This is a genomic window from Nocardia sp. NPDC055165, assembly GCF_053606985.1.
Genome location: NZ_JBSGSS010000015.1, coordinates 111,694 through 222,976, shown reverse-complemented (window position 1 = coordinate 222,976; position 111,283 = coordinate 111,694). Strand labels below are relative to the sequence as shown.

Annotated in this window: 50 protein-coding genes (1 of these 50 cut by a window edge); 25 read left to right on the top strand and 25 right to left on the bottom strand. The window is 69.0% G+C overall.

Features of this window, described 5'->3' with window-relative positions:
* Positions 1-134: 134 nt before the first annotated feature.
* Genes ACWFRF_RS27465 through ACWFRF_RS27455 form a run of 3 tightly spaced genes read left to right on the top strand, consistent with a single transcriptional unit; the run spans position 135 to position 3,693 of the window.
* Positions 135-884, top strand: a complete 750-nt coding sequence (locus ACWFRF_RS27465) for a DUF1989 domain-containing protein (RefSeq protein WP_452452957.1) — start codon at positions 135-137, stop codon at positions 882-884.
* On the top strand, positions 881-1,495 hold the full coding sequence (locus ACWFRF_RS27460) for an urea amidolyase associated protein UAAP2 (RefSeq protein ID WP_379318434.1): 615 nt from the start codon (positions 881-883) through the stop codon (positions 1,493-1,495). Before ACWFRF_RS27465 ends, ACWFRF_RS27460 begins: the two co-directional genes overlap by 4 nt.
* Positions 1,492-3,693, top strand: coding sequence for a 5-oxoprolinase/urea amidolyase family protein (locus tag ACWFRF_RS27455; protein ID WP_452452955.1), 2,202 nt, complete (start codon positions 1,492-1,494; stop codon positions 3,691-3,693). Before ACWFRF_RS27460 ends, ACWFRF_RS27455 begins: the two co-directional genes overlap by 4 nt.
* Positions 3,694-3,699: 6 nt before the next feature.
* Here ACWFRF_RS27455 and ACWFRF_RS27450 read toward each other — a convergent pair whose 3' ends face one another.
* Complete coding sequence (locus tag ACWFRF_RS27450; RefSeq protein ID WP_452452953.1) at positions 3,700-4,695, bottom strand: NAD(P)-dependent alcohol dehydrogenase; 996 nt, start codon at positions 4,693-4,695, stop codon at positions 3,700-3,702.
* Positions 4,696-4,785: 90 nt separating this feature from the next.
* Between ACWFRF_RS27450 and ACWFRF_RS27445 the strand changes: the two genes are divergently transcribed.
* Complete coding sequence (locus tag ACWFRF_RS27445; RefSeq protein ID WP_452452951.1) at positions 4,786-5,427, top strand: TetR/AcrR family transcriptional regulator C-terminal domain-containing protein; 642 nt, start codon at positions 4,786-4,788, stop codon at positions 5,425-5,427.
* A 14-nt stretch (positions 5,428-5,441) separates the two neighbouring features.
* Here the strand turns inward: ACWFRF_RS27445 and ACWFRF_RS27440 are convergent, their stop codons facing one another.
* The gene (locus ACWFRF_RS27440) at positions 5,442-5,609 is read right to left on the bottom strand and encodes a hypothetical protein (RefSeq protein WP_378990835.1); all 168 of its coding nucleotides are present in this window, start codon (positions 5,607-5,609) and stop codon (positions 5,442-5,444) included.
* A gap of 355 nt (positions 5,610-5,964) precedes the next feature.
* Here ACWFRF_RS27440 and ACWFRF_RS27435 point away from each other — a divergent pair, with 355 nt between their 5' ends.
* From ACWFRF_RS27435 to ACWFRF_RS27425, 3 genes are read left to right on the top strand one after another with little or no spacing between them, the layout of a single operon-like run.
* Positions 5,965-8,097, top strand: a complete 2,133-nt coding sequence (locus tag ACWFRF_RS27435) for an MMPL family transporter (protein ID WP_452452948.1) — start codon at positions 5,965-5,967, stop codon at positions 8,095-8,097.
* 5 nt (positions 8,098-8,102) lie between these two features.
* Entirely contained in the window at positions 8,103-9,251 is a 1,149-nt protein-coding gene (locus ACWFRF_RS27430; protein ID WP_452452946.1) for a sensor histidine kinase, read from the top strand.
* Positions 9,248-9,883: a response regulator gene (locus tag ACWFRF_RS27425; RefSeq protein ID WP_378990839.1), complete on the top strand. Its 636-nt coding sequence runs from the start codon at positions 9,248-9,250 to the stop codon at positions 9,881-9,883. The genes ACWFRF_RS27430 and ACWFRF_RS27425 overlap by 4 nt, the downstream gene beginning before the upstream one ends.
* A 17-nt stretch (positions 9,884-9,900) precedes the next feature.
* Here ACWFRF_RS27425 and ACWFRF_RS27420 read toward each other — a convergent pair whose 3' ends face one another.
* The 4 genes from ACWFRF_RS27420 to cobM form a co-directional block, all read right to left on the bottom strand.
* A complete protein-coding gene (locus ACWFRF_RS27420) occupies positions 9,901-11,052 on the bottom strand; it encodes an ATP-grasp domain-containing protein (RefSeq protein WP_378990841.1) in 1,152 nt (383 codons plus the stop codon).
* 41 nt (positions 11,053-11,093) lie between these two features.
* Positions 11,094-11,261, bottom strand: coding sequence for a hypothetical protein (locus ACWFRF_RS27415; RefSeq protein WP_452452944.1), 168 nt, complete (start codon positions 11,259-11,261; stop codon positions 11,094-11,096).
* A gap of 100 nt (positions 11,262-11,361) precedes the next feature.
* Entirely contained in the window at positions 11,362-55,452 is a 44,091-nt protein-coding gene (locus tag ACWFRF_RS27410; RefSeq protein WP_452452942.1) for a non-ribosomal peptide synthase/polyketide synthase, read from the bottom strand.
* Positions 55,453-55,869: 417 nt separating this feature from the next.
* Positions 55,870-56,613: a precorrin-4 C(11)-methyltransferase gene (gene cobM / locus ACWFRF_RS27405; RefSeq protein WP_452452940.1), complete on the bottom strand. Its 744-nt coding sequence runs from the start codon at positions 56,611-56,613 to the stop codon at positions 55,870-55,872.
* A gap of 92 nt (positions 56,614-56,705) precedes the next feature.
* Between cobM and ACWFRF_RS27400 the strand changes: the two genes are divergently transcribed.
* Positions 56,706-57,395, top strand: coding sequence for a DUF3105 domain-containing protein (locus ACWFRF_RS27400; protein WP_452452938.1), 690 nt, complete (start codon positions 56,706-56,708; stop codon positions 57,393-57,395).
* Here the strand turns inward: ACWFRF_RS27400 and ACWFRF_RS27395 are convergent.
* The 3 genes from ACWFRF_RS27395 to ACWFRF_RS27385 are packed head-to-tail and all read right to left on the bottom strand — an operon-like array spanning position 57,392 to position 59,672.
* Complete coding sequence (locus tag ACWFRF_RS27395; RefSeq protein WP_379312415.1) at positions 57,392-57,817, bottom strand: PPOX class F420-dependent oxidoreductase; 426 nt, start codon at positions 57,815-57,817, stop codon at positions 57,392-57,394. The genes ACWFRF_RS27400 and ACWFRF_RS27395 overlap by 4 nt on opposite strands.
* 59 nt (positions 57,818-57,876) lie before the next feature.
* Entirely contained in the window at positions 57,877-58,494 is a 618-nt protein-coding gene (locus ACWFRF_RS27390; RefSeq protein ID WP_387445765.1) for a LuxR C-terminal-related transcriptional regulator, read from the bottom strand.
* Positions 58,491-59,672, bottom strand: coding sequence for a sensor histidine kinase (locus ACWFRF_RS27385; RefSeq protein WP_452452961.1), 1,182 nt, complete (start codon positions 59,670-59,672; stop codon positions 58,491-58,493). The genes ACWFRF_RS27390 and ACWFRF_RS27385 overlap by 4 nt, the downstream gene beginning before the upstream one ends.
* A 130-nt stretch (positions 59,673-59,802) precedes the next feature.
* Between ACWFRF_RS27385 and ACWFRF_RS27380 the strand changes: the two genes are divergently transcribed.
* Both ACWFRF_RS27380 and ACWFRF_RS27375 read left to right on the top strand, forming a co-directional pair.
* Positions 59,803-60,843: an ABC transporter permease gene (locus ACWFRF_RS27380; RefSeq protein ID WP_452452936.1), complete on the top strand. Its 1,041-nt coding sequence runs from the start codon at positions 59,803-59,805 to the stop codon at positions 60,841-60,843.
* An 85-nt stretch (positions 60,844-60,928) separates the two neighbouring features.
* Positions 60,929-61,642, top strand: coding sequence for an ABC transporter ATP-binding protein (locus ACWFRF_RS27375; RefSeq protein WP_452452934.1), 714 nt, complete (start codon positions 60,929-60,931; stop codon positions 61,640-61,642).
* Here the strand turns inward: ACWFRF_RS27375 and ACWFRF_RS27370 are convergent.
* The gene (locus ACWFRF_RS27370; protein ID WP_452452932.1) at positions 61,635-62,054 is read right to left on the bottom strand and encodes a PIN domain-containing protein; all 420 of its coding nucleotides are present in this window, start codon (positions 62,052-62,054) and stop codon (positions 61,635-61,637) included. The genes ACWFRF_RS27375 and ACWFRF_RS27370 overlap by 8 nt on opposite strands.
* Entirely contained in the window at positions 62,051-62,260 is a 210-nt protein-coding gene (locus ACWFRF_RS27365; RefSeq protein WP_101468427.1) for a type II toxin-antitoxin system VapB family antitoxin, read from the bottom strand. Before ACWFRF_RS27365 ends, ACWFRF_RS27370 begins: the two co-directional genes overlap by 4 nt.
* Positions 62,261-62,368: 108 nt before the next feature.
* On the opposite strand from ACWFRF_RS27365, the gene ACWFRF_RS27360 reads away from it, so the two are divergent.
* On the top strand, positions 62,369-62,782 hold the full coding sequence (locus ACWFRF_RS27360) for an NYN domain-containing protein (RefSeq protein WP_452452930.1): 414 nt from the start codon (positions 62,369-62,371) through the stop codon (positions 62,780-62,782).
* On the opposite strand, the gene ACWFRF_RS27355 is transcribed toward ACWFRF_RS27360, so the two are convergent.
* Positions 62,779-63,378 (bottom strand): SACE_7040 family transcriptional regulator, encoded by a 600-nt coding sequence (locus tag ACWFRF_RS27355; RefSeq protein ID WP_378990855.1) that lies wholly within the window; start codon positions 63,376-63,378, stop codon positions 62,779-62,781. The two genes, ACWFRF_RS27360 and ACWFRF_RS27355, sit on opposite strands and share 4 nt — an antisense overlap.
* An 88-nt stretch (positions 63,379-63,466) precedes the next feature.
* On the opposite strand from ACWFRF_RS27355, the gene ACWFRF_RS27350 reads away from it, so the two are divergent.
* From ACWFRF_RS27350 to ACWFRF_RS27315, 8 genes are all read left to right on the top strand, one after another.
* Entirely contained in the window at positions 63,467-65,074 is a 1,608-nt protein-coding gene (locus ACWFRF_RS27350) for a carboxyl transferase domain-containing protein (RefSeq protein WP_379312420.1), read from the top strand.
* Between the two features lie 5 nt (positions 65,075-65,079).
* Positions 65,080-67,188, top strand: a complete 2,109-nt coding sequence (locus ACWFRF_RS27345; protein WP_378990859.1) for an ATP-binding protein — start codon at positions 65,080-65,082, stop codon at positions 67,186-67,188.
* Positions 67,185-68,345 carry an acyl-CoA dehydrogenase family protein gene (locus ACWFRF_RS27340; protein ID WP_266293533.1) on the top strand — a complete coding sequence of 387 codons (1,161 nt, stop codon included), beginning with the start codon at positions 67,185-67,187 and terminating at the stop codon, positions 68,343-68,345. The genes ACWFRF_RS27345 and ACWFRF_RS27340 overlap by 4 nt, the downstream gene beginning before the upstream one ends.
* Positions 68,342-68,824: a MaoC family dehydratase gene (locus tag ACWFRF_RS27335; protein WP_452452928.1), complete on the top strand. Its 483-nt coding sequence runs from the start codon at positions 68,342-68,344 to the stop codon at positions 68,822-68,824. Before ACWFRF_RS27340 ends, ACWFRF_RS27335 begins: the two co-directional genes overlap by 4 nt.
* A 26-nt stretch (positions 68,825-68,850) precedes the next feature.
* The gene (locus ACWFRF_RS27330; protein ID WP_452452926.1) at positions 68,851-69,666 is read left to right on the top strand and encodes an HpcH/HpaI aldolase/citrate lyase family protein; all 816 of its coding nucleotides are present in this window, start codon (positions 68,851-68,853) and stop codon (positions 69,664-69,666) included.
* Between the two features lie 58 nt (positions 69,667-69,724).
* Positions 69,725-71,668, top strand: a complete 1,944-nt coding sequence (locus tag ACWFRF_RS27325; RefSeq protein ID WP_452452924.1) for an acetoacetate--CoA ligase — start codon at positions 69,725-69,727, stop codon at positions 71,666-71,668.
* A gap of 12 nt (positions 71,669-71,680) precedes the next feature.
* Positions 71,681-72,895 carry a TetR/AcrR family transcriptional regulator gene (locus ACWFRF_RS27320; RefSeq protein WP_452452923.1) on the top strand — a complete coding sequence of 405 codons (1,215 nt, stop codon included), beginning with the start codon at positions 71,681-71,683 and terminating at the stop codon, positions 72,893-72,895.
* An 81-nt stretch (positions 72,896-72,976) separates the two neighbouring features.
* Positions 72,977-74,392: a DUF1254 domain-containing protein gene (locus ACWFRF_RS27315; RefSeq protein WP_452452922.1), complete on the top strand. Its 1,416-nt coding sequence runs from the start codon at positions 72,977-72,979 to the stop codon at positions 74,390-74,392.
* A gap of 20 nt (positions 74,393-74,412) precedes the next feature.
* Here the strand turns inward: ACWFRF_RS27315 and ACWFRF_RS27310 are convergent, their stop codons facing one another.
* Complete coding sequence (locus ACWFRF_RS27310; protein ID WP_452452921.1) at positions 74,413-75,156, bottom strand: hypothetical protein; 744 nt, start codon at positions 75,154-75,156, stop codon at positions 74,413-74,415.
* A gap of 203 nt (positions 75,157-75,359) precedes the next feature.
* Between ACWFRF_RS27310 and ACWFRF_RS27305 the strand changes: the two genes are divergently transcribed.
* The gene (locus ACWFRF_RS27305) at positions 75,360-76,163 is read left to right on the top strand and encodes a HEAT repeat domain-containing protein (RefSeq protein WP_452452919.1); all 804 of its coding nucleotides are present in this window, start codon (positions 75,360-75,362) and stop codon (positions 76,161-76,163) included.
* A 188-nt stretch (positions 76,164-76,351) separates the two neighbouring features.
* Here ACWFRF_RS27305 and ACWFRF_RS27300 read toward each other — a convergent pair whose 3' ends face one another.
* The 8 genes from ACWFRF_RS27300 to mftA form a co-directional block, all read right to left on the bottom strand.
* Positions 76,352-76,567, bottom strand: a complete 216-nt coding sequence (locus ACWFRF_RS27300) for an MbtH family protein (protein ID WP_056814159.1) — start codon at positions 76,565-76,567, stop codon at positions 76,352-76,354.
* Positions 76,564-78,690: an AMP-binding protein gene (locus ACWFRF_RS27295; protein WP_452452917.1), complete on the bottom strand. Its 2,127-nt coding sequence runs from the start codon at positions 78,688-78,690 to the stop codon at positions 76,564-76,566. Before ACWFRF_RS27295 ends, ACWFRF_RS27300 begins: the two co-directional genes overlap by 4 nt.
* On the bottom strand, positions 78,690-96,671 hold the full coding sequence (locus ACWFRF_RS27290; protein ID WP_452452915.1) for a non-ribosomal peptide synthase/polyketide synthase: 17,982 nt from the start codon (positions 96,669-96,671) through the stop codon (positions 78,690-78,692). The genes ACWFRF_RS27295 and ACWFRF_RS27290 overlap by 1 nt, the downstream gene beginning before the upstream one ends.
* A 424-nt stretch (positions 96,672-97,095) precedes the next feature.
* On the bottom strand, positions 97,096-98,460 hold the full coding sequence (locus ACWFRF_RS27285) for a GAF domain-containing protein (RefSeq protein ID WP_452452913.1): 1,365 nt from the start codon (positions 98,458-98,460) through the stop codon (positions 97,096-97,098).
* 105 nt (positions 98,461-98,565) lie between these two features.
* Positions 98,566-99,960, bottom strand: a complete 1,395-nt coding sequence (mftG, locus tag ACWFRF_RS27280; RefSeq protein ID WP_452452911.1) for a mycofactocin dehydrogenase MftG — start codon at positions 99,958-99,960, stop codon at positions 98,566-98,568.
* A 10-nt stretch (positions 99,961-99,970) separates the two neighbouring features.
* Positions 99,971-101,368: a mycofactocin biosynthesis glycosyltransferase MftF gene (gene mftF, locus ACWFRF_RS27275; protein ID WP_358060798.1), complete on the bottom strand. Its 1,398-nt coding sequence runs from the start codon at positions 101,366-101,368 to the stop codon at positions 99,971-99,973.
* A 141-nt stretch (positions 101,369-101,509) separates the two neighbouring features.
* On the bottom strand, positions 101,510-102,985 hold the full coding sequence (mftC, locus tag ACWFRF_RS27270; RefSeq protein ID WP_378991230.1) for a mycofactocin radical SAM maturase: 1,476 nt from the start codon (positions 102,983-102,985) through the stop codon (positions 101,510-101,512).
* A gap of 2 nt (positions 102,986-102,987) precedes the next feature.
* On the bottom strand, positions 102,988-103,092 hold the full coding sequence (gene mftA, locus ACWFRF_RS27265; RefSeq protein WP_452452909.1) for a mycofactocin precursor MftA: 105 nt from the start codon (positions 103,090-103,092) through the stop codon (positions 102,988-102,990).
* A 184-nt stretch (positions 103,093-103,276) separates the two neighbouring features.
* Between mftA and mftR2 the strand changes: the two genes are divergently transcribed.
* Together mftR2 and ACWFRF_RS27255 are read left to right on the top strand one after the other, a co-directional pair.
* A complete protein-coding gene (gene mftR2, locus ACWFRF_RS27260; RefSeq protein ID WP_378990881.1) occupies positions 103,277-103,909 on the top strand; it encodes a mycofactocin system transcriptional regulator MftR2 in 633 nt (210 codons plus the stop codon).
* A 37-nt stretch (positions 103,910-103,946) separates the two neighbouring features.
* On the top strand, positions 103,947-105,002 hold the full coding sequence (locus tag ACWFRF_RS27255) for a 2Fe-2S iron-sulfur cluster-binding protein (protein ID WP_449969311.1): 1,056 nt from the start codon (positions 103,947-103,949) through the stop codon (positions 105,000-105,002).
* On the opposite strand, the gene ACWFRF_RS27250 is transcribed toward ACWFRF_RS27255, so the two are convergent.
* From ACWFRF_RS27250 to ACWFRF_RS27240, 3 genes are all read right to left on the bottom strand, one after another.
* Positions 104,999-105,772: a DNA alkylation repair protein gene (locus ACWFRF_RS27250; RefSeq protein WP_452452906.1), complete on the bottom strand. Its 774-nt coding sequence runs from the start codon at positions 105,770-105,772 to the stop codon at positions 104,999-105,001. The genes ACWFRF_RS27255 and ACWFRF_RS27250 overlap by 4 nt on opposite strands.
* Positions 105,773-105,819: 47 nt before the next feature.
* Entirely contained in the window at positions 105,820-106,584 is a 765-nt protein-coding gene (locus ACWFRF_RS27245) for a glutamate racemase (protein WP_452452905.1), read from the bottom strand.
* 66 nt (positions 106,585-106,650) lie between these two features.
* Complete coding sequence (locus ACWFRF_RS27240) at positions 106,651-107,850, bottom strand: NAD(P)/FAD-dependent oxidoreductase (protein WP_452452903.1); 1,200 nt, start codon at positions 107,848-107,850, stop codon at positions 106,651-106,653.
* A 218-nt stretch (positions 107,851-108,068) separates the two neighbouring features.
* On the opposite strand from ACWFRF_RS27240, the gene ACWFRF_RS27235 reads away from it, so the two are divergent.
* Together ACWFRF_RS27235 and ACWFRF_RS27230 are read left to right on the top strand one after the other, a co-directional pair.
* Positions 108,069-108,425 (top strand): SPW repeat domain-containing protein, encoded by a 357-nt coding sequence (locus ACWFRF_RS27235; protein WP_379317109.1) that lies wholly within the window; start codon positions 108,069-108,071, stop codon positions 108,423-108,425.
* Positions 108,425-109,042, top strand: coding sequence for a TetR/AcrR family transcriptional regulator (locus ACWFRF_RS27230; RefSeq protein WP_378990890.1), 618 nt, complete (start codon positions 108,425-108,427; stop codon positions 109,040-109,042). Before ACWFRF_RS27235 ends, ACWFRF_RS27230 begins: the two co-directional genes overlap by 1 nt.
* Here ACWFRF_RS27230 and ACWFRF_RS27225 read toward each other — a convergent pair.
* Positions 108,968-110,575 carry an MFS transporter gene (locus ACWFRF_RS27225; RefSeq protein WP_452452901.1) on the bottom strand — a complete coding sequence of 536 codons (1,608 nt, stop codon included), beginning with the start codon at positions 110,573-110,575 and terminating at the stop codon, positions 108,968-108,970. The two genes, ACWFRF_RS27230 and ACWFRF_RS27225, sit on opposite strands and share 75 nt — an antisense overlap.
* A 102-nt stretch (positions 110,576-110,677) precedes the next feature.
* On the opposite strand from ACWFRF_RS27225, the gene ACWFRF_RS27220 reads away from it, so the two are divergent.
* Positions 110,678-111,283 carry the 5' portion of a helix-turn-helix transcriptional regulator gene (locus ACWFRF_RS27220; protein WP_379315202.1) on the top strand. Its footprint extends 297 nt past the window's final position, so the window shows 606 of its 903 coding nt (coding positions 1-606); its start codon is at positions 110,678-110,680; its stop codon lies beyond the right edge, outside the window.

The window sequence follows — 111,283 nt, the reverse complement described above, 5'->3', positions numbered from 1 at the left end:
CGACGAAGGAGCAAGCCCCGGTGCCTGACCGGCGGCCCCTCAGGGCCGCGGACACGCGCGCGCCAGCGCGCCAACAAACACAGCGTCAAACCGTCCTGGGACTACCGAACCCAGGTCATCCCAGGAGGTCAACGATGACAAACACCCACTCCACCACCGGCGCCCGCGCCCACGCACGCGCCCAAGCCGCAGCAGCGACCATCACCAACCCCCAGACACCCCCTGACATAGATCCCACAAAAATCGTTGCCGCACAACGCATCCCCCCAGGCGGCTACGCGAACATCGCGCTCGGCCGAGGCACCCGAGTGCGCCTCAGCGACCCCACCGGCACCACCTGCGCCCACCTGTTCCTACTACGGACCGAATCCCCCTGGGAGCGGCTGAATGTCGCCGACACCGTGAAAGTCCCGTGGCAGGCCTACCTCAGCGCAGGCCATCCACTGCTCTCCGACCAAGGCCGGGTCCTGGCCACCGTCCTCGCCGACTCCGACGGCCACCACGACACCCTCTGTGGCCCCACCACCGAGGGCCGCCACCAACTCCACCTGGCAGGTGCCAAACAAGGTCTGGAGCCGCGCGATATCGGCCCCTCGATCGCCGTGTTCCGCGGAGCCGTGGTCGCGGTGGACGGCGCGATCGAGCCCACCGGCAACGGCCCGGCAGGCGCCACCCTCGACCTCATCGTCCACCTCCCCCTGACCCTCCTGGTCGCCAACGCCCCGCACCCCCTCGACGACCGCCCCACCGGCGACCTCGACCTTCTCGCCTGGCCCTCCCCCGCGGATCTGGACACCCGCAACGACGACCCCGAATACCGCCGGGCCGTGGAGAACACCGAAGCCGCCTGGACGGCCGCACTGAACACGGAGGTTCCGGCATGACCGCCACCCGCACCGTCGTCCTCGACGAGACCGTCCCCGCCCGGGCGCCGTGGTCGGCCGTCGTCCGCGCGGGCGACCACCTCGACATCATCGACCTGCACGGCAATCAGGCCGTCGACTGCCTGCTCTACTCCGCCGCCGATCGCACCGACCGCTACAGCGCCCAGGCCACCATCGCCGCCCAGCGCAACATCTTCCTCACCACCGGCAGCGTCCTGCGGACCGAAGGCGGCACCCCGCTGATGACGGTGGTCGCCGACGAGGTCGGCAATCACGACACCATCGCCGGCGCCTGCTCCCAGGAATCCAACACGCTGCGCTACGGCCACCACACCCGCCACCAGCACGCGTGCGTGGAGAACTTCCTGACCGCCGCTCTCGAATGGGGCCTGGGCAAACGCGACCTGGTCTCCAACATCAACTGGTTCATGAACGTCCCCGTCGAACCCGACGGCACGCTCGGCATCGTCGACGGCCTGTCCGCCCCCGGCAAGAAGCTCACCCTCCGGGCCGAGATCGACACTCTGGTCCTGGTTTCCAACTGCCCCCAGATCAACAACCCCTGCAACGGTTTCGACCCCACCCCGGTCCGCATGGTGGTGACCCGATGAGCCTCACCGACACCCGCATCGATCCCGCTGCCGACCTGGCCCCGACGAAGGCCCCCGCGCCCAGTGGTGTCATCGACTCGACCACGAAGCAGGCGGTCGGCCCGGCCGAGTCGCGCGCCGCGAGCACGGTCGACCCGACAGGCACCAGTGCGACCGAGCCGACTTCGGACACCCCGGCGGCGCCGGCGCCCAGTCGGCGGCGCCTTGATGTCGTCCGTCCCGGAATGCAGACCACCGTGCAGGACTGGCCGGGACGAATCGGATACTGGCACATCGGAGTTCCGCCGTCGGGGCCGATGGATGACCTGTCGTTCCGCCTGGGCAATCGTGTGCTCGGCAACCTCGAGGGCGCGGCCGGGCTGGAGTGCACGCTGGGCGGACCGGCGTTGCGGTTCGCCGAGCCGACGTGGGTGTGTGTGACCGGCGCGGTCGCCGATGTCCGGGTGGACGGCGTCCCGGTCGAGCAGTGGCGGACCGTCGAGGTCCCGGCGGGCGGCGTGCTCGATGTCGGCGCGATCCGGGGCCCCGGCATGCGCACCTACATCCTGATCGCGGGCGGTATCGATGTCGACGAGTTCCTCGGCAGTGCAGCGACATTCACACTCGGCAAGTTCGGTGGCGGAACGGGTGCCGCGTTGCGCGCCGACGATTCGCTCACGCTGGGCGCACCGTCGACCCGCCGCGCCCCCGCCGTCCCGATGGCCGACCAGCCCGCCTTCGCGCATCGTTGGGAACTCGCCGTTACCGAGGGCCCCCACGGCGCACCGGAGTTCTTCACCCGCGACGACTTCGACACCATCATCGGAACCGACTACGAAGTCCACTTCAACTCCGATCGCACCGGCGTCCGCCTCATCGGCCCGAAGCCCGAGTGGGCCCGCACCGACGGCGGCGAAGCGGGTTTGCATCCGTCGAACATCCACGACAACGCGTACACCGTCGGCGCCCTCGACTTCACCGGCGATACTCCGATCCTGCTCGGCCCGGACGGCCCCAGCCTGGGCGGATTCGTCTGCCCGGTCACCGTCGTCGCCGCCGATCGCTGGAAACTCGGCCAACTCACGCCGGGCGACAAGGTCCGCTTCGTCCCCATCCGTTCCGAACACGCCGCCCCCGCGGCGGAACTCGGCGCTCGTCGACGCGCTTGCTTCGGCACCGTCCTTTCGGCAGGTCGCGACGGCGACGACGGCATCCTGCGCCGCACCGAAGTCGACGACGAGACCGGCGTGACCTACCGCCGCCAAGGCGACGACGGCGTGCTCGTCGAATACGGCACGCTCACCCTGGATCTCGGACTTCGGGCCCGCGTCCACGCCCTGCACCAGCACCTCATCGCGATCGGGTTGCGTGGCGTCATCGAGCTCACCCCGGGGATTCGCTCACTCCAGATCAGGGTCGACCCCGCTGTCCTGCCGATCCCCCGTCTGCTCGACCTCCTCGCCGAAGCCGAGGCGCAGCTGCCGAATTCCGATCAGCTGGTCGTCCCGAGTCGCACGGTCCATCTCCCGCTGTCCTGGGACGACCCCTCCACCAGGGAAGCGATCACCCGCTACATGCACGGCGTGCGCGCCGACGCCCCCTGGTGCCCGTGGAACATCGAGTTCATCCGACGCATGAACGGCCTGCCTTCCGTCGAGGATGTCTACAAGACGGTCTTCGATGCCGAATACCTGGTCCTCGGCTTGGGCGATGTCTACCTCGGCGCCCCCGTGGCCACCCCGACCGACCCCCGCCACCGCCTCGTCACCACCAAATACAACCCGGCCCGCACCTGGACCCCGGAGAACGCGGTCGGCATCGGCGGCGCCTACCTGTGCATCTACGGCATGGAAGGCCCGGGCGGCTACCAATTCGTGGGGCGCACCACCCAGGTCTGGAACCACCGGGCACGCCCGAGCGGCACTGCGGGCCCCGGCGTCGACCGCTTTTCCACCGACCCCGAAACCCCTTGGCTTCTGCGTTATTTCGACCGCATCCGCTGGCACCCGGTCGAGGCGGACGAGCTACTCGACCTTCGCGCGGATTTCGCGGCGGGCAAGGTGGACATCACCACCGAGAACGGCGACTTCCGCCTGGCCGACTATCGCACGTTCCTGGCGGACAACGCCGACTCCATCACCGACTTCCGCACCCTGCAGGCGGGAGCCTTCGCCGAGGAACGCCAATCCTGGCGCACCGCGGGAGAACTCACCGACTGAGCGACGTCAGGCAATGAGAACAGTTTTCCCCGACGCGTGCCCTTGCTCGAACGCAGCCATGGCAAGGGCCGTGTCGGACAAGGGGAACCGCCGCCCGATCACCGGCCGCAACTTTCCGGAGACGGCCAATTCGGCCAGGTATCGCAGGTCGGCGGTGGCGGGTCGCATGAGCAGTGCCTTCAGGGTCTGTCGCGCGAACAGGTCGGTGAGTGCCACCTGACCGAGCCATCGGATCGGGCCGAACCAATTGTTGCCCGGCGCGGCGGCGGAGGAGATGAACACACCGTCCACGGTCAGCACGCGACGGATTTCGCGCAGTTCACGGTTGCCCGCGAGGTCGAAGATCACATCGTAAGGCACGTCTGTCAGAGTGAAATCGTCTGTGGTGTAATCGATTACGACATCGGCACCGATATCGCGCACCATGTCGACATGCCGGGTGCTACACACCGCCGTCACGTGCGCGCCGAGCACCTTCGCGATCTGCACCGCGAAACTGCCCACCCCACCGGACGCACCGTTCACGAGCACCCGCTGTCCCGGCCCGACCTTGCCGATGTCGCGCAGCCCCTGCAGGGCCGTCATTCCCGAATCCGGTATCGCCGCGGCGTCTTCCAGGCTCAACCCAGCGGGGACAGCGGCGAACGAACCCGCGTCCGCGCACACGTACTGGGCGAACCCGCCACTGGGGACCGCACCGAAAACCTGATCACCCACCCGGAAGTCAGCGACCGAGGCACCCACCGCGACGACCTCGCCCGCCGAGTTCTGCCCGATCATCCGACGCTTGGGCCTGCGCAACCCGAACCCGAGCCGCAGCAGGTAAGGCGTCCCGGTGAGCAGATGCAGGTCCCCGCTGCACAGCGACGCCGCCCGCACCCGGACCACCACTTCCCGGTCCCCCGGCGTCGGCCTCGGCACGATCTCGGTCCGCAACACCTCGCCCCCGCCGTATCGGGGCGCGATCCAGGCGGTCATCGAGGCGGTATCGACATCGGTCATGAGAACTGTCCCTCATCTCGCACTTACAGCGTAAGTCTCTGAGACGAAACGGTACGCTTACGCCGTAAGTAGGTCAAGGAGAGGACACCCATGCCGACGCGCACCCCACTCACCAGGGAACGCGTCCTACGCGCCGCCATCGACCTCGCCGACCAGCAGGGCCTGGCCGCCCTGTCGATGCGCAACCTCGCCAAGACCGTCGGCGTGGAGGCGATGTCGCTGTACAACCACGTCGCCAACAAGGACGACCTCTACGACGGCATCATCGACCTGGTGGTCGCGGAGATCTACGTCCCCCGTGCGGGCGGCGACTGGCAGGCCGAACTCCGCCGCCGCGCCGCCTCTGCCCACGAGGTCCTGCTGAGCCACCGCTGGGCCACCGGCCTGCTCGGCTCCCGCATCAACGTCGGCCCCGCCATGCTGCGCTACGTCGACGCCACCCTCGGCTGCCTGATCACCGCGGGCTTCACCTACGAACAGGCCGACCGAGCCTGGAATGCCCTGGACAGCCACATCTACGGCTTCACCGTCCAGGCCATCAACTTCCCTCTCGACCCCTCCGAATACGCTTCGGCGGCACAACAATTCCTTCCGCTCATTCCCGCCGAAACCCATCCCCACATGCACGCGCTGGCCGCGCGCGTCATCGCCGGAACCCACTCCGGCGCGGCTGATTTCACCTTCGGCCTCGAGCTAATTCTCGAGGGGTTGGCCGGTCTGCTCCCCCGCTGACAACGGCGTGGTGATCAGATACAGATCTCCACGCTGCCCAACGGGAAGCACAATGCCACCGATCCGACTTCCGATGCTGTGGGAGGCGCGGGCACGGCAGCCGAGGCCGCGGGAGCGGCGACAGCGCCAAGAGCCAGAACGATGGCGGCAGCGGCGGCCGCCTTGCTGATCTTCGCGGACATGGGGAGTCCTTTCTCTCGGGTGAACTCGGTTGGTTGGTTCCTAGCTGCGCGCTCCCTCAGTCTTCGCTGTGACGAGGGCAAACTCCAGGCAAGAAAGCATTACGTCAGACGCAGTGGCATCGCGGAACTGTCACTTCCGGGCTTCGACGGTCGCCCGCGAAACGTCCCCTGCCGCGGAAGCCGGCGGTTTTCCCGGCGTGATACCGCGAAAACGAATGTTACCGACCCGTGACCTCCGCCCCACCGAATACACCGTTCCGGAATGTGGCCAAGAGGTTGTCCACCGATCGGTGGACACGAAGTTCGACCGGTCGATGCTGTCTACGGCACCGGCCACCCGAGCAGCATCGACGACATGCGAAATCGCTTGGTATTGATCGCCGTTGCCAGCGCGCGCCATCCGTGGCGGGCCATTGTGGGCTGGTTCGTCTTCGTGGCGTTGTGCGTCGGAATCGGTGTCGGCATCGGCGGGAAACCCGCAGCCACCGAGGACTTCTGGATCGGCGAGGCGGGCCGCGGTGAGGCGATCGCGACCTCGGGCGGATTGCAGCAGGCGCCGATGGAACGGGTGCTGATCACCGGCGGCGGAGCTGCCGCGCACAACGCCGCTCAGGACGTCACCGACCGAATGCTGACACTGCCCGAGGTCAGATCCGTTGATGCTGCGGTGTATTCACCGGATGGGACGGTGCTGCGCGTCGACGTGACCATGGCGGGCGCCGAACTCGATGCCAAGAAGCACGTGGCCGCGCTGCGTGCGCAAACCGATCAGGTACAGCGGGCATACCCGGACCTACAGGTCGAGCAGACCGGCGGTCCCTCCATCAGCAGCGGCGTCGAAGTCTTGCGCGGGCGCGATCTGGCGAGAACCGAGATGATCGCGCTGCCGATCACCCTGCTCACCCTGCTCGTTGTGTTCCGTTCGGCGGCAATGGCTCTGGTGCCGTTGTTGCTGGCGATATCGTCGATCGTCGCGGCAATCGGGCTGTCGCTGCCCGCCTCACACCTGTTCCCCGACAACGGTGTCGGCACGAACATCATCCTGCTGATCGGGATGGCGGTCGGCGTCGACTACACCCTGTTCTATCTGAAGCGGGCGCGCGAGGAGCGGGCCCGCGCGGGCGGCGCGCTCAGTTCACGGGCGCTGGTGGAACTGGCCGCGGCGACCTCCGGGCGCGCGGTGGTGGTTTCCGGTATCGCCGTCGCGGTCTCCAGCGCGACGATGTATCTCGCCGACGACGTGGTCTTCTCCTCGATCGCGACCGCCGCGATTCTGGTCACCCTGGTCGCGGTGGCCAGCTCGCTCACCGCACTGCCCGCCCTGCTGACAGTGCTGACCGATCGAGCCGAGCGGCGCGCGGCCCGCAAGCCCTCGGCACCGGAGCGAGAGAGCACCGGCCGACTCACCGGTTCCCTGCTGCGACTGACCGCCGCACGCCCGGTAGCCGCACTGACCGTCGCGGTGCTGGCCATGCTCACGCTCACCGTGCCACTGCTCGGCCTCGACCTCACCGACATGGGCCGCGAGACCCACCCCCGCTCCATCCCCGCCATGCAAACGTTCGATCGGCTCACTACCGCGTTCCCCCAGCTGAAGTCGATGCACCAGGTCGTGGTGGCGGCCGAGCCGCAGCGAGCCGACGAGGTCACCGACGCGCTGCGCGCACTGGCCCGACGAGCCGAGTCCGATCCCGCCCTCGCGGGCGAAGCCGAACTGCGCACCTCCCCCGACGGCCGGGTCAGCCTGCTGGAACTGCCCGTCCAGCACCACGTCAGCGACGATGCGGCCCAACAGTCCCTCGAACGCCTGCGCACGGACTACCTACCGGCAACCGTCGGCACCCTCTCCGGCGTGGACTCCGCGGTGACCGGTGATGTCGCTCGCTATGCCGACTACCCGCGCCACCAGGAACAGAAGCTGCCCCTGATCATCGCGACGTTGCTGCTGGTGACGTTCGTCCTCACCGTCGTGACGTTCCGCTCCGTGGTCCTCGGATCGATCGGTGTCGTGCTGAATCTGCTCTCGGCGGGCGCATCGCTGGGCCTGTTGACCGCGGTCTTCCAGAACACCTGGGCCGAGGGCCTGCTCGACTTCCATTCGACCGGCTCGATCGGCTCCCGAGTCCCCCTGCTGCTGTTGGTGATCCTGTTCGGACTGTCGATGGACTACCAGATTTTCGTGCTCAGCCGCATCAGCGAGCTCGCACGCGCCGGGGTGCCGACCCGCCGGGCCGTACTCGACGGCGTCGGCGGTTCGGCGAGCGCGGTGACCAGCGCCGCGTTCGTCATGGTCACAGTGTTCGCGAGCTTCGTTCCGCTGCACATCATGGAGATGAAGCAGATGGGCTTCGCCCTCGCGGCGGCGGTCCTGCTCGACGCGTTCGTGATCCGGATCGTGATCCTGCCCGCGATGTTGCTGCTGCTGGGTGATCGCACCTGGTGGCCCGCCCGCCCCGCCCGCACCGCCGAGCCGGTGAAAGTAGGCTGAGCGAAATGGAGGAGAGGCCGACCCGGATGCGGATTCTGCGCCGGTGGTACGCCGGATGCTGGGTGCTGTTCGGCCTCGGCCCGCCCGTGATCGCCGTGCACGATCGCACCGATGTGACGAAGTACTCGACGTGGATCCTGATCACGGCGCTGGCCGCGAGTTATCTGGCGCTGACGACCTTTCCGCGTCACCGCGTCGTCGGCACCACCGGCTTTCTGTGCCTGCTGGTCGCCGTCCTCGGCATGACAGCGATCTTGCTCGAGGGCGGTGCGGCCTTCTTCATCGTCTCCATTCCGCTGTTCTGGATCTACACTCCGACACCGCGCCGCGCGGTCGGTTACCTCAGCGCGGCGGCGGTAGCCACCCTCATCGGGAATCTCACCGGACCGATCTTCTCCCCCGGCAATGCCACCTTCACCCTGCTCGGATACGCGGGCGGCGTCCTGCTCGGGCTGTGGATGGACCAGGTGATCAGGCAGGGCGCGGAACGTACTCGCGCCCTCGGCGCCGAGCTGGAACGCACCCAATCGGATCTGGCCGCCGCCCACCAGCGGCAGGGCGCGGCCGAGGAACGCGAACGGATCGCCCGCGAAATCCACGACACGCTCGCCCAGGGCTTCGCCTCCATCGTCGTGCTGGCCGAGGCGGCCCGCGACGGCATCGGCACCGATCCGGCGGCCACCGCCAAACAGCTGTTGTCGATCGAGCGCACCGCCCGCGAGAATCTCACCGAGGCAAGGGTGCTGGTCGGCGGAAGTCGCGCGGACAGCACCGGGATCGCCCAGACGCTGCGCCGGGTCCTCGATAGCTTCGTCGAAGACACCGGGCTGACCGTGCACGCCGAACTGGCGGACATCGTCTGCGACCAACCCACCAGAATCGGCCTGCTGCGCTGCACGCAGGAGTCACTGGCCAACGTGAGCAAGCACGCGAAGGCGAGCACTGTGAGCGTGGTTCTCTCCCACACCGATGCCGGACCGGAACTCGAGATCACCGATGACGGAATCGGTTTCGCACCGCACGAGGCTCGTGGATTCGGCCTGAACGGGATGCGTAACCGGCTGGCCGAACTCGGTGGCGAATTCGCCGTCACCAGCTCGCCCGGCGAGGGCACCAGGATCTTCGCCCTTCTCCCCGCGACCGGACCGACGTGACCGAGCCCCTGCGCCTGATCCTCGCCGACGATCACCTCGTGATGCGGGCGGGTCTCGTCGCGCTGTTGCAGGCCGAACCGTCCATCCGGATCGTCGGCGAGGCGGCCGACGGCGCGGAAGCCATCGATCTCGCCGAACGGCTGTGCCCCGATGTTGCGCTGCTCGATCTACGAATGCCGGTTCTGGACGGCGTCGCCGCGACCCGCGACATCGTGCGCCGCACCGGAACCCGCGTCCTGATCCTCACCACCTACGACACCGATGCCGAGATCGAACGCGCCATCGAAGCGGGCGCCATCGGCTACCTCCTCAAGGACACCACCCGCGATCAACTCGTCGACGCCATCCACGCCGCCGCCCGCGGCCAGACCGTCCTGGCGCCCCGGGTCGCCGAACGCCTGGTCGCCCGCATCCGCCGCCCCGAGCCGGTCACCCTGACACCGCGAGAAATCGACGTCCTGCGCGCGGTCGCCGACGGCCTGTCCAACCCCGAGATCGGCCGGCGCCTCGTCATCGCCGAAGCCACCGTCAAAACCCATCTCCTGCGCGTCTTCGCCAAACTCGACGTCAACGACCGCACCCACGCGGTCATCGTCGCGATGAAGCGGGGCCTGTTCACCACCGGCGAGTGACCGACTCCGGCAGCCGATCAACCGGGTACCAGGTCCGCGCTCCTGCGCACGGCACCGGGGAACTGGCCGTCCGATTGCGGCGCGACCTCCATCACCGCTTCCGCCACGGCGAGGCAGGCGCCGAGCCGCGGCAGTCGGCGCAATCCCGAATCCCCTTGCAGCAGGAGCCGAACCGCGGCCCATGGCAGGTTCACGTCAGCGAACGACGTGTGGAACAGGCCCGCCGAGGGGCGTGGATTCGCCTCGAGCAGCACCGGTTCGCCACCGCGATAACGCAATTGAACATTCGTCAGATAGGCCAGTTCGAAATGCCGTACGAGCCGGCGCGCGATGTCGACCAGCGCGGGATCGTCGAGCAGGATGCGGAAACGTCCCTGCTTGGCCCGCGGAATACCCATCAGCAGTTCGCCTCCCGACGCGGAGAGGCAGTCGATGCTGATCTCCGGTCCTTCGAGGAACGGCATCACGAGCAGCGGCGGCACCGCTTCGCCCTCTTCCGCCGCCCGCCGCATCGCCCCCGCGACCGCCTCGACCGAGGCCACCGGCCGGGGCGCGACCCGCAGGTTCGCCATGGTCAGCGGGCGGTCGTCGAGGATGCGGAAGCCGAACGCCGAGTACTCACCGCTGGGCTTGATACACAGCGTCTCCCCGGTGAGCGAAAGCTCGTCGACAGCCGCGTAGAACTCATCGACGTCGGCCGCCTCGCGCCACGGCGGTACGGGAATCCCCGCGGCACCGGCTATCTCGTAGGTGAGAACCTTGCTGGTCAGCGCCGTCACCGCGGACAGCGGCGAACACATCAGACTGGTACCGACCGCGGCGAAGTCCGCCGCGCGGCCCGCCAGTGCGTCGAGCCGTCGCGGCGGAATGAGCACGTCGATGCGATGTGTCCGACAGAAATCGAGCGCGAACTGCGCATACTCCTCGTTGCTGACATACCGAGGTTCGATCGCCGACACATCACACGCCGAGAGAGCTGCCGCACTCGGATCCACATTGCTGGCGAAAACAGTGACCTCGACCCCATCAGGGTTCTCCCGTAGCAACCGCATGACCTGAACGCTGGCCGCACCCGCACTGCTCAGCCAAATCCGAAGCGTTATGGCAACCGCTCCCTTCCTTTTCCCGAAGCGAACCCGGACCTTATCCCGGTTCTGCTTCGAGCACATTTCGGAAAGAAGGACCCCACGTCACATCGGGGGGAACTACATCACATGCCGTACTTGCGGACGAATTCCTCGGTGAGGTCGATCGCCGGGAGTCCGAGATCGGTGGCTTGGGTGTTGGCCGGGGTTTCCTCGATCCACTCCGCGGGAGCGGGCGGAAGCTGTCGCCACTGCGCTCGTGGATCGGTCTGGTCGTCGTGCTGATCGGTCATAGGCCCTCCCCTTGTTCCTGCACCCAGGATAGGGCCGACGAGGGCACCTGCGCCACAACTACTCGCCTACCGAGCGCTTCGGTAGGCGAGTAGCGGCGGACTATTCGGCGACGATCACCGTCACTTCACCCTCGGCCGCATCGGTCGGATCGCCTGCCACGACGAACCAGTGGGTGACCTCGCCCTCGGCCAGGTCGTCTTCGACCGAGGCGTCGGGCAGGACCGACAGGGCGCCCGCGGTGGACGAGGCCAGGAATTCCTGGACCGCGGCGGGGCCGGAGGCGTGGGTGGTGTAGGTGGTGCCTTCGTAGTCGATGGCGTGTTCATCGCGCAGGCGCTCGGCGAGGGCCACCGCGTCGGACTGGGCGAGGGCCGTGGTGTTCTCGCCCGAGACCAGCACGAAGGCCGGGTGGTCCTCGGCCAGGGGACGGACGCGGTCGGCGTAGGAGACGGGATGGGCCGCGGCCGCGGCGATCTCGTCCTCGACGTCGCCCAGGATCAGCCACTGACCCGCCACCCCGGCGACCGGCGACGCGCTGATCCCGAAAAGAGCTCCAGCGGCGGCGATCTCGACGCCGGAGAGCTCGCCCGCGAACAGCACCGCGGCACCCGCCTTCTGGACCGCCCAGGCGGCCAGGACCGAATCCACGCTGCGCGGCAGCGAGATCGCGACCACGTCGCCGGGACCCGCACCGCGCGCGATGAGCACCCGGGCCAGCTGGGAGGACTTGCGATCCAGTGCGCTGTAGGCGATTTCGCTGTCACCGCGCAGCAACGCCGGAGCCTGCGGATCGGCTTCGACGACCTCGGCGAGGATCTTGGCCACCGTCTGCGCGCCGACACCGGAAACAACCGGAGCCGAAACAGCGGCTGTCACACCGGAATCGGCGAGCAGCTGAGCGCGTTCGCTCGCATCGAGGATGTCGATGTCGCCGACCAGACCGGACGGGTTGTCGAGCAGCTCGTCGAGCACCCGCAGCAGGCGCTGCGACAGCGTGCGGACCTCGTCGGCGGTGAAGGTACTGGTCAGGTACTTCATCGTGATCTCGATGGTCGACTCGGCCATCACCACCAGGGTGAGCGGGTAGTGGGTCGCGTCGTCGAGGCCGACACCGGTGACCTGCATGCCGTCGATCGAGCTCGCCGCGGTGACGGCGTCCTTGTCCATCGGGTAGGACTCGAACACCACCAGCGTGTCGAACTGCGAGCCCATGCCCGCCACCCGCTGGATGTCGGACAGACCGACGAAGTGGTGGCTGAGCAGCTCGGCTTGCTCGGACTGCACTCGCTGGGTCAGCTTCTCCGCGGTCATCCGGTCGTCGATCTGGATGCGCACGGGCAGGGTGTTGATGAACAGGCCGACCATCGACTCGACGCCGGGCAGTTCCGCCGGGCGACCCGAGACGGTCGCGCCGAACACCACGTCGTCGCGCCCGGTGAGGCGACCGACGACGATGCCCCACGCGGTCTGCAGCATCGTGTTCACGGTGACCCCGAGCTCGCCGGCGAACTTGCCGAGCGCCCTGGTGCGGTCGTTGTCGATCTCGACGATGACCTTGCCGAGCTCGTAGCGTTCCTCGGTGCGCGGCGCGGGCGCGAGCTGGGTGGGGCCTTCGACCCCGGCCAGCGCGTCGGCCCACACCTGCAGCGACACTTCGCGATCCCAGCCCGAGAGCCAGGACAGGAAGTTGCGGTAGGACGCCACGCGCGGGAGCGCGGTGAGGTCACCGTGCACCGCGTAGAGCACGAGCAGGTCGCGCATGAGCAGCGGCATGGACCAGCCGTCGACCAGGATGTGGTGCACGGTGATCGCCAGGTGCGAGTGCTCCTCGTCGATCTTGTAGAGACCGAAGCGGATCAGCGGCGCGGTGGCCATGTCGAACTGGTTCGCCTGGTCGGCTTGCAGCAGTTGGCGCATGCGCGGCATCCGCTCGTCTTCGGGCAGGTCGGTGAGGTCGACCTCACGCCACGGGACCTCGAGCTCGGAGAGCACCACCTGCACCGGCTGACCGGCCGAATCGGTGACGAACGCGGTCCGCAGGTTCGGGTACCGGTCGAGCACGGCCTGGGCGGCGCCGCGCAGGCGCTCGGTGTCGAGGGTGCCGGTGAGGTCGAGGACGGCCTGCACGGTGTAGACGTCGACGGTCGCCGAGCTGAGCATGGCGTGGAACATCAGGCCCGCCTGCAGCGGCGAGAGCGGCCACACCTCCGACAGCGCCGGGTAGTGGCGCTCCCACAGCTCGAGGTCGGACTGGCCGACCCGGACCAGGGACATGTCGGACGGGGTGAAGCCACCCGCGTCGACCCGCTGGGCGTGCGTGGCGAGCGCGGTGAGCGCGGCCACGAACAGATCAGCGAACTCCTGTGCCTGGTCGGCGGTGAGCAGACCCTTCGGGAAGGCGATGTTCGCGCCGAGCTGCGGTCCCTCGTCGCCGTCGTTGACGATGGCGTTGATATCCAGGGTCGCGTTGGCGGGCATGTCGAGGTCCATCTCGGCGTCGAGTTGGCCCAGATCCGCCACCGGCACCCAGCCGAGTTCGGCGAGTTCGGCCGGGATCTCACCGGCGGTCGCGCGACCGAGGTAGTTGAAGCTGATCTGGCCCACGCTCGGCAGGTCGGCACCGTCGAGGTACTTCAGCATGCCGAAGCCGATGCCCTTGTCCGGCACCGCGAGCATCTGTTCCTTGACCGACTTGATGACGTCACCGAGCGCGGCGCCACCGGCGAACGCGTCGTCGAGGTCGGCACCGCCCAGGTCCAGCCGGACCGGGAACGCGGTGGTGAACCAGCCGACGGTGCGCGACAGATCCGCACCGGCCACGATCTCTTCCTGGCGGCCGTGGCCTTCCAGCTTGATCAGGGCCGCGGTGCCGGATTCGTCTCCACGCCAACGGGATACGGCCAGCGCGAGTGCGGTGAGCAGACCGTCGTTGACGCCGCCGTGGTAGAGGCCCGGGATCGCGGTGAGGACCGCGTCGGTGACCTCGGGCGAGAGGGTGACCTGTACCCGGTCGACGGTGGCGAAGGTGTCGACCTGCGGGTCGAAGGCCCGCGCGCCGAGCTGCGGATCGACGGTGGCCGACACCTCGCGCCAGAACGGCAGTTCCGCGCGACGATCGGTCGACTGCTCGACCAGGCTGTGCGCCCAGCGACGCATCGAGGTGCCGTTGACCGGCAGCGTCACCTGCTGGCCCGCCGCGATCTGTCCCCAGGCCATGCCGAGATCCGGGATCAGGATGCGCCAGGAGACGCCGTCGATCACGAAGTGGTGGCCGACGATGAGCAGGGCGTCGCGCCGGCGCGGACCTTCGGCGGGCTCACCGAAGGCGAACCAGACGAACTGCACCATGGCGGCGCTCGCGGGGTCGAGACGGCCCATGGCCTCGTCGTATTCGACGCTGGCCAGCTTGGACAGCTGATCGTCGGCGATGTCACCGGCGACCTCGACCCGGCGCACGAGCGTGGTCACGTCGACCTCGCCCGGTGCCAGAGCCTCGAAGATCCACCCGTTCGCGGCGTCCTTCGCCACTCGCGAGCGCAGCACATCGTGGTGGTCGAAGACCGCGCCGATCGTGGCGTGCAGGACATCGGCGGTGATGTTGTCGGGCAGACGCAGCACCATCGACTGGGAGAACCGGTCGTAGGTGGAACCGCTCGCCAGAATCTGGCGCATGATCGGCAGCATCGGGATATCGCCGACACCGCCGCCCGGCAGTTCCTCGAGCACGATCTGTTCGGCGTCGCCCGCGAGCACGGCGATCTCGGCAAGCCCTGCCACGCTGCGCTTGTCGAACACATCACGCGGCTTGAAGAGCACGCCGCGATCCTTGGCCCGTGAGACCAGCTGGATGGACAGGATCGAGTCGCCGCCGAGGGCGAAGAACGAATCGTCCAGGCCCACGGCGTCCACACCGAGCACTTCGGCGAAAACGGTGGCGATGATCGCCTCGATTTCGCTGGTCGGCGAGCGGAACTCGCGCGGAGCGAGGACCGGCTCCGGCAGTGCGCGCCGGTCGAGCTTGCCCGCGGGGGTCAGCGGGATCTCGTCGAGGACCATCACGGCGGCGGGCACCATGTGCGCGGGCAGGTGCTGCGCCGCGTACTCGACCAGGGCGGCCGGATCCACGTTGCCGCGGACGTAGGACACCAGGATGGTGGCGCCCGCATCGGTCTTGCGGCCGATGGTGGCGGCGAACTCGACGTTGTCGTGCGCGGTGAGGACCGCGTCGATCTCGCCCAGTTCGATGCGGAAACCGCGGATCTTCACCTGGAAGTCGTTGCGGCCCACGTATTCCACGACCGGCTTGCCGTGCACCGTGCGCCAGGCGACGACGTCACCGGTGCGGTAGAGGCGCTCGCCCGCTACGTACGGGCTGGCCACGAAACGTTCGGCGGTGAGGCCGTGGCGCGCGTGGTAGCCGCGCGCCAGCGGGACACCGCCGAGGTACAGCTCACCGGCCACGCCCTCGGGGACCGGGCGCAGGCGGCTGTCGAGCACGTACACGGTCGCGCCCGCGATCGGGCCACCGATGTTCATGGTGTCGGCCGGCAGCAGCGGATCGGACAGGTTGGTGGCGATGGTCGCCTCGGTGGGACCGTAGGCGTTGTAGAACCGGTGCAGCGCCGGGTCGGTACCCGCGCTGTGCCAGTTCGCGACCAGGTCGACGGGGGCCTTGTCGCCACCGACGATCAGCGCTTCGAGCCCGGCCAGTGCCGCGGGTTCCATCGACGCCGCGACCAGCGGGGTGAGGAACACATGGGTCAGCTGCTCGCCGGCGATGATGTCGGCCAGCTCCTCGCCGCCGACCACACCGACCGGTGTGATCACGAGGGTGCCCGCCGAGCCAACGGCCAGGAGGAACTCGAGGATCGACGCGTCGAACGACGGTGACGCGAACGCCAGGGTCCGCGCGTTCTTGTCGAGACCGAACTGCGCGACCTGGGCGGCGGCGAAGTTGGGCACACCGGCATGGGTGACGACGACGCCCTTGGGCAGACCCGTCGAACCCGAGGTGTAGATCATGTAAGCCGTGTTGCCGGGGCGGACTTCACCACGGCGATCGGCCTCGGTGATCGGGGCGTCGGACTGTGCGGCGACCTCGGCCTCGGTGGCCGCGTCGTCGAGGGTCAGCCAGTCGCCCAGCACGGGCGTCGGCAGGTGGTCGGCCTCGGCGGACACCGTGATGCCCAGTGCCGCACCGGAGTCCGACATCATGTGCGCGATGCGCTCGGCCGGGTACTTCGGGTCGACCGGGAGGAACGCCGCGCCGGTCTTGCTGACGGCCCAGATGGCCAGGGTCGTGTCGAGCGAACGCTGCATGGCGATGGCGACGACGGTCTCCGGTGCCGCACCGCGCTCGATGAGCACCCGCGCCAGGCGCGAAGACGCCGCGTCGAGCTCGGCGTAGGTCAGCGAGGCCGACTCGCCCGGCGCCACGATGGCCTGACCGGTCGGGTTGGTCGCCACGGCCTGGGCCAGCAGCTCCGGCAGGGTGCTCACCGCGGCGGCGGGACCGCCTGTGCGGGTGAGCAGTTCGGTGCGCTCCGCGCTGTCGAGGAGTTCGAGGTCACCGACCGGGGTGGTGGTGTCGGCGACGACCTCGGCGAGCAGTCGCTGGAAGCGCTGCGCGAACTTCTCCACGGTCGACTGGTCGAACAGCGCACTGGCGTAGGAGAACTCGGCGTAGGCGCCCGCGTCATCACCAGCTGCGGCTTCCCGCACGGTGAGCAGCAGGTCGAACTTGGCGGTGTCGACGTCGAAGTCGACGGCCGAGACCGACAGGCCGGGCAGCTCGAAGCCGGCGTCGGGCAGGTTCTCGAACGACAGCGCCACCTGGAACAGCGGGTGCCGCGCGGTGGAGCGCTCGGGGTTGAGCAGTTCCACCAGGCGTTCGAACGGGATGTCGGCGTGGGCGAAGGCGGCCAGGTCGGCTTCCTTGGCCTGGGTCAGCAGCTCCGCGAAGGTGAGCTGTCCGCCGACCTGGGTGCGCAGGGCGAGGGTGTTGACGAACATGCCGATCACGTCGTCGAGTTCGGCTTCGCCGCGGCCGGCGATCGGGGTGCCGATGACGATGTCCTCGGTGCCCGACATGCGTGCCAGGAATACCGCCAGCGCGGTGTGCACGACCATGAACAGCGTCGCGTTCTGCTCGCGAGCGATGGCGGACAGCCCGGCGTGGATGTCGCCGCCGATCGGGAACAGCACCCGGCCACCGGCGAAGGACTGCGTGCTCGGACGCGGGCGATCCAGGGGCAGGTTCAGCTCGTCGGGAACACCGGCGAGCGCGCGCTTCCAGTAGCCGGCCTGCTGGGCGATGAGGCTGGTCTCGTCGGTCTCGGCGCCGAGCACCTCGCGCTGCCAGACGCTGAAGTCGGCGTACTGCACCGGCATCGGCGCCCAGCCCGGTGCTTCACCCGTGGCACGGGCGGCGTAGGCGATCATCACGTCGCGGGTCAGCGGGCCCATGGACCAACCGTCGGCGCTGATGTGGTGGGCAACGAAGACGAGGACGAATTCCTCGTCGGCGACCTGCATGAGCTTCGCACGCAACGGAACTTCGTCGATCACATCGAAACCGGTGGTGATCAGCTCGGCGATCTTGTCGCGAACCTGTTCGGGGGCAACGGTTTCCGGCGTCAGATCCGGGACGTTGCCTTCGACCGGCAGGATCACCTGGTGCGGTGTGCCGTCGGTCGACGGGTACACCGTGCGCAGAGTCTCGTGCCGTGCGAGCACATCGGCGACGGCCAGTTGCAGCGCCGCCACGTCCAGCGCGCCCGACAGGCGGACGGCGACGGGGATGTTGTTCACCGAAGAGGCAGTGTCGAACTGGTTCAGGAACCACATGCGCTGCTGCGCGAGCGAGAGCGGCACCTGATCCGGCCGCGGACCGGCGACCAGCGCGCGACGCCCACCGGCACCCGCACCCTGCTCGACCTTCACCGCGAGCCCGGCCACCGTCGACGCCTCGAACAGCAGGCGCACGGGCACCCGGCTGTCCAGGGCGGCGCCGAGGCGGGCCGCGACCTGGGTGGCCAGCAGCGAGTTGCCGCCGAGGGCGAAGAAGTCGTCGTCGGCACCGACGCGTTCGGCGCCGAGAACATCGGCGAACACGCCGGCCACGATCTCCTCGATCGGGGTCGACGGCGCGCGGAAGGTCTGCGCCTCGAACTCCGGCTCCGGCAGCGCCTTGCGGTCGAGCTTGCCGTTGACATTCAGCGGCAGCGCGTCCAGCACCACGAACGCGGCGGGCACCATGTACGACGGCAGACCGGCGGCCAGCGTCGACTTGACCTGTGCCACCTCGATATCCGAGCCGACCAGGTAGGCGACCAGACGGTCACCGGTGCGCGGATCGGACTTGGCGATCACCGCGGTCTGGGCGATCTCGGGCAGCGCGAGCAGCGCGGCCTCGATCTCGCCGAGCTCGATCCGGAAGCCGCGGATCTTCACCTGGAAGTCGGTGCGGCCGCGGTAGTCGAGTTCGCGGTTGTGCCAGGCCACCAGGTCACCGGTGCGGTACATGCGAGTGCCCGGCGTGAACGGGTTGGCCACGAAGCGATCGGCGGTCAGGTCGGGGCGACCGTAGTAGCCGCGAGCCAACTGCGCGCCCGCCAGGTACAGCTCACCGGCGACCCCGTCGGGCACCGGGCGCAGACGCTCGTCGAGCACGTAGACCTGACTGTTCCACTCGGGCGAACCGATGGAGACCGACACCTGGTCGGCGGCGTTCACCCGGTGCGAGGTGATCGAGACGGCGGCCTCGGTCGGGCCGTACAGGTTGAACAGCTCGGTACGGCTGAACTCGGCGCGGAAGCGCTGGGCCAGCGAACCCGGCAGCGCCTCACCGATGGCCAGGACCCGCCACAGCGAATCGGGCATTCCCGCGGTGATGAGCGCGTCGAGCATCGACGGCACCACGTGCAGGGTGGTGACCCATTCGCGCGACATCAGCTCGTTGAGGTAAGCCGGGTCGCGATGGCCGTCGGCCGAGGCGATCACCAGGCGGCCACCGCAGACCGCGGCCGACCAGAACTCCCAGACCGAGAGGTCGAAGGTGGCGGCGGTCTTGAGCAGCACCGCGTCGGCGGCGTCCATGCCGAACTCGATCAGCTTCCACTGCAGCTGGTTGGCGATGGCGCCGTGCGGAACGGCGACACCCTTCGGGCGGCCGGTGGAACCGGACGTGAAGATCACGTACGCGGTGTTCTCCGGACGCAACGGCTCGGTGCGCTCGGCATCGGAAATCGGTGCGGTGCCGATCGATTCCAGGTCGAGCTCGTCGATCCGCACGACCGGTGCGACATCAGTGGCGAACTCGGCGTTGGTCAGCACGCAGACCGGTGCCGCCGTCTCGAGGATGTAGCCGGTGCGCTCGGCCGCCTGATCGGGGTCGACCGGCACGTACGCGCCACCGGACTTGGCCACCGCGTACATCGCGACAACCAGGTCCACCGAGCGGCGCATCGCCAGCGCGACACGGGACTCCGGGCCCACACCGAGCGAGATCAGGTGCCGTGCGAGGCGGTTCACCTTCGCGTCGAGTTCGGCGTAGGTGAGCTGGGCACCGTCGTCGGTGACCAGCGCGGTCGACTTCGGATCGGCGGCCACCGACGCGTCGAGCAGCGAGACCAGGGTGGCCTCGGTGTCGACCGAGTAGGTGGTGGCGTTGCGGGCGTCGAGGATCTGGGTGCGTTCGGCCGTGGCCAGCAGCTCGATATCGCCGACCGCGGTACGCGGGGTGGCGACGATCGCGCCGAGCAGGCGGACGAAACGCTCCACGAAACCTTCGACCGTGGCGTGGTCGAACAGGTCGGTGGCGTAGGTGAACAGACCCGAGATGCCTTCGGGCTCACCGGCATCGCCGTAGCGGTCGGTGGCGATCAGGTGCAGATCGAACTGCGACAGCTCGGTGGCGATGTCGAGGCCCGAGACCGTCAGGCCCGGCAGTTCCAGGGTGGCGCGGCTGAGGTTCTGGAACGACAGACCCACCTGGAACAGCGGATGACGCGCGGTGGAGCGCACCGGGTTGAGCACCTCGACCAGGCGCTCGAACGGCACGTCGGCGTTGGCGAACGCCGCGATGTCGTCTTCACGCTGGCGGGCGAGCAGTTCGGTGAACGCCTCGCCGCCGTCGACCTTGGTGCGGAACACCAGGGTGTTGACGAACATGCCGATCATGTCGTCGAGCGCGGCTTCGCCACGGCCGGCCATCGGGGTACCGATGGCGATGTCGTCGGTGCCGGACAGGCGGGCGAGCAGCACCGCGAGGGCGGTGTGCACGACCATGAACAGCGTCGCGCCCTCGGCACGAGCCAGCTCGACCAGCGCGCGGTGGGTGTCGGCGTCGATCTGGACGTCGACCTTGCTGCCGGCGAAGGTCTGCACCGCGGGGCGCGGACGGTCGGCGGGCAGGTCGAGCTGATCGGGGAGGTCCGCGAGGGCCTGCTTCCAGTGCGCGACCTGCTTGGACGCCATCGAGTCGGCGTCGTCCTCGCTGCCGAGGAGGTCGCGCTGCCAGATGCTGTAGTCCGCGTACTGCACTGCCAGCGGTGCCCAGCCGGGCTCGGAGCCCATGGAGCGGGCCGCGTAGGCGGTCATCAGGTCGCGGGTCAGTGGGGCGACCGAGGAACCGTCGCCGGAGATGTGGTGCACGACCAGGGCGAGCACGAAGTCGTCGGTGTCCTCGACGCGGAACAGCGCCACCTTGAGCGGGACCTCGACGGTGACGTCGAACATCGTCGACATCAGTTCCGCCACAGCCGATTCCACCTGGTCGGCGGCCACGGTGCGTTCGATCAGTTCCGGCGCGGCCTGGGCGGGCGACAGGATCACCTGTGCCGCACCGGCTTCGGTCTGTGGGTAGATCGTGCGCAGGATCTCGTGGCGGGTCACCAGGTCGGTGACCGCCGCACGCAGCGCGTTCACGTCGAGGTCGCCGGTGAGGCGGACCGCGACGGGCACGTTGTACGCGGCCGACTGGGTGTCGAACCGGTTGAGGAACCACATCCGCTGCTGCGCGAGCGAGAGCGGGATGTGCTCGGGGCGCGGACCCGCGGTCAGCGCCTTGCGATCGCCGGTCTCGGCGTGCTGCTCGACCCGCTGGGCCAGCGCGGCCACCGTCGACGCCTCGAACAGCAGGCGCACGGGAATGCGGGTATCGAGTGCCGCGCCGAGGCGGGCGGCGACCTGCGTCGCCAGCAGCGAGTTACCGCCCCAGGCGAAGAAGTCGTCGTCGAGGCCGAACCGCTTGGCTGAGCCGGATGCAGCCGCTCCCGAGGACCCTGCGTGGTCACGCTTCGCTACCGCCTCCGGGCCCGCCGGTCGCGGCTGGACGTCGAGGCGAAGGACCTCGGCGAAGGTGGCCGCGACGAGCTGTTCGCTCGGGCTCACCGGCGCGCGGAACACCGCCTTCTCGACCTCGGGCTCCGGGAGAGCCTTGCGGTCGAGCTTGCCGTTGGCGTTCAGCGGCAGCGCGTCGAGCTGCAGGAACACGGTCGGAACCATGTACGACGGCAGTTCGGCGGCCAGCGCGGCACGGAGGGCCAGCTTGTCGAGCTCAGCGCGGTCAGCCGAGCGAGCCGGGGTGCTCTCGGTCGCGGCGTCATCGGTCGCCGAGTTCACAGCGCTGGTTGCCGCGGCCTTGTCGGCGGCGGTTCCGACGACGACGTAGGCGACCAGGCGATCGCCTACGACGGGATCCGTGTGCGCGAGAACCGCCGCGGAGGTGATGCCGGGCTGACGCAGCAGCGCGGCCTCGATCTCGCCGAGTTCGATGCGGAAACCGCGGATCTTCACCTGGAAGTCGGTGCGGCCCCGGTAGTCCAACTCGCCGTTGGCATTCCAGGCCACCAGGTCACCGGTGCGGTACATGCGCTCGCCGGTCACCGCGAACGGGTCCGCGACGAATCGGTCGGCGGTCAGATCGGCGCGACCGTAGTAGCCGCGGGCCAGCTGGGCGCCGGCCAGGTACAACTCACCGGAGACACCGACCGGAACGGGACGCAGGCGTGAATCCAGCACGTAGACACGGCTGTTCCACTCCGGCGCGCCGATCGACACCGAGACCGTGTCCGCGTCGGTCACCGCGTGGCTGGTGATCGAGACCGCGGCCTCGGTCGGGCCGTACAGGTTGAACAGCGCGGCGGTGTTGGCCGTGCGGAAACGCTGGGCGGTCGCGGCGGGCAGCGCCTCACCGATGGCGAGGACGCGGCGCAACGTCCGCGGCAGTGCGGCACCGGATTCGGTGAGCAGCGCGTCGAGCATCGACGGCACCACATGCAGCGTGGTGACGCCGGTGCCCCGCATCAGGTCGTTGAGGTAGGCCGGGTCGCGGTGGCCGTCGGCGGTGGCGACCACCAGACGGGCACCCGCGACGGCGGCGGTCCAGAACTCCCAGACCGAGAGGTCGAAGGTGGCGGCCGTCTTGAGCAGCACCGCGTCGTCGGCGCCGATGCCGAATTCGGCCGTCTCCCACAGCAACTGGTTGACGATCGCGCCGTGCGAGACCGCCACACCCTTGGGCTTGCCGGTCGAGCCGGAGGTGAAGATGACGTACGCGGTGTTCGCGGGGACCAGGGTGCGCCCGGTGATCGCGGCATCGCTGACGTCGCTCAGGTCGAGGACATCGAGGACCACGACTTCGGCTGCCGCCGTGCTGAATTCGGCGTTCGCCGTCGTCAGCACGACAGCCGGTGCGGCCGTCTCCAGGATGTAGTCGGTGCGCTCGGCAGGCTGATCCGGGTCGATCGGCACATACGCCGCGCCCGTGCGGGCCACCGCGTACATCGCGATGATCAGCTCGGCGGAACGGCGGATGGCAAGAGCCACCCGGTCTTCGGTGCCGATGCCGCGCGAGATCAGGTGCCGCGCGAGACGGTTGACCTCGGCGCCCAGCTCGGCGTAGGTCAGCTCGCGGCGTCCTGCGACGATCCGACCGACTGCAGCGGTGCCACTACCGAATTCGGCGCCGGCGGCAACCGCTTCGGATTCCGGCTCGTCCACGACCAGCGCGATGGCCTCGGGAGTGGCCGCCACTGTCGCATCGAGCAGCGATACCAGGGTGGCGTCGGTGTCGACAGCGTGCGCGGTGTCGTTCCACGCGCTGACGATCCGCTCGGATTCCGGCGTGGTGAGCAGGTCGATGTCGCCGACCGGGATGGTGGCGTCGGCGGCGACCGCGTCGAGCACCAGCAGGAAGCGGTCGGCGAAGCTCTGGACCGTCGACTCGTCGAACAGGTCGATGGCGTAACCGAATTCGGTGACCAGCTGGGCCGGTGCGCCGTCGTCGGTGTAGCGGTCGTAGAGGGTGACGTGCAGGTCGGTCTTGGCCAGCTGCGAGTCGTAGTCGACGGCGCTGACGGTCAGGCCGGGCAGTTCGAAGGTGGTGTCGGCCAGGTTCTGGAACGACAGGCCCACCTGGAACAGCGGGTTGCGGGCGGTGGAGCGGACCGGGTTGAGCACCTCGACGAGACGCTCGAACGGCACGTCGGCGTTGGCGAAGGCTTCCAGGTCGCGGTTGCGCACGTCGGCGAGCAGTTCGGCGAAGGAGGCGCCGGGGTCGACGGCGGTGCGGAACACCAGGGTGTTGACGAACATGCCGATCAGGTCGTCGAGTTCGCGCTCGCCACGGCCGGCGATCGGGGTGCCGACGGCGATGTCGTCGGTGCCGGACAGGCGGGCCAGCAGCACCGCGAGCGCGGCGTGCACGACCATGAACAGCGAGGCGTTGTTCGCCCGTGCCAGTTCGTGCAGGGCCGCGTGCCGCTCCGGGTCGATCTCGAAGCGGATGGCCTGGCCCTGGAACGACTGCGCGGGCGGGCGCGGCCGGTCGGCGGGCAGTTCGAGCTGGTCGGGCAGCCCGGCGAGCGCTTCGCTCCAGTAGGCGACCTGCTTGGCCGCGAGGGATTCGGAATCGGTCTCGTCGCCGAGGACTTCGCGCTGCCACAGCGCGTAGTCGGCGTACTGCACGGGCAGCGGCGCCCACTGCGGCGCCTCACCCTGCACGCGGGCCACGTAAGCGGCCATGATGTCGCGCGCCAGCGGGCCCATCGAGGAACCGTCGGCGGAGACGTGGTGCACGGTGAACGCGAGCACGTGGTCGGTGGCGTTCAGTTCGAACAGCGCGACCTTGAGCGGCACCTCCTGGGTGACGTCGAAGGTGGTCATCGCGAATTCGATGACACTGCCGAGCAATTCGGCCTCGGTGACCGCGATGTGGTGCACCACGGCGCGGCTCTGCGAGACGGGCAGGATCACCTGGTGCGGGCCGTCCGGCGAGCCCGGGTAGGTGGTGCGCAGCATTTCGTGGCGGGCGAACACGTCGCCGATGGCCTGCTCGAGCGCGGACACGTCGAGTTCACCGGTGAGGCGGACGGCCAGGGGGATGTTGTCGACCGCGGAGGTGGACGTGTCGAACTGGTTGAGGAACCAGTAGCGCTGCTGGGCGGGCGAGAGCGGGATGACGGCGGGCCGCTCCCCCGCGGTCAGGCGCGGACGGGTGCGGCCGGAGCCCGCGTTGTGCTCGGCGCGGGCGGCCAGCGCGGAGACCGTCGAAGCCTCGAACAGGTCGCGCACCGAGAGCTGGGTGTCCAGGGCGGCACCGATGCGGGCGGTGACCTGGGTGGCCAGCAGCGAGTTGCCGCCGAGTTCGAAGAAGTCGTCGTCGGCGCCAACGCGGGTCACGCCGAGCACGTCGCCGAAGGTGCCCGCCACGATCTCCTCGATCGGGGTGGACGCCGCGCGGAACACCTTGGCCTCGAACACCGGCGCGGGCAGTGCTTTGCGGTCGAGCTTGCCGGAGGCGTTGAGCGGGAAGGCATCCAGGATCACGAAGGCGGTGGGGACCATGTAGGCCGGCAGCGCGCCGCCGAGTTCGGTGCGCACGGCGTCGAGGTCGATGCCGGCACCGGCCGCCGGGATCAGGTAGCCGACCAGCTGGTCGCCGAGGCGCTCGTCGGAGCGGACCACGACCACGGACTGGGCGATCGAGGGCAGCGCGGTGAGCGCGGACTCGATCTCGCCGAGTTCGATCCGCAGACCACGCAGCTTCACCTGGAAGTCGGTGCGGCCCAGGTATTCCAGCTCGCCGCCCGCGGTCCAGGCGACGAGGTCGCCGGTGCGGTACATGCGAGCGCCGTCCTCGCCGAACGGATCGGCGACGAAGCGGTCGGCGGTGAGGTCGGGACGGTTGACGTAACCGCGCGCCAGCTGGACACCGGCCAGGTAGAGCTCGCCGGGAACGCCGACGGGCGCGGGGTGCAGACGCGAATCCAGCACGTACACCTGGGTGTTGAAGACCGGCGCACCGATCGGCACCGAGGTGGTGTCGGCATCGGTGACCTCGTGGAAGGTCACGTCGACGGCGGCCTCGGTGGGGCCGTACAGGTTGTGCAGGGCCGCGCCGGTGAGGGCGCGCATCCGCTGGGCGGTCGGCGCGGGCAGCGCCTCACCCGAGGCGAACACCAGACGCAGGCTGCTGGACGCTTCCCGACCGTCGGCGGGAGCCACAGCGGCCGCCTCGGCGAGCTCGGCGACGAACACCGACATCATCGACGGCACGAAGTGCGCGGTGGTGACACCCTCGGTGGCGATGATCTCGGCGAGGTAAGCCGGATCGCGATGACCATCGGGCTTGGCGACAACGAGCCGAGCGCCGATCTGCAAGGGCCAGAAGAACTCCCACACCGACACGTCGAACGTCGCCGGGGTCTTCTGCAAGACCACATCGGCCCCGGTCAGACCGTAGGCCTGCTGCATCCACACCAAACGGTTGACGATCGCAGCATGGCTGACCGCCACACCCTTCGGACGACCCGTCGAACCCGACGTGAAGATCACATACGCCGTGTTCTCCGGACGCAGCGGCGCGATCCGCTCGGCATCGGTGACCGGCGCATCCGAGTACCCCGAGAGATCCAGGCGCTCGATGTTCAGCGCGGTGGTCGAGCCCGCATCGAATTCGTCACCGACCGTGGTCAATACGCACACCGGCGCGGCGGTCTCGAGCACGTAGTGGGTGCGCTCGGCCGGGTGATCGGGGTCCAGCGGCACGTAGGCGCCACCGGCCACGCTCACCGCGTACATGCCGATCACCAGGTCGAGCGAGCGGCGCATGCCGAGCGCGACCATGGTGTCCGGGCCGACGCCCTCGGCGATGAGGTGGCGGGCCAGGCGGTTCACCCGCGCGGTGAACTCGCGGTAGGACAGACTCGTCCCCTCGAACGTCACGGCGGTCGCGTTCGGGCTGGTCGCGGCCTGTGCCTCGAACATCGACACCAGCGTGGCGGCCTGGTCGACCGGATGCTCGGTGGCGTTCCAGTCGGTGACCACCTGGCGGTATTCGGCCGGGGCCAGCAGGTCGACCTCGCCGATCGCGCGGGCGGGCTTGGCCACGACCGCGGTCAGCATCCGCACCAGGCGCTGCGCGAGGGCGGCGACAGTGCCGGCGTCGAACATGTCGGTGGCGTAGGCGAATTCGGCGGTCATGCCGTCGGCGGAACCGTCGGCACGGTGACGATCGGCCAGGTTCAGATGCAGATCGAACTTGGCGGTGACCACGTCGAGAGGCACGCCCGCGACCTCGAGGCCGGGCAGTTCGAAGGACGCCTCACCGGTGTTCTGGAAGGACAGCATCACCTGGAACAGCGGGTGGCGGGCCTGCGAACGGGCCGGGTTGAGGATCTCCACGAGCCGCTCGAACGGCAGGTCGGCGTGGCCGAAGGCGGCGAGGTCGTTCTCCCTGGTCTGCGCGAGCAGCTCGGTGAACGGCTGGGCCGGGTCGACCGCGCTGCGCAGGACCAGGGTGTTGACGAACATGCCGATGGCATCGTCGAGCACCGCTTCACCACGACCGGCGACGGCGGTACCGATGGCGATGTCGTCGCTGCCGGACAGGCGAGCCAGCAGTGCGGCGAACGCGGCGTGCACGACCATGAACAGGCTGGCGCCGTGTTCGCGGGCCAGCGCGTTGAGTCCGGCGGACAGGGCGGGGTCGATCGAGAACTCGTGCACCCCACCGCGGTTGGACGCGACGGCGGGACGGGCCCGGTCGGCGGGCAGGTCGAGCTGGTCGGGCAGCCCGGCCAGGTTCTGCGACCAGTAGGCCACCTGCTGCGCGATCATCGACGCCGAATCGGCTTCGGAGCCGAGGGTTTCGCGCTGCCACAGGGCGAAGTCGGCGTACTGCACGGGCAGCGGGGTCCAGCCGGGCGCCTCACCGCGCGAGCGGGCGGCGTAGGCGATCATCACGTCGCGGGCCAGCGGGCGCACCGACCAGCCGTCGCCGGAGATGTGGTGCACGACGAAAACCAGCACGTGGGTGTCGGGGTGCGAGCCGTCCATCGAGCCCGCGATGCGCAGCAGTTCGGCGCGCACCGGGACCTCGGCGGTCACATCGAATCCGGCGAGCACGAGTTCGCTGATGCGATCGCGGATCTCGTCCTCGCCGACGGTGATCGGGTGCAGCGAGATCGGCATCTGCCCGGCGGGCAGCACGACCTGCACGCCCTGGCCGTCGGCGGTCTCCGGGTAGACGGTGCGCAGCACCTCGTGCCGGTCGACCACGTCGGCGACGGCCTGACGCAGGGCGTCGATGTCGAGGTCGCCGGTGAGGCGGACCGCGAGGGGGATGTTGTTGACGCCGGTCGCGCTGTCGAAGCGGTTGAGGAACCACATGCGCTGCTGGGCGAGCGAGAGCGGGATCTGGTCCGGGCGCGCACCGGCGACGAGCTCGCGGCGACTGCCGCTGCCCGCGTGGACCTCGACCTTGGTGGCCAGCGCGGCCACCGAGGGCGCCTCGAACAGAGCGCGCACGGGGACGCGGGTGTCGAGGGCGGCACCGAGGCGGGCGACCACCTGGGTGGCGATGAGCGAGTTGCCGCCCAGGTCGAAGAAGTCGTCGTCGAGCCCGACCGCGCGATCACCGGACAGGCCGAGCACCTCGGCGAAGGTGGCGGCGACGATCTCCTCGATCGGTGTGCGCGGCGCACGGAACTCGCGCGCCTCGAACACCGGCTCGGGCAGGGCACGACGGTCGAGCTTGCCGTTGGCGCTCAGCGGCATCTCGTCGATCACGACGAACGCGGCCGGCACCATGTAGGACGGCAGTTGCGCCGCGAGCTGCGCGCGCAGAACGTCGATATCGGCGGTCTCGCCCACGGCGGGGACGACATAGCCGACGAGCTGGTCACCGATGCGAGCGTCCGAACGCACGACCACCACGGCCTGCGTCACGGTGTTGTGCGCGGTGAGCGCGGCTTCGATCTCGCCGAGCTCGATCCGCAGACCACGCAGCTTCACCTGGAAGTCGGTGCGGCCGAGATAGGTGATGACGCCGTTCTCGTCGCGGCGGACGAGGTCACCGGTGCGGTACATCCGTTCGCCGTCGGTTCCGAACGGGTCGGCGACAAAGCGATCGGCGGTGAGGTCCGGTCGGCCGAAGTAGCCGCGGGCCAGCTGGGCACCGGCCAGGTACAGCTCACCGGCGACACCGGCGGCCACGGGGTGCAGGCGCGAATCCAGGACGTAGGCCTGCGAGTTCCAGACCGGCGCACCGATCGGGACGGCGCCGTCGACCTGGTCGGCGACCGGGCCGTGCGTCGCGTGGACGGTGAACTCGGTGGGGCCGTACAGGTTGAACAGCGCCGCGTCGCTCACCTTGCGGAATGCGACGACCGTATCGGCGGTGAATGCCTCACCGGCGATCAGCAGGGCGCGCAGCGAGGACAGAGCTCCGCCCTCGACCGCGGCCTGATCGATGCTGCCCGCGAACACGGTGAGCATCGACGGCACGAACGAAGTCATCGTGACCCGTTGCGCGGCAATGACATCCGCGAGGTACTGCGGGTCGCGGTGACCATCGGGGCTCGCCACGACGATCCGGCCGCCGGTGCTCAGCGGGCCGAACAGCTCCCACACCGACACGTCGAAGGTGGCGGGCGTCTTGAACAGCACCACATCGTCGGCGCCGATGCCGTATTCGCCGGTGATCCAGCGGATCTGGTTCACCACGGCCGAGTGCGGCACGGCCACACCCTTGGGGCGGCCGGTCGAGCCGGAGGTGAAGATGACGTAGGCCGGGTGCTGCGGGAGCAGCGGCGCGATCCGATCCGCATCGGTGACCGGAGTCTCCGGGTACGCCGAGAGATCGAGCGCGTCGATGACCAGTATCGGTGCGGCATCCTCGAAGCCGTCGCGAGTCGTCGTGAGAACCACCACCGGTGCGGCGGTCTCCAGCACGTACGCGATGCGGTCGGCGGGCTGGTCCAGGTCCAGCGGCACGTAGCCACCGCCCGCTTCCTGCACCGCGTAGGCGGCGACGACCAGGTCGATGCTGCGGCGCAGGCCGAGGGCGACCAGGGACTCCGGGCCGACGCCGGCCTCGATCAGGCGATGCGCCAGACGGTGCACCCGGGAAGCGAATTCGGCGTAGGTCAAGGTTTCGCCGGTGGCGGGGTCGACCATCGCGACCGCGTCGGGCGTGGCCGCGGCTTGGCGGGCGAACTCGTCCACCAGCGTGCCCGCCTCGGACAGCTCGCGGGCGGTGTCGTTCCAACCGTGCACTGCCAGCGCGGTTTCCGCCGAGTCGAGCAGCGCGAGATCGCCGACGGCGCGGTTCGGCGCCGCCGCGATGCCGGCCAGCAGGCGGGCGAAACGGGCGCCGAAGCGGTCCATCGTCGCCGCGTCGAACAGATCGGTGGCGTAGATCAGCTCGGCGACGATCCCCGTTGCGTCGCCCGGCTTCTCGGTGAGCACGACCTGGAGGTCGAACTTGGCCACGTCGATCGGCAGGTCGACACCGCTGACGGTGAGGCCGGGAAGTTCCAGGCTGGTCTGGCCGGTGTTCTGGAAGGCCAGCATGACCTGGAACAGCGGGTGGCGGGCCTGCGAGCGGGCGGGGTTGAGGATCTCGACGAGGCGCTCGAACGGCAGGTCGGCGTGGCCGAAAGCCGCGATATCGCTCGCGCGGACCTCGCCGAGCAGGTCGGTGAAGCTCGCGTCGCCGTCGATCTCGGTGCGCAGCACCAGGGTGTTGACGAACATGCCGATCAGGTCGTCGAGCGCGCGCTCACCACGGCCGGCGATGGGGGTGCCGATGGCGATGTCGTTCTCGCCGGACAGACGCGAGAGCAGCAGTGCCAGCGCCGCGTGGGCGACCATGAACAGCGTCGCGCCGCGGGTGCGGGCCAGCTCGGTCAGGGCCGCATGGGTTTTCGCGTCGATCTCGAAGGTGTGGGTGGCGCCGCGCCCGCTGGCGAGGGCGGGGCGCGGCCGGTCGGCGGGCAGATCGAGCTGCTCGGGCAGGCCGCGCAGGGTCGAACCCCAGTACGAGATCTGCTGGGCGATCACCGATTTCGCGTCGTCCTCGTCACCGAGTACGGCGCGCTGCCACAGCGCGAAGTCGGCGTACTGGACTTCCAGCGGACGCCAGGCCGGTTCGGCGCCTTCCACGCGGGCGCTGTAGGCGGTCATCACGTCGCGGGTCAGCGGGCCCATGGAGAAGCCGTCGGCCGAGATGTGGTGCACGACCAGAGCGAGCACGTGTTCGGTGGGACTCACCTCGAACAGGGCCGCGCGGAACGGCACCTGGGCGGTGACGTCGAAGGCGGTGCGTACCAGCTCCGAAAGCCGTTGCGGCAGTTCGTCGGCGGTGGTCTCGATCGGCGCGAGGTCGGGGATGACCTTGCCGGTCGGCACGATCACCTGGTAGCCGGCGCCGGAAACCTCCGGGTAGTAGCTGCGCAGGGATTCGTGGCGGGCGAGCACGTCGGCCACGGCCACCTGCAGCGCCTGACGGTCGAGCAGGCCCGAGAGCCGGACGGCGGCGGGGATGTTGTCCACCGCGGACTCGGGGTCGAAGCGGTTGAGGAACCACATGCGCTGCTGCGCCAGCGACAGCGGCACCCGCTCGGGGCGCTGCTGCGGCACCAGCGGCGCGCGGCGTTCGGCACCGGAGTGCGTCTCGGCCCGCGCGGCCAGCCCGGCGACGGTGGAGGACTCGAACAGTTCGCGCACGCCGATATCGGTGTCCAGCGCGGCCGACAGGCGGGCGGCAACCTGGGTGGCGGTGAGCGAGTTGCCACCGAGCGCGAAGAAGTCGTCGTCCAGGCCGACCCGGTCGAGACCGAGCACACCGGCGAAGGTGGCGGCGACGATCTCCTCGACCGGGGTGGTCGGGGCGCGGAACACCGCGGCCTCGAACACCGGCGCGGGCAGCGCCTTACGGTCGAGCTTGCCGGAGGCGTTGAGCGGGAACTCGTCGAGGACGATGATCACCGCGGGCACCATGTAGGCGGGCAGGTTGTTGCCCAGTTCCTCGCGGGCGTCCTCGATGTCGACGGTGCGGCCGGTCGCGGGGATCACGTAGGCGACCAGCTGGTCACCGGTGTGCTGATCACCGCGGACGACGACCACCGACTGCGCGACCTCGTCGAGGCCCGTCAGCGCGGACTCGATCTCGCCGAGTTCGATACGCAGACCACGCAGCTTCACCTGGAAGTCGGTGCGGCCCAGGTATTCCAGCTCGCCCTGTTCGGTCCAGGCGACGAGGTCACCGGTGCGGTACATCCGCTCGCCGTCCTCGCCGAACGGGTCGGCGACGAAGCGATCGGAGGTCAGATCCGGGCGGGCGACGTAGCCGCGCGCCAGCTGGACACCGGCGAGGTAGAGCTCACCCGCGACACCGACCGGGACGGGGCGCAGGCGCGCGTCGAGGACGTAGACCTGGGTGTTGAAGACCGGGGCGCCGATCGGCACCGTGTCCACGTCGGTGTCCACGACCTCGTGGAAGGTGACGTCGACCGCGGCCTCGGTGGGGCCGTACAGGTTGTGCAGCGCGGCGCCGGTCAGCTCACGCAAACGGTGAGCGGGCTTGGGCGGCAGGGCTTCACCGGAGGCGAACACCATCCGCAGCGACTCGCAGCGCGCGGCCGCGGCGTCGGCGACGAACACGGCGAGCATCGACGGCACGAAGTGGGTGACCGTGACGCCCTCGGCGCGGATGATCTCGGCGAGGTAAGCCGGATCGCGATGACCGTCCGGCTTCGCGACAACCAGCTTCGCACCGATCTGCAAGGGCCAGAAGAACTCCCACACCGACACGTCGAACGTGGCAGGCGTCTTCTGCAGAACGACGTCGGCCTCGGTCAGACCGTAAGCCTCCTGCATCCACACCACACGGTTGACGATCGCACCATGGCTGACCGCCACACCCTTCGGACGACCCGTCGAACCCGACGTGAAGATCACATACGCCGTGTTCTCCGGACGCAGCGGCGCGATGCGCTGGGCATCGGTGACGCGGGTGTCGGCGTAGCCGTCCAGGTCGAGCAGGTCGATGCGGACCTGGGCGGTGTCGATCTCCAGATCGGTGCCCGAGGTGAGCACACACACCGGATCCGCCGTCGCCAGGATGTATTCCGTGCGCTCGGCCGGATGATCGGGGTCCAGCGGCACATAGGCGCCACCGGCCACGCTCACCGCGTACATGCCGATCACCAGGTCGAGCGAGCGGCGCATGCCCAGTGCCACATAGGTTTCCGGGCCCACACCGCGGTCGATCAGCCAGCGCGACAGACGGTAGACGTGCTGGGCGAACTCGGCGTAGGACAGACTCGTGCCCTCGAAGGACAGCGCGGTGGCCTGCGGTGTGCGGGCGAGCTGTCCCTCGAACATCGAGACGAGGGTGGCCCGCTGGTCGACCTCGTGCGCGGTGGCGTTCCACTCGCGCACGACGAGTTCGCGTTCGGCGGCATCGAGCAGTTCGATATCGCCCACGGCGACAGCCGGTTCCGTGGTGATCGCGGTGAGCACCCGGAGCAGGCGCTCGGCGATGCGGTGCACGGTGGCCGCGTCGAACAGCTCGCTCAGATAGCCGGCGCGGATGCGCAGCTGGGTGTCGAGCTGGGCGATCAGCGACAGCGGGTAGTGCGTGGCGTCGGCGGCGTCGAGGCCGGTGACGGCCATCCCGTCGATGTCGGCGGCCTGGGCCTTGATGCCCTCGGCGTCGACCGGGTAGGACTCGAAGACCACCAGCGAGTCGAACAGGCCACCGATTCCGGCCGCCGACTGGATCTCGGCCAGGCCGATGTAGTGGTGGTCGAGCAGGTCGGCTTGCTCGCCCTGGGTGCGGGTGAGCACGTCGCGCACCGATTCGGCGGCGTCGAAGCGCACGCGCACCGGGACAGTGTTGATGAACAGGCCGACCATGGATTCCACGCCGGACAGCTGCGCGGGACGACCCGAGACGGTGGTGCCGAAGAGCACGTCGTCGCGGCCGGTCATCCGGCCGAGCACGATCGACCAGGCCACCTGCAGGACGGTGTTCGGGGTGACGCCGAGATCGGCGGCCAGCGCCACGAGCCGCGCCGTGGTGGGCTCGTCGAGGTCGAACAGGTACTCGTCGGACAGGGCGGCGATCTCGCGGCTCGCGTCGGGGCGGGCCAGCATGGTCGGCTCGGTGACGCCGCGCAGGGCGTGCGACCAGGCCTCGACCGAGACCGAGTGATCCTGGCGGGCGACCCATTCCAGGAAGTGCCGGTAGGAGCGGACGGCGGGCAGCGCGCTCGCGTCGCCGTGCAGGGCGTAGAGGGCGAGCAGGTCGCGCATGACCAGCGGCGTCGACCAGCCGTCCAGCAGGATGTGGTGGTTGGACACCACGAAGCGCCATTCGTGCTCGGCGATCCGGATCAGGGTGAAGCGGATCAGCGGCGGGTTCGCGAGGTCGAAGCGTGCGGTGCGGTCGGCCTCGACGAGGTCGTCGTACTCACCCGATTCCGTGCGGTCGTGTTCGGTCCAGGCCACCCGGGTGGTGTCGAGGACGACCTGCACGGCGTTGCCGTCGTGGTCGGTGACGAACGCGGTGCGCAGGGTTTCGTGGCGGTCGAGCAGCGCCTGGGCGGCGGCGCGCAGACGAGTGGCGTCGACGCGACCGGTGAGCGTGAGGACGGCCTGGGCGGTGTAGACGTCGACCGAGGTGGCGGCGAGGCGGGCGTGGAAGAACAGACCTGCCTGGAGCGCCGCGAGCGGCCACACCTGGGTCAGCTCGGGGTAGCGCTTCTCCCAGGTGTCGATATCGCGCTGGGTAGCACGCACGAGCGCGAAGTCGGACGGCGTGTGACCGCCCGCGTCGGCCGAATTGGCGTGCCGGGCAACGGCTTCCAGCGCGGTGATCCACAGGTCGGCGAATTCGCGGACCTCGGCCTCGGCGAGCAGGGTGTTCGGGTAGCCGATATTGGCGCTGAGCTTGTCGCCGACGACGATCGCGTTGACATCGAGGGGCGCCATCGCCGGCATATCGGCGTCGTAGGCGCCACCCAGGGCCGCCAGCTCGGGTGCCGGGATCCAGCCGAAGCCGCGCAGGGCGTCGGGGACGTCGCTGTCGGCGACACGGCCGAGGTAGTTGAAGCTGATCTGGCCGGGCAGCTGTGTGGGCAGTTCGACGGCGGTCTCGGCGTTCATGTACCGCAACAGGCCGTAGCCGATGCCCTTGTCCGGCACCGCGAGCAGCTGTTCCTTGACCGCCTTGACGGCCTGGCCCAGCGCCGGACCACCGGCGAGCGCGGCGTCGATGTCGATGCCTGCCAGGTCGAGGCGGACCGGGAAGATGGCGGTGAACCAGCCGACGGTGCGCGACAGGTCGGCACCGGGCGCGACCTCTTCCTCGCGACCGTGGCCTTCCAGACGCACCAGCAGCGCGTCGCCGCTCGGGTCGGCGCGGTGGCCGTTGCCGAGCGCGCCGGGACCGGTCCGGGTCGAGCGCCACTTGGCGGCGGCCAGCGCCAGCGCGGTGAGCAGACCGTCGTTGACGCCACCGTGGAACAGCGCGGGGACGGTGGTGAGCAGGGCCTTGGTGACCTCGGCGGACACCTCGACCGGCAGCTTCTCCACGACACCGGAGACGTCGACCGCCGGGTCCATCGGCCGCTCGGTGAGCAGCGGGTCGGGGGTCGCGACGACCTCACGCCAGAAGTCGAGTTCTGCGGCACGGTCGGTGGTGCGCGCCTCGTCCGCGAGGGCGTGCGCCCATGCCCGCATGGAGGTGGCGGGTGCGACGAGTTCAGGCTGCTGTCCGGCGGAGAGCTGACCCCACGCGGACACGAAGTCGGGCACGAGGATGCGCCACGAGACACCGTCGACCACGAGGTGGTGGGCGACGACGATCAGGCGACCTGCCCGACGGGCGTTGGCGGAACCGTCGGCACCACCGGTCGCGGCGGCATCGCTGGTCTGCGTGACCGCCAACCCCTCCGCGGTGGCGTCGGTGCCCGCGGCGGTGAGCCCATCCGCGGTGGCTGATCCTGCGTTCAGCTCCGGTTCCAGCCAGACGAAGCGCACGACGACGCCGTTGGCCGGGTCGAGGCGGTCGAGGCCGGCATCCAGCGCGGTGGCGGCGATTTCGACCAGTTCGGCATCGGAGACGGCGGGGTCGAACGAGGTGTGGTCGATGAGCGCGGTGGCGTCGACAGTGCCGGTGGGAGCGGTGTCGACGACCCAGCGGCCGTCGACCTGGTGCAGGCGCGAGCGCAGCATGTCGTGGCGGTCGATGACCGCGCCGACGGTGGCGGCGATGCCCGCGCGGTCGATGCCGACCGGCAGTTCCAGCGCCATGGTCTGGTTGAACCGGTCGAACGAACCGGGACGCTCGGCCATGAACCGCACGACCGGGGTCAGCGGCATCTCGCCGACGCCACCGCCCGGCAGCTCTGCCAGCGTGATCGCGGAAGCCGCCGCGACATCGGCGGTTTCGGCGACCGAGGCCAGGCCGGCGACGGTGCGCTGCTCGAAGACGTTGCGCGGGGAGAACAGCACGCCGCGAGCCTTGGCCCGGGAGACGAGCTGGATGGAGACGATCGAATCGCCGCCGAGCGCGAAGAACGAATCGTCCACGCCCACGCGTTCCACCCCGAGCACCTCGGCGAAGACCTCGGCGATAGTCTGCTCGATCGGGTTGCGCGCGGCCCGGAAGGTGACCTCGGTGGCGAACACCGGCTCCGGCAAGGCCTTTCGGTCGAGCTTGCCGACCGGGGTGAGCGGCACGTGGTCGATCACCATGATCGACGACGGCACCATGTACGCGGGCAGACGATCCTCGACGTGCGCGGTCAGTGCGGCGACATCGATCGAATGACCCGGCGCGGCAACCACATACGCGACCAGCGAGACGGCGCCCGCGGTGCTCTTGTGGCCGACGGTGGTGGCGAAGTCGACGGTCTCGTGCGAGGCGAGGGCGGAGTCGATCTCTCCCAGTTCGATCCGGAAGCCGCGGATCTTGACCTGGAAGTCGGAACGACCGACGTACTCGACGGTGCGCTCGGCGGTCCAGCGCACCACGTCGCCGGTGCGGTACATCCGCTCGCCCGGAATGAACGGGTCGGCGACGAACCGGTCGGCGGTGAGCCCGGCACGGGCGTGATACCCCCGGGCCAGCTGGATGCCCGACAGGTAGAGCTCACCCGCGACACCCACCGGAACGGGCTGGAGCTGGGCGTCCAGGATCAGCGACCGCATGCCGCGAGTCGGCCCACCGATGGTGACCACCTCGCCCGGCGTCAGCGCGGCGCTGATGTTCGTCATGATCGTGGTCTCGGTGGGGCCGTAACCGTTGTGGAAGGCGCGAGTTGTGCCATCCGCCAAGGGAACTGCCCACTTCGACACCAGATCGGCGGGGACCGCTTCGCCACCGGCGACCAGGACGCGCAGCGAGTCGAGGCCGCTGGGGTCGAAGGTCGCCAGGGCGGCGGGGGTGATGAAGGCGTGGGTGACCCGCTCGGTGCGGATCAGCTCGGACAGCTCGTCGCCGCCGTAGACGCCCGGCGGGACGACGACCAGCGCGCCACCGCGGGCCAGGGCCAGCAGCAGTTCGAGGATCGAGGCGTCGAACGAGGGCGAGGCGAAATGCATTGCGCGCGTGCCGGTATCGAGAGCGTAGCGCTCGGCCTGCTCCTCACCGAAGTTCGCGAGACCGGCGTGGGTGACGACGACGCCCTTGGGCACGCCGGTCGAGCCGGAGGTGTAGATGACGTAGGCGGGCTGTTCGGGGGTGGTCGCCCGCACGAGCTCGTCGTCGGCGATCGGCCCGCCGTCGAAACGAGCGAGGTCGAGCTCGTCGAGTACCAGCCAGCCAGCGGCAGCAGCATCCGCGGCCGAGCTGTCGAGTGTCGCCGTCACGTGCGGCGTGGATTCGATACCGGCGGCATCGCGCGGCGCGATGTCCGGAAGTCCGCCCAGCACAGAGGCGACAGTGATGCCCAGCGGCGAACCGGAGTCGGTGACCATGTGGGCGATGCGGTCGGCGGGGTAAGTCGGGTCGACCGGGACGAAAGCGGCGCCGGTCTTGGCGACGGCCCACGCTGCCAGCACCGAGTCGGCCGAGCGCGGAACGCCGATCGCGACGAGATCCTCGGCGCCGATGCCCTTGGCGATCAGCAAGCGCGCCAAACGGTTCGAGCGTTCGTCGAGCTCGGTGTAGGAAACACTGGTCCCCTGGAACACGACGGCGGTGCCGGTCGGGTTCTGTGCGACGGCGTCGGCCAGGAGGTTGCGCAGGGTACGTGCGGGCACCGGCGGTTCGCCGACCCGGAACACCAGGTCGGACCGTTCTGCCGCGTCGAGCACGTCGATCGCGCCGACCGTGATGTCGGCATCGGCGGCGACGGCCTCGAGGACTCGCTGCCAGCGCACGGCGATGCCGGCGACGGTGTCCTCGTCGAACAGTTCGGTGGCGTAGTTCAGTGCCAGTGCCATCCCGCCGTGGCCGGGTTCGCCCAGCTCGGAGAGGGTGAACTGCAGGTCGAAGCGGGCGACGCTCTCGTCGAGGTCGAGCGCGGAGACGGCCAGGCCGGGCAGTTCGAGGGTGGTGCGGTCCAGGTTCTGGAAGGCCAGCATCACCTGGAACAGCGGGTTGCGCGACTGCGAGCGCTCGGGCGCGAGCAGTTCGACCAGGCGCTCGAAGGGCACGTCGGCGTTGCCGTAGGCGTCGAGGTCGGTCTTGCGGGCCTGCTCGAGCAGGTCGGTGAACGTCTCGGCCGGGCGCACGCCGGTGCGCAGCACCAGGGTGTTGACGAACATGCCGACCAGGTCGTCGAGGGCCTGCTCACCGCGACCCGCGATGGGGGTGCCGATGGCGACGTCGTCGGAGCCGGACAGCCGGGCCAGCAGCACCGCGAGGGCGGTGTGCATGACCATGAACAGCGACGCGCCCTGGCGGCGGGCGATCTCGTCGAGCGCGGCGACGAGTTCGGGCGAGAGCTCGCGGTGCACGGTGGCGCCGCGCAGCGAGGCGATGGCCGGACGCGGGCGGTCGAACGGCAGGGTCAGTTCGTCGGGGACACCGGCGAGCTGGGACTGCCAGTAACCGACCTGGCGCGACATGAGCGAGTCGGCGTCGTCCTCGGTGCCGAGTACGGCGCGCTGCCAGATCGCGAAATCGGCGTACTGGACGGGCAACGGCGCCCAACCGGGGGCAGCGCCCTGGGCCCGGGCGGTGTACGCGCGCATCACATCGCGGGTCAGCGGCGCGATCGAGAAACCGTCGGCGGCGATGTGGTGCACGACCACGACCAAGACGTGTTCGGTGACCCCACCATCGACGTGCTCGGCACCCGCAGCCTGCTCCGCGTCAGCGGTGCGACCCGTGTGGCCTGCGGCGGCGACCCGGAAGAGGCGGGCGCGCATCGGAACCTGTTCGGCCACATCGAAACCGGTGGAGACGAACTCGGTGACGGTCTCGAACAGCTCGTCCTGAGCGATCGCGATCGGGCGCAGGTCCAGCGAAATGCGCTCCGCGGCGACGATCTGCTGGACCGGGGTGCCGCCGTGTTCGGGGTAGCGGGTGCGCAGCGACTCGTGCCTGCGGACCAGGTCGGCCAGCGCCAAAGACAGTGCCTCGGTGTCGAGTTCGCCGGTGAGGCGGATCGCGACGGGCAGGTTGTAGGCGGCCGAGGTGGTGTCGTACTTGTTGAGGAACCACATGCGCTGCTGCGCGAACGACAGCGGAACCAGTTCCCCTTCGGCCCGCTCACGGGCGACCAGCGCCGCGCGGGCGGTGCCGCCGGTGTGCGATTCCACCCGTGCCGCAAGGGCTTCCACGGTGGACGCTTCGAACAGCGCGCGCACCGGGACCGTCGCGCCGAGCGCCGCACCGATGCGGGCGACCACGCGGGTGGCGATGAGCGAGTTGCCACCGAGGTCGAAGAAGTCGTCGTCGACACCGACGCGATCCAAGCCGAGCACATCGGCGAAGACCGCGGCCACGGCTTCCTGCACCGGTGTGACCGGCGCGCGGAAGGCCCGCGCCTGCACCGCGGGAGCGGGCAGCGCGCGGCGGTCCAGCTTGCCGTTGACCGTCAGCGGGATCCACTCGAGGCGCACGAGCGCCGCCGGAACCATGTAGGCGGGCAGCTGTTCGGCCGCACCGCTGCGGATGGTCTCGAGGTCGGGTTCGAGGTCGCCCTCGGCGACCACGTAGGCGACGATCCGCTGGTCACCCGGCTGATCCTCACGCACGATGACCGCGGCCTGGGCGATGCCCGGCTGCGCGAGCACGGCGGCTTCGATCTCACCGAGCTCGATGCGGAAGCCGCGAACCTTCACCTGGTCGTCGGCGCGGCCGAGATATTCGAGTTCGCCGAAGCGGTTCCAACGCGCGAGGTCGCCCGAGCGGTACAGGCGCGAGCCACCCTGGTTCGGGCCCGCGAGGGGATTGGCGACGAAGCGGGTGGCGGTCAGGTCGGGGCGACCGAGGTAGCCGCGCGCCAACTGCGGTCCGGCGACATACATTTCGCCCGCGACACCCACCGGCACCGGCCGCAACCGGTTGTCGAGGACGTACACACCCAGACCCGCGATCGCCCGGCCGACCACCGAACCGGCGGCGGCGGCAATGGTTTTCGCGTCCAGCGCCCGGAACGACACGTGCACCGTGGTCTCGGTGATGCCGTACATGTTGACCAGCGTCGGCGAGCTGTCACCGTGGCGCGCGACCCAATCCGACAGGCGGCGCAGCTCGAGGGCCTCGCCACCGAACACCACATAGCGCAGGGCCAGCGGTTCCAGGCCCGGTCCGGCGTTGCGGTCGGCTTCGGCCAGCTGGTAGAACGCCGACGGTGTCTGGTTGAGGACCGTCACCTGTTCCACGCGCAGCAGTTCCAGGAACTGTTCGGGCGAACGCGAGGTGTAGTAGTCGACGACGATCAGCGAGCCACCGAACAGCAGCGGGCCCCACAGCTCCCACACCGAGAAGTCGAAGGCGTAGGAGTGGAACAGCGTCCACACATCGCGCGGGCCGAAGCCGAAGTCGCGATCGGTGTTGGCGAACAGGCGCACCACATTGCGGTGCGCGACCGCGACGCCCTTGGGACGGCCGGTCGAGCCGGAGGTGTAGATGACGTAGGCGACATTGTCCGGCGAGAGCGGGGCGAGCCGGTCGGCGTCGGTGATCGGGGCGTCGTCGGCGTCTTCGATATTGCCGGTTTCCACGGCGAATCCGTCGAGCACCACCGAGGGCAGGTGCTCGGGCACCCGCACCTGGACGGTGGAATCGAGGACGACGCTGGTGGGGCGCGAGTCCTCGAGCACGTAGGCGATGCGCTCGGCCGGGTACGTCGGATCGACCGGCACGTAGCCCGCACCGGTCTTCACGACGGCGAGCAGCGCGACCACGAGATCGAGCGAACGCGGCAGGATCACCGCGACCAGCGATTCCGGGCCTGCGCCGTCGTCGATCAACCTGCGCGCCAGCACATTCGCACGGCGATCGAGCTCGGCGTAGGTCAGCGACTCGACGCCGAACTTGGCGGCGATCCGGTCGGGGTAGGCGGCGGCCGCGGCGTCGAACAGGTCGACCAGGGTCGTGTGCTTGTTGCCGAACAGGCCACGCCGGTAGCCGGCGGGGGTGCTGGCGTCGTGGATGACCGGCAGACCGATGGCGTCGGGACCGGAGGACACCCAGCGCTGCGCGACATCACGCTGTTCGGCCTCGCCGAGCAGGTCGATGTCGCCGACGATCACGTCGGGGTTCTCGGCGACGCTGCGCAGGATGCGGACCAGGCGGTCGCCGAAGGCGGCGACGGTTTCGGCGTCGAACAGATCGGTGGCGTAGTTCCACGACAGCGCGAGCGAGCCGTCGGCGGCTTCGCCCACGGTGAGCTGCACGTCGAATTTGGCCGTGCCCGGATCGAAGTCGACGACCTCGAGATCGAGGCCGGGCAGTGCGATGGTGCCCGCGTCGGCGGCGGTGGCCGCCTCGAAGGTGAGCGCCACCTGGAACAGCGGGTGATGCGCCTGTGAACGGGTGGGGCTGAGCACGTCGACGAGGCGCTCGAACGGCACATCGGCGTTGGCGAAGGCGGACAGGTCGACCTTGCGGATCTGATCCAGGAGGTCGCCGAAGCTCGCGCTCGAGTCGACCTCGCTGCGCAGCACCAGGGTGTTGACGAACATGCCGACCAGGTCGTCGAGCGTGCGCTCGCCGCGACCGGCGATGGGGGTGCCGATGGCGATGTCGGTGCTGTTGGACAGGCGCGCGGCCCAGGTGGCCAGTGCCGCGTGCATCACCATGAACAGGGTGACGCCGCGGGCGCGGGCGATCTCGGTCAGCGCGTGGTGCAGGTGCGCGTCGACCGAGAAGCGGTGCAGGTCACCGGCGTTGGTGGCGACCTCGGGGCGCGGCCGATCGGCGGGCAGCTCGAGCTGATCGGGCAGATCGCGCAGCTGCTCGGTCCAGTAGGCGAGCTGGCTCGCGGCGACCGATTCGGGATCGGACTCCGCACCCAGGATCTCACGCTGCCACAGGGTGTAGTCGGCGTACTGGACTTCCAGCGGCGTCCAGGCGGGGTTCTCACCGCGGGTGCGCTCGGTGTAGGCGATCACGACATCGCGCAGCAGCGGACGCAGCGAGAAACCGTCACCGCTGATGTGGTGCATGACCAGTACGGCCACGTGGTTCCAGTCGTCGACGCGCAGCAGGCTCGCGCGGAACGGGACTTCGCGGGTCACGTCGAAATGCACGCTCGCCAGTTCGATCACCCTGGCCACCACGTCGCTCGCGGCGACCGGCTGGGCTGTCAGCGCGAAACGGACCTCGTCGGCGGGCCGGATCTGCTGGTAGCCCGCGCCTTCCTCGACCGCACCCGAGGCCACATCGGCTGCCGGGTAGAAGGTGCGCAGGGACTCGTGCCGGGCGACCACGTCGGCGATGGCCGCCTCGAGCGCGGCGACATCGAGGTCACCGGTGAGGCGGATCGCGACGGGGATGTTGTTGACGGCGGTGCGGTTGTCGAAGCGGTTGAGGAACCACATCCGCTGCTGCGCCTGCGACAGCGGCACCAGCTCGGGCCGCGGGCGGGGAGCCAACGGGATGCGGCCACCACGACCGGTGTGCGTTTCGACCCGAGCAGCCAGCGCGGCCACCGTCGACGCCTCGAACAGCGCGCGCAGCGGCACCTGGGTATCGAGCGCCTCCGACAGCCGGGCCGCGACCCTGGTGGCGACCAGCGAGTTGCCGCCGAGTTCGAAGAAGTCGTCGTCGAGGCCGACCTGACCGGCGCCGAGCACCTCGGCGAAGGTGGCGGCGACGATCTGCTGCACCGGGGTGACCGGCGCCTGGAAGGTGCGCGCGGCGAACACCGGCGACGGCAGCGCCTTGCGATCGAGCTTGCCGGAAGCATTGAGCGGGAACGCGTTCAGCACCACGTACGCGGCGGGCACCATGTAGACGGGCAGCTCCGCGCCGAGTGCGTCCTTCACCGCGTCGGTGTCCACTGTGGCGCCGGTCTGCGGGACGACGTAGGCGACCAGCTGATCGCCGGTGTGCTCGTCGGCACGGACCACGACCACCGACTGGGCGATTTCCGGCAGCACCGTGAGCGCCGCCTCGATCTCGCCGAGTTCGATGCGCAGACCACGCAGCTTCACCTGGAAGTCGGTGCGGCCCAGGTACTCCAGCTCGCCGGCCGGCGTCCAGGTGACGAGGTCACCGGTGCGGTACATGCGCTCGCCGGGCGCGAACGGGTCGGCGACGAAACGATCCATCGTCAGGTCGGCACGACCCACATACCCGTGGGCCAGCTGCACGCCCGCGAGGTAGAGCTCACCCGCGACACCCACCGGAACCGGCCGCAGCCGCGAATCCAGCACGTACAGACGGGTGTTGAACACCGGGGCGCCGATCGGCACCGTTTCGATGTCGGCATCGGTGACCTCGTGATAGGTCACGTCGACCGCGGCCTCGGTGGGGCCGTAGAGGTTGTGCAGCGCGGCGCCGGTCAATTCGCGCAGACGCTGCGCGGTCGGCGCGGGCAGACCCTCGCCGGAGGCGAACACATTGCGCAGCGAAACACACTCGGCGGCCAGCGGTTCGGTGACGAACACGGCCATCATCGACGGTACGAAGTGCACCGTGGTGACCTGTTCGGCCACGATCAGCCGGGCCAGGTAGGCCGGGTCGCGATGCCCGTCCGGCTTGGCGACCACCAGGCGCGCGCCGACCTGCAAGGGCCAGAAGAACTCCCACACCGACACGTCGAAGGTGGCGGGGGTCTTCTGCAGCACCACGTCGTCGGCGGCGAGGCCGTAGGCGGCGTGCATCCACACCAGGCGGTTGACGATCGCCGCGTGGCTGACCGCGACGCCCTTGGGGCGACCGGTCGAGCCGGAGGTGAAGATGACGTAGGCGGTGTTGCCCGAGCGCAGCGGGCGGTGCCGGTCGGCGTCGGTGACCGGCTCGGTGGAGTGGCCGGACAGATCGAGCTGGTCGATGCGGACCTCGCGACCGGCGGCCGCGGGCAGGCTCTCACCGGAGGTGAGCACGCAGACCGGTTGCGCGGTCTCGAGGATGTGCTCGATGCGCTCGGCCGGGTGATCGGGGTCCAGCGGTACGTACGCGCCACCGGCGGCGGACACGGCGTACATGCCGACCAGCAGATCGATCGAGCGCCGCATACCGAGTGCCACATACGATTCCGGGCCGACGCCGGCGTCCTTGAGCCAGCGCGCCAGCTGACGCACGCGGCCCGCGAACTCGGCATAGGACAGACTCGTCCCCTCGAACGTGAGCGCGACCGCGTCGGGGGTCCGGGCGACCTGAGCCTCGAACAGCGCGTGCAGCGTGGCCGGTTCGTCGTCGCTCGGCGTGCTCAGCGCGGCGTCGACGGCGAATTCGGTGTCGTTCCAGCGATCGAGCACCAGGGTGCGCTCGGCGGAGTCGAGAAGTTCGATGTCACCGACGGGAGCCGAGGGGTCGACCACGACGGCGGTGAGCACGCGCAGCAGGCGGGCGCCGAAGGTCGCGGCGAAGCCCGCGTCGAACAGGTCTGTCGCGTAGACGAGTTCGGCATCCATGTGGCTGTCGTCGTCTGCGGGGACCTCGCTGAGCGCGAGCTGCAGATCGAACTTCGCCATGTGCTGGTCGATGCCCAGCTCGGAGACCGTGAGGCCGGGCAGTTCCAGGGTGGTACGACCCAGGTTCTGGAACGAGAGCATCACCTGGAACAGCGGGTGGCGCGACTGCGAGCGCGCCGGGTTGAGCACCTCGACCAGGCGCTCGAACGGCACGTCGGCGTGCGCGAAGGCCGCCAGATCGTGCTCGCGGACCTGACCGAGCAACTCCGCGAAAGTGGCGCCCGGATCGACCTGCGCGCGCAACACCAGGGTGTTGACGAACATGCCGACCAGATCGTCGAGTGCCTGCTGACCACGGCCCGCGACCGGGGTGCCGATGGCGATGTCGGGGGTGCCCGACAGCCGCGACAGCAGGACGGCGAAAGCGCTGTGCACCACCATGAACAGGGTGGTGCTGTGCTCGTGGGCGACCCGGTTCAATGCCTCGACGAGCTCGCCCGGCACTTCGAAGCGGTGCGTGCCCGCCTGGTAGCTGGCCTGCGCGGGCCGCGACTTGTGGCCCAGACGCAGTTCGTCGGGCAGATCGGCGAGCGCGCCGCGCCAGTGCTCGAGCTGCTCGGAGATCAGCGAGGTGGGATCGGTTTCGTCGCCGAGGATCTCGCGCTGCCACAGCGCGTAGTCGACGTACTGGATGTTCAGGGGCGGCCAGCCGGGTTCGGTGTTCGCGGTGCGGGCCACGTAGGCGGTCATCAGGTCGCGCACCAGCGGGCGCAGCGAGAAACCGTCGGCGGCGATGTGGTGGACCACCATCACCAGCACGTGTTCGCGCTCGCTGAGCTCGTAGACCCGAAGGCGCACCGGCGCGTTCGCGGTGACGTCGAAACCGCGACGGGCGAACTCGTAGAGCGAGATCGCCATGTCGGTCTCGTCGGCCTCGATCAGCTCGACGTCCGGAATCGAGCCCGCGGCGGCGAGCACCTTCTGGTAGGCGGTGCCGTCGGCCATGGCGGCGCGCCCCGACTCGGGGGCGACGTACACCGGGTAGACCGTGCGCAGGGTTTCGTGGCGGGCGACCACGTCGGCGACCGCGCCGCGCAGCGCGGGCAGGTCGAGCAGCCCCTGCAGGCGGACCGCGACCGGGATGTTGTAGGTGCCGGTGTCGGCGACGTCGAACCGGTTCAGGAACCACATGCGCTGCTGCGCGAGCGACAGCGGCGGATAATCGGGACGCTGACGGGCCGTGAGCTCGGCGCGCAGACCGGTGCCCGCGTGCGATTCCACGCGGGCGGCCAACGCGCCGACGGTGGGCGCCTCGAACAGGGTGCGCACGCCGACCTCGGTGTCGAGCGCCGTGCTCAGGCGCGCCGCGACCTGGGTGGCCACGAGCGAGTTGCCGCCGAGGGCGAAGAAGTCGTCGTCCACGCCCACGCGTTCGGCGCCGAGCAGGTCGGCGAAGATCTCGGCGACGATCTCCTCGATCGGGGTCGAGGGCGCACGGAACACCTTCGCCTCGAAAACGGGCGCCGGCAACGCTTTACGGTCGAGCTTGCCGGACGCGTTGAGCGGGAAGGCATCCAGCACGACCAGGGCCGACGGCACCATGTAGGCGGGCAGTTCGGTGGTGATGCCCGCCTTCACCGCGGCCACGTCGAGGGCCGAGTCCACCTCTGGCACCAGGTAACCGACGAGCTGGTCACCGGCGTGCGCGTCGGAGCGCACAACGACGACCGACTGCGCGACACCCGGCTGCGCCAGCAGGGTCGCCTCGATCTCACCGAGTTCGATGCGCAGACCGCGCAGCTTCACCTGGAAGTCGGTGCGGCCCAGGTAGTTCAGTTCGCCGTAGGTGAGACCGTTCTCGCCCGACACCGCGGTCCAGGTGACGAGGTCACCGGTGCGGTACATGCGCGAGCCCGCCGCGCCGTACGGATTGGCGACGAAGCGGTCGGCGGTCAGGTCGGCCCGGTTGAGATAGCCGACAGCCAGCTGATCGCCCGCCAGATAGAGCTCTCCCGCAACGCCGGGCGCCACGGGGTGCAGGCGCGAATCCAGCACGAACACCCGGGTGTTCCACACCGGGCGCCCGATCGGCACCGACTCCACATCGGCGTCGACGACCTCGTGATAGGTGACGTCGACCGCGGCCTCGGTGGGACCGTACAGGTTGTGCAGACGGGCGCCGGTGAGCTCGCGCAGGCGCTGCGCGGTGGGCGCGGGCAGCGCCTCGCCGGAGGCGAACACCTGTCGCAGGCGCACCGCGTCACCGTTGCCGTTGCTGCCGAGGGTCGAGACGAACACCGACAGCATCGAGGGCACGAAGTGCGCGGTGGTGATGTCGCGTTCGGCGATGATCTGGGCCAGGTACACCGGATCGCGGTGGCCGTCGGGCTTGGCGACGACCAGGCGGGCACCGGTCTGCAAGGGCCAGAAGAACTCCCACACCGACACGTCGAAGGTGGCCGGGGTCTTCTGCAGGACAGCGTCGGCGGCGTCGATCGGGTACTCGTGCTGCATCCACAGCAGGCGGTTGACGATCGCCGCGTGATCCACCGCGACGCCCTTGGGGCGGCCGGTCGAGCCGGACGTAAAGATCACGTAGGCGGTATTGGTGGCCCGAATCGGTTGCACGCGTTCGGCATCGGTGATCGGCGCACCGCTGAAGTCGGCGGGCGAGAAGATGTTCTCGACCGCGTGCACGGTGACGCCGTCGGACTCGAACGCGTCGCGGCGGCTGGTGAGCACCAATCGCGGCTGCGCGGTCTCGATGATGTGGCCGATGCGGTCGGCGGGCTGATCCGGGTCGAGCGGCACGTAGGCGGCGCCGGTCTGCAGCACCGCGTACATGGCGACGACCAACTCCGTGGAACGCCGGATCGCCAGTGCCACATTGTCACCGGGGCCCACGCCGTCGGCGATCAAGCGGCGCGCGATGCGGTTGGCCCGCTCCTGCAGCTCGCGGTAGGACAGCTCTTGCTGCTCGAAGACCAGGGCGACGGCGTCCGGGGTGCGCTCCACCTGTGCGTCGAACAGCGACATCAGCGTCGCGTGTGGGACGGCGTGCGCGGTGTCGTTCCAGTCGACGAGGACCTGTGCGTGCTCCTCGGGCGCGAGCAGATCGATGTCGCCGACGAACACCTCGGGATCGGCGACCACCGCGGCGAAGATGTTGTCGAGCCTGCGGGCGAACGCGGCGACCGTCGATTCGTCGAAAAGATCGAGCGCGTACGAGAATTCGGCCGCCATACCGCCGACGCCACCGTCGGTGTCCTGGACCTCGGTGAGCGTGAGCTGCAGGTCGAACTTGGCCAGCTGCGGGTCGTAATCGATTCCGCTCACCGCGAGACCGGGCAGCTGCAGCGAGGCCTGCTTGTTGTTCTGGAACGACAGCATCACCTGGAACAGCGGGTGGCGCGACTGCGAACGGGCCGGGTTGAGCACCTCGACCAGGCGCTCGAACGGCACGTCGGCGTGGGCGAAGGCCTGCAGATCGGTCTCGCGGGCCTGGGCGAGCAACGTGGCGAACGGGGTGGCGCCGTCGACCTGCGAGCGCAGCACCAGGGTGTTGACGAACATGCCGACCAGGTCGTCGAGCGCCTGATCGCCACGGCCCGCCACCGGGGTACCGATCGCGATATCGCTGGAGCCGCTGGCACGGGCCAGCAGCACCGCGAGGGCGCTGTGCATGACCATGAACAGCGAGGCGTTGTAGCGGCGACCCAATTCGACCAGGGCACGCTGGGTTTCGCTCGCGATGACGAAGCTGTAGGTGCCGCCACGGTAGGACGCGGCAGGCGGGCGCGGGTGATCGGCCGGGAGGACCAGCTCGTCGGGTAGGTCCGCGAGTTCCTTTGCCCAGTAAGCGATCTCGGAGGAGATCAACGACTGCGGATCGTCCTCGGAGCCGAGGACCTCACGCTGCCAGAGCGAGTAGTCGGCGTACTGGACCGGCAGTTCGGCCCAGGTCGGCGCCTCCCACGAGGTGCGGGCCGCGTACGCCATGATCACATCGCGCGAGAGCGGCGCCATCGACCAGCCGTCGGCGGAGATGTGGTGCACCACCATGCCGAGCACGTACTCGGACTCCGACACCTCGAAAAGCCGTGCGTGCAGCGGCACTTCGCTGGTCACGTCGAACGCCATCGACGCCAGATCGATCAGGTGATCGATGAGGTTGTCCTCGGTCACCCGGTACGGGGTGAGGTCGGGAACGATCTGCGCGGCGTCCAGGATCACCTGCACGGGGCCGGTGCCGGAGTCGGGGAACACGGTGCGCAGCGACTCGTGGCGGTCGATCACGTCGATGACCGCGACCTGTAGGGCGGCCACGTCCAGGTCACCGGACAGCCGGATCGCGACCGGGATGTTGTTGACCGCCGACGCGGTGTCGAAGCGGTTGAGGAACCACATGCGTTGCTGCGCCAGCGACAGCGGCACCCGGTCGGGGCGTTCGCGGGCGACCAGCGCCTTGCGCGCGCCGTCGCCGGCCTGGGATTCCACCCGGGCGGCCAGCGCCGCCACCGTGGGGGCCTCGAACAGCATGCGGACCGGGACACGGGTGTCCAGGGCGATGCCGATGCGGGACGCGACCTGGGTGGCGATCAGCGAGTTGCCGCCCAGTTCGAAGAAGTCGTCCTCGACACCGACCCGGCCCAGTTCGAGCACGTCGGCGAAGATCTGCGCGACGATCTGCTCGATCGGGGTGGTGGGCGCGCGGAACTCGCGCACCTCGAACACCGGCGCGGGCAACGCGCGACGATCGAGCTTGCCGTTGACGGTCAGCGGGACCGCGGCGAGCACCATGATCGACGAGGGCACCATGTACGCGGGCAGACGCTGTGCGACATGGTCGGTCAGTTCGGCGATATCGATCGAACTGCCCGGCACCGCCACGACATAGGACACCAGCGAGGTGCTGCCGCCCTTGTTCTTGTGACCGATGCTGACCGCGAAGTCGACTGTCTCGTGCGAGGCGAGCGCGGAGTCGATCTCGCCCAGTTCGATACGGAAACCGCGGACCTTCACCTGGAAGTCGGAGCGGCCGACGTACTCCACGTTGCGGTCGGCGGTCCAGCGCACCACGTCACCGGTGCGGTACATCCGCGCACCGGGAGCGTAGGGGTTGGCGACGAAACGGTCGGCGGTGAGCGAGGCGCGCGCGTGGTACCCACGCGCCATGCCGACGCCGCCGATGTAGAGCTCACCCGCGACACCGACCGGCACGGGGCGGAGGCGGTCGTCGAGGATCAGGGTGTGGACGCCGCGGATGGGGCCGCCGATGACGACCCGCTCCCCCGGGATCAGCCCTTCGCTGAGGTTGGACGCGATGGTGGTCTCGGTGGGTCCGTAGACATTGCCCAGCATGCGGCGCGAACCGTCGGGCAGGCGCACGGCCCACTTGGCGACCAGTTCCGGCGGGACCGCTTCACCACCCGCGGCGAGCACCCGCAGGTGATCGAGGCCACGGGCGTCGAAGGTGGCCAGCGCGGCCGGGGTCACGAACGCGTGGGTGACCTGTTCGGTGATGAGGATGTCGCGCAGTTCCTCACCGCCGTACACACCCGGCGGGACGACGACGAGCGTGCCGCCGCGACCGATGGCGAGCAGCATTTCCAGCACCGAGGCGTCGAACGACGGTGAGGCGAAATGCAGTGCGCGCGTGGTGGAGTCGAGCGAGTAGAGGTCGATCTGCTCGGCGCAGAAGTTGGCGACGGAGGCGTGGGTGACCACGACGCCCTTGGGCACACCGGTGGAACCGGAGGTGTAGATCAGGTACGCGGGCTGCGCGGGATCGGTCTGGCGCACCAGTTCCCGCGGCGCGAGGGGGGCATCGGAGATACCGGTGAGGTCGATGTCGTCGACCACCACCCAGCCCACCGAATCAGGGAGTTCATCGGCTTCACCGGTGACCGTGATGCCGACGGACACACCGGCATCGGTGATCATGTGGGCGATGCGATCGGCCGGGTAGTTCGGGTCGACGGGCACGAACGCGGCACCGGTCTTGGTGACCGCCCACACGGCGAGCACCGATTCCAGCGAACGCGGCACGGCGACGGCGACGAAATCCTCGGCGCCGAGACCCTGCTGGATCAGCAAGCGCGCCAACTGGTTCGAGCGACGATCGAGTTCGCCGTAGGAGACAGCGGTCCCCTCGAACACCACGGCGGTCGCCTCGGTGTCGCGGGCGGCCTGGGCGATCAGCTGCGGCAGCGTGCGCGCCACCGCGGCGGGGGCGCCGAAGCGGGTGACCAGGTCGGCGCGTTCGGCGTCGTCGAGTACGTCGATCGCGCCGACGGTGACGGCCGGGTCGGCCAGGATCGCGTCGAGCACGCGACGCCAGCGCAGCAGCAGTTCTTCGACGGTCGACTGATCGAACAGGTCGATGGCGTAGGTGAGCACGCCGGTCATGCCCGACAGCGAGCCGGTACCGGTGTGTTCCTCGGTGAGGGTCCACTGCAGGTCGAACTTGGCCATGTCGACCTCGACCTCGTCGGCCGTGACCGTGAGACCGGGCAGCTCCAGGGTGCCGTGCGACATCTCCTGGAACGACAGCACCACCTGGAACAGCGGATGGCGGGCCTGCGAGCGCGACGGGTTGAGCACGTCGACGAGCCGCTCGAACGGCACATCCGCGTTGGCGAACGCGCTCAGGTCGGTTTCGCGGGTGCGGGTGAGGAATTCGGTGAACGGCTGGGTGGGATCGACGTCGGAACGCAACACCAGGGTGTTGACGAACATGCCGATCAGGTCATCGAGGGCCTGCTCACCACGACCGGCGATGGGGGTACCGACGGCGATGTCGGTGGTGCCCGACAGGCGCGCGAGCAGCACCGCGAGGGAGGCGTGCACCACCATGAACAGGGTGACGCCGTTGGCACGGGCCACGGCGGCGAGCTGTTCGTGGGTCTCGGCGTCGATCTCGAAACCGACGCGCGCGCCACGGAAGCTCTGCTGCTGCGGGCGCGGGCGGTCGCTGGGCAGGTCGAGCTGGTCGGGCAGGCCCTCGAGGGCGCTCTTCCAGTAGTCGAGCTGACGCGCGGCCATCGAAGCCGGGTCGGATTCGGCGCCGAGCAGTTCGTGCTGCCACAGGGTGTAGTCGCGGTACTGGACCGGCAGCGGCAGCCAGGCCGGAGCCTGGCCCGCGGCGCGAGCCAGGTAGGCGGTGGCGACATCGCGGGCCAGCGGGCCGAAAGAGAAACCGTCGGCCGCGATGTGGTGCACGACGAAGGCGACCGCGTATTCCGGGGTGCCCGCACCGTGACCGTTGGACTCGGCGGTTCCACCGGCCACCTTGAAGATCTGCACGCGGATCGGCAGTTCCAGGGTGACATCGAAGCCGGTGGAGGCGAAGTCGATCAGCTCGTCGCGCAGCCGCGACTGGTCGATCGGGGTCACCGCGATGCCGAGGTCGAACTCGTCGGCGCCGAGTACGTGCTGAAAACCGCCGTCGGCGTCGGGGAAGATCGTGCGCAGCGATTCCTGGCGCACCACAACATCATTGAGCGCGGCGATCAGGGCGTCGACGTCGACGCTGCCCTTCATCTGCACCACGAACGGCAGGTTGTAGGTGGGTGCGGTGGGGTCGAACTGGTTGATGAACCACATCCGCTGCTGGGCCAGCGACAGCGGCACCTGCTCGGGACGCGGCTGCGCGACCAGCGGCGGACGTGCGGCGGAAACATCGGCGGGGGTGACGGATTCGGCCCGCGCGGCGAGTCCGGCCACGGTCGGGGTCTCGAACAGCGCGCGCACACCCAGCTGGATACCGAAGGCGGCGCCGATGCGGGCGACGACCTGCGTGGCGACCAGGGAGTTGCCGCCCAGTTCGAAGAAGTTGTCGTCGGCGCCGACGCGTTCCTGGCTCAGCACATCGCCGAAGATGCCGGCCACGATCTGCTCGGCCGGGGTGCGCGGTGCGCGGAAATCGCCTGCGGCAGCGGTGAAGACGGGTTCGGGCAGCGCCTTGCGATCCAGCTTGCCCGAGGTGTTGAGCGGGAACGCGTCGAGCACCATGATCGACGCGGGCACCATGTAGGCGGGCAGCTTCTCGGACACGAAACGAGTCAGCGTCGCCGGGTCGGCGGACTGGCCCGGCGCGGGCACGATGTAGGCCACGAGCTGCTGGCCGGTCGCGGTGTCGACCACGAGCACCGCCGCCTGGCTCACGGTCGGGTGCGCGAGCAGGTCGGTCTCGATCTCGCCGAGCTCGATGCGCTGACCGCGGAACTTCACCTGGAAGTCGGTGCGGCCGATGTACTCCAGCACGCCCTCGGCGTTCCAGCGCACGAGGTCGCCGGTGCGGTACATGCGCTCGCCGGGGGCGCCGACGGGGTTGGCGACGAAGCGATCCGAGGTCAGGTCGGGGCGGCCGCGGTAGCAGCGGGCCAGCTGTCGACCGGCCAGATACAGCTCACCCGGGGCCCCGATCGCGGCCGGGCGCAGCCGTGAATCCAGTACGTAGACTTCGACATTCCACTCGGGGATACCGATCGGCACCTGCGTGGTGTCGGCTTCGGTGGCCTCCCAGTAGGTGACCGAGACCGCGGCCTCCGTGGGTCCGTACAGGTTGTGCAGGCCGGCGTCGGAGATCGCGCGCAGACCCGCGGCGGTCTCCGGGGGCAGCGCCTCACCGATGACGAAAACCGCACGCAGCGAGGCGCATTGAACCTGCGTGGCATGCGAGACGAAGACGGTGAGCATCGACGGGACGAAGTCGGTCACGGTCACGCCGTGACGTTCGATCATGTCCGCGACGTAGAGCGGGTCGCGGTGGCCGTCGGGGCTGGCGATGACCAGTTTCGCGCCGACCATCAGCGGCAGGAAGTAGCCCCACAGCGACACGTCGAAGGTGGTGGCGGTCTTCTGTAAGTAGACGTCGTCGGCGGTCAACCGGTATTCGTCGAGCATCCACAGCTCTTGGTTGACGATCGCGTGGTGGGTGACCGCGACGCCCTTGGGGCGACCGGTCGAACCCGAGGTGTAGATGACGTAGGCGGTGTTGTCCGGGCGCAGCGGGGACAGGCGGTCGGCGTCGGTGAGAGCTGTGGCGTCGAAACCGGTCGTGTCGAGTCGATCGATCTCGACACGGGCGACGGTGCCGGGCAGGTCGAGGTCATCGCCGGTGGTGGTCAGGACGCAGACCGGTGCCGCGGACTCGAGGATGTAGGCGGTGCGGTCGGCCGGATGATCCGGGTCGATCGGCACGTACGCGCCACCGGCCCGCAGCACGGCGTGCATGCCGATGACGAGGTCGAGCGAGCGGCGCATGCCGAGCGCCACGAGCGATTCCGGGCCGACGCCGTCGGCGATCAGGAAGCGGGCCAGCCGGTTCACCTTCGCGCCGAATTCGGCGTAGGTGAGGGTTTCGCCCTCGAAGTCCAGGGCGATGTTGTCCGGGGTCAGCGGGATCTGCGCGTCGAGCAGCGCGGGCAGGGTGGTCGCGGGAACCTCGTGTGCCGCGTCGTTCCACTCGGTGAGCGAGCGTTCCAGCTCGGCCGTGCCGGTGACCGGCAGGTTCCACACCGGGAGCTCGGCGTCGGCGGCCAGGAACCGGTCGAAGAACTCCAGGAACCGGCCGTGATGGGTCTGCGCGTCGGCGGCCGAGTACAGGTTCGGGTTGGTCTCGAAGTCGATGTGGGAGCGAGTGCCACCGTGCGACTGATAGAAGTTGACGCCCAGGTCTTCGATGCTGCCCGTGGACAGCACGTTGAGCGTGCCCTCCATGTCACCGAAGCTCAAGTGGTTGTCGAACAGCATGATGTTGACCCACGGGCCGAAGAACTCCGTGGAGACCATGCCCTCGCCCGCCGAATCACGGCGGATGTCCTCGTGCCGGTAGCGCTGGTGGCGCAGGGCGCCGGAGACCTCGGTGGTCACCGAACGCAGCAACTGCGCGACCGTGGTGTCGTGGCCCACGCGCAGGCGCAACGGGACGATGTTCGAGGTCACACCGCCCGAGCGGCGCATCACCGCGGTGGTCCGAGCGGTGACCGGGAGGCTGAGGATGACGTCGGAGGTGCCGGTGATCTGGGCCAGGTACGCCGCGAAACCGGCGATCAGCAGCGGTGCGGCGGTGCTGTCGTGCCGGGCGATCGCCGCGGTGAGCAGCTCGTCCTGGGCGGTGCTCAGCGCCGCGCTGGTGACGTCGTTGACCGGCGAGGGCGGGGCCGAGCGGCCGGTGAGGCTGCTGCCTTCCTCCAGGCCCGCTACCCGCTGGGCCCAATGCTCTTTGTCGGACTGGAAGCGGGTGCTGTCGCGGTAGACGAGCTCGGACTCGTAGAGCGCACGCAGATCGGTGGCTTTGTTCGGCGGGGCCGGGGTGCCGGTGACCTCGGCGGTATAGAGCTGTGCCGTGCGGTTGACGAAGTTGTTGGCGCCGAAACCGTCGAGCACGATGTGGTGGACGCGGGCATACCAGTACCAGCGGTCATCGCTGAGCTGCAGCGCGGCGGCCTGGACGAGGCGGTCGTTGACGATGTCGAGCGGGCGGCTGTACTCGGCCCGCATCCACGCGGCGGCGGCCGCTTCGGGGTCGTCCTCGCCACGCAGATCGACATAGATCAGCGTCGCGTCCTGAGTGGGGTCGATGGTCTGCATCGGCTCACCGTCGATCTCGACGATGCGCAGCCAGCCCGATTCGAGGTCGGTGGCCGCGTCGGCGCTCGCGCGCTCGAGCACGGCGACATCGAGGCGTCCACGCAGGTCGACGTACTGGGCGATGTTGATCGGCACCTGTGGGTCGACGTGCTGCGCGTACCAGATACCCAGCTGTGCGGGCGAAAGCGGGAAGTACTCCGAGGAGCCTCCACGTCCGTCACCAGTTTCGCCGTTTCCGCCGAAATCCAGCCGGTCCAACCCAAACCTCGCTTCCGGAACACCCGGTCAGGCGCTCCCCGACGACACCGGAACGCGAGCGCCCACCTGAATAAGCGTGGCGCCCGCGTCTCGGGTTCAGTTCTCGAATCAATCAGGCAAAAATGTCCATTGGCACTATCTGTCACCCAGGCTGGTCTCGTTACACGGCCGAGACCATGCACCTGACCGTCCGGCCGCCAGCGCCGGTCTACTCGTCGCAAACCATCGCACCAATCTACCGGTGCGCTCGCCCCGCAACCAACCACCTCCATAGCCGCCGAGCATCGGCCCAGGTAAAGCCTGCGACCCACGTTTGCTGACGCTTGTCTGCGTTCTCACATCCCCGCTGGATGACCTGTGCACCGCGGCAACTGAGTGATGGATCACACCGATTGGTCTGCTGTGCTGGAGTGGGTGTTACCGGGCCCTGGCCGGGTCGTAGAGGTGCGACTGGGCGCAGTCGATAGACGTGGCCAGCGCGCGGCCGACCAGGATCACCGCGGCTTGACGCAGCCCGGCCGCCTCCACCTGATCGGCGATGTCGGACAGGGTGCCGCGCAGGACGAGCTGTTCGGGTTGGCTGGCGCGATAGACGACGGCGACGGGGCAGTCGGCGCCGTACTCGGCGACCAGCTCCTTCGCCAGCACTCTGATCCGGGTGATCGCGAGATGCAGGACGAGCGTGGCACCGGTGGCGGCGAAGTTCGCCAGCGCCTCGCCGTGCGGCATCGCGGTGGAGCGCGCCTGGGTCCGGGTGAGGACTACCGACTGGACGACCTCGGGGACGGTCAGTTCGGTGCCGAGGGCCGCCGCCGCGGCCGCGTAGGCGGGAACGCCGGGGGTGATGTCCCACGCCACCTTGCGGGCGTCGAGCCTGCGGGTCTGCTCGGTGAGGGCCGAATAGAGCGAGGGATCACCCGAACACAGCCGGGCCACGTCCTTGCCCGCCTCGGTGGCGCGCACGAGGTGGTCGATGATCTGGTCCAGGTTCAGGTGCTGGGTGTCGATCAGTTCGGCGCCGGGCGCGCAGTGGGCGAGGACCTCGGGGTCGAGGTAGGTGCCCGCGTAGAGGCAGACGGGGCTGTCGCGCAGCAGGTTGACCGCTCGCACCGTGAGCAGGTCGGCGGCGCCGGGGCCTGCCCCGATGAAGTGCACAGTCATAGTCGGGAGTCTAGGAGTGCCCCCGGCGCGGGGAGACAAGTAGGTTCTGTGTCGGACGGCAGGTGTCGGCGACGAGGAGACGGGGGTCCGCGATGCGGGTTTCGAGTAGGTCCGGTGGGGTGCGCGGCGCAGGCGCTTGCGCGGTCGTGGTCGTGGCCGCCACGCTGGCGACCGGGTGCTCGGGTGAGAAGGTCGCCGGTCAGGCGACCGCCACCGCGGACAGCTTCGCCCCGTCCTCGGACAACCGCGACCCCTCGCTACAGATTCGCGGCGTCGTCGTCACCGAGATCGCGCCCGGGCAGCAGCACGTGCGGCCGAACCAGCGAGTCGCCTACCCGTCGATCCCCCCGGTGGGCGGACCGCACGACGCCCAGTGGGCGGCCTGCACCGGCGTCGTCTATTCGAAGGCCCTGCGCACCGAGAACGCGGTCCACTCGCTCGAACACGGCGCGGTGTGGATCGCCTACGACCCCGCGAAGGTGAGCGCGCAGGATCAGGCGGCGCTGAGCGCCAGGGTCACCGACCGCCAGTACACCCTCATGTCGCCCATCCCCGACATGAACCACCCGATCTCACTGCAGTCGTGGGGTCACCAGCTCACCGTCGACTCCGCCACCGACGAACGCATCGACCAGTTCGTCGTCGCCCTCCGCGAAAACCCGTACACCACCCCGGAAGTCGGCGCGACCTGCTCGTCTCCGCTCTTCGACCGCACCGATCCCCCGCCGTACGACCCCACCCCGCCCGGCCCCGACGCGGTCCCGATGACCGGCGGCCGCTAGCCCGTCATATCGAACTGAGCGATGATCTTCGTCGGCCGCACCCGCACCACGAGTTCGCCCGCGACCCCGTTGCGCTGACCGAATTCCTCCGCCTTGTCCGGACCCATGTACCGGGCGGCGATGGCGGTCGCGGTCCGCACGAGCTCATCGAGATCTTCGGACAGGGTGACCGTCCCCTGCACCTCGACCAGCGCGTACGGCGGCTCCTCGAGGTCGACGCACACCGCGACCCGCGGATCACGCGCGAAAGCCCGCCCCTTGGCCGTGTTCTTTCCCGTATTGAAAACCAGCTCGTCACCTTCGACGACGAACCACACCGGCGTCACCAGCGGACGCCCGTCCGCCGCCGCGAACGCCACCTTGCCCGTTCGCGTTCCATGGGAAAGAAATTCGCGCACCTTGGGATCAGACAGAGAGGCCATACGCCCAGGGTAAGCGCAGCGGCGGCGGGGGCGCCGAAGGTGAATCAGCATGTCGACAGTTAGATCGCGCCGCTTTCGCGGGCCGTGGCGACGGCGGAGGTGCGGGACTTCACGCCGAGCTTGGCGTAGATGTGGACGAGGTGGGACTTCACGGTGGTTTCGCTGAGGAACAGTTGTTTGGCGATGTCGCGGTTGGACAGGCCTGCGGCTACCAGGCGCAGGACTTCTACTTCGCGGGGGCTCAGGGTGGTGTCGGCTCGGCGGACTCGGGTCATCAAGCGGGAGGCGACGGTTGGGGAGAGCACGCTCTCGCCCGCTGCGGCCGCGCGGACGGCGGCGAGGAGTTCGGTGGGTGGGGTGTCTTTGAGGAGGTAGCCGACGGCACCTGCTTCGATGGCGCCGAGGATGTCGGCGTCGGTGTCGTAGTTGGTGACGACGAGGACGTTCGGCGGGGTGGGCAGGGCGCGCAGGTCGGCGGTGGCGGAGGCGCCGGAGCGACCGTCGCCGAAGCGCAGGTCCATCAAGACCAGGTCGACGGGGGTGGCGGCGCAAAAGGCCACTGCCGCATCGGCATTCGCGACATCACCGACGACGGTGATGTCGGCGGCGGAGTCGAGGAGAGCGCGCAGGCCCGCACGGACGATGGCGTGATCGTCGGCGAGAAGAAGGCGGATCATGAGGGAGCGCCGAGCGGGAAGGTCACCGACACGGCGGTGTGGCCCGGTTCGGATTCGACGGTCATCGCACCGCCCTGTTGCTCGACGCGGCTGCGCATGGCGGCGAGGCCGAACGCGCCGGATCGGCGGTGGCGCAACATATCCGGCTCGATGCCGATGCCGTCGTCGACGATGTCCAAGTGCGCGTCGGTGTCGTCGTAGGTGAGGGTGACCCGCATGCGCTCAGCCTGCGCGTGCTGCACCACATTGGCTACCGCGCTCTGCGCGATCCGCACCAGCGCCGCCTCGACCGGCATCGGCAGTCGCTCCGGCTCACCCTCGACGAGCAGCTGCGTGGTCAGTGTCGGCGACTGCGCGCGCAGACAAATGCGTTCCAGCGCTTCGGCCAGTGATTGCCCGTCCAGCGCGGCGGGGGACAATTCGTCGATGAGCCTTCGGGTTTCGGCCAGGTCTTCGGCGGCGGTCTCGCGCGCGAGCCGAATACGGTCCAGCGCAGGATGATCCGGTGCGGCCTGCTCAGCGCTGTGCAGGAGCAGTTGGATGCTGCTCAGGCCCTGGGCGACGGTGTCGTGGATCTCCTTCGCCAAGCGTTCGCGCTCGGCGAGCTTGCCCGCTGTCCGTTCCTGTTCCGCGAGAATCGCTCTGGTGCCGATCAATTCGTCGATCAGCCGCTCCCGCTCGACCGCCTCACGACGCAGGGCCTGATAGCCGAGCCCGATCCCGATCGCCACCAGCGCGCCGAGAACAGGCCCCACCACCGCACCCGCGGACCAACCACGATGCGCCGCGAACCCGATCACACCGACCGCCGTCGCCGACACCACCGCGACCAGATTCCACGGCCGTGGCAACAGGTGCAGGTAGACGAAGAACAGCCCGAACGCCAGGTAGACCGCATCAGCGGTGAGCGTGAGCAAGACCAGCCACAACACGGTCAGAGCCGCCAGCCACACCCACACCGCAGCATCGGGATACGCATGCGAACGTGAGCGCGGGAACTCGGTCCCCGCGAAATACACCAGCAACCACACCACCGTCAGCGCGACCACCGCGATACCGTGACCGCCGCCGCCGGGCAGCAACGCGCGCACCGCGACCACCACCGCCAGCACCGTCACCAGCACATGCAGGCCGAAGCGCAGGGTGGTGACCACCGGGGTCAGGGGGGACGAGTGCACGTCGACCAGCTTATGTGCGGCAACCACGCGGGCATCCATCGAAAGATGTAAACGCCGCCAGACCTTGGATGGACGGCGATTCGTGCGCCGGTGCGATGGCGTCGACGGACGAGAACGACAGAGTGGAGTCATGTTCGTCGCACTCCGAGATCTGCGGGCCGCCCGTGGCCGCTTCCTGCTCATCACCACCGTCGTGTTCTTGGTGGCGGTGCTGGTGAGCTTCCTCAGTGGCCTCACCGCTGGGCTGGCGCACCAGAACATCTCCGCTGTCCAGGGCATCGACGCCGACCGGGTCGTTTTCGCCGAAACCGGGGCCGACCCGTCGTTCGACTCCTCGGTGCTCACCGAGCAGCAGATCGCGCAGTGGGAATCGGCGGACGCGACCCCGATCGGCATCTCGCGCACCAGGGCCGAGCACGCGGGTGCGAGTCCGACGCAGGTCGCGTTGTTCGGCGGCGACCCATCGGCATTCAGCAATCGCCCTGCTACCGTTCCCGGCGCCGTGGTGCTGAGTTCGGCGGCGGCTCGCGAGCTGTCGGCAGGCACCGGCGACGTCGTGCTGCTGGCAGGGCACGAGTTCACCGTCGCCGACGTCGCCGGCGACGAGTGGTACAGCCACACCCCCGTGATCTGGACGAGCCTGCAGGACTGGCAAGCGGCCAGCCCGCGCGCCGGTGCCGCGACCGTGCTCGCGGTGACCGGCGAGGCCCCCGGCGGCCTCGACGCCGAAGCAGGCACGCACTCGCTGCCCGCGAAGGATGCCGTCCAGGCGATCGGCTCCTACCAGGCCGAGAACAGCTCACTCACCCTGATGACCGTGCTGCTGTTCGCCATCTCGGCCCTGGTGATCGGCGCCTTCTTCACGGTCTGGACCGTGCAGCGCCAACCCGATATCGCCACCTTGAAGGCGCTCGGCGCGACCACCGGCTCCCTGGTCGGTGATGCCCTCGCCCAGGCCGCGATCGTCCTGACCGCGGGCGTCACGGCGGGCCTGGCGATCACCGCCCTCGCCTCACTGTTCCTGGGCGAGGCGATGCCTTTCGTGCTCAGCCCCGCGACAACCCTGGTCCCCGCACTGGCCCTGATCGTCCTCGGCTTGGTCGGCGCCGCTGTCGCCCTGCGCTTCCTGTTCACCACCGACCCACTGACCGCGCTCGGCGCGACCCGCTGACGATCCCATGACGACCGTCGCCCGCACCGATGCCGCAGTCGCGCTGCCGATCCACCGCACTGCGCGACCGAACGAAGGATCCACTGTGGCACTCACTCTCACCGACGTGACCCTCACCTACCCCGACGGCACCGACCGTCTCACCGCTCTCGACCGGGTGAATCTGCACGTGCCCGGCGGCACCATCGCCGCCGTCACCGGCCCGTCCGGTTCGGGCAAGTCGAGCTTGCTCGCCGTCGCCGCGACCTTGATCCGCCCCGATTCGGGCACGGTCGTGCTCGACACCGAGTCCGGCACCACAGATCTCGCCACGCTGAGCCGACGAGCCGCGGCGACCGCCCGCCGCAAGTCGATGGGCATCGTCTTCCAGCAGCCGAACCTCATCCCCTCGCTGACCGCGATCGAGCAACTGGAGGTCACCGCCCACCTCGGCGGCCCGAAACGCGCATCACGCCACGCGACCAGTACCCGCGCGAGAGAACTTCTCGACGCGGTCGGCCTGACCGACCACGCCCACAAACGCCCCGCCCAGCTCTCCGGCGGCCAGCGCCAGCGCGTCAACATCGCCCGCGCCCTGATGAACGACCCGGCCCTGCTCGTCGTCGACGAACCGACCAGCGCCCTCGACTCCGAACGCGGCGCCGCCATCATCGACCTCATCACCACCATCGCCCGCGACCACCACGCGGCCACCATCCTCGTCACCCACGACCCCACCCACCTCCACCGCATGGACGCCGTCTACCGCATGACCGACGGCACGCTGATGACGCTGGAAGTGTCGAGCGAGGTCAGCTGACGGTTCCCGGTGGCGCGATCCACTGGGTGGACTGACCGGTTGCTTCGGCGACTGTCTCGAAATCATGGTCGTAATGCAGAATCGTGATGCGATTCGCCTCCGCGGTGGCCGCGATCACCAGATCCGCGGCACCGGCACTGCGATGCTGACCCTGTTCGGTGAGCAACTGCTGAACCTCGTGTGTCCGCGTCCACACACCATCGGGCGTGGGTGCCCAGCCGAACAGTTCACCGAGCAGCTTCTTCTTTCGCAATCGATCGGCGAGTGACGTTGCGCCGTAGAGGAGTTCAAGCTCCACGACATCGCACACCGCGACCGCACCCGCCGTCACTGTCTCCTGCCACGCCTGTTTGACAGCCTGATTCGCGATGAATCTGACGGCGGCGGAGGTATCGATCAAATAGCTGATCACGCTCGGTAGTTGGACTTGTCGAGCAGCACGTCGAAGTCGCCCTGCTCCGCCATCTCGGCAAGGCTGTTCAACGCCCGCACACGCTTGAGCCGCTTGGCGACCTCGGCGAGAGCCGCGTTGACGGTTTCCTTCTTCGTCGATGTTCCGAGAAGTTGCTGCGCCTCCGCGAGCGCTTCGTCATCCACGTCGATCAGTAGCTTGGACATTGCCCCACCTGACATTGATGTTATATACGACCTATATAGATCATATATCAAGGTAACAGCCCCGGCGCACAATCGCGCCTGCGGCAGTACGCGAGGCAGACTGGGTCGATGAGCGATCCGAGGCATCTCGTCGTGGTGGATGCGGCCAATGTGATCGGGTCGCGCGCCAACGGATGGTGGAAGGACAGGGCGGGTGCTGCTCGGCGATTTCTCGCCGACGTGGCGGACCTGACTACCCGGCTTCCTGACAACACCGAAGTCGCGGTCGTCCTCGAAGGGGCGGCCAAGGCCGCTGCCGACGGTGCCGCGCCCGCCGCGCCGCGGATGGAGGTGGTCCTCGCCGAGCGCTCGGGCGACGACAAGATCGTGGACGTGGTCGCCGGGGCCGACTCCGGCGAACGGATCACGGTCGTCACCGCCGACCGTGAGCTCCGCACCCGTGTCGAAGCCCACGGCGCCGAATCCGTCGGCCCCGGCTGGCTCTGGAACCAGCTCGACCGACCCGGCGCCGAAGCGAATTAGCCGGCCGTCAACGCCGCCAGGGCCATCTGCCGCAGCACCGGCCGGGCCCTCGACGCACTCGCCGCGGAGGCGCTGTGCGGGGTCGAGTTGATCAGGCCGAAGGCGGCGTGGGCTTGGATGCGGGCGGTTTCCTCGGGGAGCCCGGGGGTCAGTTCGCGCAGGACACCAACCCAGATCTCGACGTACTGGCGCTGGGTGCGACGCAGGACACGGCGGTCGTTGGCGGGGACATTGTCGAGGTCACGGTCCTGGATGCGGATGAGCTCGGGGTTGCCGAAGGCGAAGTCGAGGTGGAAGTCGACCAGCGCGGTCAGCGCCGCAACGGCCGACGGCGATTCGTCGACGACGGCGCGACCGCCCGACAGCAGGCGCTCACTGATGCCGACCAGGAGTTCGACCAGCAGCGCCTCTTTGTTCGCGAAGTGCCGGTAGACGGCGGGGCCGCTGATGCCGACCGCCGCGCCGAGGTCGTCGAGCCGCACGCCGAAGAAGCCGCGGTCGGCGATGAGACGGGCGCCCGCGGCCAGCAACTGCTCGCGCCGCTGGGCCTTGAGCTGCTCGCGGCGGGTCGCCTGGACAGGCTCGGTAGTCGACATCGTGGCCGCCCCCTCTGGACAACTTGGTTAGTCAAGATTAACCTGAATTTCAGTTATTAGCGACTAACCGAATGGGAAGAGTGGCGTGATGACGGTTACGCACGAGACCGAAGACGGCACCGTGGCCGCGACGAGCAACCGGGACGCGCACGGCGCCCTGGTCGCGGATCTGCGGCAGCGGCTGGCCACGGCCGCCCTCGGTGGTCCGCAGAAGTCCCGCGAACGGCACGTGGCCAGGGGCAAGCTGCTCCCCCGCGAGCGCGTCGACCAATTGCTCGACCCCGGTAGTCCGTTCCTCGAACTGTCCCCGCTGGCGGCCAACGGCATCTACGGCGACGAGTGCCCCGGCGCGGGCGTGATCGCCGGCATCGGCCGCATCGCGGGCCGCGAGTGCCTGATCCTGGCCAACGACGCGACGGTCAAGGGCGGCACCTACTACCCGATCTCGGTGAAGAAGCACCTACGCGCGCAGGAGGTGGCCGCGCAGAACAACCTGCCGTGCGTGTACCTCGTGGACTCCGGCGGCGCCTTCCTGCCGCACCAGGACGAGGTGTTCCCCGACCGCGAGCACTTCGGCCGCATCTTCTTCAACCAGGCGAACATGAGCGCCAAGGGCATCGCCCAGATCGCGGCGGTGATGGGTTCGTGCACCGCCGGTGGCGCGTATGTGCCCGCGATGGCCGACGAGGCCGTGATCGTGCGCGACCAGGGCACCATCTTCCTGGGCGGCCCGCCCCTGGTGAAGGCGGCGACCGGCGAGATCGTCACCGCCGAGGACCTCGGCGGCGGCCTGCTGCACTCACGCACCTCCGGGGTCACCGATCACCTGGCCGACGACGACCGCGACGCACTGCGGATCGTCCGCAATATCGTCGCCACGCTGGGCCCGCGCCCCGAAGCACCGTGGGAGGTCCTGCCGAGTACCCCGCCCGCCAAAGCCGAGGACGAGCTCTACGACGTGGTCCCTGTCGACCCGCGCACGCCCTACGACGTGCACGAGGTGATCGACCGGATCATCGACGGCGAGAGCGGCTTCCAGGAGTTCAAGGCCGAATACGGCAAAACCCTGATCACCGGGTTCGCCCGCATTCACGGCCATCCGGTGGGCATCGTCGCCAATAACGGCGTGCTGTTCGCCGAATCCGCCATGAAGGGCGCGCATTTCATCGAGTTGTGCGACAAGCGCAAGATCCCACTGTTGTTCCTGCAGAACATCACCGGCTTCATGGTCGGCCGTGACTACGAGGCCGGCGGCATCGCCAAGCACGGCGCGAAGATGGTCACCGCGGTCGCGTGCGCGCGGGTGCCGAAGCTCACGGTCGTGATCGGCGGGTCCTACGGCGCGGGCAACTACTCCATGTGCGGGCGCGCGTATTCGCCACGCTTCCTGTGGATGTGGCCCAACGCGCGCATCTCGGTGATGGGTGGCGAACAGGCCGCGTCGGTGCTGTCGACGGTGCGCGGTGATCAGCTCGACAGCGCGGGCAAGCCGTGGTCCGAGGCGGATCAGGAGGCGTTCAAGGCCCCGATCCGCGAACAGTACGAGACCCAGGGCAACCCCTACTACGCGACCGCGCGCCTCTGGGACGACGGCGTGATCGCGCCGACCGATACCAGAACCGTGCTCGGTCTTGCCCTTTCGGTGTGCGCGCAAGCGCCGCTCGAACCCGTTTCCTACGGCGTCTTCCGGATGTGAGCGACATGCTGAACAAGAACCATCTCGTCGAATTCGACACCGTCCTGGTCGCCAACCGCGGCGAGATCGCGGTGCGTGTGATCAAGACCCTGCGCGACATGGGCATTCGCTCGGTCGCGGTGTACAGCGACGCCGATGCCGACGCGCGCCACGTGCGTGAGGCCGATGTCGCGGTGCGGCTCGGACCGGCGCCGGCGCGCGAGAGCTACCTGTCGATCGAGAAGGTCGTCGATGCCGCCGTACGTTCGGGCGCGCAGGCGGTACACCCGGGTTATGGCTTCCTGTCGGAGAATTCGGCCTTCGCGGCGGCACTGGCCGATGCGGGCATCGTGTTCCTCGGCCCGCCGGCCAAGGCCATCGAGGTGATGGGCGACAAGATCACCGCGAAGAAGACGGTGACGGCGTTCGGGGTTCCGGTGGTGCCCGGCATCGCCGAACCCGGCCTGACCGATGACCAATTGATCGCCGCCGCAACGGACATCGGTTACCCGGTGCTGGTGAAGCCGTCGGCAGGCGGTGGCGGCAAGGGCATGCGCCGGGTCACCGACCCCGCCGATCTGCCCGCCGCGCTGGTGAGTGCCCGGCGCGAAGCCGCTGCCGCGTTCGGCGACGACACCCTGTTCCTGGAGCGGTTCGTCAACCGGCCCCGCCACATCGAGGTGCAGATCCTGGCCGACAAGTTCGGCAATGTGGTGCACCTGGGTGAGCGCGAATGCAGCTTGCAGCGCAGGCATCAGAAGGTGATCGAGGAGGCTCCCTCACCGCTGCTGGACGCGCAGACCAGGGCCCGGATCGGCACCGCCGCCTGCAATACCGCCCGCAGCGTGGACTACGTGGGCGCGGGCACCGTGGAGTTCATCGTCTCGGCCGACCAGCCCGACGAGTTCTTCTTCATGGAGATGAACACCCGTCTGCAGGTGGAGCATCCGGTGACCGAGATGGTCACCGGTGTCGACCTGGTGGAATGCCAGGTGCGGGTCGCCGCGGGCCAGAAACTGGCGCGCACCCAGGACGAGATCCACCTCGTCGGGCACGCGATCGAAGCACGGGTCTACGCGGAGGACCCGGGTCGCGGGTTCCTGCCGACCGGCGGTGCCGTGCTCGCACTGTCGGAGCCGGAAGGCGCCGGCGTGCGGGTGGATTCGGGACTCTCGGTGGGCACCGTGGTCGGTAGCGACTACGACCCGATGCTGTCGAAGGTGATCGCGCGCGGCAATACTCGCGCCGACGCGCTCGCCGCGCTGGACCGCGCGTTGGAACAGACCGTGCTGCTTGGCGTGACGAGCAATATCGAATTCTTGCGTTTCCTGCTCGCCGACGACGATGTACAGGCCGGCCGTCTCGACACCGCGCTGCTGGATCGCCGCGTCGCCGACTTCGTACCCGCCGAGGTGACCGACGACGAATTCATCGCCGCCGCGACACATCACTGGTTGCGACGCTGGCCCGCCACCGGCGGCGACCCCTGGTCGACCCCGTCGGGATGGCGCCTCGGCGAACCCGCCCCGACATCGATCAGACTGTCCGCGGGCGACCAGGCGCGCCACGTGTTCATCACCGGCACACCGGCTTCGGCGACCGTGTGGCTCGACGAGCCGGAGTCCGGCGAACCGGCGAGTCACCCCGAACCGCGCACGCTCACCGCCACCGTCTCGGCCGACGGTCTCGCGTCGACGCTCGACGGGCTGCGACGCACCTACCGCATCGCCGAGGCCGACGGCCAGCTGTGGGTGAGCCACGACGGCGGGCTCGCCGTGCTGCGCGAGGTCGCCGAGGCGAGCGTGCGTGGCGACGCCGCCCACGTCGGTGACGCCGAAATCCGCAGTCCCATGCCGGGTTCGGTGATCGCCACGCCGGTCGAGAACGGCGCGACCGTCGCCGTCGGCGATCCGGTGATCGTGATCGAGGCCATGAAGATGGAGCACGCGCTCACCGCGCCGGTGGCAGGCACGGTGGAGGTGCTCGCCCTCCCCGGCGCCCAGGTGAAACTGGACCAGGTGCTGGTGCGCGTCATCGCCCACCCCGCAGAAACCGTCGTCGCGGCAGCCGCGACAGAACCCGCCGTCGCCGAGACCGCCGCGGCACCGACCGAGCCCGAAGGAACCCCCGCATGACCGACTACCTGTCCACCGGTTCGCTGCCGGAGGAATACCGCCAGCTCGCCCTCACCGTGCGCGATTTCGCCAACCAGGTCGTCGCGCCGGTGTCGGCGAAACACGATGCCGAACACAGTTTTCCGTACGAGGTCGTGGCGGGCATGGCCGAGATGGGCCTGTTCGGCCTGCCGTTCCCCGAGGAGTTCGGCGGCATGGGCGGCGACTACTTCGCCCTGTGCCTGGCGCTCGAGGAACTCGGCAAGATCGACCAGAGCGTAGCCATCACCCTCGAGGCGGGGGTGTCGCTGGGCGCCATGCCGATCTACCGCTTCGGCAACGACAAGCAGCGCACCGAATGGCTGCCCCAGCTCACCAGCGGGCAGGCGCTGGCGGGCTTCGGACTCACCGAACCCGACGCGGGCAGCGACGCGGGCGGCACCAGGACCACCGCCGTGCAGGACGGCGAGAGCTGGGTGATCAACGGCAGCAAGCAGTTCATCACCAACTCCGGCACCGACATCACCCGCCTGGTCACCGTCACCGCGGTCACCGGACAGGCAGGCGGCAAGAAGGAGATCTCCACCATCCTGGTGCCGACCTCCACCCCGGGTTTCGTGGCCGAGCCCGCCTACAACAAGGTCGGCTGGAACGCCTCCGACACCCACCCGCTGAGCTTCACCGATGTGCGGGTGCCGCAGGAGAACCTGCTCGGCGAGCGCGGTCGCGGCTACGCCAACTTCCTGCGCATCCTCGACGAGGGCCGCATCGCCATCGCCGCGCTGGCCGTCGGCGCCGCGCAGGGCTGTGTGGACGAGAGCGTGCGCTACGCGGGTGAACGCCAGGCCTTCGGACAGGCGATCGGCCGCAATCAGGCCATCGCGTTCAAGATCGCCCGGATGGAGGCGCGGGCCCACGTCGCGCGTACCGCCTACTACGACGCCGCCGCGCTGATGCTGGCGGGCAAGCCGTTCAAGAAGGCCGCTTCGATCGCGAAGATGGTCGCCAGCGAGGCCGCGATGGACAACGCCCGCGACGCCACCCAGATCTTCGGCGGCAACGGCTTCATGAACGAATACCCCGTGTCGAGGCACTACCGTGACAGCAAGATCCTGGAAATCGGCGAGGGCACCACGGAGGTACAGCTGATGCTGATCGCAAGGGAGCTGGGTCTGTGAGCGAAATCAGGCGGGTGGTCCAGCGCGGGCTGTGGTTCGAGGAGTTCGAGATCGGCACGATCTACGAGCACCGGCCCGGCCGCACCATCACCGAGGCCGACAATGTCCTGTTCACCACGCTGACCATGAACACGCAGGCCCTGCACCTGGACGCGGCCTTCGCCGACGCGCAGCCGCCGTTCAACCAGCGCCTGGTGAATTCGATGTTCACGCTGTCGACCCTGGTCGGGCTCTCCGTCGCCCAGCTCACCCAGGGAACGCTGGTCGGCAATCTCGGTTTCTCCGAGATGACCACGCCCGCACCGCTGTTCCACGGCGACACCATGTACGCGGAAACGCTGGTCACCGACAAGCGCGAATCCAAGAGCCGTCCCGGCGAGGGCATCGTCAGCCTGGCCCACACCGCACGCAACCAGCACGGCGTGATCGTGGCGACCGCGATGCGCAAGACACTGGTCCGCAAGGCGCCGCAGGCATGAGCGGCCACCCGCCGAAAGGACGCAGTATGAGCTGGCAGCCGAGTGGTCCCGCGTGGCTGTTCTGCCCGGCCGATCGCCCCGAACGCTTCGCCAAGGCCGCCGCGGTGGCCGATGTGGTGATCCTCGATCTCGAGGACGGTGTCGCGGCAGGTGACAAGACCGCGGCCAGGCAGGCGCTCATCGACACCCCGCTCGACCCGCAGCACACCGTGATTCGGGTCAACGCGGCCGGCACCGACGACTACGCGGCCGATCTGGCCGCGCTCGCGCAGACCGCCTACCGCCGGGTCATGCTGCCCAAATGCGAGTCGGCCGACCAGGTTCGCAGCCTCGACGGCTACGAAGTGATCGTGCTGGTCGAATCACCGCTCGGCGCGGTGCGGATCATCGAGTCGGTGCAGGCAGACAATGCCATCGGCGTGATGTGGGGTGCCGAGGATCTGGTCGCCGGACTCGGTGGCAACTCGAGCAGGCATGCCGACGGCAGCTACCGCGATGTCGCCCGTCAGGTGCGTTCATCGACGCTGCTGGCGGCCAAGGCCTTCGGGCGCTTCGCGCTGGACTCGGTGTACCTCGACATCAAGGATCTCGACGGCCTCGCCGCGGAGACGAGCGATGCGGTCGCCGTCGGATTCGACGCCAAGGTCGCCATCCACCCGAGTCAGGTCGCCGTGATCCGCGATGGCTACGCACCCGACCCCGCCGAGCTCGACTGGGCGCATCGAGTGCTGGCGGAGGTGCCCAACCATCGCGGCGTCTTCGCGTTCGAGGGCCGTATGGTCGACGCACCGGTGCTCCGGCATGCCGAACAGATCGTCCGGCGCGCAGGCGTGCCCAGCTGATCATCGGGTAATCCACCCCCCGATACACGAAGTAGTCCAGTTCGAGGAGGACATCGGAGTGCAACCGCAATGGGTACCGAGCGCGCAGGACATCGCGTCGGCCCGAATCACCGACTTCGCCGCCTTCGTCACCACGCGAACCGGCGACCCGTACCCCGACTACCAGGCCCTGTGGCAGTGGTCGGTGGACGACGTCGCCGGCTTCTGGCAGGCCGTGTGGGACTACTTCGAGCTCGGCGAGACCGCCGGTGAGGTGCTCGGCTCGCGGGAGATGCCGGGCGCGCAATGGTTTCCCGGCACCCGGCTGAACTATGTCGACCAGATCATCCGGATGGCCCAGTTCGGCCGCCCCGCGGTGATCGCCCTGCACGAAGAGGCCGAGCCGCGGGAGGTGTCGTGGGCCGAATTGATCGAACAGGTCACGGTTTTCGCGCGCACCTTGCGTGAGCAGGGCGTCGAGGCGGGCGACCGGGTGGTGGGCTACCTGCCCAATATTCCGGAAGCGATCGTCGCCTTCCTCGCCACCGCCAGTATCGGCGCGGTGTGGAGCGCCTGCGGTCAGGACTACTCGGCCAAGGCCGCGCTGGACCGGCTCGGCCAGCTCGACCCGACGGTGCTGGTCACCGCCGACGGCTACCGGTTCGGCGGCAAGGAACACGACAAACGGGCCGACATCGCGGCACTGCGCGACGGGCTGCCCGGCCTGCGCGCCACCGTCGTCGTCTCGCAACTCGGACGCGAGGTACCCGACACGCTGTCCTGGACGGACTCGGTCGCCGATGCCGGACTCGGTGTCATCGAAACCGTCCCCGTCGATTTCGATCATCCGCTGTGGATCGTGTTCTCCTCCGGCACCACCGGGCTGCCCAAGGGCATCGTCCACGGCCACGGCGGTGTGCTGCTCGAGCATCTGAAAGCCGTAGCGCTGCAATCGAACATGGGCCCCGAGGACACGTTCTTCTGGTACACCAGCCCGAGCTGGATGATGTGGAACTTCCAGGTAGCGGGTCTGCTCACCGGCACCACCGTCGTCACCTACGACGGCAGCCCGACCGCGGGCGGGCCGGATGCGCTGTGGCGCATCGCCGCCCAGGTGGGTGCCACCGTTTTCGGGACCAGCCCCGGCTATGTTCTCGGCTGTGTCAAAGCGGGATCGGTGCCACGCGCCGAGCACGACCTTTCGGCCCTGCGCTCCGTGGGTATCACCGGTTCGTCGCTACCGGTGTCGAGCGCGCTGTGGCTGAACGAGAATGCCGGAGAGCATGTTCAGGTGAACTCGATCAGCGGCGGCACCGATGTGGTGTCGGCGTTCGTCGGTGGCGCCCCGACCGTGCCGGTATGGCCGGGTGAGCTGTCGGCGCCGTATCTCGGCGTCGCCCTCGATGCCTTCGACGAGCAGGGCAACCCCGTGCGCGGCGAGGTCGGCGAGCTGGTGGTCACCGCGCCGATGCCGTCGATGCCGGTGAGCTTCTGGCGCGACGACGACGGAAAGCGCTACCACGCGGCCTATTTCGACACCTACCCCGGCGTATGGCGCCACGGCGACTGGATCACCCTCACCGAACACGGCAGCATCGTCGTGCACGGTCGCGCCGATTCGACGCTCAACCGCCACGGCATCCGCATGGGCAGCGCCGACATCTACCAGGTCGTCGAACAGTTTCCGGAGATCGCCGAGGCCCTGGTGATCGGCGCCGAACAACCCGACGGCGGCTACTGGATGCCCCTGTTCGTCGTGCTCGCCCCCGGCGCGGAACTCACCGAAGACCTGAAAACCCGTCTCGCCACCGCGATCCGCACCGAGGTCTCCCCGCGCCACGTTCCCGACGAGATCCGCGAAGCCCCCGGCATCCCCCACACCCGAACCGGCAAGAAGCTGGAAGTCCCCATCAAAAAGCTTTTCCAGGGCGCCGATCCCGCTCGCGTCGTCGAACGCAGCGCCGTCGACGACCCCGCACTCCTCGACTGGTATGCCCGGATAAGCCCACCCGACAAGGGCTAATACACTTGAACTATGAATGTCAGCGAGTCTCGTGGGGCGCGTGGGGTAGCTGGGACTGAAGTTCGGCGGCGGCCGAAGAATCGCCGGGCGCAGATCGCGGCGTCGTCGGCGGTGGCGTTCGGCGCAGCCGGATATCACGGGGTGAGTATGGAGGACATCGCGTCCGGGCTGGGAATCAGTTCGGCCGCGCTGTATCGGCACTACCCCAGTAAGTACGCGTTGTTCCGGGAGGAGTTACTTCGGGTCGGGCAGGCGTTCACGGCGTCGATCGTGGTGTCGGCCGAAGACACCCTGCCCGCGGCGCAACGGTTGCGGCACATGCTGACCGGGCTGATCGGCGCGACCGTCGAGAATCGGGCGACGGTGCGGCTGGTGCGATGGGAGGGCCGCTACCTCGAGCCGGCGGATCGGGTGGTGCTCGACGAGCAACAGGGTTCGGTGCTGGTCGCGCTCGACGAACAGCTGGCGATCCTGCGCCCCGAATTGACCGCGGCCGAGCGGCGTATGGTCTCCACGGCGATTCTCGGCGTGGTCACCAGCATCGCCGATCATCACGCCGCGCTGCCCCTTCGCACGCTGAACAAGTTGCTCGGCTCGGCGTGTATGGCGCTCACCGACACCGCGTTGCCGCCTGCCGCAATCGTTTCGGAGCAGGGTGCCCGCGCCCAGATTCCCGACTCGTTCAAACATGAACTGCTGCTGCGCAAAGCGGTGGAGCTGTTCCACAAACGCGGCTATCCGAATGTGAGCGTGGAGGACATCGCCTCGGCGGCGGGATTGTCGGCGGCGTCGGCGGTGTACCGGTTCTATCGCGGCAAGAGCGACATCCTCGCCGCGGCGTTTCGGCGCGCGGCCGACCGGGTGTCGGGGGCGATCGGCCCCGCGGTGGCGAGCACGCCCGACAGCGGGGCCGCGCTGGACGTGCTGGTCGAGCAGTTCGTCGCCGACACCTTCGACGAGCGAGCGCTGGCCGTCGTCTACTACGCCGAATTCGGGCACGTACCCGCCGAGGAACGTGCCGTCCTGCGCAATATCCAGCGGTTGAGCGTGCAGGAGTGGGCGCGGCTGGTGCGCGATATGCGGCCGGAGCTCTCCGCGGCCGAGGCGCGTTTCCTGGTGCACGCGGCGTTCGCGATGGTCATCGACCTCGGTCAGCGCTTCGGCGACGACCCGATCGCCGGCCGGGCCAGGGTCGGATTCCTGATGCGGCGGGTGCTGCTCGGTTGAGGCAATTCACCCGTTGTGTATGAGGCGGTGCGTTGCTGACTCGTCATACGCTCGGCGATCAAGCCTTCGAACGGAGCGTGCATGGATTCTCGCGCGAGCGCGCTGACCAGGCGATCGTTGCTCGGGCTCGCCGCCGCGGCCACCGCCGCGGCGGCGTTGCCCGGATGCGGTGACGCATCGGTTCCCGAGCCGATCCGCACCACCGGTCGCCCGGATCTGCTCGCCCGGGCGATCGACGCCTACATCTACGGCTATCCGATGATCCTGCTGGACATGATGCGCGCGGCGAGCGGGCCGATCAACGGCTTCGATCACAGCGTGCTGCCCGATCCCGATGATCGCGGGGTGGCCAGGCTCAGCCACGACATGGTGTATTCGCAGGCGTGGCTCGATATCACCGAAGAGCCGATCGTGCTCCAGATCCCGGGGATGGAGCCCGACCGGTTCTGGCTGTTCCAGCTGGTCGACGGGTGGGCGAACACCGTGCACGACCTGACCAGCAAGACCCCGCGAACCACCGTGGACGCCGACGGTCCACCCTTCACCTACGTCCTCACCGGGCCGCAGTGGTCCGGTGTGCTGCCCGCGAACGTGACCCGGCTGCACATGCCGTCGTCGATGTGCACGATCGTCGCGCGAGTCCAGATCAACGGCACCGGGGACGCGCCGACGGTCAACCAGTGGCAGGAGAAGATGAAGCTGATCCCGCTCAGCGCCTGGGATCGCGGTGAACTCGCCGGGACGGTCAGCCGCGTCCACGCGATAGACCGTGGACCGGAGCCACCGACGAAGCGGATCGCCGCGTTGGACGGCCGCACCTATCTCAACCGCCTGTGCCGGCTGATGCTCACCGATCCCCCCGCTGCCGCCGACGCGCCACTGATGACGCAACTGGCCACGATCGGTGTCCAGCCCGGCGGGGTCCTCGACGACCAGCCCGCCGAAATCCTCGACGAGGCGGTGCGCCAGGCCCACCGCCGCATCGCCGACTGGACAGACCCCACCGCCCGCTCCGTCAACGGCTGGGAGATCCCCGTCGACCTCGGCACCTTCGGTACCGACTATCTCCGCCGCGCGGCCACCACCAAGCGCTCCCCCGCCCTTGCCCCCATTCGTGACGTGCTCTACGCGAACCGCGATGCCCCCACCACCGACGACCGGGGCAACCCACTGCGCTACCGCATCCGCTTCGAACCGGGCCGATGGCCGCCTGTCCACGCCTTCGCCTCGATCACCGCCTACGACACACAAGGTTTCCTGGTCCCCAACCCCGACACGATCTACTCGGTAGGTCACTTCCCCGCCGTTGTCCCCGCCCCCGACGGATCTGTGGAACTAGCCGTCCAGCACCAGGACCCACGTCCCGCCGTCCCCACCGGCAACTGGCTCCCCATCCCCGCCACCGGCGACTTCTCCCTCACCCTCCGCCTCTACGCACCGCGCGAGAACGCCCTCGACGGAAAGTGGGAGCCGCCGCCGATGACCCTGGTCGACTGAGCCGGGCACGGACTGTCCGATCACCCGAACTCGACAACTGTGCCGTTCTCGATCGACACCCTCGCGGCCTCGAACAGCAGCAGCCAGGTGATCAACTCCCGGTCGAACGGGTGCGACGAATCGCTGTCCAGCATCGTCCGGATCCTGCCGATCTCGGCGTCGGAGAGCACACCATCGACCAGCTCGATACCCAAATACGGTGCGACATAGACGAGTTCGCGCATCAGCGAAGTACTCGACCCGACCATGCCACCGGCGATGTCGACATCCTCACCGACGAAGAGCACGTCGTCGAAATCGACCGGAACGTAGAACCCTTCGCAATCCGAATGGCAGATCAGGTGGGAGTCGAAGGTGGATCCGACCAGGTTGATGGCTGGATCATCCGAAGCGCTGTCTCCGTCGGCGACGGGTGTCAGCGGCTGCTCGGGATACTCACGCGCTCGGGCATACGCGCGCCGCAGATAATGCACGAAAGAGTAGGGCACGCTCCCTATCCGAGCGCGGTCCACCGCCGGTCCCGCAACCCTCGGCTCGTCGTGCGGAGCAAGCCCCTCCCGCACCAGTAGCTCGCTGAGCGCACGCAGTTGCTCGGTCAACGCATCGAGATACTCCGGGTCGCCGCCGTCTGCCACGGCAAAGGCCAGCCCCCCGGTTCCCACTGAAAGTCCCATAGCCGCGAAGCTAGCTCGACCATCCGACAGATACCCGCACCCCGCTACGGTCAGACTCTTCCAGAGCCTGCAACTCGGCGTCAGAATCACGATGGCAGCGGACGCAGCTATCCGTTAGGGGGTCCGGTCAGCATTTGACAACATTGCATCGCTCACAGCAATTGCCCTGGTCGGCGCCTTCGTCGCCGAAATGGCCACGGGCGGGAAGCAACGCGTCGCCGATAGGTGTATCGAATAGGAAATGCGCGATCTCATGTCCAGAGAAAGCCTGGACAACTCGAAGGCGAGGAAACATGCAAGACGACTCGGGTGACCCTGTCGAATCTCTCAGCTCCGGCAGGCAGGTAGCCGCGCTGATCGAACTGATCAAGGAAGATGATCAATCAAAGATTGATCTGGTGCTCCCTCTGTTCGGAAGTTCGGATATTGCAGTTCGAAGCGAGGCGGTCCGCGCGGCAGGGTTCCTTGGCGGAGCCTCCGTCGACGACGTTGGACCATTACTTGTCGGGATGCTCGAAGATCCAGACGAGCTCGTTCGCACCGAAGCGGCCGAAGCGCTCACTATGATCCAGTTCGCGCCTGCCGTCGGACCGCTGACATCGCATCTTCGATCCGACGATTCATGGATAGTCCGGGCGTCGGCGGCGGAAGCATTGGGACGCTATCCGGGAAGTTCGACAGCGGCGTTGTTCACGTGTGCGGACGATGATGACGAGCTGGACGAGGTTCGCAGGTACGCGATTCACTCTTTGGGTCAGACCCCGATCAATGACCCCGACAATAATATGGAAGCCCTTGTCAATAAGCTCGAGAACGACCCCGATCTCGGACTGCAGGTTCGTCTCGCCGCCTACCGAACCGGAGATAGGTCACAGATAGAGGCGGTGAAGAATGCCGCTGCAACGATGAGTGAGTTCGATGCAAGTTTGGTCCTCAATGATATCGATGCTTTTCTGGACCATCCACGCCCACCGACACTGGAGGCCGATATTCCGACCATTGGCAACATTGTCGACATCATCGCTCTCCGTTGGCCGTTCGAACGACCGCACGCCGCGAAAGTCCGGAACAGATTGCCCGACGTGGAGGGACAGTAGCTCATTCAGTTCATCGCTCCGCCTTCAAGCATGAGAATGCTACGAGACACCGTTCAAATCGCATGCGCCGATCTGTCCGGACTATCTCTTCGCCGAGGAAGACGTGGACCAGATCGTTGCTGGCGTCCGCAACATCCGGACGACACCCGTTCCCAGCCAACCCGAGACATCTGCGGCGGGCTGATCCCTCAGGGTTTGTTGGACATGGCGGCGATGAGGGAGTTGGGGCGCATGTCGAGCCAGTGGGATTCCACGTAGTGGAGACAGGAGGTTCGGGGGGCGGCGCCGAAGGCTACCGACCAGCCGCCGGGGACGGCGGCGAAGGTGGGCCAGAGGGAGTGTTCGCCTTCGGTGTTGACCAGGACATAGAACTGGGCGTTGTCGTCGTCGAACGGGTTGGTCATGGGGTGGCCTTTCCGAGGAGGGTGCCGAGGTGGGCTAATGCTGCCGGGGTGCCTTCGATTTCGTGGTGGGCGAGCTCGCTCGTGCGGAACAGGCGGTCGCTGTGGCTGGTGCGGGCGGGCGGGAAGTGGGGGGTGAAGTCGGTGACGGTGACGCCGTAGGCGGCGATGAGGGCGGCTAACCGGGTGGGGTCGGGCGGTTCGGTGAGGACGACGGTCGCGCCGACTCGCAGGGGAAGCAGGTAGCCGTGCCAAGCGGTGGCGTCGCCGGTATGGGATTGGTGCAGACAGACATCGCGAGTGGTGAGGTGGTGGCGGGCCTGCATGGCGGTGACCCGGTGCACGGCGGCGGCATGGCTGATGGTGACGCTGTGCGTTGCGCCAGGGGGGAACAGCACGAAGGCGGGGTGCTGCGGCAGGATCGGGGCGCGATGTTCGCCGCGGGCGATGGGTTCGCTCGAATAGGTGGACAGAGATGCCCGATCGACCGTCACCGTCGGGATGTCGTAGGTGCCGAGGTGCTCGCGCGCGGCGATGGTCAGGGCCAGTGCCGGGTTGACGATCGGTGGGAGCCGGGGGTTCGCGGTGTCGATCGGTACCACGGTCCCACCGGCTTTGAGGACCGCGTACGCCGCGACCACGAACTCGATGCAACCTGGGACATCCACGAGCACAGCCGATTCCGGGCCGATGCCGAGCGCGGTCAGATGCCGGGCCAGCTGATTGGTGCGCCGGTCGAGGTCACCGTAGGTGATGATCGAGGTCGGGCCGTCGGTCGGCGCATGGACGACGGCCGGGTCGAAAGGGGTTGCGGCGGCTTGGGCTTCGAACTCGTCGAGCAGTAGTTCGTCGGCGAGACCGGTCGCGCGGGCATAGGGCCCGTCATCGATGCGGCCGACGAATTCGATCTCGGCCGTCCAGGCGTCGCCCGGCGGCCTGCGGCGCACGAGGTCGCCGGTGGCGAACATGCGGTCGTCCACCGGACCGATGGGGTTCGCGAGGAAGGTCGCCGCGGTGGCCTGTCTGCCGACGTATCCGCGCGCCAATTGCACACCGGAGACATAGAGTTCACCGATTTCGCCGTCGGCTACCGGGCACAGGTGCTCGTCGAGGATCAGCAGTTCGACATCGTCAGCGGCCGATCCGAACGGGACCACCTCCAGGTCGGCGCCGGTCACCTCGTGCGCGACGAACTCGCCCGCCGTCTCGGGCCTGCCGTAGACGTGCCACAGCGTCGCACCGCTCACCGCGCGCAGGGCGGCGGCGGTTTCCGCGAGCAGTGGCCCACCCGAGCCGAGCACCACGCGCAGCGAGTCCAGACGCTGCTCGGCATCGGGCAGTGCTGCCAGCTCGGCGAGCTCGGCATGGTCGAAACACGCTGCGGTCACCTCCGTTTCGGCAATCGCGTCGGCGAGCACCGCCGACGGCGAGACCACCAGAGTGGCACCGGTTTGCAGCGCGAGCAGCATCTCCCCCACCGCGGCCTGGCCGGCCAGCGGTGCGTGCCAGAGCACCGAATCGCCGATACCGATACCGCAGAGGCGCTGGCGCCAGCTCGAATTGGCCTGCGCCGCGCGATGCCCGACGACGACGGCGGTCGCGGCAACGACATCGACGACCAGGTAGGCGGGGTTGTCCGCGCCCGGCCCCGGTAGCTCATCGGGGGTGACGTCGACCGTGGCGTCGGTGTGCACGACCGGGAACCCGGCGGGGTGCGGTGTTCCGTCGCTGGTGAGGATCAAGGCGGGCGCGGCCAGCGCGGCAGTGCGTCGCTGCACGTCACCGGGGCCGGTGGGGTCGAGCAGCACGAACGCACCGCCGGCGGCGAGCACCGCGTGCACAGCGACCACCAATTCCACCGAACGCGGAAGCGACACCGCGACAGTGGTTTCGGGGCCGACACCGTGCTCGAGGAGCGCGGCGGCCAACGCATCGACTCGCTCGGCCAGTTCGCCGTAGGTGAGACCGATTTCGCCGTCGCGCACCGCGAGGATGTCGGGTTCGCGGTCGGCGTAGGTGGAGAAGGCGGCGAGCAGGGTCGCCGGGTCACGTGGTCGATCGCCGTCCAGGTCACGCAGGAGCGCGGCGAGGGTGGCAGCGGTCGTGACCGAATCCGTGTGCGACATCAGAGTTGTCCTTCCGAGTCGTCAACCGACGCTGTCCCGGCGATTACCGCGGCAGCATCGGTCACCAGTGTTTGCAGAGTCGAAGTGAGACCGGCCGCGCCGAGTGCGGCGAGCACGCCGGGCACGAGGCCGGCCAGCGCGACGTTCACCAACGCTTCAGGTTTCATCTTCGCGCCCATCGCCCTGCTCACCGCGGCGAGCTTGGCGTCGAGTGCTCCGTAAGAGATGGCGTGCTCGCCGTGGGTGAATGCCACGGTCGCCGGCGCGAGCCGAGCTGCCGAGCCGACGAGGCCCGGAAGATCGGCGATGGTGTAGGTGGTCGGGGTCTTTTCGGCATCGGTGCGCAGGTCGATCGCGCGCACCGCCACGGTGGGGTCGGCGGCGACGGTGGTGAGTACCTTGCGGAATCGCTCGGCCATGGTCTGGACCGTCGACGCGTCGAACAGGTCTGTGGCGTAGCCGAAGTGGATGTCGAGGCCGTCCAGCGCGCCGTCGTCGCGATAGCGCTGCAGGGCGGTGAGATGCAGGTCGAATTTGGCCTCGGTGAGCCCGGGGTCCAAGGTTTGGACGTGGAGGCCGGGGAGCTCGATACCGCCGGGCGGCATGTTCTGGAAGGTCAGCATCACCTGGAACAGCGGGGTGTAGGCGCCGGTACGGGCGCGACCCACGGCGTCGACCACCTGTTCGAACGGAACATCGGCATGGGACAGCGCGGCCAGATCGCGGCGCTTCGCCTGGGTGAGCAGGTCGGTGAACGGTGCGCGGGCGTCGACTTCGGTGCGCAGGGCGACGGTGTTGACGAACATGCCGACGAGGTCGTCGAGTTCGCGGGCGCCACGACCGGAGACCGGTGCGCCGATGGTGATGTCCGCGCTGCCGGATTGCTTGGCCAGCAGCACTGCCAGCGCGCTGTGGATCAGTGTGAACAGGGTGGTTCCGTTGGCGCGGGCCACGTCGTCGAGGCGGGTGGTGAGTGCGGAATCGATGTCGAATTCGATCGTCGCACCACGCATTTCACGACGGGCCGCGCGCGGGCGGTCTGTCGGCAACGCCAGTAGTTCGGGTGCGCCGGCGAGCTCGCGGGTCCAGTAGGCGAGCTGCTGGGTGAGCACACTGCCGGGGTCGGACTCGGAGCCGAGCAGGTCGCGCTGCCAGGCACTGAAATCGCCGTACTGGATCGTCAGTGGGCCCCAGCCCGGTTCGCGCCCCTGGCCGCGATCCACGTAGGCGCGCACCAGGTCCCGGGTGAGCGGGTCGATCGAGTATCCGTCCGCGCTGATGTGGTGCACCACGACGACGAGGACGTGATCGTTGTCGCCGAGGCGGTAGAGGGCGACCCGGATCGGGGGCGCGGCGGTGATGTCGAAGGGCTGCGCGACGAGCGCCGCGATCCGGGTTTCGACATCGGCGGGCGCCACCGGGAGAGGGGTGAGGTCGACGGCGGCGGACCAGGCGGGCATCACCTGCTGGATCGGGCCGTCGGTGGTGTCCGGGTAGCGGGTGCGCAGGGTGTCGTGGCGGGCCAGCAGGTCGGCGACGGCCGCCTGCAGGGCGGGTAGGTCGAGCTCGCCGGTCAGGCGGATGGCGGCCGGGATGTGGTAGGCCGAGGACTGTGGCGAGAGCTGGTGCAGCACCCACATGCGCTGCTGCGCGGGCGAGAGGACCGCAGGCCCTTCGCCGGTGCGCTTGGTCAGCGGGGGGCGGGCGATGGTGCGATCGGCGGTGGCGAGGTGCGCGGCCAGCGCGCCGACTGTCGGTGCGTCGAAGACCGCGGCCACGGCGACGTGGACACCGAGCGCGGCGCCGAGGCGGGCAGCCAGGCGGGTTGCCATCAGCGAGTTGCCGCCGAGGGCGAAGAAGTCGTCGTCGAGTCCGGCGGCGGCGCAGCCGATCACCTCGGTGAACGTCTGGGCGACAAGCTGTTCGACCGCGGTGACCGCAGCGCGGAAGGCCGCTTCGGCGAACTGCGGTTCGGGCAGCGCCTTCCGGTCGACTTTGCCGTTGGCGTTGAGGGGCAGCGCGTCGAGCACCACCAGCGCCGCCGGAACCATGTAGGCGGGCAGGTCGGCGGCGAGCTCTCCGCGCAGGCGGGCGGCGATGGCGGGCTCGTCGCCCGGGGCCAGGTCCGCGACCGCCGCGTAGGCGATCAGGCGGGCGCCCGCACGCTCGTCGGTCGTGGCGATCGCGACTGCCGCCCGGACTTCGGCGCAGCGCAGCAGGGCCGTTTCGACCTCGCCGAGTTCGATGCGGAAGCCACCGATCTTGACCTGGAAGTCGGCGCGTTCGAGGTATTCGACCGTGCCGTCGGCGCGCCGACGGACGATGTCGCCGGTGCGATACATCCGCGAGCCGGTGTCGGCGAAGGGATTCGCGACGAACCGGTCGGCGGTGAGGGCGTGACGCCCGTGGTAGCCGCGGGCGAGCTGATCACCGGACAGATAGAGCTCGCCCGCGACACCGATCGGGACAGGATGCAACCGGGCGTCGAGAACGTAGAGCGCGCTGTTCCAGACGGGAGTACCGATCGGCACGACGTGCGACAGATCGTGCGCCACTTCATATTCGGTGATCGAGACGGCTGCCTCGGTCGGGCCGTACAGGTTGTGCAGGACTGCGGTGGCGCCGACGGCACGGAACGCGGTGGCCGTCGCCGCGGGCAGGGCTTCACCGATCGCGAGGACGGCGCGCAACGAAACAGGCAGCGCGGGTGTCGCTTCGGTGGCCAGGAGCATGCCGACGAGCGAGGGAACGGCATGCAAGACCGTGACGCCGTGCCGGGTCATGGTGGCGCGCAAGCGGTCCGGGTCGCGTTCGTCGCCGGGGCGGGTGACGATCAGGGCACCGCCGGAGGTGAGGGGTGACCAGAACTCCCAGACCGAGAGGTCGAAGGTGGCGGGGGTCTTCAGCAGCACCCGGTCGGCGGTGGTCATGGTGAAGCGCTCGCGCAGCCAGCCGAGCTGGTTGACGATCGCGGCGTGTGGGACGGTGACGCCCTTGGGCACGCCGGTGGAGCCGGAGGTGAAGATGATGTACGCGGGATGCTCGGGGCGCAGCGGGGCGATGCGCTCGGCATCGGTCACCGGCTCCGTCGAGAGTTCGCGCAGCGCGCGGTGGTCCAGCTCGAAGACCGGAACGTCCACGGCGATCGGCAGTCCGTCGGCGGCGGTGGTGAGCACGCACAGGGGCGCCGCGGTGGTGACGATGTAGGCGATACGGTCGGCCGGGTGGTCGGGGTCGATCGGCACGTACACGCCGCCCGCCCGGACGACGGCGTGCATGGCGATGACGAGGTCGATGCCGCGGCGCATGGCCAGTACCACGGTGCGCTCCGGGCCGACTCCCTCGGCGATCAGGAGCCTGGCGACCTGGTTGACCTGTGCGTCGAAGGTGGCGTAATCCAGGGACTCGCCGGTTTCATCGTCTACCAGCGCGAGCGCGTCGGGGGTCAGGTCGCTCTGGCGCGCAACCAGTTCGGCGAGGGTGGTGGACTCGACGGGACGGGCGGTGTCGTTCCATGTTTCGAGCAGCAGCTCGCGGTCGGCACCGAGCATGTCGAGGTCACCGATGGCGGTCTCCGCCGCGCCGCTGACGGATGCGAGGATCCGGCACAGCTGACCGGCGAAGCGTTCGGCTGTTTCGGCGTCGAACAGCTCGGTGGCGTAGCCGAGGGCCATCTCGATCCCCGCCGGGGTGCCGTCCGCGGTGTAGTTGTCCAGGGCGAACAGATGCAGGTCGAACTGCGCGACACCGGCATCGAATTCGACAGCGGAGACGGACAGGCCGGGAAGTTCGAGCTGAGCGCGGTCGTGGTTCTGGAACGAGTAGCCGACCTGGAACAGCGGGTGTCGCGCGGTGGAGCGGGCGGGGTTGAGCACCTCGACCAACCGCTCGAACGGCACATCGGCGTGTGAGAACGCGGCGATGTCGGCGGCCCGCGCGGTGGCGAGCAGTTCGGTGAACGGGGCGTCGCTCACGACCGGGGTCCGCAAGACCAGGGTGTTGACGAACATGCCGATGACCTCGTCGAGCTCGGCTTCGCCACGGCCCGCGTTCGGGGTGCCGACGGCGATGTCGGCGGTACCGGAGATGCGGGCCAGCAGGGCCGCGAACGCCGCGTGCACCACCATGAACAGGGTGGCGCCGTTGTCGCGCCCGAGCGCGGACAGCGCGGCGTGCAGGTCGGCGTCGACGGTGAAACTCACCTTGTCGCCGCGCAGGGTCTGGCGGGCGGGGCGGGGACGGTCGGTCGGCAGGGCCAGCTGGTCGGGAAGTCCGGCCAGCTGGGTCTGCCAGTAGCCGACCTGCTGGGCGGCGAGGGATTCCGGGTCGGCTTCGTCGCCGAGCAGGTCACGCTGCCACAGCGCGTAGTCGGCGAATTGCACGGCGGGCGGCGCCCAGCCGGGGGCGGTGTCGGCGAGCCTGGCGGTATAGGCCCGCATGAGGTCGGCGACGAACGGGGCGATGGAGGAGCCGTCGGCGGCGATGTGGTGCAGGACGCCGGCCAGCACGAATTCGGTGTCGTCCACCCGGAACAGCCGCATGCGCACCGGGATCTCGGTGGTGACGTCGAAGGTGGTCTCGGCCAGTTCGCGAATCGCGGCCGGAAGCGCGGCCTCGCTGGTCGCCACCGGCGTAAGCGTGTCGCCTACGGCCGCTTCGGTGTTCACCGGTGGAGCCAGCGTCGGCATCGCTTCGGCGGCAGCGACGATCGACTGCGCGGGTGTGCCGTCGACTTCCGGGTACACGGTCCGCAGCGATTCGTGGCGGGCGACCACGTCGGCCATCGCGACGCGCAGCGCGGTGACGTCGAGCGCCCCACTCAGGCGCAGCGCGAACGGGATGTTGTAGGCCACCGAGGCGCGGTCGAAGCGGTTGAGGAACCACATCCGCTGCTGGGCCGGAGACAGCGGGAGCAGCTCGGGGCGAGCCCGGCCGACCAGCGCGGGGCGATCGACCTTCGACTGGGCGTCGATCGCGGCGGCCAGTTCGGCGACGCTCGGCACCTCGAACAGCATCCGGACACCCACGCGCCGGTCGAGCGCGGCGCCGATACGGGCCACCGCCTTTGCTGCCAGCAACGAGCTGCCGCCGAGGGCGAAGAAGTCGTCGTCGGCGCCGATCGGCTGATCGTCGGCACGGCCGAGCACCTCGGTGTACACGGCGGCGATGATCTGCTCGGTGACGGTGGTCGGCCTGCGGTAGGTGGTGGTCTCGAAGACGGGGGCGGGCAGGGCCGCGCGATCGAGCTTGCCGTTGACCGTGAGCGGAATGCGCGCGACCGGCACGACGGCTGCCGGGAGCATGTGCTCGGGCAGGGTACGCGCCAGCTCCTTGCGCAGGGCGGCGGTGTCGAGGTGGTCGGACTCCCCGACCACGTAGGCCACGATGCGCGGCTCGTCGACGAGGTCGGTCCGCACCAGCACGGCGACTTCGCGAGGCGCGATCGAGCTGTGCAGCAGCGCCGCTTCGATCTCGCCGAGCTCGACGCGGAAGCCACGGAGGTTGACCTGCTGGTCGGCGCGGCCGAGGTATTCGAGGTCGACGTGCGTGGCGCGCGCCGACGCGAGCGCCCCCGTGGCGTCGTCGGCCACGACCGTCCAGCGGGCGAGGTCACCGGACCGGTAGGCGACGGATCCGGCAGGACCGTAGGGGTCGGCGACGAAGCGGCTCGCGGTCAGGTCGGGTCGACCCAGGTAGCCGCGCGCCAATTGCGGTCCGGAGACGTAGATTTCGCCGGGGACGCCGAGCGGGACGGGACGCAGGCGCGAATCCAGCACGCGCACTGCGAGTCCCGCGAGCGCGCCGCCGATCACACTGGCCGAGCCGGTGTGCGGGGTGATCTCCCGGTAGGAGGCGTGGACGGTGGTCTCGGTGATGCCGTACATGTTCACCATGCGGGGCGAGTCCGGGTAGCGGGCGAACCAGCCGGCGAGGCGTTGCGGTTCGAGCGCCTCGCCACCGAAGATCACTGTGCGCAGGGCGTATTCGGTGGGTGCGGGCGCGGCCAGGTCGGCGGCGATGAGCTGGTAGAACGCGGACGGCGTCTGGTTGAGAACGGTGACGCGTTCGGTGCGGAGCAGTTCGCGGAACTGTTCGGGCGAACGGGAGGTGAAGTAGTCGACGAGAACGATCGAGCCGCCGTGGAGCAGGGCGCCCCACAGTTCCCACACCGAGAAGTCGAAGGCGTAGGAGTGGAACATCGTCCACACGTCGGACGGTCCGAAGCCGAAGCGCTGCGCGGTGTTGTCCAGCAGCGCGATGACATTCGTGTGCGGGACGACGACGCCCTTGGGGCGGCCGGTCGAGCCGGAGGTGTAGATGACGTAGGCGGCGTTGGCGGGAGCCAGCGGGCTACGCCGGTCCGCGTCGGTCAGGGCGTCGGTGCCGAAGTCGGACAGGTTGTCCGCGCCGGGATCGATGACCGGACCACCGAACCAGTCGTGCGCCAGGCCGGTGTCGTCGTTGGTGATCGCACACTGCGGGCGGGCATCGTCGAGGACGTATTCGATGCGATCGGCGGGGTAGTTGGGGTCGATCGGCAGGTAGCCCCCGCCTGCCTTCAGTACGGCGAGCAGAGCGACCGGCAGCTCCACCGACCGCGGCAGGGTGACCGCTACCAGCGATTCCGGGCCGACGCCCGCGGCGACGAGTCGGCGGGCGAGACGGTTGGACCAGGCATCGAGCTCGCCGTAGGTCAGCGCGCGCTCGCCCGCTTTCACGGCGATGGCGGTGGGGTCGAGGGCGGCGACGCGGGCGAACCGGTCCACCATGGTGTCGGCGGCGGCCACCGATTCGCCGGTGGACGACCAATCGTGCAGGGTGCGCTGCTGTTCTTCGGCGCTGAGCAACTGGATGTCGCCCACCACGACGGTCGGGTCGGCGACGACGGCGGCCAGCACCTGAGTGAAGCGCCGGGCCAGCACCGCGACGCTGCCCTCGTCGAACAGATCGGTGGCGTAGGCGATCTCGATGGACATGCCGTTCGCGCGTCCGTCGATGTCGTCGGATTCGCCGAGGGTGAACTGCAGGTCGAACTTCGCCACGGCGGCGTCGAAATCGAGGGGTTCCACGCGCAGGTCCGCGGCTTCCAGCGCGGGGACGGTGAAGTTCTGTAGCGCCAGCGCCACCTGGAACAGCGGGTGCCGGTTGCGGGCTCGCGCCGGGTCGATGGCATCGACGACCTGCTCGAACGGGACGTCGGCGTGTGAGAGGGCGTCGAGGTCGCCGGCCCGGACGGCGTCGAGGGTGGTTTCGAATTCGGCGCGCGGGTCGATCTGGGTGCGCAGTACCAGGGTGTTGACGAACATGCCGATCAGCCCGTCGAGGGCGGCCTCGCCGCGGCCCGCGACCGGTGTGCCGATGGCGATGTCGCTGCCCCCGGACAGGCGGGCCAGCAGGACCGCGAGCGCGGCGTGCACCGTGCTGAACAGGGTGGCCTCGTGCTTGCGCGCGAGTTCGCGCAGTTCACTGTGCAGATCGGAGTCGATCTGGAAGCGGTGGACGGCGCCACGGAAGGTGGACTCGGCCGGGCGGGGACGGTCGGTGGGCAGGTCGAGCTGCTCGGGGAGACCGGCGAGGCCATGACGCCAGAACGCCAATTGGGTGTGCGCGAGCGACGCGGGATCTGCTGTGTCGCCCAGGTTTTCGTGCTGCCAGAGGGCGTAGTCGGCGTACTGGACGGGCAGCGGCGTCCAGGTGGGGGTGGCGCCCGCGCGGCGGGCGGCGTAGGCGGCCATCAGATCGGCGGCCAGCGGGCCGAGCGAGAAACCGTCGGCGGCGATGTGGTGGACCACCAGGACCAGCACGTGGTCGGTGTTCAGCGCGAACAAGGCCGCGCGCAGCGGGATCTCGGCGGTGAGGTCGAATCGGACCGCAGCGCACGACAGCAGGCGTTCGGGCAGCTCCGTCTCGGTGATCGCCGCGGGCCGCAGAGTGATTGCGGTGGCGTCCGAGATCACCTGTTCGGCGCCCTCCGGCCCCTCCGGGTAGCTGGTTCGCAAGGTTTCGTGCCGGGCGACCACATCGGCGAGGGCCGCTTCGAGGGCGGCGAGGTCGAGGTCGCCGGTGAGCCGCAGCGCGACGGGGATGTTGTCGACAGCGTCGCCGATGCCGTCGACGTCGGCGAGGTAGCGGTTGAGGAACCACATCCGGCGCTGCGCCGCGGACAGCGGAATCCGCCGGGGCCGTTCCCGAGTGGTGAGTTCGAGCCGCCCGCCGGTGCCGCGCAGGGCAGTGCACCGGTCGGCCAGATCGGCCACCGTCGGTGCGTCGAACAGCAGCCGGACCGGGATCTGGGTGTCGAGGGCGGCGCCGAGGCGGGCCGCGACCTGGGTGGCGTTGAGGGAGTTGCCGCCGAGGGCGAAGAAGTCGTCGTCTAGACCGACTTCGCGGTCGGCGGGGAAGCCGAGCACCGTGGCGAAGGTGGCCGCGACGATGCGCGCGACCTCGGTGGACGGCGCGCGGAAGACAGCCGCCTCGAAACTCGGTGCGGGCAGCGCCTTTCGATCGAGCTTGCCCGACGAGTTGAGCGGGAACTCGTCGAGAACGACGAAGGCCGCGGGGATCATGTAGGCGGGCAGGGTGCGGCTGAGCGTGGACTTCACCGCATCCACGTCGACATGCTGTGCGGCGACGAGATACGCGACCAGAGTCTCGTCGCGCACGATCACCGCGGCCTGGGTGATCTCGGGAACCCCGGAGAGCACGGCTTCGATCTCGCCGAGTTCGATGCGCAGACCACGCAGCTTCACCTGGAAGTCGGTGCGGCCCAAGTACTCCAGCTCGCCGGCCGACGTCCAGGTGACGAGGTCACCGGTGCGATACATGCGCTCGGCGGTGGTGAACGGGTTGGCGACGAAGCGGTCGGCGGTGAGGTCGGCGCGGCCCGCGTAGCCGCGAGCGAGCTGGGCGCCCGCCAGGTACAGCTCGCCGGGCACGCCGACGGGGACCGGGCGCAGGCGGCCGTCGAGGACGTAGACCTGGGTGTTGTGCACCGGCGCACCGATCGGCACGGTGACGGTATCGGCGTCGATCACCTCATGGAAGGTCACGTCCACCGCCGCCTCGGTGGGGCCGTACAGGTTGTGCACAGCCGTCCCCGTGAGCCCGCGCAGCAGCTGGGCGGGCGCGGGCGCCAGCGCCTCGCCGGAGGCGAACACCAGACGCAGCGATGCGCAGTCCCCGGCGGTCCGCGTGGTCGCCTCGTCGGCGTGCGCACTGTCGAGCACCGCGACGAAGACCGACAGCATCGACGGGACGAAGTGGGCGACGGTGATCCGCTCGTCGGTGATCAGCCGGATCAGATAGGCGGGGTCGCGGTGACCGTCCGGGCGGGCGAGCACGAGCCGGGCGCCGATCTGCAAGGGCCAGAAGAACTCCCAGACCGACACGTCGAAGGTGGCCGGGGTCTTCTGCAGCACGGCGTCGTCGGGGGTGAGCCGGTAGGCGTCCTGCATCCACACCAGACGGTTGACGATCGCGGCATGGGAGACGACGACGCCCTTGGGCGTGCCGGTGGAGCCGGAGGTGAAGATCAGATAGGCGGCGTTGTCCCGGGTGAGCGTGGCCAGGCGGTCGGCGTCGGTGATCGGCTCGGCCGAGTAGTCGGTGGTGTCGACCTGCTCGAAATCGAGGACCGCGCGGTGCTCTCCCGCCGCCTCCACCCCGGTGAGGTCGAGGTCGTCGCTGCGGCGGGTCAGTACGCAGACCGGGTCGGCGGCGGCGATCACCTGGGCGATGCGCTCGGCGGGGTGATCCGGATCGAGGGGCACGTAGGCGCCACCGGCGGCGATGACGGCGTACATGGCGACGACCGAGTCGATCGAACGGCGCATGCCGATTGCCACGGTGCGGTCGGGGCGCACGCCGATCGAGATCAGCAGGCGGGCCAGGCGATTCACCGCGTCCGCGAACCCGGAATAGCTCAGCGACTCGCCCTCGAGGGTCACCGCTGTCGCGTTCGGGGTGCGCTCGGCCTGCGCCGCGAACAGCGAGGCCAGCGTCATGCGTTCGTCGACCGGGTACTCGGTGGCGTTCCAGGCGCCGAGCACGCGAATACGCTCGTCGGCGGCGAGGAGGTCGATGTCGCCGATCACGACGTCGGGATCGGCGGTCACCGTATCCAGCGTCCGCAGGAAGCGGGTGCCGAAGTCTGTGATGGTCTGCGCGTCGAAGAGGTCGGTCGCGTACTCGAAGCGGGCGAGCAGGCCGTCGGTGGTCTCGCGCAGCGTGAGGTGCAGGTCGAATTTGGCTGTGTGGGTATCGATCTCGAGCTCCGTGGCGGTCAGGCCCGCGAGTTCGAGTTCGGTTCGGGAGTTGTTCTGGAAGTCGAGCATCACCTGGAACAGCGGGTGCCGGGCGGTCGATCGCTCGGGGTTGAGCACCTCCACGAGCCGGTCGAAGGTGACATCGGCGTTGGCCAGGGCGCGCAGGTCGCTGTCGCGGACGGTGCCGAGCAGTTCGGCGAAGGTGGCGTCGGGGCGGATCCGGGTGCGCAGCACGAGCGTGTTGACGAACATTCCGACCAGGTCGTCGAGCGCCTGGTCACCGCGACCGGCGACCGGGGTGCCGATCGAGATGTCCTGCTGACCCGACAGTTCGGCGAGGGTGGTGGCGAAGGCGGTGTGCAGCACCATGAACAGCGAGGCATTGGCTCGCGCACCGATGCCGCGCAGTCGGTCGATGATCTCGGCGGGCACCGTGAACGCTTGGCGCGCACCGCGACCCGAGGCCACGGCCGGGCGCGGTCGATCACTCGGCAGCGAGAGCAGGTCGGGCAGGTCGGCCAGTTCCGTCGTCCAGAACGTGAGCTGGCGTGACAGTGCGGATTCGGCGTCGTCCTCGGCGCCGAGCGCATCGCGCTGCCAGAGGGCGAAGTCGGCGTACTGCACCGGCAGCGGCGTCCACTGGGGTGCTGCGGCGGCCAGGTGGGCAGCATAGGCGACCATCACATCGCGGGTCAGCGGCGCAACCGACCAGCCGTCGGCGGCGATGTGGTGCAGCACAAGGACGAGGACGTGCTCGTCGGTGCCGGTGTGCAGCAGGTGCAGGCGGACCGGGGGTTCGGAGTCCACCGCGAACGGGACGGCGGCCAGCGCGCGGATCCGGTTGCCGAGGTCGACCGGGGCGATCGCGCGCGGTTCGAGGGTGATCGTCAGCTGGTCGGCGTCGAGCACCTGCTGGAACGGGATGCCGTCGACGGCGGGGTAGCGGGTCCGCAGCGCCTCGTGTCTGGCGAAGACCGCGGCGACGGCCGCGTTCATCGCGGCGTAGTCGATGACGCCGGTGAGGCGGATGGCGGCGGCGATATTGTCGGCGACCGATTCGGCGTCGAACTGGTTCAGGAACCACATGCGCTGCTGCGCGTAGGACAGCGGAATCCGGTGCGGCCGTTCGCCTGCCACCAGCGCGGGCCTCGGCGCGACCGCGTCCGCGGTGCCGAGCAGGGCGGCGAGCGCGGTGACGGTCGGCGCCTCGAACAGCGACTTCAGCGAGACCGTGCGGCCGAGCGCGGTGCCCAGACGCGACACCACCTGGGTGGCGACGAGCGAGTTGCCGCCGAGGGCGAAGAAGTCGTCGTCGGCGCCGATCGGCGCGGCACCGAGCACCTCGGCGAAGACCTGGGCCACCACGGACTCGGTGCCTGCGGCGGGCGCGCGGAACGAACGCGCGGCGAACACCGGCTCCGGCAGGGCCTTGCGGTCGAGCTTGCCGTTGGGGGTGAGCGGCAGGGCATCGATCACCACGAACGCGGACGGCACCATATGCGCGGCGAGGGTGCCGCGCAGGGCGGCGGCGAGCGCATCGATCAGCTCGTCGGTCTCGACAGCGGGCACGACATAAGCGATGAGCTGATCGCCTCGGTGCGGGTCGGCGCGCACCAGCACCGCGGCCTGGCGAACCGAGGGCTGGGCGAGCAGGGCGGATTCGACTTCGCCGAGTTCGATGCGGAAACCCCGGAGTTTGACCTGGTCGTCGTTGCGGCCCAGGTAGTCGAGGGTGCCCTCCGGAGTCCAGCGGACCAGGTCTCCGGTGCGGTACATGCGCTCCGACGACGCCCACGGGCAGGCGACGAAGCGGGTCGCGGTGAGTGCGGCGCGGGAGCGATAGCCGCGCGCGAGCTGGGCACCCGCGACGTACAGCTCGCCCGCGACGCCGACAGGGACCGGCCGCAGCCGGGAGTCGAGGACCCACTGGGTGATGCCGCGCAGCGGCGTGCCGAGGGTCAGCGGGGAATCGGCGGTGAGCGGGGCGCTGATGTTGGTGGCGACCGTGGTCTCGGAGGGGCCGTAGGCGTTCACGAACGCGCGGGGAACGGGTCCGGCGGTCCAGCGGGCGATCAGGTCGGGCGGGCAGGCTTCGCCGCCGACCATCACCATGCGAAGGGCGTCGAGCGGGGTGGGGTCGAGCACGGACAGACCGGACGGGGTCATCAGGGCGTGCGTGACGCGCTGTTCCGAAAGCAGTTGGGCCAGTTCAGCTCCCACGTGACGCCCGAGCGGGGCGATCACCAGCGTCGCGGCGGAATTCACCGCGAGCAGTAGTTCCATCACCGAGATGTCGAAGGACGGGGAGCCGACCTGGAGGACGCGGGCGTCGGCGGTGCCGAACATGCGCGCGGTTTCCTCGGCGGCGAAACCGGCGATACCCGCCTGGGTGACGAGCACGCCCTTGGGCAGGCCGGTCGAGCCGGAGGTGTAGATGACATAGACGAGGTGCTGGGCGCGCAGGGGTCGCACGCGGTCGAAGTCGGTGACGGGATCGCTGGAACGCCCGGCGCATTCGGCCATCAGCTTCAGCTCGTCGAGGACCAGCCAATCGAGCGGGCCGGGCAGCGCGGACAGCGACTCGGACACTGTAAGACCTAGTCGGGCCCCGGAATCGGTCACCATATGGGTGATCCGATCGAGCGGGTAGCTCGGGTCGACGGGCAACCAGGCGGCACCGGACTTGGCGATCGCCCACACCGCGAGAACCGACTCGATGGAGCGGGGGATGCCGACGGCGATCACGTCGTCGGGGCCGGCGCCGCTGTCGATGAGGACCCTGGCCAGGCGTGACGACGCCCGGTCGAGTTCGCGGTAGGTGAGGGTGCGGTCGCTGTCGGTGACGGCATCGCGATCCGGGTCGGCGGCGACCGCGCCGGCCAGGAGGTCGGGTAGCAGACCGGTGGCGGTGACCGGTGCGCCGCGCATGCCGGTGAGCTGGGAGTGTTCGGGCGCCGACAGCAGCGGTAGGTCGCCGACCGCGGTGTCCGGCGCGGCGACGGCCGCAGCGAGTAGCCGCACGAAACGCACACCGAAGGTGTGCATCTCGGACGCGTCGAACAGGTCGGCGGCGTACAGGGTGACGGCGTCGATGCCTGCGGGTTCGCCTGCGGCACCGCGTCGTTCGGCGAGGGTGAGCTGTAGGTCGAACTTGGTGATGTCGAGCTCGATCTCGCGCACCGTCACCGGCGAGCCCGCCAGGTCGAAGGTGGTGTCGAGGACGGCCTGGAAGTTCAGCGCCACCTGGAACAGCGGGTGCCGGGACTGCGAGCGGGCCGGGTTGACCACGTCGACCAGGCGATCGAAGGGAACGGTGGCATGCGCGAAGGCGGCCAGGTCGGTTTCGCGGGTGTGCTCGAGCGCGGCGACGAAGCTCGCGGCGGGGTCGACCTCGGTGCGCAACACCAGGGTGTTGACGAACATGCCGATCAGGTCGTCGATGGCCCGGTCGCCGCGGCCCGCGACGCCGGTGCCGATGGCGATGTCGGTGGTGCCGGACAGACGGGCGAGGAGCACCGACAACGCGGTGTGCACAACCATGAACAGCGAGGCGCCTGCCCGCTGGGCCAGCCCGGCGAGCTGACGGTGCAGATCGGCGTCGATGGTGAAGGCGGTGCGGGCGCCGCGCATGCTCGGCTCGATCGGCCGCCGGCGGCGCGAGGGCAGCTCGAGCTGGTCGGGCAGACCAGCCAGAGTCCGCTCCCAGAAAGCGATTTCGCGGGAGGCCAGCGACTGCGGGTCGGTTTCGGCACCGAGGAGCTCGCGCTGCCAGAGGGCGTAGTCGGCGTACTGCACACTCAGCGGCGACCAGCCGGGGGCGACGCCGTCGGTGGCGGCGCGGTACGCGGTGAGCACATCGCGGACGAGCACCTGCAGCGAAACACCGTCTGCCGCAATATGATGCAGCACGACAGCGAGGACACACTCCTGCGCCGCGACGCTCGGTGTCCGTGGTGCCGAGTTGTCCACAGTTGTGTCGGGGGCCGGAACAACGAAGATGCCCGCACGCACCGGTGCTTCACGTTCGAGGTCGAACCCGGTACGCGCGAAGCGGGTGAGCTCCGCGTCGAGGTCGGCGGCCTGCACTTCGACGGGGTCGCCGAGACGGACCAGCCCGGCATCGCGGACGACCTGCTCGGCCACCTCACCACCGGGAGTGCCGACCGCGGGGAACACGGTCCGCAGCGCCTCGTGGCGGTCGACCACCGCGTGCAGGGCCGCGACCAGGGCCGGGAGATCGGCGGTGCCGCGCAGGCGGATGACGAACGGCATGTTGTAGCCGGGCGCCGAGGGATCGAAGCGGTTGAGGAACCAGATCCGTTGCTGTGCGGGCGACAGCGGGATCAGCGCCGGGCGGGGGCCCGCGGTGAGCACCGGGAGCTGGGCAGAGACGCCGGTGTCGTCGCGATCGGCGATGGCGGCGGCGAGGCGGGCCACGGTGGTCGCGCCGAACAGATCGCGTACGCCGAGGCGGCAGCCGAGGTCGGCGCCGAGGCGGGCCGCGACCTGGGTGGCGACCAGGCTGTTGCCACCCAGGGCGAAGAAGTCGTCGTCGCGGCCGATGCGGTCGAGGCCGAGGACCTCGCCGAACACCCTGGCCACCGTCTGCTCCACCGGGCCGACCGGTTCGGCGTAGGTGACAACCGCGCGGGTGGGAGCGGGCAGGGCCTTGCGGTCCAGCTTGCCCGACGCGTTCACCGGAAGGGCCTCGAGCAGCACGAACGCCGCGGGCACCATGTAGGCGGGCAGCGCGCGCAGTGCGGTCTCGCGCAGATCGTCGATCGACACCGAGCCCGGCTCGGCTTCCACGACATAGGCGACCAACTGCTCGCCGACGCCCGCGTCGTCCCGGACCAGCACTACGGCGCGCGCCGCGGCGTCCACGCTTTCCAACACGGACTCGATCTCGCCGAGCTCGATGCGCAGCCCGCGCAGCTTCACCTGGAAGTCGGTGCGCCCCAGGTATTCCAGCTCGCCGTTGGTGGTCCAGCGGACCAGGTCACCGGTGCGGTACATCCGCTCACCCGGCAGTGGATGGGTGGCAGTGCTGCCGGAACCACCGTCGGGCAGCACACGCCCGGAGTCGGCGGCGACCACCGCGGGCGCGGCGACGAAACGTCCGGCGGTGAGCTCGGGACGTCCGACATAACCCCGGGCGAGCTGTACCCCCGACAGATACAGCTCACCCGGAGCCCCGACCGGAACGGGCCGCAGCCGTGAGTCGAGAACATGGAGCCGGGTGTTGAACACCGGCGCGCCGATCGGCACCGTGACCCGGTCGCTGTCGTTCACCTCGTGGAAGGTGACGTCGACGGCGGCCTCGGTCGGGCCGTAGAGATTGTGCAGGCGAGCGCCCGTCAGCAGCCGCAGCCGCTGGGCAGGCGCGGCGGGCAATGCCTCGCCGGAGGCGAAGACCAGCCGCAGCGAGGTGCGCTCGGCGATTTCCTGTTGGGCCAGGAACACTTCGAGCATCGAGGGCACGAAATGTGCGACAGTGACGCCGTATTCGCTGATCACGCGGCGCAGATAGCCGGGGTCACGGTGGCCGTCCGGCTCGGCGAGCAGCAGCGTCGCACCGATCTGCAAGGGCCAGAAGAACTCCCACACCGAGACGTCGAAGGTCATCGGCGTCTTCTGCAACACCACGTCGACCCCGTGCAGGCGGTAGGTGTGCTGCATCCAGACGAGGCGGTTCACGATCGCGGCGTGCTCGACCGCGACGCCCTTGGGCAGACCGGTGGAGCCGGAGGTGAAGATGACGTAGGCGGGATGGCCGGGGCGCAGCGGCGCGGTGCGGTCGGCATCGGTCAGCGGGGCGTCGTCGTAGTCGCTCAGATCGAGGGCGTCGACGGCCAGCACCGGCTGTCCGTCGACAGGTGCACCATCGCGGGTGGTCGTGAGCACGGCCGCCGGTGCGGCGGTGGCGAGGATGTGGGCGATGCGCTCAGCCGGATGATCCGGGTCGATCGGCACGTAGGCCGCGCCGGCGGCGAGCACCGCGTACATCGCCACCACCAGTTCGGGCGAGCGCCGAATACTCAGCGCCACCAGCGACTCCGGCCCGATGCCGTCCGCACGCAGCCGCCGGGCCAGCCGGTTGGCCCGCTGCGCCAGCTCGCGATAGGTGAGGGTCGCGTCCGCCGAAGACACGACGGCGTTGTCCCGAACAGCGTCGGTGCGCGAGGACGTCGCCATCCGCACGGCCACATCATCGGGGGTGCGCGCGACCTGGGCCTCGAACACGGCGGGCAGCGTCGCGACCGGCACCGAACGCTCGGCCAGCGCGGCGTCGATGTCGAATCGGGTGGAGTTCCAGATCCGGGTGCTGACCTCCAGCTCCAGCTCGGTCGCGACCTCGATCGCGCCGAGCGCGGTGTCGAGGTCGGTAGCGGCCAGCCGCTCGAGGAAGCCGAGGAAGCGGGCGTGGTGTCTGGCCAGGGTGTCGGCGTCGTAGAGATGCGGGTTGGCCTCGAAATCGACGTGCACCCGGTCGCGGTCGCCGTAGTAGACGTTGAGACTCAAGTCTTCGATCGGGCCGGTGGACAGCACCCGGTAGCGGCCGGTGGTGGTGCCGAGGGTGAGGTCACTGCGGAAGAGCATGAAGTTGGCGAGTGGGCCGAACAGCGCGCGCCGGGCGGGGCGGCCGTCGTCCTCGGCGTCGCGGCGGATGTCCTCGGCCCGGTAGCGCTGATGACGCAGCGCACCCGCCACCTCGACCCGGGCCGCGCGCAGCAGTTCACCCCAGGTGGCGGGTGAGCCCGCCGCACCCGTGGGCAGTCGCAGCGGCACGATGTTGGACAGCATCCCCGCCGAGCGGCGCATGACCGCGGTGGTGCGAGCGGTGACGGGCAGGCTCAGTACCGCGTCCGGCCGGTCGGTGAGGCGGCCCAGGTAGGCGGCGAAGGCGGCCAGCAGTACTGCGGAGATGGTCGAATCATCGCTGGCGGCAATGGTTTCCAGGCGGTCGACCAGCTTTTCCGACAGGCGCCCGCCGGTCACCAGGTTGATCGCCGAACGCGGCGCGGTGCGGCCGTCGAGCGCGGTGGGGCTGTCCAGGCCCGCGATCCGCTGAGCCCAGTGCTCACGATCGCCGACGAAACGGGTGCTCTCGCGGTAGCGCTGTTCGCCCTCGACCAGCGCCGACAGCTCACCCGGCACCACCTCGCGCGCCGGGGTGTCGAGCATCCGCGCGGTGTACAGCTCGGCGATGCGCTGGGAGTTGGTGAACGCGCCGTACCCGTCGAGCACGATGTGGTGGCCGCGCAGGTACCAGAACCAGCGGGTCTCGCCGACGCGCAGCACCGCGCCCGCCACCAGCCGGTCGGTGAGCAGGTCGATGGGGGCGCCGAATTCCGCGCGCATCCATTCCTGCGCGGCGGCCACGGGGTCGTCGTGGTGGCGTAGATCGATCAGCGGCAGCTCCTGCTCGACCGCGATGGTGTGGTCGACGTACTGGTGCGGGACACCGTCGAACTCGCCGATGCGCACCAGCGGTGAACCGTAGGCGTGCGCGGCCTCGGCCGTAACCTGCTGCAGCACAGCGGCATCGAGCTCGCCGTCGATATCGACGTACTGGGCGATGGTGATCGGGACATCGGGGTCGAGCAGCTGTGCGTACCAGACACCCAGCTGGGCCGGGGTCAGCGGAAACGGCAGACCGACGACCCGCGCTTCCTGTGGTCGCGCACTGAACCCACCCAACTCCGTACCGTGCACCAGAGCCTCCTCGTATCGCGAAAGAACAGCAGATCGAATGTTTTCGGGCAGCACGAATACACCTCGCGCAGCGAAAGATTCGATATGAACGCGGTGGGCGTACCGCCACACTCGCGCAAGATCCCCGACAGATCATGTGGACGAGATCGACGACCGAGGGGTCGCCGAGGCAACGGACGCTGGGTCCGTCGCGGGTGCCTAGCTGTTGATCGTTCCTCCAACGGCTTTGTCAGTTACATCACATGGGCGCCTGTCCATGCAGTGCCGACAGTAGGCCCTCAGTTAATAAAAAGAAACTTTTTCCGCTAAAAAAATCGGTCAGCCGTCCAGTCCGTACCGGCGGGTACCCACGACCAGGGCATGAGTGTGGGCTCCAACACATCGGCCATCCATATGTGAGCCACCACACCTTCAGACCGGGACACTATGAGCCGAAACGTTGCATCTGCGTTGCATCGGCGCCGATGCGCCGGTCGAGGACCCGGATCTTGGCTTCTATCTGCGCATACAGCGGCGAATCGCGATCGACGGTCGACCGGTAGGCGGCCCACGCGGCAGCATCGTCGCGGCCTTCCGGACACGAGGTCCATCGGCGCAGCACGGCGGCGTCGGGGGCGGCGAGCACGGCGGTCCGCAACCGGACTCGCAGCTCGTCGCGGATATCGCAAATGCCGGGAGCCGACGAGCGCGGCAGCACCGGACCCGCGTACAAGTTCAATGCGGATGCGGTATCACCGGAGTCGAGTGCGGCCCGGAGCTCCTCCACATCGGTTGCGACATGCACGCGCAGACGGTATGGGCGCGAACCGACCACCGAGGCACCGATCACCGACCGCAGCCGCGACATCGCCGCGCGGATCGTGCCGTTGTCCAGATCGGTGTCGTCCAGCAGCAGCGCCAGGTGATCGGCGCCGAGACCTTCGGGATGTTCGGTGAGCAAGAGCAGGATCTCGGCGTGGCGCTGCGAGAGCGGCACCCGCTCCCCCGCGATGCTCAACTGAGGTTGACCCAGACCCAAGACGTCCAGACCGAGCCTGGCCTGTCCGGTGCCGTCGCGGTTCGCCACAGCCGGCGCCTTGATGCCGTGGCTCGCGCGCATGGCTCGCAGCACCAGATCCATCTCGGCCGCGGTCGCGGCGGCTTTGACCAACGCGAGAATTTCGGGCTTGGCCACCCGCATCCCGCCGGCAATCATCAGAACGCCGATCAGTCGGCCGTCCGGCTCGTGCACGGGCGCCGCGGCGCCGGTGATCTGGTGCATGCGATGCAGGAAATGTTCGGGTCCGTGGATCCAGGTGGCGCGGCCGGTGCGCACGACGAGGCCGACGGCATTGGTGCCGATCCGGCGCTCGCTGAGATCGTCGCCCTCGCGCACGCCGATCTCGGCGGCGGCGGCGACCTGCTCCGGATGACCGTGCACCGACAGCACCCGACCGAACTGGTCGGCCACGGTCACGATCAATCCCGCGTGCGACGCGTCCTGGACCAGCAGTTTGTCGATCAGCGGCATGAGAGCGGCGATAGGGTGGGCGTCGCGATAACGCTCCAGATCGGCGCCGCGCAGCCCGCGACCGTCGAGGACGTCCGTCGGGTCGACACCGCCGCGCACACTGCGCAGCCATGATTCGAGAACGAGCGGACGTAGAAGACCGGCCAGCTGGGTAAGCTGTTCACCACCGGCACTGAGAAATCCATGGGCCTGTGCGGCATAGGCTTCCAGAGCACCGAGCTGTGCGCCCGACTCCGATGCCTGCCGTGGGGGCCTCCCACCTGCAAGATTGCTGACCATTTGCCTTTCTTTCCCGCTACAAACTGTACCGGGCAGATATCAGGCCAACCGCCAGAAGTCAGGGTTTGTCCCGCAGGTCACATCGTGGTATCAATCGTCACTTCGTCACACGACCATGTGGTCCGCTATGGACGCGGCGAGCATCACTGTGGTGGCCTGTGGACCGCGCCGCAGCGGGACCGGGACGACCGACAGATCGGCCACCGTCAGCGCCTCGATGCCGTGCACACGCCCCTGTTCGTCGACCACCGCGCGCTCGTCCCCCGCGGGGCCCATGCGACAGGTACCGGAAAGATGTTGAGACGTGCCGAGGTTGGCGCGCAGCCAGGAGTCGTCGACGGGTCCGATTCGCCGACCCAGGAGATCCGCCGTGAGTGCCACTGCCTCGCGCAACCGGGCTCGGTCCTGCTCGGCGCGGAGATAACGGTGGTCGACGCGGGCTGCGACAGCCGGATCAGTCGAAACCAGGGTCAGCTCGCCGGTCGACTCGGGACGCATCAGGGCGACCCCCACCCGGCGAAGACCCGGCGTGAACATCGCGGTGTACGGACGTAGTTCCAGGTCGTCCATTTCGAGGACGTATTCGAGCGCGACGGTCGACCACGCGGGTTGCGCACCGGCGAATTCGATGCCGATCTCCGGATGATCGGTGCACCACGCGCCCACCGGAGCGGGTCGCAGCACCGGAACACCGAGCGAGCGCAGCAGCGGTTCGGGGCCGATCCCGGATCTGATCAGCAGCGCGGCCGACTCCACCGCACCCGCGCACAACACCACCTCGTCGGCATACGTCGTCCCGCGTTCTCGCCCGCGGGCCCACTCCACACCGATTACCCGGGTGCCCCGCAGTAATAGCCGAGTCACCATTGTTTCGCCGGTGAGGATCAGATTGCTTCGGTGGAGCGCGGGAAAGAGATGGGTGATCGCGGGCCCGGCGCGGCGGCCTCGCGAGATCGCCAACGGCACGCGCCCGAATCCCGCACCGGTATCTGCGGACGGTGCGTTGAGATCGGGGATTTCGGTGAATCCCGCTGCCACGCACTGTTGCGCGAATTCGACGCTGAACTCGGTGGGGTCGCTGGTTCGTGAAATCGGGATCGGGCCGCCGATTCCGTGACCGGGCACAGCGCCGAAATCCGCATCGTCTTCCAGAGCGCAGAACACCGGAAGGACCGATTCGAACGACCAGCGCGGGCCCGCCACCACGCTCCAGGCGGCGAAGTCGTCGGCGGGTGGGCGGATGAAGTAGCTGCCGTTGATCGCACCGGAGCCACCGATCAGCTTGCCCCGCACCAGATTTCCCGGATACCGCCACACCAGTCGAGACTCGGGGCCGACCGGGAGATGACCTGGGTCGAGCAGTTCGACGGGCAGCTCCCCCATCGCAGGGAAAACCGGTCCGGCTTCGATGACGCGCACCGAACGCGCCGGATCGGCGCTGAGCCGCGCGGCGAGCACGCAACCCGCCGACCCGGCTCCGACGATGAGAGTGCTCGTCACGCAGTCGGCTTCAGCGGGGCGGCACGCTCGGCTTGAGCGCTTCGAAACTGCGCGCCCGGATGACGCCGAGCCACAGGCCCGTGCCGTAGGCCACGTCGTCGAGACGCTTGTAGGCCACATAGCGGACCGGGTCGAGCCCGCCCGAGTCGCGATGGGTGAACCAGTCGGCGAGACCGTCGGCGAGTGCCATCGTGATGGCGATCTTGCGGATCCGGCTCGACGCGATCACCGCCAGGAGCGTCACCGGCCAATAGTCCCGGCACATCGCCGAAGCCAGTCGCCACATCCCGGCGAAGTAACCGCGCGCGAGGTAGACCGCCGCGATCCGGGTCGGGTTGTCCAGTTCGGTGAAGACCCGGCGCAGGCGGACCAGGGCCGTCGCCAGAGTGACGAGTCCGCCGAGCAGACCCCATTTCGACAGTGTCGCGAACAGCAGACTGGCCAGCACGGTCCAGGTCGGCACCGACAGCGGCGAGACCAAGCCCGAGTGCCGTTTCCCGAGCGGTGCCGCGCCCGTGCCGTAGAACAGCTTTCGCCCGAACCAGGCGCGGAAGGCGACCCGGTGATCGTGGGCGACGTGCGCGGCGGGCTCGTAGCGCAACCGCCAGCCCGCGCGTTCGAGGCGCCAGCACAGGTCGACGTCTTCGGCCACCTGCATCGATTCGTCGAATCCACCCTCGCCGAGCAGCGCCGCGCGCCTGGCCAGCAGCGCCGCGCTGGGCACGTAGGACACGATGCCGCGGGCGTGCACCGCCGATTCGCGCCGGCCGAGGTCGAGTGAGGAGCGAGTGTGTTCGTAGCGAGCGAGCGCGTTGGATTCGGAATCCAGGGCCACGATGCGCGGCGCGACCAGCGCGACCTGCGGATCGCTGAAATGTCCGAGCATGACCTCGAGCCATCCGCTGCGCGGCACCACATCGGAGTCCAGGAACGCCACGAAGCCCGTTGTCGCCGCCTGCAATCCGGCATTACGGGCGGCGGCGGGGCCGAGCGGGCTCTCGTGCCGCAGCACCGTCACCTGACCGCGGCCCGGCCGTGGCGGGATGCGGACCGGCTCGTCGGAGCCGTCGTCGACGACGATCACATTGTGCCCACGCAGCACTGCCAGCAGCCGTAACAGCCCGTCGGCGTTGTTGTAGAGCGGGATGACCACGGTGACGTCGTCGAGGGATGGTTCGAGCCGCGGGCGCGGGTTGGCCACGCCGGAATCGAGCAGTCGGCGCGCGACGATCGCGGACTTGGTGTCGGTCACCTCCAGGTATCCGTCGCCGATCAACTCGGCGGCCTCCGGGGCCAAGCGCAGCATCCGTGCGGGCGATCCTCCGATCAGGATCCGACCCCCGGAAAATGCGCGTACCCGTGGATCGATCCGTACCCCGAAGCCGTCGGGCAGACGATCATGGCGCATTCCTCGCATGCTATTCGCAGTTGGCCCCGCAGACATCATCACCCCACAAAAAAGGACCAAAGTCTGTCCGAAATATGGCTGTGACCGGTTGCCGGACGCGTCAACAAGATCGGCAGCGCACTTCCGGCAACCGGGATGGGCTCAGCCGAGCGGACTCTCGTTGCACGCCTTGGCCGGTGGCCGCTTCACGGTCAGTGGCAGCGACACCCTGGTTCGGCTGCGAACCGGGCGCGAGTGGTCGACGGCGGGGCGCGGAATGGTGCGACCCGGCGCCGACAGCGCCGCTTCGCCGTAGCCCTGAACGCATTCCGGGTCCGGTCCGTTGGCGGGCAGGCCGGTGAAGAACTTCGCGGCCATGCAACCACCACGGCACGAGTCGTAGTGCGAGCACTTCGTGCACGCGCCACCGTCGACCGGCTCGCGCAGTTCGGCGAAGAGTTCCGAATCGGTCCAGACCGCCTCGAAACCACCGTCGGCGACGATGTTTCCGGCCTTGAAGCGGTCATGGATGGCGAACGGACAGGCGTAGACATCACCGACCGGATCGACCAGACAGACCACCCGGCCCGCACCGCACATGTTCAAACCCGGTAGCGCCGAGCCGAATGCGGACAGGTGGAAGAACGAGTCGCCGGTGAGGACGCCCTCGCCGTTGCGGACGAGCCAGTCGTAGAGCTCGCGCTGCTGTTCGGGCAGCGGGTGCAGCTCGTCCCACACGTCCGCGCCGCGACCCGAGGGACGAAGGCGGGTGAGCCGCAAGGTGGCGCCGTACTTGTCGGCGATGGCCTTGAACTCGTCGAGCTGGGAGATGTTGTGCCGGGTGGCGACCACCGAGAGCTTGGCGTCCTTGAAACCCGCCGCGGCGAGGTTCGACAGCGCCTTGATCGCGGTGTCGTAGGAGCCGGGACCGCGCACGGCGTCGTTGACCGCGGCATCGGCGCCGTCGAGGGAGATCTGCACGTCGACGTAGTCGCTGGCCGCCAAACGCGCGGCGACCTCTTCGTTGATGCGAACGCCGTTGGTGGAGAACTTGACCCCCACATTGTGCGCGGTGGCGTAGTCGACCAGTTCCCAGAAGTCGGGGCGCACAGTCGGTTCACCGCCGCCGATGTTGACGTAGAAGATCTGCATGCGCTCGAACTCGTCGATCAGCGCCTTGCACTGCTCGGTGCTCAGTTCGTTCGGGTCGCGGCGACCCGACGAGGACAGACAGTGCACGCACGACAGGTTGCAGGCGTAGGTGAGTTCCCAGGTCAGGCAGATCGGTGCGGCGAGGCCCGATTCGAAACGGTCGATCAACCTGCCGCCCTGGGTGGCGTCACCCGCCGCCAGGGCTGTCGGCGCGGCGGTGACCGGTCCGGGCGATGCCACGATCATGTCGGTGTCGGCCAGCTGCGCGAGCGCTTTGACGTGCGCATCGGAGGCGTCTATGCCCTTGGCACGCAGTGCGTCGCGCACGGAGGGGTGCGCGGGCAGCGACCGGACCACATCGACGAGATCGCGGCTCTTGAGGAACGAGAGCTTGCGGGTGCCGAAGTGGTACAGCAGCGCGCCGAAGGATTCCGGGCGCAACGAGACCCGAGGGTGCAGCGTCCAACGGGTGTCGAGGTCCAGCATGGTCAGTACACGCCGCACATGCCGTCGATGCTGACCTCTTCGATCAGCGTCTCGGTGACCAGTTCCTCGTCGGATTCGACGGTCGCAGGCGTGGTGTTCTCAGGCATGACTACCTCCATTGTGTTGCCGGTCACCTCGCACCTTAACGTCAGTGACTGCCATAAAGGGCGGAATCGGAAAATCTTTCTCTGAGCACACCCCGCCCCCCTCGGCTGCGAACCCCTCTAGACTTCCGGAGGCAGGGATGGGAAAGGGCTGATGGCCCGGTGGCAGCAGAGGTGAGGCAGAGGCTTGCGTAACCATGGCGGGGCGGGTGCTGGTTCGACACTGTCGGAGGCAGAGATCGTCGACGCGGCACTGAAAGTGGTGCGCGAGGACGGGGTCGAGAAGCTTTCGATGCGGCGGCTCTCGCGCGAGCTCGGGGTGTCACCGATGGCGCCGTACTACTACGTGGCCGACAAGCGCGAGCTACTCGATCTGGTTGCCAGCGCGGCCCTGGTCGGGGTGCGCAAGCCGCCGCGCGAGTCCGGTCCGTGGCAGGTGCGCCTGCGCGATCTGATCGATCAGATAGACGATAAACTGCGCACGCATCCCGGCCTGGGCGACATCTTGCTCGAGCAGATGCTCGGCAAGCAGCTCGACCTGATCGACGCCGTGATGGAGATCCTGTTCGACGCGGGCTTCAGCGACCGCAACGTGCTGGCCGCCTACGCGACCATCCACACCTACCTGTTCGGCCGCAGCAGAGTGAACCCGCGCGACCGTTCCGCGCCCGCCGACGTGCTGCTGCCCGAGGCAGTGGCCCGAGCCACGAAGTACATGTCCGACCTGCGCGGCAAGTACTCCTACGACTTCGGGATGGAGGTGCTGGTCGCCGGACTCGAGGCGCAGCTTGCCCTGCAGGCGCGTCCCGGCCTAGCATGAAACTGAAACACGTTCTAGTTTTGCCCGAGAGGACGACATGACCACAGTCGAGGTTCCGCACGGCTCGCGCTCGGTGGTGCTGCGAGTAGCCGCGGTGATCGCCGAAACGGCCGACACCCACTCCGTGGTCTTCGAGGTACCCGCCGAACTCCGCGAGCGCTTCGCCTACTCCCCCGGCCAGTTCCTGACGCTGCGCATCCCGAGCGAGCAGACCGGATCGGTCGCCCGCTGCTATTCGCTGGCCAGTTCGCCGTTCACCGATGACCTGCCGAAGGTGACCGTCAAGCGCACCGTGGACGGATACGGCTCGAACTGGCTGTGCGACAACATCGCCGCGGGCGACGAGGTCGAGGTGCTGCCGCCGTCAGGTGTGTTCACGCCCAAGGATCTCGACGAGGACATGCTGCTGTTCGGCGCGGGCAGCGGAATCACGCCGGTGATGTCGATCCTGAAGTCGGCGCTGTCGCAGGGTTCGGGCAAGGTCGTGCTGGTTTACGCCAATCGCGACGCGACCTCGGTGATCTTCGCGGACGAACTCCGCGATCTCGTCGGTAAGCATCCCCAGCGACTCACCGTCATCCACTGGCTCGAACCGCTGCTCGGTCTGCCGACCGCCGACATGCTGGCCACCCTGGTCCGGCCCTACACCGCCTACGAGGCGTTCATGTGCGGGCCCAAGCCGTTCATGGACCTGGTGCACGACGCGCTGGCCTCGCTCGAGGTCCCGCGCAACCGCACCCACGCCGAGGTGTTCAACTCCCTCGCCGGAGATCCGTTCGCCGACCACGCGCCCGCCGAGGTGTCCGAGGCCGAAGCGGCCGACGCGGCGACGGTCGAGGTGGAACTCGACGGCCAGGTGCACGAGATGTCGTGGCCCCGCAAGCAGACGCTGGTCGACATCATGCTCGACAAGGGCCTCGACGTGCCCTACTCCTGCCAGGAGGGCGAGTGCGGGTCGTGTGCCTGCACCGTGCTGGAAGGCAAAGTGGAGATGGCCAATTCGGAGATCCTCGATCCCGAGGACATCGAGAACGGGTACATCCTCGGCTGCCAGGCGCGGCCGGTGACCGATCGCCTGCGGATCCAGTTCTAACGCATGGCGCGGTAGGCGGCGCGTTGCTCGGGGTCGAGGTGTTCGGTCGCGTAGCTCAACGCGGTGCGGCCCAGCTCGGGTGCGTTCCGGTTCAGGAAATCGGTGAGTGCGGTCTGGTCGACGCGCTTGCCGATTTCGCGCAACATCCACCCCAGCGCCTTCTGGATCAGATCTCGGCGGTCCGTCCGAAGGATTTCGGCGAGTTCCAAGGTGGTGCTCGGGTCGCCCGCCTTGATGAACGCGAACGTCGACAACAGCGCGACGCGGCGCTCCCACAGCGAATCCTGTTCGGCCAGTTCGAACAGCAGCGTGCGGTCTTTGTCGAGTAGCCAGGGGCCGATGATGTTCTCGGCGGAGGCGTCGACCAGATCCCAGTTGTTGACCCGGCCGCGCCGGACGGCCGCCAGGTAGAGATCGACCATCTCCTGACGGGCCGTGTCGTCGAGGGCACGCGGTTTCGATGCCGCCGCGAAGCGGGCGTTGAGGATGAACAGGGCAGCCAGGCGTTCCTCGTGGAGGGGGCTGTCGAGGAGTTCGTCGATCTGCGAAAGCGGCAGTGCGGGGAACTGTTTCGCCACTCTTCTGGTGACGGGGACTCGGATGCCGAGAAAGATGTCGCCCTCGCCGTATTCGCCGGGGCCGGTCTTGAAGAAGCGTTGCAGGTGATGCGCGTCAGTGGGGTTCGCCAGGTCGGCGAGGGCCTTACGCACCTGTGCAGCGGTGGGAAGCTCGGACACACGCACCTCCGGGTCGGCGGATTCCCTCCGCATTCAACACTGGTGCGGTGACATGCCGGAGCAGGCTCCCCGTCGTCCGATCAGGCCGGTAGTGCGCCGAGGAGGCGGCCCGACTCGAATGTCGCCGCACCGGAGGGCAACTCGCCCGGCCGACCGCTCGTGCGGACGGTGACGGTGCCGGAGCCGGTGGTGGGGCGGCCGAGTTCGTCCATCTTGCGCACGGTCTGGGCGGCGACGGCTTGGGCGCTGTCGAACAGGCGCACTCCGTCGGGCAGTGCGGCGATGATGGCGTCGATGACCAGCGGGTAGTGGGTGCAGCCGAGGACAACGCCCTCGACGTCGGCCGGGGTGCGCGCGGCCGAGTCGGCGATCGACTCACGGATCGCCACGATGTCACCGCGGTCGATCGCATCGGCCAGGCCGTGGCAGGCGACTCCGACCACCTTCGCGTCACCGCCGAACCTGGCGATCAGATCGGCCTGGTAGCGGCTGGCAGTGGTCGCCGCCGTCGCCCACACGGCCACCGAATTACATTGTGCGGCAGCAGGTTTGATCGCGGGGACCGTGCCGACCACCGGCACCGAATCCCCCACCTCCGCCCGCACATGCGCCAACGCGGTGACGCTGGCGGTATTGCACGGCAGCACGATCACCTCGGCCCCCGCCTCGATCGCCTGCCGTGCCGTGCCGACGACCCGCTCGACCACCCACTGCTCCGGCTTGGGCCCCCAGGGCGCACCATCGGGGTCGAGCAGCAGCAGCAAGTCGACGTCGGGCCGCAGCTTGCGCAACCACGAAGCCGTAGGCAACAGGCCGAGGCCGGAATCGATGAGCGCGACGATCACCGCTACACCGTATTACAGCGGCGAGCCCGGCCGATCGCGACCATGGACGCACCGGCCCGGGCGGGCTCAGCCTGCCGCGGCGAGGAGGTCCGCCACCGGGGTGGGGGTGGCCAGTTTGGCGCGCAGTTTCATCACCTGGCTGGTCAGGCCCGCACCGAGCACGGCCGTGAGGATGCCGTCGCGGGAGTAGTAGGCGAGGAACTTGCGGCCGTCGTCGGTGACCACGGTGACGTCGTCGCCGGCCGAGGGGGTGCCGAGGGCCTGGATCTTGATGTCGTACTGGTCGCTCCAGAAGTACGGGACGCGGGCCATAGTGGGCGGAGTACCGCCGAGGAGGGCGGTGACCAGCAATTTTGCCTGCTCACCGGCGCTCGTCCAGTGTTCGACCCGCTTGCGGACGCCGGAGTCGTGCTGCCAGGCGGCGACATCACCGACCGCCCAGACGGCGTCGGCGGAGGTACGGCCGACCTCGTCGGCGAGCACGCCACCGCCCGCGGACCTGTCGGCCAGCTCGATACCGGAGTCGGCCAGCCAGTCGGTGACGGGGACCGAGCCCACGCCGACCACGACCAGGTCGGTGTCGATGTCGGTGCCGTCGGTGAGGACCGCGCCACACACCCGGCCGGAATCGTCGGCGCGCAGGGTGTCGACGCCGACACCGCAGCGCAGGTCGACGCCTTCGTCGCGATGCAGGCGCGCCACCAGGCCACCGATCTGCTCGCCCAGGACCGAGGCCAGCGGGGTCGGCTGGGGTTCGACGAGGCTGACCTCGACTCCGGCGGCGCGGAAGCTGGCGGCGAGTTCGCAGCCGATGAAACCGGCGCCGATGATCAATGCCCGGTTCGCACCGTCCAGTTCGGCGCGCAGGGATTCGGCGTCCTCATGGGCACGCAGCACATGTACGCCCCCGACCTGGGGAAGACCGGGGAGCCTGCGGGGGCGCAGACCGGTCGCGATGATCAGCTGGTCGTAGGCGATGGTGGCGCCGTCGGCCAGGGTGACGGTGCGCGCGGCGGTGTCGACACCGGTGACGGCGGTACCGAGACGCAGCTCGATGTTCTTGTCCGCGAAGAACTCCGGCGGGCGAAGGGTGGTGTCGTCGGTCTCGCCGCGCACGAACTGCTTAGACAGCGGCGGGCGGTCGTACGGCGCGCGCGTCTCGTCGCCGAGCAGCAGCACACCGCCCTCGTATCCGGCCCGGCGCAGTTCCTCGGCCGTGCGCAGGCCTGCCAGACCCGCTCCGACGATCACGATGGGCGCGCTCATATTGTGTCCTCTCGGCATGCTCGGTCGCTGACCGCTCGTGCCATGTTTCTGCTGTGTCGCGGACCACTACGGCCCCCAGATGTTTGTACCAGTGCGCCGGGTCACCTGTGACACCCACGTCGCAACACAACCGTGCCGCTTCCGATGTCGACCGGGCGGTCAATCAGGAGTAGACCGAGGTCAGAGGTATTTTTCGTCTCAACGAGGAGGCATTTCCCATGTTCACCAACAGTCGTGCACAGGACTTTCTGGCCGTTGTGCTCGGCGCATTCACCGCACTGTCGCCCCTGTGGCTCGACACCAACGACAACGCCCGCTGGACCCTGATCGTGCTCGGCGTACTCATCGCCGCGACCGGTCTGATCCAGATGGCCAGGGACGATCTGACGGTCGCGGACTACGCGATGGGCGTGTTCGGCGTGCTGCTGTTCATCTCGCCGTGGGCCATGGACTTCACCGCGTTCCGCGGCGCGTCCTGGACCGCATGGGTGGTCGGAGTGGTGACGGCGGTGGTGGCGGTCGCCGCGCTGCCTGCCATGAACCAGCGCCTGCACAACATGGCTCCACATCACTGATGCCGGGCCGACGAGTCGGGCGCCGCAACGCGAAACGCGATGGCGACGCCCGGCAACTCATCCTGGATGCCGCCGAGACCCTGTTCGCCGCACAGGGATTCGACGCGACGCCGACCGCGGCCGTCGCCGCGGCCGCCGATGTGCCGAAAGGACTGGTCTTCTACTACTTCCCCACCAAGAACGCGATCCTGTCCGCGCTCATGCGCGAACGCGTCCCCGAACACCCGATCGACGACCTCGCCGCCGTGGTGACCCCCGGCGATCCAGCCGCCAGCCTTATCAATCTCGACACCGCGATCAACCTGCGCGACCATCACTCCTCGGTCCTGCGGGTGATCATGTGGCGCGAAGCCGACACCCACCCCGACGTGCGCCGCAAACTCCGCGCCCTGCGCGATCAGCTCCTCGATGTCACCACCAGGGTTCTGCAAGCCAGCACCCCCGTCCCCGTCCGCCCCGGCACCCTCCACGCCTGCGCCGCTGCCTGGGTGTCCGCCATGTTCGCGATCGCCAGCACCGACCGCCTCCACGCCCTCGACGACCTACCCGTCCCGACTGCCGACGACCTGTTGAACGTCGCCCAGGTGGTCGCGGCGGGCATGACCCACCTCGGCTGACGGCAGCGTAGATCCGTCAGCTTCGGCTGTCCGCCGGGCGTCGTCGACGAGATGCCGATCCGGTCGGCGCGCATCCGCCGCGGTGAGCGCCCTGCCACGGAGAACGTGGAGGGCCACCGAGCCGAGGACCCCGTGCAGGACGGCCGCGGTGGCGGCGACGACGTGCAGTCCACTGACGAAGGCGCTGCGGGCGTCGTCGAGTACGGCGGGGGCGAGGCCGGGCAGGTGCAGAGTCTCGCCGAGGGTCGGGGCAAGGTCCGGACCGTGGACGCGGAACAAGACGGCGGCCAGCGAGCCGAACAGGGCGATACCGAGCGCGTTGCCGAGTTCGTTGCCGGTCTCGGCCAGCGCGGCCGCCGCGCCCGCCCGTTCGGCCGGCACCGCGGCGACGGCGATCTCGGCGACCACGCTGAACGAGATGCCGTAGCCGATGCCCGCAACCGCCGTCGCGGCGATATACCAGCCGACCCCGCTGCCGGTGCTGGTCGGCAACAGCAACGACAGTCCGATCGCGATCGTGAAGTGGGCGGTGATCAACGCTGCCGACCGGCCGATGCGTGCCACGACGGCCGGGGTGACGACGGCGGCCGCAGTGAGCACGAGCGCGCCGGGGACCGCGAGCAGCGCGGCGTCGGCGATGGACCTGCCGAGCACGGATTGCAGGTACATCGCCGCCAGATACGCGGTCGCCGACCAAGCCGCCAGGGGCAGGAACCCGGTCACGATCGCGATGGTGAAGACCCGGTTGCGGAACAGGCTGAAATCTATGAGCGGGTTGTCGATGCGCCCCTGCCTGCGACCGAACCACCCGAGCAGCGCCACACCGATCAGGCCCACAGTCACCGAGGAAATGGATATGCCCTGCGCAGCGCCGTGTTTCACCGCGTACATGGCAGCCAGAAGTCCGGATGCCGAGGTGAGCACGCTCGCCACGTCGATGCGGCTGAGGCCGGTCGCGCGCACCTCACCGAGCAGGATCGGCGCCAGCACCAGGAACACCAGCACCACGGGCACATTGATCAGCAGCACCGATCCCCACCAGAACCGGGTCAGCAGCTGCCCGGCGACGATCGGGCCGATCGCGAAACCCGCCGCGAAGGTGGCGGCGAAGATGCCGATGGCCTGCGCGCGTCGGCGCGGGTCGGTGAACAGTGTGCCGAGCACGGCGAGCGCCGACGGCAACAGCGTCGCGCCTGCCAGCCCCATCAGGACACGGAAAACGATCAGCAGTTCGGGGCTCGTGGCGAAGGCCGACCCGACCGAGCCGAGGCCGAACATCGCCGCGCCGATCATCAGCAGGCGTTTGCGGCCGTATCGGTCACCGATGGTGCCGAACGCGATCAGCAGGGCGCCGACCGCGAAGCCGTAGCTGTCCAGGATCCAGAGGGATTCGTCGGCCGAGGGTGAGAGCGCCTCGGTGATGGCGGGCATGGCCAGGAACAGCACCGAGCCGTCCATGGCGACGAGCAGGACGGGGCCGAGCACCACCAGCAGGCCCAGCCAGGATCGCAGCTCGATATCGATTCGATTCATGTCCCCACCCTGCGATCGCGTGCGAGTGGCAACCAGACCCCTGACGTGGGTACACCCGGCCGGGATAGGCAGGACAGGCCGGCGGTGCCTACGATCGGAACGATGGAGTTGGAAAGCCTCGGAACGTTCCTCAAGTCCCGCCGCGACCGAACTACCCCTGAGCGGATCGGCCTACGTACCTTCGGCGTCACCCGCCGCGTCCCCGGGCTTCGCCGCGAAGAACTCGCTCAGCTTGCCGGAGTCAGCGCCGGTTACTACACGCGCCTCGAACAAGATCAGGCCGGAACCGTTTCCGCGCAGGTGATCGACGCCATCGCCCGGGTGCTCCAGCTCGATCCCGCCGAAACGGCCCACCTGCACAACCTCGCAGGTCAACCGGCCGTGCCGCACCTGGTCCGGGCCGAACCGGAACAACCACATCCGCGGGTTCTCACGCTGCTCACCTCGCTCGGCGACACCATGCCCGCGGTCGTGCTCGGACGCCGTGGCGATGTGCTCGCCTGGAATCACGCCGGGCACGCGCTCGTCGGCGAGCACCTCGACTTCACCGCGCCCGACGACCCCGCACGACGTCCGTCGATTCCGCGACTGTTCTTCCTCGATCCACTCGCCAGGGATCTGTACCGGAACTGGGACGAGCTCGCCCGCATTCACGTGGGCTACCTCCGGCTGACCGCGGGGCGCTACCCCACCGACGCGCGTCTGGCC

Coding starts and splice junctions, on each gene's coding strand:
- ACWFRF_RS27465 (WP_452452957.1), top strand. CDS start 135: ATGACAAACACCCACTCCACCACCGGCGCCCGCGCCCACGCACGCGCC.
- ACWFRF_RS27460 (WP_379318434.1), top strand. CDS start 881: ATGACCGCCACCCGCACCGTCGTCCTCGACGAGACCGTCCCCGCCCGG.
- ACWFRF_RS27455 (WP_452452955.1), top strand. CDS start 1,492: ATGAGCCTCACCGACACCCGCATCGATCCCGCTGCCGACCTGGCCCCG.
- ACWFRF_RS27450 (WP_452452953.1), bottom strand. CDS start 4,695: ATGACCGATGTCGATACCGCCTCGATGACCGCCTGGATCGCGCCCCGA.
- ACWFRF_RS27445 (WP_452452951.1), top strand. CDS start 4,786: ATGCCGACGCGCACCCCACTCACCAGGGAACGCGTCCTACGCGCCGCC.
- ACWFRF_RS27440 (WP_378990835.1), bottom strand. CDS start 5,609: ATGTCCGCGAAGATCAGCAAGGCGGCCGCCGCTGCCGCCATCGTTCTG.
- ACWFRF_RS27435 (WP_452452948.1), top strand. CDS start 5,965: ATGCGAAATCGCTTGGTATTGATCGCCGTTGCCAGCGCGCGCCATCCG.
- ACWFRF_RS27430 (WP_452452946.1), top strand. CDS start 8,103: ATGGAGGAGAGGCCGACCCGGATGCGGATTCTGCGCCGGTGGTACGCC.
- ACWFRF_RS27420 (WP_378990841.1), bottom strand. CDS start 11,052: ATGTGCTCGAAGCAGAACCGGGATAAGGTCCGGGTTCGCTTCGGGAAA.
- ACWFRF_RS27415 (WP_452452944.1), bottom strand. CDS start 11,261: ATGACCGATCAGCACGACGACCAGACCGATCCACGAGCGCAGTGGCGA.
- cobM (WP_452452940.1), bottom strand. CDS start 56,613: ATGACTGTGCACTTCATCGGGGCAGGCCCCGGCGCCGCCGACCTGCTC.
- ACWFRF_RS27400 (WP_452452938.1), top strand. CDS start 56,706: ATGCGGGTTTCGAGTAGGTCCGGTGGGGTGCGCGGCGCAGGCGCTTGC.
- ACWFRF_RS27395 (WP_379312415.1), bottom strand. CDS start 57,817: ATGGCCTCTCTGTCTGATCCCAAGGTGCGCGAATTTCTTTCCCATGGA.
- ACWFRF_RS27390 (WP_387445765.1), bottom strand. CDS start 58,494: ATGATCCGCCTTCTTCTCGCCGACGATCACGCCATCGTCCGTGCGGGC.
- ACWFRF_RS27380 (WP_452452936.1), top strand. CDS start 59,803: ATGTTCGTCGCACTCCGAGATCTGCGGGCCGCCCGTGGCCGCTTCCTG.
- ACWFRF_RS27365 (WP_101468427.1), bottom strand. CDS start 62,260: ATGTCCAAGCTACTGATCGACGTGGATGACGAAGCGCTCGCGGAGGCG.
- ACWFRF_RS27360 (WP_452452930.1), top strand. CDS start 62,369: ATGAGCGATCCGAGGCATCTCGTCGTGGTGGATGCGGCCAATGTGATC.
- ACWFRF_RS27355 (WP_378990855.1), bottom strand. CDS start 63,378: ATGTCGACTACCGAGCCTGTCCAGGCGACCCGCCGCGAGCAGCTCAAG.
- ACWFRF_RS27350 (WP_379312420.1), top strand. CDS start 63,467: ATGACGGTTACGCACGAGACCGAAGACGGCACCGTGGCCGCGACGAGC.
- ACWFRF_RS27345 (WP_378990859.1), top strand. CDS start 65,080: ATGCTGAACAAGAACCATCTCGTCGAATTCGACACCGTCCTGGTCGCC.
- ACWFRF_RS27340 (WP_266293533.1), top strand. CDS start 67,185: ATGACCGACTACCTGTCCACCGGTTCGCTGCCGGAGGAATACCGCCAG.
- ACWFRF_RS27330 (WP_452452926.1), top strand. CDS start 68,851: ATGAGCTGGCAGCCGAGTGGTCCCGCGTGGCTGTTCTGCCCGGCCGAT.
- ACWFRF_RS27320 (WP_452452923.1), top strand. CDS start 71,681: ATGAATGTCAGCGAGTCTCGTGGGGCGCGTGGGGTAGCTGGGACTGAA.
- ACWFRF_RS27315 (WP_452452922.1), top strand. CDS start 72,977: ATGGATTCTCGCGCGAGCGCGCTGACCAGGCGATCGTTGCTCGGGCTC.
- ACWFRF_RS27305 (WP_452452919.1), top strand. CDS start 75,360: ATGCAAGACGACTCGGGTGACCCTGTCGAATCTCTCAGCTCCGGCAGG.
- ACWFRF_RS27300 (WP_056814159.1), bottom strand. CDS start 76,567: ATGACCAACCCGTTCGACGACGACAACGCCCAGTTCTATGTCCTGGTC.
- ACWFRF_RS27295 (WP_452452917.1), bottom strand. CDS start 78,690: ATGTCGCACACGGATTCGGTCACGACCGCTGCCACCCTCGCCGCGCTC.
- ACWFRF_RS27285 (WP_452452913.1), bottom strand. CDS start 98,460: ATGGTCAGCAATCTTGCAGGTGGGAGGCCCCCACGGCAGGCATCGGAG.
- mftF (WP_358060798.1), bottom strand. CDS start 101,368: ATGCGCCATGATCGTCTGCCCGACGGCTTCGGGGTACGGATCGATCCA.
- mftC (WP_378991230.1), bottom strand. CDS start 102,985: ATGCTGGACCTCGACACCCGTTGGACGCTGCACCCTCGGGTCTCGTTG.
- mftA (WP_452452909.1), bottom strand. CDS start 103,092: ATGCCTGAGAACACCACGCCTGCGACCGTCGAATCCGACGAGGAACTG.
- ACWFRF_RS27255 (WP_449969311.1), top strand. CDS start 103,947: ATGACCACAGTCGAGGTTCCGCACGGCTCGCGCTCGGTGGTGCTGCGA.
- ACWFRF_RS27250 (WP_452452906.1), bottom strand. CDS start 105,772: ATGCGGAGGGAATCCGCCGACCCGGAGGTGCGTGTGTCCGAGCTTCCC.
- ACWFRF_RS27240 (WP_452452903.1), bottom strand. CDS start 107,850: ATGAGCGCGCCCATCGTGATCGTCGGAGCGGGTCTGGCAGGCCTGCGC.
- ACWFRF_RS27235 (WP_379317109.1), top strand. CDS start 108,069: ATGTTCACCAACAGTCGTGCACAGGACTTTCTGGCCGTTGTGCTCGGC.
- ACWFRF_RS27230 (WP_378990890.1), top strand. CDS start 108,425: ATGCCGGGCCGACGAGTCGGGCGCCGCAACGCGAAACGCGATGGCGAC.
- ACWFRF_RS27225 (WP_452452901.1), bottom strand. CDS start 110,575: ATGAATCGAATCGATATCGAGCTGCGATCCTGGCTGGGCCTGCTGGTG.